Source organism: Coprococcus sp. RTP31081st1_H1_RTP31081_211007 (assembly GCF_040227275.1).
GTDB classification, from domain to species: domain Bacteria; phylum Bacillota; class Clostridia; order Lachnospirales; family Lachnospiraceae; genus Coprococcus; species Coprococcus aceti.
Map to the genome: position 1 here is coordinate 1 of NZ_JBEHVP010000009.1, position 115,343 is coordinate 115,343.

Annotated in this window: 102 protein-coding genes, 1 tRNA gene, 3 pseudogenes and 1 CRISPR repeat array (1 of these 107 running past the window's edge); of the genes and pseudogenes, 91 read left to right on the forward strand and 15 right to left on the reverse strand. The window is 43.2% G+C overall.

The features are described from left to right. Positions 1 to 136 precede the first annotated feature (136 nt). The 4 genes from ABUA31_RS12605 to ABUA31_RS12620 all read left to right on the forward strand — a co-directional run bounded on the left by ABUA31_RS12605 (position 137) and on the right by ABUA31_RS12620 (position 5,772). Positions 137 to 207: transfer RNA gene (locus ABUA31_RS12605), tRNA-Trp, on the forward strand. 301 nt (positions 208 to 508) lie between these two features. Next, a complete protein-coding gene (locus ABUA31_RS12610; RefSeq protein ID WP_349818268.1) occupies positions 509 to 1,621 on the forward strand; it encodes a metallophosphoesterase family protein in 1,113 nt (370 codons plus the stop codon). A 2-nt stretch (positions 1,622 to 1,623) separates the two neighbouring features. After that, entirely contained in the window at positions 1,624 to 3,297 is a 1,674-nt protein-coding gene (locus ABUA31_RS12615; RefSeq protein ID WP_055273560.1) for an ATP-binding protein, read from the forward strand. A 27-nt stretch (positions 3,298 to 3,324) separates the two neighbouring features. Then, the gene (locus ABUA31_RS12620; protein ID WP_055273558.1) at positions 3,325 to 5,772 is read left to right on the forward strand and encodes a hypothetical protein; all 2,448 of its coding nucleotides are present in this window, start codon (positions 3,325 to 3,327) and stop codon (positions 5,770 to 5,772) included. A 218-nt stretch (positions 5,773 to 5,990) separates the two neighbouring features. On the opposite strand, the gene ABUA31_RS12625 is transcribed toward ABUA31_RS12620, so the two are convergent. Further along, entirely contained in the window at positions 5,991 to 7,928 is a 1,938-nt protein-coding gene (locus ABUA31_RS12625; protein ID WP_055273556.1) for an ABC-F family ATP-binding cassette domain-containing protein, read from the reverse strand. Between the two features lie 238 nt (positions 7,929 to 8,166). Between ABUA31_RS12625 and ABUA31_RS12630 the strand changes: the two genes are divergently transcribed. The 12 genes and pseudogenes from ABUA31_RS12630 to ABUA31_RS12685 all read left to right on the forward strand — a co-directional run bounded on the left by ABUA31_RS12630 (position 8,167) and on the right by ABUA31_RS12685 (position 18,895). After that, positions 8,167 to 9,963: a RelA/SpoT-related domain-containing protein gene (locus tag ABUA31_RS12630; protein WP_015533093.1), complete on the forward strand. Its 1,797-nt coding sequence runs from the start codon at positions 8,167 to 8,169 to the stop codon at positions 9,961 to 9,963. 18 nt (positions 9,964 to 9,981) lie between these two features. Next, complete coding sequence (locus tag ABUA31_RS12635) at positions 9,982 to 11,031, forward strand: FAD:protein FMN transferase (protein ID WP_349818269.1); 1,050 nt, start codon at positions 9,982 to 9,984, stop codon at positions 11,029 to 11,031. 9 nt (positions 11,032 to 11,040) lie between these two features. Further along, complete coding sequence (locus ABUA31_RS12640; RefSeq protein WP_349818270.1) at positions 11,041 to 11,409, forward strand: NusG domain II-containing protein; 369 nt, start codon at positions 11,041 to 11,043, stop codon at positions 11,407 to 11,409. Then, entirely contained in the window at positions 11,399 to 11,956 is a 558-nt protein-coding gene (locus tag ABUA31_RS12645; protein ID WP_349818271.1) for a Gx transporter family protein, read from the forward strand. Before ABUA31_RS12640 ends, ABUA31_RS12645 begins: the two co-directional genes overlap by 11 nt. A gap of 219 nt (positions 11,957 to 12,175) precedes the next feature. After that, positions 12,176 to 13,501: an electron transport complex subunit RsxC gene (gene rsxC / locus ABUA31_RS12650; RefSeq protein ID WP_015533097.1), complete on the forward strand. Its 1,326-nt coding sequence runs from the start codon at positions 12,176 to 12,178 to the stop codon at positions 13,499 to 13,501. 12 nt (positions 13,502 to 13,513) lie between these two features. Beyond that, positions 13,514 to 14,446: pseudogene (locus ABUA31_RS12655) on the forward strand (RnfABCDGE type electron transport complex subunit D); the annotation flags it as partial. 87 nt (positions 14,447 to 14,533) lie between these two features. Continuing rightward, a complete protein-coding gene (locus ABUA31_RS12660) occupies positions 14,534 to 15,139 on the forward strand; it encodes an RnfABCDGE type electron transport complex subunit G (RefSeq protein WP_278319453.1) in 606 nt (201 codons plus the stop codon). After that, positions 15,139 to 15,780 (forward strand): annotated as a pseudogene (rsxE, locus tag ABUA31_RS12665) (electron transport complex subunit RsxE); the annotation flags it as partial. The gene ABUA31_RS12660 and the pseudogene rsxE, both read left to right, overlap by 1 nt. 617 nt (positions 15,781 to 16,397) lie before the next feature. Further along, positions 16,398 to 16,970 (forward strand): electron transport complex protein RnfA, encoded by a 573-nt coding sequence (locus tag ABUA31_RS12670; RefSeq protein ID WP_015533099.1) that lies wholly within the window; start codon positions 16,398 to 16,400, stop codon positions 16,968 to 16,970. Between the two features lie 13 nt (positions 16,971 to 16,983). After that, complete coding sequence (locus ABUA31_RS12675; RefSeq protein WP_015533100.1) at positions 16,984 to 17,769, forward strand: RnfABCDGE type electron transport complex subunit B; 786 nt, start codon at positions 16,984 to 16,986, stop codon at positions 17,767 to 17,769. A 41-nt stretch (positions 17,770 to 17,810) separates the two neighbouring features. Further along, the gene (gene nrdR, locus ABUA31_RS12680) at positions 17,811 to 18,278 is read left to right on the forward strand and encodes a transcriptional regulator NrdR (RefSeq protein WP_015533101.1); all 468 of its coding nucleotides are present in this window, start codon (positions 17,811 to 17,813) and stop codon (positions 18,276 to 18,278) included. Continuing rightward, positions 18,275 to 18,895: a YigZ family protein gene (locus ABUA31_RS12685; protein WP_015533102.1), complete on the forward strand. Its 621-nt coding sequence runs from the start codon at positions 18,275 to 18,277 to the stop codon at positions 18,893 to 18,895. Before nrdR ends, ABUA31_RS12685 begins: the two co-directional genes overlap by 4 nt. Here ABUA31_RS12685 and ABUA31_RS12690 read toward each other — a convergent pair. Genes ABUA31_RS12690 through ABUA31_RS12705 form a run of 4 tightly spaced genes read right to left on the reverse strand, consistent with a single transcriptional unit; the run spans position 18,846 to position 21,927 of the window. Continuing rightward, entirely contained in the window at positions 18,846 to 19,835 is a 990-nt protein-coding gene (locus ABUA31_RS12690; RefSeq protein ID WP_055144867.1) for an ABC transporter permease, read from the reverse strand. The genes ABUA31_RS12685 and ABUA31_RS12690 overlap by 50 nt on opposite strands. Before the next feature lie 18 nt (positions 19,836 to 19,853). Continuing rightward, positions 19,854 to 20,969 (reverse strand): ABC transporter permease, encoded by a 1,116-nt coding sequence (locus ABUA31_RS12695; RefSeq protein WP_349818272.1) that lies wholly within the window; start codon positions 20,967 to 20,969, stop codon positions 19,854 to 19,856. Between the two features lie 19 nt (positions 20,970 to 20,988). Further along, positions 20,989 to 21,654 (reverse strand): ATP-binding cassette domain-containing protein, encoded by a 666-nt coding sequence (locus ABUA31_RS12700; RefSeq protein WP_349818273.1) that lies wholly within the window; start codon positions 21,652 to 21,654, stop codon positions 20,989 to 20,991. Then, a complete protein-coding gene (locus ABUA31_RS12705; RefSeq protein ID WP_015533105.1) occupies positions 21,655 to 21,927 on the reverse strand; it encodes a hypothetical protein in 273 nt (90 codons plus the stop codon). 181 nt (positions 21,928 to 22,108) lie between these two features. Here ABUA31_RS12705 and ABUA31_RS12710 point away from each other — a divergent pair, with 181 nt between their 5' ends. The 3 genes from ABUA31_RS12710 to yajC all read left to right on the forward strand — a co-directional run bounded on the left by ABUA31_RS12710 (position 22,109) and on the right by yajC (position 25,593). Then, positions 22,109 to 23,755, forward strand: coding sequence for a S1C family serine protease (locus tag ABUA31_RS12710; protein WP_349818274.1), 1,647 nt, complete (start codon positions 22,109 to 22,111; stop codon positions 23,753 to 23,755). 310 nt (positions 23,756 to 24,065) lie between these two features. After that, positions 24,066 to 25,196: a tRNA guanosine(34) transglycosylase Tgt gene (gene tgt / locus ABUA31_RS12715; RefSeq protein ID WP_349818275.1), complete on the forward strand. Its 1,131-nt coding sequence runs from the start codon at positions 24,066 to 24,068 to the stop codon at positions 25,194 to 25,196. A 22-nt stretch (positions 25,197 to 25,218) separates the two neighbouring features. Then, positions 25,219 to 25,593, forward strand: a complete 375-nt coding sequence (gene yajC / locus ABUA31_RS12720) for a preprotein translocase subunit YajC (RefSeq protein WP_015533108.1) — start codon at positions 25,219 to 25,221, stop codon at positions 25,591 to 25,593. Positions 25,594 to 25,628: 35 nt separating this feature from the next. Here the strand turns inward: yajC and ABUA31_RS12725 are convergent, their stop codons facing one another. Next, positions 25,629 to 26,546 carry a PHP domain-containing protein gene (locus tag ABUA31_RS12725; RefSeq protein WP_022216212.1) on the reverse strand — a complete coding sequence of 306 codons (918 nt, stop codon included), beginning with the start codon at positions 26,544 to 26,546 and terminating at the stop codon, positions 25,629 to 25,631. A 356-nt stretch (positions 26,547 to 26,902) separates the two neighbouring features. Here ABUA31_RS12725 and ABUA31_RS12730 point away from each other — a divergent pair, with 356 nt between their 5' ends. The 14 genes from ABUA31_RS12730 (at position 26,903) to ABUA31_RS12795 (ending at position 52,536) form a co-directional block, all read left to right on the forward strand. Next, positions 26,903 to 27,604 (forward strand): iron-sulfur cluster assembly scaffold protein, encoded by a 702-nt coding sequence (locus ABUA31_RS12730; RefSeq protein WP_004853825.1) that lies wholly within the window; start codon positions 26,903 to 26,905, stop codon positions 27,602 to 27,604. A 29-nt stretch (positions 27,605 to 27,633) separates the two neighbouring features. Beyond that, positions 27,634 to 28,644 (forward strand): GGGtGRT protein, encoded by a 1,011-nt coding sequence (locus ABUA31_RS12735; protein ID WP_004853826.1) that lies wholly within the window; start codon positions 27,634 to 27,636, stop codon positions 28,642 to 28,644. 762 nt (positions 28,645 to 29,406) lie between these two features. Next, the gene (locus ABUA31_RS12740) at positions 29,407 to 29,691 is read left to right on the forward strand and encodes a hypothetical protein (RefSeq protein ID WP_118649047.1); all 285 of its coding nucleotides are present in this window, start codon (positions 29,407 to 29,409) and stop codon (positions 29,689 to 29,691) included. Between the two features lie 376 nt (positions 29,692 to 30,067). Next, positions 30,068 to 30,391 (forward strand): hypothetical protein, encoded by a 324-nt coding sequence (locus ABUA31_RS12745; RefSeq protein WP_349818276.1) that lies wholly within the window; start codon positions 30,068 to 30,070, stop codon positions 30,389 to 30,391. Positions 30,392 to 30,521: 130 nt separating this feature from the next. Next, positions 30,522 to 31,493 (forward strand): GH25 family lysozyme, encoded by a 972-nt coding sequence (locus ABUA31_RS12750; protein WP_349818277.1) that lies wholly within the window; start codon positions 30,522 to 30,524, stop codon positions 31,491 to 31,493. Between the two features lie 177 nt (positions 31,494 to 31,670). Beyond that, on the forward strand, positions 31,671 to 32,369 hold the full coding sequence (locus ABUA31_RS12755; RefSeq protein ID WP_015533113.1) for a zinc metallopeptidase: 699 nt from the start codon (positions 31,671 to 31,673) through the stop codon (positions 32,367 to 32,369). A 187-nt stretch (positions 32,370 to 32,556) separates the two neighbouring features. Beyond that, on the forward strand, positions 32,557 to 40,860 hold the full coding sequence (locus ABUA31_RS12760) for a leucine-rich repeat protein (protein WP_349818278.1): 8,304 nt from the start codon (positions 32,557 to 32,559) through the stop codon (positions 40,858 to 40,860). Positions 40,861 to 41,016: 156 nt separating this feature from the next. Then, entirely contained in the window at positions 41,017 to 43,158 is a 2,142-nt protein-coding gene (locus ABUA31_RS12765; protein ID WP_349818279.1) for an ATP-dependent helicase, read from the forward strand. Positions 43,159 to 43,586: 428 nt separating this feature from the next. Continuing rightward, positions 43,587 to 47,648, forward strand: coding sequence for a type II CRISPR RNA-guided endonuclease Cas9 (cas9, locus tag ABUA31_RS12770; RefSeq protein WP_349818280.1), 4,062 nt, complete (start codon positions 43,587 to 43,589; stop codon positions 47,646 to 47,648). 21 nt (positions 47,649 to 47,669) lie between these two features. Further along, the gene (gene cas1, locus ABUA31_RS12775) at positions 47,670 to 48,539 is read left to right on the forward strand and encodes a type II CRISPR-associated endonuclease Cas1 (protein WP_349818281.1); all 870 of its coding nucleotides are present in this window, start codon (positions 47,670 to 47,672) and stop codon (positions 48,537 to 48,539) included. Between the two features lie 11 nt (positions 48,540 to 48,550). Further along, the gene (gene cas2 / locus ABUA31_RS12780) at positions 48,551 to 48,856 is read left to right on the forward strand and encodes a CRISPR-associated endonuclease Cas2 (RefSeq protein WP_349818282.1); all 306 of its coding nucleotides are present in this window, start codon (positions 48,551 to 48,553) and stop codon (positions 48,854 to 48,856) included. Continuing rightward, a complete protein-coding gene (gene csn2 / locus ABUA31_RS12785; protein ID WP_349818283.1) occupies positions 48,853 to 49,518 on the forward strand; it encodes a type II-A CRISPR-associated protein Csn2 in 666 nt (221 codons plus the stop codon). Before cas2 ends, csn2 begins: the two co-directional genes overlap by 4 nt. Before the next feature lie 103 nt (positions 49,519 to 49,621). Continuing rightward, positions 49,622 to 51,761: direct repeats of the CRISPR family, unit length 36 nt; unit sequence GTTTGAGAGTAATGTAAATTCATAGAGGTATAAGAC. A 90-nt stretch (positions 51,762 to 51,851) separates the two neighbouring features. Next, on the forward strand, positions 51,852 to 52,163 hold the full coding sequence (locus ABUA31_RS12790) for a hypothetical protein (protein WP_349818284.1): 312 nt from the start codon (positions 51,852 to 51,854) through the stop codon (positions 52,161 to 52,163). 1 nt (position 52,164) lies between these two features. After that, positions 52,165 to 52,536, forward strand: a complete 372-nt coding sequence (locus ABUA31_RS12795; RefSeq protein ID WP_021981973.1) for a hypothetical protein — start codon at positions 52,165 to 52,167, stop codon at positions 52,534 to 52,536. 23 nt (positions 52,537 to 52,559) lie between these two features. Here the strand turns inward: ABUA31_RS12795 and ABUA31_RS12800 are convergent, their stop codons facing one another. Then, positions 52,560 to 53,738 (reverse strand): IS110 family RNA-guided transposase, encoded by a 1,179-nt coding sequence (locus ABUA31_RS12800; protein ID WP_349818285.1) that lies wholly within the window; start codon positions 53,736 to 53,738, stop codon positions 52,560 to 52,562. A gap of 871 nt (positions 53,739 to 54,609) precedes the next feature. On the opposite strand from ABUA31_RS12800, the gene ABUA31_RS12805 reads away from it, so the two are divergent. The 20 genes and pseudogenes from ABUA31_RS12805 to ABUA31_RS12900 all read left to right on the forward strand — a co-directional run bounded on the left by ABUA31_RS12805 (position 54,610) and on the right by ABUA31_RS12900 (position 72,512). Continuing rightward, a complete protein-coding gene (locus ABUA31_RS12805; protein WP_004853874.1) occupies positions 54,610 to 54,816 on the forward strand; it encodes a YdbC family protein in 207 nt (68 codons plus the stop codon). A 26-nt stretch (positions 54,817 to 54,842) separates the two neighbouring features. Next, complete coding sequence (locus ABUA31_RS12810; protein WP_118017424.1) at positions 54,843 to 55,292, forward strand: YaiI/YqxD family protein; 450 nt, start codon at positions 54,843 to 54,845, stop codon at positions 55,290 to 55,292. 66 nt (positions 55,293 to 55,358) lie between these two features. Further along, positions 55,359 to 56,552, forward strand: a complete 1,194-nt coding sequence (locus ABUA31_RS12815) for a class I SAM-dependent methyltransferase (protein ID WP_349818286.1) — start codon at positions 55,359 to 55,361, stop codon at positions 56,550 to 56,552. Between the two features lie 20 nt (positions 56,553 to 56,572). Then, entirely contained in the window at positions 56,573 to 56,983 is a 411-nt protein-coding gene (locus ABUA31_RS12820) for a peptide deformylase (protein WP_015534796.1), read from the forward strand. An 8-nt stretch (positions 56,984 to 56,991) separates the two neighbouring features. Next, positions 56,992 to 57,774, forward strand: a complete 783-nt coding sequence (locus ABUA31_RS12825) for an AlkZ-related protein (RefSeq protein WP_349818287.1) — start codon at positions 56,992 to 56,994, stop codon at positions 57,772 to 57,774. Positions 57,775 to 57,940: 166 nt separating this feature from the next. Continuing rightward, on the forward strand, positions 57,941 to 59,221 hold the full coding sequence (locus ABUA31_RS12830; RefSeq protein WP_055273524.1) for an L-aspartate oxidase: 1,281 nt from the start codon (positions 57,941 to 57,943) through the stop codon (positions 59,219 to 59,221). 2 nt (positions 59,222 to 59,223) lie between these two features. Beyond that, positions 59,224 to 60,078, forward strand: coding sequence for a carboxylating nicotinate-nucleotide diphosphorylase (gene nadC, locus ABUA31_RS12835; protein WP_055224166.1), 855 nt, complete (start codon positions 59,224 to 59,226; stop codon positions 60,076 to 60,078). 1 nt (position 60,079) lies between these two features. Beyond that, positions 60,080 to 60,604, forward strand: coding sequence for a transcription repressor NadR (locus tag ABUA31_RS12840; RefSeq protein ID WP_156327928.1), 525 nt, complete (start codon positions 60,080 to 60,082; stop codon positions 60,602 to 60,604). A 25-nt stretch (positions 60,605 to 60,629) separates the two neighbouring features. Then, on the forward strand, positions 60,630 to 61,544 hold the full coding sequence (nadA, locus tag ABUA31_RS12845) for a quinolinate synthase NadA (RefSeq protein WP_015534792.1): 915 nt from the start codon (positions 60,630 to 60,632) through the stop codon (positions 61,542 to 61,544). A 21-nt stretch (positions 61,545 to 61,565) separates the two neighbouring features. Next, positions 61,566 to 61,775 (forward strand): annotated as a pseudogene (locus tag ABUA31_RS12850) (beta-galactosidase); the annotation flags it as partial. Positions 61,776 to 61,910: 135 nt separating this feature from the next. Beyond that, the gene (locus ABUA31_RS12855; RefSeq protein ID WP_349818288.1) at positions 61,911 to 62,783 is read left to right on the forward strand and encodes an aldose 1-epimerase family protein; all 873 of its coding nucleotides are present in this window, start codon (positions 61,911 to 61,913) and stop codon (positions 62,781 to 62,783) included. Positions 62,784 to 63,017: 234 nt separating this feature from the next. Continuing rightward, positions 63,018 to 63,353 carry a PadR family transcriptional regulator gene (locus tag ABUA31_RS12860; RefSeq protein ID WP_022216808.1) on the forward strand — a complete coding sequence of 112 codons (336 nt, stop codon included), beginning with the start codon at positions 63,018 to 63,020 and terminating at the stop codon, positions 63,351 to 63,353. Further along, entirely contained in the window at positions 63,331 to 63,924 is a 594-nt protein-coding gene (locus ABUA31_RS12865) for a DUF1700 domain-containing protein (RefSeq protein ID WP_349818289.1), read from the forward strand. The genes ABUA31_RS12860 and ABUA31_RS12865 overlap by 23 nt, the downstream gene beginning before the upstream one ends. 2 nt (positions 63,925 to 63,926) lie before the next feature. Beyond that, a complete protein-coding gene (locus ABUA31_RS12870; RefSeq protein WP_349818290.1) occupies positions 63,927 to 64,871 on the forward strand; it encodes a DUF4097 family beta strand repeat-containing protein in 945 nt (314 codons plus the stop codon). 208 nt (positions 64,872 to 65,079) lie between these two features. Next, positions 65,080 to 66,261, forward strand: a complete 1,182-nt coding sequence (locus tag ABUA31_RS12875; RefSeq protein WP_349818291.1) for a PrsW family intramembrane metalloprotease — start codon at positions 65,080 to 65,082, stop codon at positions 66,259 to 66,261. Between the two features lie 30 nt (positions 66,262 to 66,291). Continuing rightward, a complete protein-coding gene (locus ABUA31_RS12880) occupies positions 66,292 to 67,581 on the forward strand; it encodes a dihydroorotase (RefSeq protein WP_117874285.1) in 1,290 nt (429 codons plus the stop codon). Positions 67,582 to 67,632: 51 nt separating this feature from the next. Next, entirely contained in the window at positions 67,633 to 67,926 is a 294-nt protein-coding gene (locus tag ABUA31_RS12885; RefSeq protein WP_015534784.1) for an acylphosphatase, read from the forward strand. A 26-nt stretch (positions 67,927 to 67,952) separates the two neighbouring features. Next, on the forward strand, positions 67,953 to 68,885 hold the full coding sequence (locus ABUA31_RS12890) for a GTP-binding protein (protein WP_349818292.1): 933 nt from the start codon (positions 67,953 to 67,955) through the stop codon (positions 68,883 to 68,885). 28 nt (positions 68,886 to 68,913) lie between these two features. Further along, positions 68,914 to 70,734, forward strand: coding sequence for a hypothetical protein (locus tag ABUA31_RS12895; protein ID WP_173794579.1), 1,821 nt, complete (start codon positions 68,914 to 68,916; stop codon positions 70,732 to 70,734). A gap of 38 nt (positions 70,735 to 70,772) precedes the next feature. Next, a complete protein-coding gene (locus tag ABUA31_RS12900) occupies positions 70,773 to 72,512 on the forward strand; it encodes a DUF4153 domain-containing protein (protein ID WP_349818293.1) in 1,740 nt (579 codons plus the stop codon). Between the two features lie 89 nt (positions 72,513 to 72,601). Here the strand turns inward: ABUA31_RS12900 and ABUA31_RS12905 are convergent, their stop codons facing one another. Next, the gene (locus ABUA31_RS12905; protein WP_055280025.1) at positions 72,602 to 73,219 is read right to left on the reverse strand and encodes a TerD family protein; all 618 of its coding nucleotides are present in this window, start codon (positions 73,217 to 73,219) and stop codon (positions 72,602 to 72,604) included. A 17-nt stretch (positions 73,220 to 73,236) separates the two neighbouring features. Then, the gene (locus ABUA31_RS12910) at positions 73,237 to 74,682 is read right to left on the reverse strand and encodes a sodium:proton antiporter (protein ID WP_055280024.1); all 1,446 of its coding nucleotides are present in this window, start codon (positions 74,680 to 74,682) and stop codon (positions 73,237 to 73,239) included. A gap of 214 nt (positions 74,683 to 74,896) precedes the next feature. Between ABUA31_RS12910 and ABUA31_RS12915 the strand changes: the two genes are divergently transcribed. Beyond that, positions 74,897 to 76,726, forward strand: coding sequence for an EAL domain-containing protein (locus ABUA31_RS12915; RefSeq protein ID WP_349818294.1), 1,830 nt, complete (start codon positions 74,897 to 74,899; stop codon positions 76,724 to 76,726). A 342-nt stretch (positions 76,727 to 77,068) separates the two neighbouring features. After that, complete coding sequence (locus ABUA31_RS12920) at positions 77,069 to 77,659, forward strand: NADH peroxidase (RefSeq protein WP_015534780.1); 591 nt, start codon at positions 77,069 to 77,071, stop codon at positions 77,657 to 77,659. Between the two features lie 127 nt (positions 77,660 to 77,786). On the opposite strand, the gene ABUA31_RS12925 is transcribed toward ABUA31_RS12920, so the two are convergent. Continuing rightward, positions 77,787 to 78,782, reverse strand: a complete 996-nt coding sequence (locus ABUA31_RS12925) for a DUF6709 family protein (RefSeq protein ID WP_022216799.1) — start codon at positions 78,780 to 78,782, stop codon at positions 77,787 to 77,789. A 161-nt stretch (positions 78,783 to 78,943) separates the two neighbouring features. Between ABUA31_RS12925 and ABUA31_RS12930 the strand changes: the two genes are divergently transcribed. The 29 genes from ABUA31_RS12930 to ABUA31_RS13070 all read left to right on the forward strand — a co-directional run bounded on the left by ABUA31_RS12930 (position 78,944) and on the right by ABUA31_RS13070 (position 100,607). Next, positions 78,944 to 79,495, forward strand: coding sequence for a VanZ family protein (locus tag ABUA31_RS12930; protein ID WP_349818295.1), 552 nt, complete (start codon positions 78,944 to 78,946; stop codon positions 79,493 to 79,495). A 100-nt stretch (positions 79,496 to 79,595) separates the two neighbouring features. Next, positions 79,596 to 80,459, forward strand: coding sequence for a chorismate mutase (locus ABUA31_RS12935; RefSeq protein WP_015534778.1), 864 nt, complete (start codon positions 79,596 to 79,598; stop codon positions 80,457 to 80,459). A gap of 30 nt (positions 80,460 to 80,489) precedes the next feature. Beyond that, the gene (gene pyrF / locus ABUA31_RS12940; RefSeq protein WP_015534777.1) at positions 80,490 to 81,416 is read left to right on the forward strand and encodes an orotidine-5'-phosphate decarboxylase; all 927 of its coding nucleotides are present in this window, start codon (positions 80,490 to 80,492) and stop codon (positions 81,414 to 81,416) included. Positions 81,417 to 81,490: 74 nt separating this feature from the next. Beyond that, complete coding sequence (locus ABUA31_RS12945) at positions 81,491 to 82,255, forward strand: dihydroorotate dehydrogenase electron transfer subunit (RefSeq protein ID WP_349818296.1); 765 nt, start codon at positions 81,491 to 81,493, stop codon at positions 82,253 to 82,255. A gap of 11 nt (positions 82,256 to 82,266) precedes the next feature. Continuing rightward, positions 82,267 to 83,169: a dihydroorotate dehydrogenase gene (locus ABUA31_RS12950; protein ID WP_172674885.1), complete on the forward strand. Its 903-nt coding sequence runs from the start codon at positions 82,267 to 82,269 to the stop codon at positions 83,167 to 83,169. Between the two features lie 43 nt (positions 83,170 to 83,212). Continuing rightward, entirely contained in the window at positions 83,213 to 86,749 is a 3,537-nt protein-coding gene (locus ABUA31_RS12955; RefSeq protein ID WP_349818297.1) for an EAL domain-containing protein, read from the forward strand. Between the two features lie 388 nt (positions 86,750 to 87,137). Next, positions 87,138 to 87,545: a TnpV protein gene (locus ABUA31_RS12960; RefSeq protein ID WP_349818298.1), complete on the forward strand. Its 408-nt coding sequence runs from the start codon at positions 87,138 to 87,140 to the stop codon at positions 87,543 to 87,545. Continuing rightward, the gene (locus tag ABUA31_RS12965) at positions 87,517 to 88,545 is read left to right on the forward strand and encodes a ParM/StbA family protein (RefSeq protein WP_015534772.1); all 1,029 of its coding nucleotides are present in this window, start codon (positions 87,517 to 87,519) and stop codon (positions 88,543 to 88,545) included. Before ABUA31_RS12960 ends, ABUA31_RS12965 begins: the two co-directional genes overlap by 29 nt. 9 nt (positions 88,546 to 88,554) lie before the next feature. Beyond that, positions 88,555 to 89,073, forward strand: a complete 519-nt coding sequence (locus ABUA31_RS12970; protein WP_015534771.1) for a hypothetical protein — start codon at positions 88,555 to 88,557, stop codon at positions 89,071 to 89,073. A 686-nt stretch (positions 89,074 to 89,759) separates the two neighbouring features. Continuing rightward, positions 89,760 to 90,152, forward strand: a complete 393-nt coding sequence (locus ABUA31_RS12975) for a plasmid mobilization protein (protein ID WP_015534770.1) — start codon at positions 89,760 to 89,762, stop codon at positions 90,150 to 90,152. Next, the gene (locus ABUA31_RS12980; protein WP_349818299.1) at positions 90,152 to 91,999 is read left to right on the forward strand and encodes a relaxase/mobilization nuclease domain-containing protein; all 1,848 of its coding nucleotides are present in this window, start codon (positions 90,152 to 90,154) and stop codon (positions 91,997 to 91,999) included. Before ABUA31_RS12975 ends, ABUA31_RS12980 begins: the two co-directional genes overlap by 1 nt. Before the next feature lie 186 nt (positions 92,000 to 92,185). Beyond that, on the forward strand, positions 92,186 to 92,857 hold the full coding sequence (locus ABUA31_RS12985; protein ID WP_055144775.1) for a hypothetical protein: 672 nt from the start codon (positions 92,186 to 92,188) through the stop codon (positions 92,855 to 92,857). Between the two features lie 8 nt (positions 92,858 to 92,865). Next, positions 92,866 to 93,219, forward strand: coding sequence for a DUF6572 domain-containing protein (locus tag ABUA31_RS12990; RefSeq protein ID WP_117874275.1), 354 nt, complete (start codon positions 92,866 to 92,868; stop codon positions 93,217 to 93,219). Positions 93,220 to 93,229: 10 nt separating this feature from the next. Further along, on the forward strand, positions 93,230 to 93,508 hold the full coding sequence (locus ABUA31_RS12995; protein WP_055144769.1) for a hypothetical protein: 279 nt from the start codon (positions 93,230 to 93,232) through the stop codon (positions 93,506 to 93,508). Positions 93,509 to 93,528: 20 nt separating this feature from the next. Continuing rightward, positions 93,529 to 94,056 carry a DUF3916 domain-containing protein gene (locus tag ABUA31_RS13000; protein WP_055144767.1) on the forward strand — a complete coding sequence of 176 codons (528 nt, stop codon included), beginning with the start codon at positions 93,529 to 93,531 and terminating at the stop codon, positions 94,054 to 94,056. A 36-nt stretch (positions 94,057 to 94,092) separates the two neighbouring features. Beyond that, entirely contained in the window at positions 94,093 to 94,425 is a 333-nt protein-coding gene (locus tag ABUA31_RS13005; RefSeq protein ID WP_238050221.1) for a hypothetical protein, read from the forward strand. Positions 94,426 to 94,433: 8 nt separating this feature from the next. Continuing rightward, entirely contained in the window at positions 94,434 to 94,880 is a 447-nt protein-coding gene (locus ABUA31_RS13010; protein WP_055144761.1) for a hypothetical protein, read from the forward strand. Continuing rightward, a complete protein-coding gene (locus tag ABUA31_RS13015) occupies positions 94,861 to 95,190 on the forward strand; it encodes a hypothetical protein (protein ID WP_238050222.1) in 330 nt (109 codons plus the stop codon). The genes ABUA31_RS13010 and ABUA31_RS13015 overlap by 20 nt, the downstream gene beginning before the upstream one ends. Before the next feature lie 51 nt (positions 95,191 to 95,241). Next, positions 95,242 to 95,520: a hypothetical protein gene (locus ABUA31_RS13020; protein ID WP_055144758.1), complete on the forward strand. Its 279-nt coding sequence runs from the start codon at positions 95,242 to 95,244 to the stop codon at positions 95,518 to 95,520. An 8-nt stretch (positions 95,521 to 95,528) separates the two neighbouring features. After that, on the forward strand, positions 95,529 to 95,777 hold the full coding sequence (locus ABUA31_RS13025) for a hypothetical protein (RefSeq protein ID WP_133300871.1): 249 nt from the start codon (positions 95,529 to 95,531) through the stop codon (positions 95,775 to 95,777). Between the two features lie 43 nt (positions 95,778 to 95,820). Next, the gene (locus tag ABUA31_RS13030; RefSeq protein WP_055144752.1) at positions 95,821 to 96,231 is read left to right on the forward strand and encodes a hypothetical protein; all 411 of its coding nucleotides are present in this window, start codon (positions 95,821 to 95,823) and stop codon (positions 96,229 to 96,231) included. 20 nt (positions 96,232 to 96,251) lie between these two features. Continuing rightward, positions 96,252 to 96,467, forward strand: coding sequence for a hypothetical protein (locus ABUA31_RS13035; protein WP_055144749.1), 216 nt, complete (start codon positions 96,252 to 96,254; stop codon positions 96,465 to 96,467). A 25-nt stretch (positions 96,468 to 96,492) separates the two neighbouring features. After that, positions 96,493 to 96,804, forward strand: coding sequence for a hypothetical protein (locus ABUA31_RS13040; protein ID WP_055144746.1), 312 nt, complete (start codon positions 96,493 to 96,495; stop codon positions 96,802 to 96,804). Between the two features lie 40 nt (positions 96,805 to 96,844). After that, the gene (locus tag ABUA31_RS13045) at positions 96,845 to 97,282 is read left to right on the forward strand and encodes a hypothetical protein (RefSeq protein ID WP_055144743.1); all 438 of its coding nucleotides are present in this window, start codon (positions 96,845 to 96,847) and stop codon (positions 97,280 to 97,282) included. 25 nt (positions 97,283 to 97,307) lie between these two features. Continuing rightward, the gene (locus ABUA31_RS13050; RefSeq protein WP_055144741.1) at positions 97,308 to 98,096 is read left to right on the forward strand and encodes a hypothetical protein; all 789 of its coding nucleotides are present in this window, start codon (positions 97,308 to 97,310) and stop codon (positions 98,094 to 98,096) included. 214 nt (positions 98,097 to 98,310) lie between these two features. Next, complete coding sequence (locus ABUA31_RS13055; protein WP_055144735.1) at positions 98,311 to 98,544, forward strand: hypothetical protein; 234 nt, start codon at positions 98,311 to 98,313, stop codon at positions 98,542 to 98,544. A 35-nt stretch (positions 98,545 to 98,579) separates the two neighbouring features. Continuing rightward, positions 98,580 to 99,299: a PoNe immunity protein domain-containing protein gene (locus ABUA31_RS13060; RefSeq protein ID WP_055144732.1), complete on the forward strand. Its 720-nt coding sequence runs from the start codon at positions 98,580 to 98,582 to the stop codon at positions 99,297 to 99,299. Between the two features lie 55 nt (positions 99,300 to 99,354). Further along, positions 99,355 to 99,723: a hypothetical protein gene (locus ABUA31_RS13065; RefSeq protein ID WP_055144730.1), complete on the forward strand. Its 369-nt coding sequence runs from the start codon at positions 99,355 to 99,357 to the stop codon at positions 99,721 to 99,723. A 29-nt stretch (positions 99,724 to 99,752) separates the two neighbouring features. Further along, positions 99,753 to 100,607, forward strand: coding sequence for a DUF2262 domain-containing protein (locus tag ABUA31_RS13070; protein WP_015534800.1), 855 nt, complete (start codon positions 99,753 to 99,755; stop codon positions 100,605 to 100,607). A 265-nt stretch (positions 100,608 to 100,872) separates the two neighbouring features. Here ABUA31_RS13070 and ABUA31_RS13075 read toward each other — a convergent pair whose 3' ends face one another. Genes ABUA31_RS13075 through ABUA31_RS13085 form a run of 3 tightly spaced genes read right to left on the reverse strand, consistent with a single transcriptional unit; the run spans position 100,873 to position 103,799 of the window. Next, on the reverse strand, positions 100,873 to 101,871 hold the full coding sequence (locus ABUA31_RS13075; protein WP_055144727.1) for a virulence RhuM family protein: 999 nt from the start codon (positions 101,869 to 101,871) through the stop codon (positions 100,873 to 100,875). Between the two features lie 13 nt (positions 101,872 to 101,884). Beyond that, a complete protein-coding gene (locus ABUA31_RS13080; RefSeq protein WP_055144724.1) occupies positions 101,885 to 102,790 on the reverse strand; it encodes a hypothetical protein in 906 nt (301 codons plus the stop codon). Positions 102,791 to 102,845: 55 nt separating this feature from the next. After that, positions 102,846 to 103,799, reverse strand: a complete 954-nt coding sequence (locus ABUA31_RS13085; RefSeq protein ID WP_117549080.1) for a hypothetical protein — start codon at positions 103,797 to 103,799, stop codon at positions 102,846 to 102,848. A 258-nt stretch (positions 103,800 to 104,057) separates the two neighbouring features. On the opposite strand from ABUA31_RS13085, the gene ABUA31_RS13090 reads away from it, so the two are divergent. The 5 genes from ABUA31_RS13090 to ABUA31_RS13110 all read left to right on the forward strand — a co-directional run bounded on the left by ABUA31_RS13090 (position 104,058) and on the right by ABUA31_RS13110 (position 109,483). Further along, entirely contained in the window at positions 104,058 to 104,237 is a 180-nt protein-coding gene (locus ABUA31_RS13090; protein ID WP_015534801.1) for a helix-turn-helix domain-containing protein, read from the forward strand. Between the two features lie 134 nt (positions 104,238 to 104,371). After that, positions 104,372 to 105,514, forward strand: coding sequence for a site-specific integrase (locus ABUA31_RS13095; protein WP_055144718.1), 1,143 nt, complete (start codon positions 104,372 to 104,374; stop codon positions 105,512 to 105,514). 90 nt (positions 105,515 to 105,604) lie between these two features. Continuing rightward, complete coding sequence (pyrE, locus tag ABUA31_RS13100) at positions 105,605 to 106,279, forward strand: orotate phosphoribosyltransferase (protein ID WP_055144715.1); 675 nt, start codon at positions 105,605 to 105,607, stop codon at positions 106,277 to 106,279. Between the two features lie 112 nt (positions 106,280 to 106,391). Next, positions 106,392 to 108,497 carry an LTA synthase family protein gene (locus tag ABUA31_RS13105; protein ID WP_349818300.1) on the forward strand — a complete coding sequence of 702 codons (2,106 nt, stop codon included), beginning with the start codon at positions 106,392 to 106,394 and terminating at the stop codon, positions 108,495 to 108,497. Positions 108,498 to 108,610: 113 nt separating this feature from the next. Then, positions 108,611 to 109,483 (forward strand): methionyl aminopeptidase, encoded by an 873-nt coding sequence (locus tag ABUA31_RS13110; protein ID WP_349818301.1) that lies wholly within the window; start codon positions 108,611 to 108,613, stop codon positions 109,481 to 109,483. Positions 109,484 to 109,605: 122 nt separating this feature from the next. Here the strand turns inward: ABUA31_RS13110 and htpG are convergent, their stop codons facing one another. Then, the gene (gene htpG, locus ABUA31_RS13115) at positions 109,606 to 111,564 is read right to left on the reverse strand and encodes a molecular chaperone HtpG (protein ID WP_349818302.1); all 1,959 of its coding nucleotides are present in this window, start codon (positions 111,562 to 111,564) and stop codon (positions 109,606 to 109,608) included. 249 nt (positions 111,565 to 111,813) lie between these two features. Then, complete coding sequence (locus ABUA31_RS13120; protein ID WP_015534806.1) at positions 111,814 to 112,311, reverse strand: DUF5721 family protein; 498 nt, start codon at positions 112,309 to 112,311, stop codon at positions 111,814 to 111,816. Positions 112,312 to 112,493: 182 nt separating this feature from the next. Between ABUA31_RS13120 and glgA the strand changes: the two genes are divergently transcribed. After that, complete coding sequence (glgA, locus tag ABUA31_RS13125) at positions 112,494 to 113,930, forward strand: glycogen synthase GlgA (RefSeq protein WP_015534807.1); 1,437 nt, start codon at positions 112,494 to 112,496, stop codon at positions 113,928 to 113,930. 94 nt (positions 113,931 to 114,024) lie between these two features. Then, a protein-coding gene (locus ABUA31_RS13130) for an Rqc2 family fibronectin-binding protein (RefSeq protein ID WP_117549458.1) crosses the window boundary here: on the forward strand, positions 114,025 to 115,343 show its 5' portion. 427 nt of this gene lie beyond the right edge of the window; the window shows 1,319 of its 1,746 coding nt (coding positions 1-1,319); the start codon lies at positions 114,025 to 114,027; its stop codon lies off the right edge, out of view.

Below are 115,343 nucleotides of genomic sequence, written 5' to 3' on the forward strand. Positions count from 1 at the left end.
CGAGGACTTATCCTTAGAGGTTTCTAAGAGATAAGCTTTAGAAGATACCTCTTTCTGTGTGAAATTCTGAAGGTACAGAATAAAACGTACCGGGAAAATTTAACGCTGCAGCAGGTGTTAAATTTTTTCTGTATATAGGGGATTGGTCAAATGGTATGATAGGAGTCTCCAAAACTTTTGGTGGGAGTTCGATTCTCTCATCCCCTGCTAGACAGGCGTCAGAAACCTTGTAAAACCAAGGCTTCTGGCGTTTTTTGTTTGTGAAAAAACAAAATCCGTAATAATTACGGAACGAAAATCAAGGAGCAATATACTTCATGTATGAACTTAAGAGACAGTTTTCTGCTATTGAATACAGAGAGAAAACACATGTGTATCAGACAGGAGGTATATGATATGATGTAGACAGGGTCCGCGGCATATGCCGTGGACTTTATTCTTTATGAGCAAATTTTTACGTAATATGTTAATATAGAAAAAGAATAGAGATGACTGAGGTTGAGAAACTATGAGAATAATACACTGTGCGGATATCCATCTTGATTCAGCCGTGAGTGCACATCTTGGAAGAGAAAGAGCCAGAGGCAGAAGAAATGAGATACTTAACACATTCAGGAAAATATTCGGGTATGCTGCAGAGAATGACGTGCAGGCGGTAATAATAGCGGGGGATCTCTTTGATTCAGAGACAGTGTCTGCCACGACGATAAATGTTGTTCTGGGGGAGATAGCGAAGTATGCTGACATAGATGTGTTCTATCTGAGGGGAAATCATGACCCGGATGAAAGCTTATTTGCTGGGCGGAGACTCCCAGAGAATCTGTATTTATTCGGAGATGAGTGGACGCAGTATCAGCTTAAGGGATCACATATAGTGATCGCGGGCGCTGTGCTGAATGACGAAAACTGCAACAGCATATATGATGAACTCGAACTGGATGAGAACGATATAAATATTGTCACACTCCACGGACAGGAGCAGGAATATGGCAGGGCTCGCAACATGAATGATGTATGCCTGAAGAAACTCAGGGGAAGAGGCATAGATTATCTGGCACTGGGACATGTGCATGGAAGAAAGCTGGAAAGTCTTGATCACAGGGGAGTCTATTGCTATCCGGGATGTCTGGAGGGCAGGGGCTTTGACGAGTGTGGTGAGCATGGATTTATGATGCTTGACGTGGATGAGAGGAAGCATATGGTTGAGACCGAATTTGTGCCATTTGCCTATAGAAGGCTGTTCGATGTGGAAGTGGACGTGACAGGGGCAGAGTCAAGCTCTGATGCGGCGGACATGATCGCAGACAGACTGTATCAGGAACTGCCGGGGACCATGGAAGATGAGTCCAGGGACATGGTGAGGGTATCCCTCACAGGCGCGGTAAATGTTGAGAGCGAGATAAACACGGATTATCTGACTAAGCAGTTTCAGGATTCGTTCTACTATATGGAGATCTTGGATCACACGGATTTTCAGGTGGATTACATGAGGTATGTGAATGATGCGTCCCTCAAGGGCGAATTCGTGAGGAAGGTCATGAGACAGGATATGAGTGAAAATGACAAGGCATATGTGATCCAGACAGGACTCAGGGCTCTTTCGGGCGAGGAGATATTTTAAGTATGAGATTGATATCTTGTTATATAGATGGATTTGGCAAATTGAATAACATGGAAGTCCAGTTCGAGGATGGGATAAATACATTTGTCCAGGATAATGGCTGGGGCAAGTCGACTCTTGCTGCTTTTATCCGGGTCATGCTGTATGGCTTCGACGGTGAGACGAAGAGAAATGACATTGAGAATGAAAGAAAAAGATATCGCCCGTGGTCGGGGGCTGCCTATGGCGGAGAACTGGTATTTGAGAGCAGGGGCAGAAACTACAGGGTTCAGAGGACATTTGGCGCGAAGAAGAGCGATGACAAATGCGTGATATACGACGAGGCGACTCATGCTGTGACAGGAATGTTCACGGATAAGCTTGGGGAGGAGCTGTTTCATGTGGATTCTGCGTCATTTGTGAGAAGTATGTACATAGGGCAGGATGACTGCCGGACCTGGGCGACGGATGGGATAAGTGCTAAGCTTGGTAATATCGCTGACAGCACGGATGATATAAGCAATTATGAGAATGCCAGACAGATACTGAAGAATGTTATAAACAGGCAGTCGCCAACCAAGCGGACGGGGGAACTGTACAGGAGAAAATATGAGCTTGATGGGATGCGTGAGCAGGTCAGGGAGCTTGATGGAATAGACAGAAGTATAAATGAGCTGAATAAAAATATCCGTGAGATAGAAATGCAGAATCAGAACCGGATGAGGCGGCAGAGACAGAAAGCCGTTGTAAAGCATGAACCGTTGAAGCCGGAATCAGCGAAGCCAGAGGCAGATAATGCAGAAAAACTAGAAAACATTGGAAGTAGCGTAAATAATAAAAAACGTGGCAGTAAATATATCATGACAGGATTTTGTGCGTTGATCGCAGCACTTTTATCTCTGGGAATGTGGAAATTTATGCTTGGAATAGAAGAACCTGACGATATGGCTATGATTATATTTGTTGTATGTGCAGGTATGTTTTGTGTACTCGGAATCTACTACATTATACGCGGGATAAATGAAAAGATTAGGCACAGGAAGAATAAGGTGGAAGAGCCGGGGGATGCCGCTGATGATACCAGATCGGACGGATCAGATGATATATATACAGCCGATGACGAATCCGATATGGATGAGGAGATGTCGGTCTATATGGCAGAAAACATGAGACTTGGCGAGTATGCCAGGGAACTGGCGGAGCTCAAGCTTCGAAGACAGGAGATAGCTGCTGTGAAGGCATCGTTGGCGGATAAGAAAAAGGCTTTGGAAGACGATCTGCACAGATACGAGCTCAACGTAAAGGCGTACGAGCTGCTGGGGGAGGCCAGGGATACATTTGCAGTGGGACATTCGGTGCCGGTCATGGAGGCATTTGACAGGTATTATGAGTGCGTTACAGGAGAGCATGCAGGAAATGTACAGGCGGCCCCGGATATGACAATCAGGTACAGAGAGCAGGGAATGTACAGGGATTCTCAGACCTTGAGCTCGGGACTGGCGGATATCCTCGGAGTGTGTGTAAGAGTTGCAATAGTGGACAGCATGTATCAGGATGAAAAGCCGATGCTCATAATGGATGATCCATTTGTCAATCTTGATGACAGAAATATGGCGGGGGCGAAGAAATTTGTGGGGAAAATATCGGAAAAATATCAGATATTGTATTTTACATGCAGCCAAAATCGTGTACTATAGATACATAATAAATACTCAGGAGGAAGTATGTTGCGAACAATAAGGAAGGGATTGTATAAGTCGAATAACGTAAGATTTCTTGCTCTGCTCATCGCTGTGGCATTTGTTCTGCTGACGGAGATGGCGTGTGTGGGGAACATGACGGCCAAAGCGGAGACTGCAGGGGATGTGGCTGCATCTGTATATGCGGATACGGAGGCTCCGGGGGTGGCGACGCCTACCAGCGTGGTGGAGAAAACAGCACTTAAGATGAACAGCAGTACATACGTGTTTACGAACTCCACCGATGGCATGTTCAGACTCAGCTTTGCGGAGGGCGAGAGTTACTTCATTGGTTCAGGTGAGGACAGTGATACACTTATCACATATGCACTGATAAGATATAACTCCAAGTTTTATCTTGTCGCAGCGGATGACAGCGATGCAAATGTGCAGTATAACGGAAGCTACACAGACACCAGCTTTGAGATGCTGAAGTCAGCGAATTATAATTCTTCAAGCAGATATGTCAACATGAGCGTTAAGAGCGGCAATACCATAGAGCTCAAAAAGTTTACATTTGCCAGGGACTATTCTGTAGCTCTGACAGGATATTACAATGGAGTGTATTATAGCGAGGGCAGTCCGGCGACAGGACTGTTCACAAGATCCGGGTACTGTGATTACTTTGTGAGTGGCAAGGCTGTTGTGGGAGATGGCTGGTACAAATATGGCAGCAGTTCACCGGCAGGGGAGCTTGTTGACGCGGATATATCCGGAAGCATGTCTGGAAATGATGTGAAGTATATCCAGCTTTTTGATGGGCATGTTGTGAGCGCTTATCACGGCAATTATTTCTACAGCTATAATGGAACAGTCAGGATCACCGTCAAGAATAAGGCGGTCATGGTAAATAATATAAAAGTCCTGTTTGACAAGAATGGAAATGCGTACAAGGGACTCAGAACAGAAAATTCCAGAGTGTACTACTACGAAGCGGGTATTCCGGTCAAGAACGTGGTGAAGCAGTTTGGAGAAGACTATTATTACTTTGGAAGTGACGGCGCTGCGGTGAGATCGACCTGGATCACATCAGGAAACTGCGTGTATTATTTTGCGGTGGACGGCAAGGCAGTAAGGCGGATGCAGTCGGGAAGACTGTACCAGTATTCGTCGGGAAAATGGACCAGTACGGCAACCGGTGTATACGAGGTAAACAGAAGATATTATTACTTTGTGAACGGTGCGAAGAGCAACGTCACGAAGTGGTATGAGATCTCAAGGGATAAGAAGTATTACATAAGAAACGGAGAGGCAACCTATTTTGTACAGGTGGACGGCATAAGATACAGATGTCAGAAGGTGGCGAGCGAGGGCGGCTGGACGGCTGCGGTGAATGCGTGGATACCTTCATTTGGACATGTTGTGCTCCACACGGACAGCACGGGAATATCTGATGCGATATATTACAGATCGACACATACTGTATCGGGATATGCAGACACGTACAGAGTATTCTCGAATAACAGATGGATAGTAAAGAAGAATTCTGTGGTGAGACTGCAGGACAACTGCAGTTACTTTGGTAAAACAGGTAAGGCTGTCAGAACAAAGGGCTGGCAGACGATTAGTGATTACAGTGCGGCTTATGTAGGCGATGAGGGAACTGTAACTGAATATGTGTATTATGACGAGAGTACAGGATATTCCGAGTACAGAAGTGGCAAGCTGCTCAACGACAAGTCTGAGGGTCTTAAGAACGCCAAGATCAACAACAAGAAGGTGTATTATTTCAGCGATGCAAATGGACGCTGCAGTAAACTCACGAAGATAGTAGTGGGTGATGTGGAGTATGAATTTGACAGTTGGGGAAGATGCTTCAAGACAGATTCGATAAGCTGGGATTTTGATGAATGGATGAAGAGGGTTGTCAATGAATATCTGGGCAAGACAGGAATCTACTGCAATGTATTTGTGGCAAATGCGCTTAGATACGCAGGCAGCAGCACTCCGGGAAGTGATATGTCAGTCAAGTACACTGACTTTGCAAATGGCGGATTCGTGATCAGTTCATCAAATATATGCTCAGACTGGGCACTCCGCAAGGTCATCGCCAAGGCGATTCTGGCGCAGAATGGAAGCTGGGGTGAGGCGACGGATTACGAGCTCACAGCGGACAGGGAGGACTTCTCATACGATGTGCTCCTGCCTGGTGATATAGTTGTCTACTATACGAATGGAGAGCCGACCCATGTCGGAATCTATTTTGGAAAGTTCTCTTCAGCGACTGCACTTAAGCAGTATCTGAGAAAGCTTGGAGTTCCGGCTTCGGCATGTGAGGCATATGTGCATGACTGGGGTTCTAACAGCGGAAATAAGCCTGAATACTGGATCATTCAGGGTGGAATGGGCAGCAGCGATCAGGTCTATATAAGCAATTCTGCATATGATCTGTCGGGACAGTATGCCATGAAGATAATTCATGTGAGACATTAGAATGTAGAGAGATTGACATAAATGTACAGGGAACTGTGCATGAGACATGTATGAACAATAGATGTACAGGAGACTGTGCATGATAACAAAGAAAACACCATATATGAATACGGTGAGTGGATACCTTATATGGATCCTCTTTGCTGTAGTCGTATATGGTGTTTTTGGTATTTGTTGATATAGTTAAGTCTGCAGGTTTGACATGAGCGATTCCGCCATCAGTCCTCCTCGGACAGTTCCTCCCATTTCGTGTAGAGCTCGTTGAGTTCTGTGTCGGCTTCGTTCCTCTGCTTTGTGAGGTCGTTCAGCAGACCGACATTTGTGGCGTTCTCAGGAAGAAGAAACTGTTCATCGATCTCTGCGATCCTGTTCTCAAGTTCCTCGATGGATGTCTCAAGCTTCTTCAGGTCATTTGCCTTCTTGCGCTGCCTTGCCGCCTCAGCTTTGCTTTCCTGCCATGAGAGCTTGGCCTGTGAGACAGCGGGAGCGGTCTGGGCCGGTGCGTCAGAGACTCCGCTTATTGGAGTGAATGGACTTACTAAATCTGTGGAATACGTTCTGTGGGTCTCGTAGTAATCGTAATTGCCTATATAGCTTGTGAGCTGTTTGTCCCTTAACTCGATGATCCTTGTGGCCGTCTGGTTGATGAAGTATCTGTCGTGGGATACATACAGGACAGTGCCGGTGTAGTTCCTTATGGCATTCTCCAGTATCTCTTTTGATGTGATATCCAGGTGGTTCGTCGGCTCATCCAGAATAAGAAAGTTGGCGGAAGAGAGCATCAGTTTGGCAAGGGACACACGTCCACGCTCGCCACCTGACAGATCCTGTATCCTCTTGAACACGTCCTCACCTGTGAAGAGGAATGCCGCAAGGACATTACGGATTCTGGTGTTGGACAGATCAGGGTAGGCGTCGCTTATCTCATCGAATATGGTGTTGGACATCGTGAGTACCTGATGTTCCTGATCGTAGTAACCGATCTTGACGCGTGATCCAAGTATGATAGCTCCGGCATCTTTGGATACAAGCCTGTTGATCATCTTCAGTATGGTTGTCTTTCCGGTTCCATTTCCACCTATCAGGGCGACGTGTTCGCCACGTTTGATATCCATATCTATTCCAGAGAACAGATTATTGTCGCCAAATGATTTGGAGAGTCCTTCAATCGTAAGAACATCCTCGCCGCTTAAGACATTTGGCTCAAGAGTGATCCTCATCTCGGATGCAACCTCGGTTGGCTTGTCGAGACGTTCTATACGTGAGAGCATCTTCTCACGGCTCTCTGCACGTTTGATGGACTTCTCACGGTTGAACTGCTTGAGCTTCGTGATGACCTCCTCCTGATGCTTGATCTCCTGTTGCTGGTTGAGATATGCCTTCATCATGTTCTCACGGATCTCTGCACGCTTTTGTGCGAAGTAGGTGTAGTTGCCATTGTATACCTGGCTGTGGCCATTGTCGAGCTCGACTATCTTGGTCACGATCTTGTCGAGGAAATAACGGTCGTGGGAGACGATGATGACGCTTCCCTGGTAGGATGACAGGAAGCCCTCAAGCCATGAGATGGATTCCATGTCCAGATGGTTTGTCGGCTCATCGAGGATGATGATATCCGGCTTCACCATGAGGAGTCTGCCGAGTGCAAGTCTTGTCCTCTGGCCACCGGACAGAGAGTCCGTGTGGCGGTCATAATCCTCCTTGGAGAAACCTAGTCCTTTGAGAACTCCATTTGCCTCGCTCTCACAGCTATAGCCGTTCTTATATTCGAATTCGTGGGTGTAGCGGTTGTAGAGCTCCAGAGATCTCTCGAGCTCCTCACCGGTCTGTTCAGCCATGGTGTGTTCCAGTTCGCGCATCCTGTCCTGAAGCTCAAGGATAGGCTTTAGTGCATCCATCATGACACCGCGGACAGTAGTGTTGTAATTGTTCTCCTGATACTGGGACAGATAGCCGATGGTTCTGTCCTTTGACACTATGACCTGACCGGAGTCAGCACTTTCCTCACCCATTATTATCTTGAGAAGAGTGGTCTTGCCGGCGCCGTTTATGCCGACTATAGCCATTTTCTCCTTTTCCTCAAGATGAAAAGAAATATTGTCCAATATAACATCTGTGCCAAATGCTTTGCAGATGTTCTGACAGTCTAAAATCATAATTTAACCTCTCATTTGTGTTCTAGCCTTTTAATTATATATACAAGCCTTTACTTTCGCAAGAAAATGGAGTGGATTTTATACTATAAGGGTGGAATTGCACTGTTTTTTATAAAATGTTCATATTATTTTAAGCAAAATACACAATTATTGTGATATACTAGATAAAGATATGCGTGGATATAGGAAAGACGCCGCAGGGCGGATTGATATATAATTACAGAAAAGGAATGATGGAATGGATTATAGCATCTATGACTATAATAGTGACGAGAAGCTTCTTCAGGAACAGGAGATAGAGGAGATCAACAATGTGAAGATGAGTCTGCTCAACACTCTTGTCACGAAGCTGAACAATGCGGGAATATATTTTAACAGTACATCGAGAATCAAGTCAGAATCGTCACTTCTGCACAAGCTGGAGACTGGTAAATACTCCATGCAGGAAGGTGGAAGAAAGATTCAGGATATCATAGGTATACGAATCAACCTGTTCTATCTGGAGGACATGGATATATGTGAGAAGATACTTGAGGAGACGTTTCTTCTGGACAATTGGTCCAAGACGAAGAATGAGGAGAACAAATTTGAGGCACAGAAATGTAACGGTGTGTTCAGGATACCGAGCAAATATCTGCGAAACATACCTGCAAGTGTGTGGAACAAGCCATTTGATCAGACATTTGAGGTACAGCTCAGGACGGTGCTCTTCGAGGGTTGGCATGAGATAGAGCATGAGATGAGATATAAGTATAAGCTGGGTTCTGATTCCAAGGAGACCGATCTGTGGACTGGACATGAGGATCTGTCCAGAGTCATGAACAGTATCATAGCCAATCTGGAGCTGTGCGACTGGTCTATCATGCAGATTTTCAATAGTATTCACGACTCACAGTACAAGGAGAAGAACTGGGAGAATGCCATAAGAAGCAAATACAGGCTCAGGATCACGCAGGATCCGCTTAAGCCTGAGCTCAGGGAATATCTGGACAACAATCCGGATATCGTGGCGCAGTTCCACACTGTGAGCAAGCGCGAACTGGTTGAGATTCTGCTCAACAAGAAGTATCACAAGGAGCTGACTCCTGACAGAGTTATTTATCTGATCAACAAGGAGATAGTCCACAACGAGTATATATCAAGGCTGCTTGACAAGGAGCAGTTCGTTCCAGCGGTAAGACCAGAGGTGAAGACTGAGATAAAGCCTATGGTTCCGAATGTTGTGTACAGCCACAGGGTAGGAATACCTGCGGCGGGTTATGACAAGGCGTGTGAGATCATATACAAATGGGTCAGAGAGCACATCAGTATGGTGTTCCCACAGATGCCCGAGGAACTCACGAGTGTGGATTATTCCACCATAGGATATAAGGTATATATAACATATGAGGCCGGTGAGTTTCATATGGATTTCCAGCACATAAGCAATTCAGAGGCTGGTGTTATATGGCATGTGACAGTGGATATGGTGAGTGCCGGGGATATATATGATGTGAATGTGGAGAACATATGTGAGACCATCAACGTCAAGGAGAGAAGATACAGCAGGCCAAAGTTCATGAAGGATATGTTCAATCAGGTTGGCTTTGTAGACGCCGGGATAGTCATGGAGGAGGGATCAAGCCCTGAGGAGATCAGCTATGACAAGCTGAATGCGATTGTTGAGAGCCCTGACAGATATATGCCGATCATAGTCATAGTGAAGCCGGATGAGATACCGGACTGGGCGATAGACTGTGATGGATATATACTCAGAACGGATATGCTGAAGAAGACCCTCAACGGTTTGTGTCATGTATATCTGTGCAGTGGAGACTGCAAGAAGCGCTACGAGGAGGAGTACGGTAAGGAATCCGTGGATGGTGGAGTTATGATGTGGGAGAAGAACAGTAACTACCCGATATTCTACTCCATGGATATCATCAACCAGAGCTTCTTCGAGGAGGTAAACCACAGCATCAATGAGAATGTGGAGTACGAGAAATCCTTCAGATATTCGCTGAGAGAACAGGTTCACGACGAATATCTGAAATAACACAGAGGTAGGCAGACCATGAAGAAATGGTACAGGATAGCAGCCGTAGTGGTTGTCATGGTGGCTGTGATTGCTATGGTCATCATATCAGGCGTGAGACGGTCAGGTGAAAGTGAATATACAAGGAACACGATCACCATGGGAACGGCTGCGTCATTTACAGTGTATGGAAGCCATGGCAGTGAGAATATAGACGGGATGCTGAAGCTCATAGACAGCCTGGACAAGGATGTGCTGTCATGGCGCTCAGCAGACTCTGAGATATACAGGGTGAACACCACATATAAGCCTGATGAGGATATCACGGTGAGCAGCGAGCTTGCGGGTGTGTTGAAGCAGACGCTTGACATATCGAGGGCTCATGACGATCTGCTGGATATCACCATACGGCCTTTGGCGGATGTGTGGGGGATAGAAGATGGCAGGACAGAGATTCCATCACAGGCGGATATAGACAGTGCACTGAGGCTGGTGGATGTGTCAAAGGTAAGTGTGGATGGCGATACGTTAAGGATATCAGAGCATGGTATGATGCTTGATCTGGGAGCAGTCGGCAAGGGATATGGCTGCGACATGGCAGCAGAGTATCTCAAGGGTACTGATGCGGCCGGTGCATGTGTGGCCCTGGGCGGAAGTATAGTTGTGTACGGAAGCAAGCCTGATGGTACAGACTGGAAGGTCGGTGTCAAGGATCCGAGAGCCGGAGCGGGAACGACCATGGGTGTCATAAGCTTTGGCGATGGGGAGACGGCATTTGTATCCACATCGGGAGATTATGAAAAGTATTTTGAGCAGGATGGCAGGAGATACCACCACATACTTGATCCCCGGACAGGATATCCGGCATGGAATGGCACTATAGCGGCCACGGTAGTGTGTGATAACGGACTGACCAGTGATGCCTTGTCCACACTGTGCATGCTGATGGATAAGGATAAGGCTATGAAGACCATTCAGGAGTATGGTGCGGAGGCCGTCATCATAGATGAGGATAAGAATGTGTATGTCAGTGAAGGCCTGAAGGACCGATTCACCATAACGGCAGAAGACTATAAATTGGCAGAGTGATGTGAAGATATGGCAGGATGGTTTAGAAAAAAAGATCTGATATTGTGTGGAGTCCTTTTAGTAGCGGGAATTATATGCTGGCTTGTCATGCGGCTTGTGCTTCCGACGGGCAATACCGCGGATGTGTATATAGATGACAAACTGGTGCAGAACATAGACATGACAGTCGACGATACCTATGAGTTCAACACGGACAGGGGAAGCAACACTGTTGTGGTTGAATCTGGGAAGATCAGTGTCGGTGATGCGGACTGCCCGGATAAGGTGTGTGTGAATATGGGCTGGAAGAGCAGGAGAGGAGAGACTATAACCTGTCTTCCGCACAAGCTTGTCATAGAGATACAAGGTGGCAGGGAAAGAGATATAGATGTGCAGTAGAGATAAAAATGATCAGAAAAGTTCAGAGACGGCGGTGGATAGAATGCATGGCTGGAGTACAAAAAGGATCACATACACAGGTATGTTCGTGGCCATAGCCATGGTATTTTCCTATCTTGAATCCATGATCCCGGTGAATATAGCTGTTCCGGGAATCAAGCTGGGACTTGCAAATATGGTCACCATAGTTGTCATGTACAGGCTGAGGATATCAGATGCGTGGATAGTGTCACTGGTGAGAGTGGTGCTGTCGTCGCTGTTGTTTGGCAATATGACGGTTATGGTATACAGCATGGCGGGAGCGGTGTTGTCACTTCTGGTCATGACGCTTTGCAGGAAAAATGATCTGTTTGGTCTCCTTGGAACGAGCATACTAGGCGGAGTGAGCCACAACGCAGGGCAAATAGCAATGGCAGCACTTCTCATGAAGAGTGGCAATATCATGTTGTATATGCCGGTGCTGTGCATATCGGGAACTATAGCCGGTGTGTGCATAGGCCTGGCGGGAACCATGCTTGTCAGAAAGCTTCCGTCCATAGAATATTAGAATGATATCCGAATGAATTTATAAATGATCACATGTAAGATACAGAAAAGACATAAGTGTCTATATCTTATATGTGATCGTTTTTTATGCGGATAAGCAGAAGAATTTCCATATTTTAAAATGATAATATATCCCCATTTAGGTTGTTTTTGAGGGCTTAAAGCGTTATTATATAGGAAGATTTTTTTAATAAAAATATATAAGGAAAAGAGGTAGAACATGGGTTTGTTAACATTTCTGGGCGGAATTCATCCATATGAAGGCAAAGAATTGTCAATGGAAAAGCCTGTCAGAGAATACCTTCCAAAAGGTGACTGCGTGTACCCGCTGAGTCAGCATATAGGGGCACCGGCCACACCTATAGTGAAGAAGGGCGACAGAGTCCTGGTTGGTCAGAAGATTGCGGAGACCAGTGGCTTCGTGTCAGCAAATATACATTCATCCATATCGGGAAAGGTCAAGGCAATCGAGCCGAGATATGTGCCTGGTGGATCAAAGGTTGAATCAATAGTTGTAGAGAATGATGGCCTGTTTGAGGAGATCGACTTTGCAGCAAATGTAAAAGATCTGTCCACTCTGTATAGAGAGGATGTGAAGGAGATCATAAAGGAGGCCGGAATAGTAGGAATGGGCGGCGCCGGTTTCCCTGCAAATGTCAAGCTGTCCCCGAAGAACGAGGATGCGATCGACTACATAATAGTAAATGGCGCAGAGTGTGAGCCATATCTTACTTCGGATTACAGAAGGATGATGGAGGAACCGGACAAGCTGATACTGGGACTTGAGATATGTATCAATCTGTTTGATCATGCAAAGGGAATCATCGCTATAGAGGATAATAAGCCTGAGGCAATAGAACTTCTCAGGGATAAGGTAAAGGACAATGACAAGATCGAAGTCCATGTGATGAAGACCAAGTACCCTCAGGGTGCCGAGCGTCAGCTCATATATGCTAACACTGGAAGATATGTCAACTCCAAGATGCTTCCAGCGGATGCTGGATGTATAGTTCACAATGTTGATACCATCGTGTCCATATATGAGGCAGTTATAGAGGGAAGACCACTCTACACAAGGATAGTCACCATAACAGGTGATGCCATAGAGAATCCATGCAATCTTATGGTAAGGATAGGAACAAACTGTCAGGAGCTTATAGAGGCTGCGGGTGGATTTAAGGATGGTGTGGTTCCTGAGAAGGTGATCTCAGGTGGTCCTATGATGGGAAAGGCACTTTTCTCATTGGATGTTCCTGCAACCAAGGGAGTGTCGGCACTGCTGTGTATGACACATGACGAGGTGGCAGACCTTGAACCGAGCAACTGTATCAGATGCGGACGCTGTGTTGATGTGTGTCCGGGACGTATTGTTCCTTCGATGCTTGCTTCACTGGCTGAGCATGGGGATACAGAGGGATTCCTTGCTCACAACGGAATGGAGTGTTGTGAGTGTGGATGCTGTTCGTATGTGTGTCCGGCGAAGAGACATCTGACACAGACCATTGCGGGAACAAGAAAATCCATCATTGCGAATAAAAAGAAGTAGGAGGTGTACACATTGGATAATACATTTAAGATTTCGTCATCTCCACATGTCAGAGATAAACGAAGTACACAGAGCATTATGCTGGATGTGATCATTGCTTTGCTTCCGGCAACCGTATTTGGAATCATCAACTTCGAGCTGAACGCTATGATACTTATACTCACATGCGTGGTCTCATGCGTGCTGTTTGAGTGGCTGTACCAGAAGATGATGAACAGAAAAGTAACCATAAGCGATCTCAGTGCAGTTGTAACAGGACTTCTTCTTGCACTGAACCTCTCACCGGATGTACCGGTGTGGATGGCGATACTCGGAAGTGCATTTGCCATTATAATAGTTAAACAGCTCTTTGGAGGACTGGGATTCAACTTCATGAATCCAGCGCTGGGCGCAAGGTGTTTCCTTCTCATATCATTTGCAGGAAGAATGACATCATTCTCGTATGATGGTGTGACAACTGCTACACCTCTTGCAGTGCTCAAGAACACAGGGGATCTGGCAAATGTCAATGTACTCAATATGTTTCTTGGAAATATACCGGGCACCATAGGTGAGACATCAGTTGTATGTTTACTTGTTGGTGCGGCTTATCTTCTGATCAGAAGAGTTATAAAGCCGGTTATTCCATTTACATATATAGGAACATTTGCGGTGCTCATTATGATATATGCGGTTGCATCGGGTAGAGGTTTTGATCTTACATTCCTCGCAGCACACCTGTGCGGTGGTGGTCTGATGCTTGGAGCATTCTTTATGGCAACTGACTATGTTACATCACCTATCACACCTGCGGGTAAGGTTGTGTTTGGTGTGATACTTGGTATACTCACATTCTGTTTCAGAATATACGGAGGATCAGCAGAGGGCGTATCATATGCGATCATATTCTCCAACCTGCTTGTGCCACTCATTGAGAGATGGACACAGCCGAAGAGCTTCGGAGAGGGCGCAGAGCTTGCAGCCCAGGGTGACACAGCCGGAACAAAGTCCAAGATGGACACAAAGTCGATTGTTATAGCAACTATAGCAATCATGATAATCACAGTCATAGCAGGATTTGCACTGGCTTATGTATATAAGATCACAAAGGATCCTATAGCAGTTACAGAGCAGAAAGCAAAGGAAGAGGCATATAAGGCGGTATTCGATGATGCGGATTCGTTTGACAGCTATGCTGACTTTGATGCCGATGCGGCTGCAAAGATCCTGTCAGATGCCGGATATAACGCAGATATAGATGAGATCGTGGAAGCAAAGGGCAGCGATGGTTCAGTACTTGGATATGTTGTGACTGTCACATCACATGAGGCGTATAGTGGAGACCTTCAGCTTGCCATGGGAGTCAGAGCGGATGGAACGACAAATGGAATTTCATTCCTGTCACTCTCAGAGACTGCAGGACTTGGTATGGAGGCTGATACAGACAGTTTCAAGTCACAGTTCGCAGGCAAGAAGGTCGACAAGTTCCAGTACACCAAGTCAGGTGCCACAGTGGACGAGGAGATAGATGCCCTGTCAGGAGCTACCATCACAACAAATGCGGTTACCAATGCGGTGAATGCGGGACTTGAGTATGTGAAGTCCATAAATGGCGGTGCTGCTGATTCATCTGCAGCGTCGAACGGAGGTGACAAGTAATGGGAAAATGTACAGAGCGTTTATATAATGGTATTGTGAAAGAGAACCCGACCTTCGTACAGATGCTTGGAATGTGTCCGACACTTGCGGTTACATCATCAGCCATCAATGGCGCAGGAATGGGACTTACGACCACATGTATCCTGGTGCTCAGCAACTTCATGATCTCAGCACTCAGAAAGGTTATACCTGATAAGGTCAGAATACCATCATTTATAGTTATCATAGCTTCGTTTGTTACTATCATACAGTTTCTGCTGCAGGCGTACCTGCCATCACTCAACAGCAGCCTTGGACTGTATATACCACTTATAGTTGTAAACTGTATCATCCTTGGTCGTGCCGAGGCATATGCTTCCAAGAACAAGGTACTTCCATCTATATTTGATGGACTTGGAATGGGCCTTGGATTTACAGTTGGCCTTACACTTATAGGAATGTTCAGAGAGCTTGTCGGAAAGGGCTGTGTATTTGGATTCCAGATACTTGGAGATGGCAACTTACTTCAGAACTCATCGGGAATTATAAAGGGTATAGGCAATGCACTCAGCCTGTACACACCTATAACAATATTCGTACTTGCACCTGGTGCATTCTTCGTGCTTGCATTCATCATAGCATTTATCAACAAGAGAAATGCAAAGAAGGCAGCCGAGGCACTGGCAAATGGAGAGGAGATCCCGGCAGCATGCAGACCGGACTCATGTGCAGGCTGTATCAATGCAGCATGTTGTGGCAAGCTGGTTTCAGAGACTCCGGCTCCTGTAAAGGCAGCAGAGGCTCCGGCGAAGCCTTCAGCGGATGCAAAACAGGTTAAGAAGCAGGAAGAGACACCTGCAGCGGCAGATAAGGATGCAGCAAAGAATACAGCGCCAGAGGCTGACAAGCCAGATGAGGCGAAGAAGGATGAGCCAAGACTCAGCCCATATGCACCGACCAGAGAGTCAGTCCTCGCCGACATAAAGCTTGTTCCGAATGCGACAGGAAAGATGCTTAAGGAGCATGCTGAGGAAGTTCAGCAGGAAAAGACGCCAGATGAGGAGCAGCAGACTGTTACAGAGACTCAGTCAGACAGTCAGGACGATCTCCAGAATGAGAAGTCAACAGAGCAGCCAGCAGCAGAACAGGAAGTAGCAGACAAAGTGGCAGCAGAGCAGCCAGAACACTCTGCAGAGAACGAGCCAGCAGATTCCGACATAAAGCTCAAGGAGACAATGGCTCATATAAAGAAGAAAAAAGGAAATGGAGGTAAGAGATAATGAATATTTTATTGTTAGCCATCGGAGCGGCACTTGTAAATAATGTTATCCTCAGCCAGTTCCTCGGACTGTGTCCTTTCCTTGGAGTGTCCAAGAGTGTCAACACAGCAACCGGAATGGGAGCAGCGGTTGTGTTCGTCATGACCATAGCTTCATTTGTCACCAGCGTTGTGTATTACGGCATACTGAGAAGATTCGGACTTGAGTACCTCAACACCATAGTGTTCATCCTTGTGATCGCAGCACTTGTACAGTTTGTTGAGATGTTCCTCAAGAAGAAGGTCAAGTCGTTGTATGAATCACTTGGAGTTTACCTTCCACTGATCACGACCAACTGTGCCGTGCTTGGTATCGCTCTCTCAAATGTACAGAGCGGTTACGGTATACTTGAGAGTACCATCAACGGATGTGGCTCTGCAGTCGGATTTACTATAGCCATAGTGATACTTGCAGGAATCAGAGAGAGACTTGAGCACAGCCCTATACCTGAGGCGTTCAAGGGAACCCCTATAGTTCTCATCACATCAGGTCTTATGGCGATCGCGTTCTTCGGTTTCTCAGGATTGATATAAGGAGGGTGCGGATATGACAGGAATATTGATAGCTGTGGCAGTCGTCGCAGGCGTAGGTATTGTGATAGGTATCCTTCTGGGTGTCGCAGGAGAGAAATTTAAGGTAGAAGTAGATGAGAAAGAAATAGCAGTAAGAGAGCTCCTTCCGGGAAATAACTGCGGTGGATGTGGTTATCCGGGATGTGACGGACTGGCAGCGGCCATCGCCAAAGGTGAGATGCCGCCATCAGCGTGTCCTGTTGGAGGCGAGGCAGTGGCAGCGAAGATCAGTGAGGTCATGGGCGTGGAAAACGCTGAAAATACAAGGTATGTGGCATTTGTCAAGTGTGCAGGAGATTGCGAGAAGGCGAAGGATGTATACGAGTATGTTGGACCAAGGGACTGTAAGCTGGCACAGAACAATCCAAACAGCGGTCCTAAGGCATGTACATATGGATGTACAGGTTATGGCTCATGTAAGGCAGTATGTGAGTTCGGGGCTATTGACATTATAGATGGAATTGCGGTAATTAATAAGGAGAAGTGTAAGGCATGCGGCAAATGTGTCACAGAGTGCCCGAGACACTTGATAGAGCTGGTTCCATATGATGCAGAGAGACTTGTCAGATGTAATTCCCATGACAAGGGTCTTCAGGTCAAGGCAGCCTGCAGCGCAGGATGTATCGGATGTACACTGTGTGCAAGGAACTGTGAGGCTGGAGCCATCACGATAGACAGAAACCTTGCTCACATAGATCCGGAGAAGTGTACAAATTGTGGTGCATGTAAGGCCAAGTGCCCAGTAAAGATAATATCGTAAGAAGGCCCCGCCGAAGGTGGGAGATATAAGGAGAAAATTATATGAGATGCCCATTTTGCTCAGCAGATGATACAAAGGTTATCGATTCCAGACCAGCGGAGGATGGAAGTGCGATCAGAAGGAGAAGACAGTGTGACGCCTGTGGTAAGAGATTTACCACATATGAGAAGGTGGAGACCATACCTCTCATAGTCATCAAGAAGGACAAGAACAGAGAGACTTATGACCGTTCCAAGATAGAGTCAGGTGTCATAAAGTCATGCCATAAGCGTCCGGTTTCAGCGGAAGCAGTCACAAAGTGCATAGATGACATAGAGAACACCATCTTCAACATGGAAGTGAGAGAGATAGAGAGCACGACCATAGGTGAGATAGTCATGGATAAGATCAAGGATCTTGATCAGGTAGCCTATGTAAGATTTGCATCAGTGTACAGAGAGTTCAAGGATGTGAATACATTTATGGATGAGCTGGGCAAGCTGCTCACCAGCAATTCGGAGAAGCGATGATAGAGACATACAACACGATATTACAGGAGGGGCAGGACGAGATAGTCGAGAAGAAATCACGATTCATCGGCTATGCAGTCCCTGTGTCCTCGGAGGAAGAGGCATATGCCTTTGTCGAGAAGATCAGGAAGCAGCACTATGATGCAAGGCACAACTGCTATGCATTTGCCATAGGCAGCGAGAATACATTGCTAAGATTCTCTGATGACGGAGAACCGCAGGGAACGGCTGGAAAACCCATCCTGGAGGTTATCACGGGAAATGCGGTGGTTAATATATGTATAGTGGTTACAAGGTATTTTGGTGGAACACTGCTCGGAACAGGTGGTCTTGTGAGAGCATACACCGAGGCAGCCAAGCTTGCATTGTCTGATGCGGGTATACATAAGATGCAGCTTATGAAGCTGGTGAAGATAACCACGAACTACAACGATTCGGGTAAGGTACAATATCTTCTCAGCAACAGTGATGCACTGATAGACAGTACGGATTACACTGCAGATGTGTGCTTCAATGTGGCGGTGCCGGCTGACAGCTATGGATGTCTGGTAAAGCAGATCACAGAGTCTACATCTGCGAGAGCATTGATAGAAGACTCAGGAGAAGAGTACAGATGATGATGAATGGCAGAGCTATAGTAAATATCTTATAGCGCCTGAATATCACTCTGAATATGAGTGCAGCAGCAAGGCTGATGACTGACACTGCGGCGATATGCAGCAGGACATTGAGACAGCCATTGGTGCCGGAATATATGATCAAGGATATAAAGCTGATAATGGCAGCGGGAATAATTCCCGCTGCTATATTTTTTACACAGAATCCGGCTTTTTTTCTGGAGGAGAGGATAGAGTAAGCCCCACAGTCCAGATCCCGGAGATAGTTCTGAAGTCCCAGGAGAGAACACACGAACAAAGTTATGTAAACCAATATTTCCACAGGAAAATTGTTTGGCGCAATATCTGTCGATGCCGTGTATTTTCCGGTGAGTCCGCTCTCGATGGTGAAAATGTCCTCATTTTCGATATATCCCTTAAATCTATCACTGATGTATTCTGACATCTGGGTCTCGTCGTATGGGACATTTGCCAGATAACGATCCTGGAGCATACATACAGACATGTCTGCCGCATATGCATACAGGAGGGCGGCATACACGGATTCTTCGGACACAGACTGGAATGAGCTTCCATCGGTTGTATACACGGTTATGTGGCGCTTCCCGTCAGAGTGGATCATTGATTCACTGAAACCATCAGGAACCATGTACGCGGAGTCGATCCTGCCGGATGCTACATCATCCTTCATGTCTTTCAGGGATTCATAGTGCCTGAAGGTAAATCCCGTGGATGTCGATGTGAGATACGACAGGAAAGCATCCGTGTGTTCGTCAGAACTTTCAATATACACGCCGGACACGATCTCGGTGCTTTGCTTTCTGGCTGGCAGAAAGCTCACAGCGATCAGCACAGCGGGGATGACCAGCAGAACGACGATCATGGCGGGACGGCACAGTATTCTCTTTATAAGTAAGTTTATCTGTCTTATATGGTTCATAGATGTATCTCCGTAAATTTATGATAAATATATGCACAGTGTCTGCACAATCTTATTGAGCAGCGATCCATGGCATATATCCTTTGCAAAGTTTGGAAGCATGGCTTCCGGTATGAATAAGCCGCTCACATAGGCCAGTATGACAGTGACTACAGTGAGAAGCAGTGTGCAGCCGTGTATCCCTGCGGGAACCAGACTTATGAGCAGCGTATATACCGCGACACATGTAGCTATGACGATTCCGAATAGTATCCCGCTCATGTGGATATTTACATGCAGTTCATCGATAAACAGTGAGGCCAGGGCGAGAGCCATGTATACAGTTATATAAAGGATATACAGCCATATGAACATGGATATGAAATTGCTGACATTGCGTCTGACTTTGCCAATTCCCTGTGACCTGAGCTTTGTTATGTAAGAGGCTGGGAGGTCGAGCAGGAATGGGAAGAAAACAACGCTGCACAGCATCATCATGAGAAGGACCGCCGCACTTATGTAGAAGTCGGTGGTATTTGCTGCTCTGGTTGCATTTATCTTGTCGACGGTGAAGTTGGCAGTCCTGTCAAGAACCTTCGTCATGAACATGGCATTTACATCGTTGCTGAGCGTGTCCTGAATATCCTCGGGAAGCTCCATGTTCCTTCCTATCTCCTGAACCGAATATATGGCCGCCTGGGATATGCCAAGCATGGAGGAGGTGGAGCGGAAGAGGTCATTCAGCACAAATGTATCGATGGACCGGTTGTCAGAATAGTATACCTCGACAGGTGTGTTCGTTCCGTCCATGATGTCGCTTATGATATTGTCAGGGACGTAGATCACAGCGAACAGGTCTCCGTCAGAGAGCCTTGAAAGGGCTGTATCCTTGTCTGAAAATTCTGTGAATACACATGATGAGTGGTAGCTGTCCATATCAGATATCGTGTTGTATGCCATCTGTGCGGTTTTTGAATCTGCACTCATCACGATTCCGATTGAAAGTGGTTCGGAGCGGTCATCAGAGTAGATGAAAGAGTTCGCGTTTAACGCAAGACACAGGAAAACCGTCATCATGACAAATGCTGCGACTACCATGTATATTCCATAATGAGCTATTCTTTTCAAATCAGTTCGTATAAGTCGGTAAAACATAAAACTCCTTTAGATAAAGCTATGATCTGATCAGATTGATGTAGGTTTCAGGTGAGGTGTATCCGGGTGAGATATTTCTGTCTATGGCCAGTTGGATGTGTCCATTTTTCAGTGTGTATATCTTGTTGCATATATCCAGCGCAGATGTCTCATGTGTGGCGATGATGACACTTCCTCCATGTGATATGTAATTCTGGAGATAGCTCAGTATCCCGTTCTTGCATAGAAGATCAAGCGAGGCCAGAGGTTCATCGAGAAGAAGCAGATCCGGGTCAGATATCATCGTGATGGCAAGGCTTAGCCTCTTCTTCATTCCACCTGAGAGCTTTGAGACACGTTTGTCCAGAAATGAATCCACACCGAGAGACTGACATATGCTCATATTGTGGGAGTTCATGACTGTTTTCCTGCTTCCGGGGTGCCACAGTCTGATGTTGTCAATGGCTGTGAGTTCCGGTATGAGTGGATTGTCCTGTGGGAGCAGAGCAGCATTTGCCTGACAGTCGAAACCGAAGCACCCTGAGTCTGGCTTTATGTTTCTGGATAGTATTCCCAGCAGGGTGGATTTACCCGATCCGTTGATTCCCAGAAGGGCGATACATTCACCTGGGGATATGGACAGTGACACATCTGTCAGAATTTTATTTTTGCCGTAGCTTTTGCTCACTGAAGAGACAGAAAACATCTAGTATTCCTCCTCTATTACCTGAAAATCAAGGTAGTCAAAATCTATATCCTCCACAAAGTTATCCGCTGTGAATCTGGTTCTGGCGTGGTGGATAAACTCATCCTTATTCTTCTTAAGCCACACCGGCTTTGCCAGGTCAAACTCGTAGCACATATCCTCAAGGGCTTTGTATACCTTGTGGGTACGCGTCATCTCGTAGTCGGATATGCATATCACGGTATCCTTCATGAGGTGGTTATCTTTTATAAGTTTTCCCCATACTCTAAACATATATTATCCTCCATAAGGGTTATTTGAGATCGTACCTGACTAGTATATAACATTTGTGCACAGAATTAAAACAATAAAGACACAAATATGACACATTTACTGCGTATAGTAACAACTGTAAGAAAGAGAAAGGTACCGATTACAGGAATTAAGATAATAAAGATGCGAAAGGATGATAGAGATGGAACAGGAAAACAAGAACCAGATGAATGGAAATAGTGGTCAGGCACCACAGCAGGATGGTCTGTATCATTACAGCTATATGAACAATAGAGGAGATTCAAGATTTGACAGACCTTCAACAAATGCTTCACAGCAGACACAGAATGTTCAGGGAACACAGTCAGCGCAGAACAATCAGACAGCCGGTGTACAAGGCTCGGCACAGAACGCTCAGACTGCCGGCGCACAGAGTTCATCGCAGAATGCTCAAACAGCCGGTACACAGAACGCTTCATATTCAGGCTTCCAGAGAAATGTAAATGGCATGGAAGCATGGTATGACAGCCAGAGAATGAATCAGGGTTATCAGAATCAGGCAGGCAATCCAATGAACAATATGGGAACGGGAAAGCCTTCAGATAACAATATGAGACAGAAGAAGGCAAAAGATAAGAAGCCAAAGAACAGGAAGAGCGGATTTGGCAAGAAGGCAGCAGGTGTGGTTGCAGCGGCTGTTGTATTCGGACTTGTGGCAGGCGTTGTATTCCAGGGGGTCAGATATGGATCGGATAAGCTTCTCGGCAAAGATTCGCAGACCACAACAGAGCAGAGTGCTGAGGGTTCAACAGAGAACAATGCACCACAGCTCAAGCAGGCATCATCAGACACGACAAGTACAGTGTACGATGTGTCAACGGTTGCCAAGAAGGTTATGCCTTCCATCGTATCGATCACAGGAACATACGTAACAACATATGATTACTGGTTCAATTCATATCAGCAGGAGTCAACAGGAGCCGGTTCAGGTATCATCATCGGCAAGGATGACCAGTACCTGTATCTTGCAACTAATTATCATGTGGTACAGAATGCTAAGTCACTGTCAGTTACATTTGTCGATGACAAGAGTGCAGATGCGGTGGTAAAGGGATACGTTGAGAACAATGATATAGCAGTTGTCACAGTTAAGCTTTCGGACATATCGGATGACACTTTGAATGAGATAAAGGAGATTCAGGTAGGTTCATCGGATGATCTTGCAGTTGGTGATCCGTGCGTGGCAATCGGAAATGCACTTGGATATGGACAGTCAGTTACAGTTGGATATATAAGCGCACTTAACAGAGAGATAAGTGCTTCAGATGAGACAGTAAAGGTACTTCAGACAGATGCAGCCATCAACCCTGGTAACAGTGGTGGTGCCCTTGTCAACATGCAGGGCGAGCTGATCGGTATCAACACAGCCAAGTATTCAGATACAAGCGTTGAGGGTATGGGCTATGCACTTCCTATATCAGATGTACAGGATATAATCAATGATCTGATAGCAGGCAAGAATGTGTCAAATGATGGAACAACATCAGGACAGGCTTACCTCGGTATATCTGCCCAGACCATCACAAGCCAGTACGCACAGCTCCTGAACATGCCTGAGGGTGTATATATCTCATCAGTTGAGCAGGGTTCAGCAGCAGAGGAGTGTGGACTCCAGTCAGGAGATATCATTTGCAGTCTTGACGGTGAGGACATAGCAGATATGGAGACATTCCATGACAAGATCGTGGCCTGCAATCCTGGCGATAAGGTAACTATCGTATACTACAGAAACAACAATGGTAACTACGAGAAGCAGACTGCTACAGCTACGCTGAAGGAGAAGCAGTGATAAGCCAGATAATTCAGTGGTGATTTAGCACGGAGCTAACAGGACTGAAAGCCTATAGATTGATATAACGGCACCTGTAAGTGAAATTACAGGTGCCGTTTTGTATGTAAGATATGTGGCTGTCAAAATTGTAATCTGCCTGCATTGTATCGGAAGTCCTCGTATTCATCCGGTATGCGGTCAAGTTCGGCGGTAAATGCCTGTGGATTGTAAATTTGCTTGCAAATATACTTTAAATGGTGCATTATTAAGAGTACGCTTAAGTATAGCGTAAGATTCGGAAAAATGAAAAAGAAAGGTTTACATAACAATGTACAAAATACTTTGTAAGGATGGAAGGGCAAAGAGAGCTGAATTTCAGACTGTTCACGGAACAGTGCAGACACCTCTGTTCATGAATGTTGGAACGGCAGCAGCCATAAAGGGAGCTGTGGCAACAACGGATCTTAAGGACATAGGATGTCAGATCGAGCTGTCAAATACATATCATCTCCATGTGAGACCTGGGGATAAGATAGTCAAGCAGATGGGCGGTTTACATAAGTTTATGTACTGGGACAGACCGATACTCACTGATTCAGGCGGATTCCAGGTATTCTCCCTGGCGGGACTCAGGAAGATCAAGGAGGAGGGAGTAACCTTCAATTCCCATGTCGATGGACGCAAGATATTCATGGGACCTGAGGAGAGCATGCAGATACAGTCGAATCTGGCATCTACAATAGCCATGGCATTTGACGAGTGTGCCCCTGCACTGGCTGACAGACAGTATGTGGAGAATTCTGTTGCGAGAACAGCCAGATGGCTTGTCAGATGTAAGAATGAGATGGAGAGACTTAACAGTCTGCCGGATACGATCAACAAGAATCAGCTATTGTTTGGAATCAATCAGGGTGCCATATACGAGGATATCAGAATAGATCACGCCAAGAGAATCAGCGAGCTTGATCTTCCGGGATATGCCATAGGAGGACTTGCAGTAGGAGAGACAGCAGAGCAGATGTACCACATACTCGATGTGACCGTTCCGTATCTGCCTGAGGACAGACCGACATACCTCATGGGTGTTGGAACCCCTGCAAATATACTTGAGGCGGTCGACAGAGGTGTTGATTTCTTCGATTGCGTATATCCATCCAGAAATGGACGACACGCCCATGTGTACACGAAGCATGGCAAGATGAATCTCAAGAATGCGAGATTTGAGACAGACGACAGACCTATAGAGGAGGGCTGCGGATGCCCTGCATGCCAGCACTACAGCAGAGCGTACATCAGACACCTGCTCAAGGCAAATGAAATGCTCGGTATGAGATTTTGCGTCTTGCATAATTTGTATTTTTATAATAATATGATGAAAGAAATCAGAGAGGCTATTGAAGAAGGAAGATATCAGTCATATAAGAAATCGATGCTTGAGAGCCTTGCTGGTGGAGAATAGTAATCAAAAAGGAGATCAGAGAATGAATTCACTTTCAACAATTTTATCATCGTCAACAGGAACACAGGCCAGTGGCGGTTCATCAGTTATGTTTATTGTTGTATATATTGCCATATTTGCTGCAATCATTTACTTCATGATGATCAGACCACAGAAGAAGCAGAAGGCCAAGACAGACCAGATGCTTTCACAGATGGAGCCTGGTGATAATATCATGACAACCAGTGGTTTCTACGGAACCATCCTTGATGTGGTTGATGATTCAACTATCATCGTAGAGTTTGGTAACAACAAGAACTGTCGTATACCGATGCACAAGAGCGCTGTTGCAGAGCTTGAGAAGCAGGGATCATCAACAGTCACAGATGATGATAAGGATAAGAAGTCAAAGATATAATAAAGGTATCATCAGAGTAAATAAAAAAGCGGTCATTATACAGTGACCGCTTTTTTTATATCCTGAAATACAGCTTCCGTGATCCGAAGGCCGCCCCTTCCGGTTCCCACGGATATGTCGGGTTTGGCTGCGCCGTGGAAGTCGGAACCTCCTGATATGAGGAGCCCGTGTTTTCTGGCGATCTCCCTAAGCCTTCCGGATTCATAGGCATTGTTGGAAGAGTGGTAGACCTCAAGCCCTGAAAGGCCATATGGCTTCAGTTCTTCAAGCATGTCCTCTATCTGTTTATATCCAAATCCGTATATGAGGGGGTGGGCGATGAAGGCAGCCTTGCCGTAGGTTCTTATGAGTCTTATGGCATCGGCGGCCGGTATGTCTGGTGTTGGAATGTAATATTTGCATTTCTTGCCCAGATACTTTTTGAACGCCTGGTTCATGTCCCTGCATACGCCTTCGGCTATGAGAATTCTGGCAAAATGAGCTCTTGTGACGACAGTATCAGGATTGCCATGCTGCAGCTTCTCCATGGTCATGTCTATTCCGTCGGCGCGGAATCTCTCACACATCTGCTCGTTTCGATCGTATCTGGCCTGTTTGATGGCGGCAAGACGGGAGATGAGCTCAGGGTTCTTGTAGTCCATATAGAAGCCCAGAATGTGGATCTCCACACCGTTGTAGATGGCTGACATCTCTATGCCGGGAACTACCTCGATATGATGGTCACTGCTGTCAGAAAAGCCAGAGCAGTTGGTGGAATCACTGTTCTGGATCGGAGGAAGAGTGCTGTTCCAGTTATCTGCATATGTGATTGCATCTGCTACGCCGTCCACTGTGTCGTGGTCGGTTATGGCGATCGCTGCAAGATTCCTGTCAATGGCAAGCTGGCACACCTCTGATGGGGTGCAGGAGCCGTCGGAAGCGGTGGTGTGAAGGTGCATATCTATAAATCTCATGTTGAAAACCTCCGTTTTTATTTTTTATATCATGTATCTGAGCAGCGCCTGAAGCGGCGCATGTCTGGGGGAAATGTGCTCTGACAGAAGTATTGTATATCAGATAAATACATATGTTCAAGTGAATATTGTTACGGTCAAATGATATAAGCGGACATATGAACCCTGACAACTGTGCCTTGTTAAAAACTTTCTCAATAAGGCGCGCTGTACTTGATAAAGTACACGCAAATGCGACAAAAATTTTCAATAAGCTATGGACTTCATAACTGTTTTGTGAGAAAATACCACTGATGGTTTGAATTAGAGAATTCGGAACCGCTTTTAAGAATTCATATTTTGAAAGGAGTTTCACAATGATTTACACTAAGGAAGTTGAAAACATGTGCCCTGTAGCAAAGGGTGCAAAGCATGAGCCAGCTCCTATCCCAGAAGAAGGAAAGTGGGTTTACTCAAAGGAAATCAAAGACATCTCTGGTTTTACACATGGTGTAGGCTGGTGTGCACCACAGCAGGGTGCCTGCAAGCTTTCACTTAACGTAAAAGAGGGTGTTATCGAGGAGGCTCTTGTCGAGACTATTGGATGTTCAGGTATGACACATTCAGCAGCTATGGCAGCTGAGATTCTTCAGGGTAAGACAATCCTTGAGGCTCTCAACACTGACCTTGTGTGCGATGCTATCAATACAGCAATGAGAGAGTTATTCCTTCAGATCGTATACGGACGTACACAGAGTGCATTCTCAGATGACGGACTTGCAGTTGGTGCCGGACTTGAGGATCTTGGAAAGGGTCTTCGTTCACAGGTTGGTACAATGTATGCAACAAAGGCTAAGGGTGTTCGTTACCTTGAGATGGCAGAGGGCTATGTAACAGGAATAGCACTTGATGCAGATGACGAAGTTATCGGATATCAGTTCGTTTCTCTTGGAAAGATGACTGACTTTATCAAGAAGGGTGATGACCCTAACACAGCTTGGGAGAAGGCTTCAGGTTCATACGGACGTGTTAAGCCAGAGCAGGGCGCTGTTAAGATCATCGATCCACGTAAAGAGTAGTCGGAAATAGAGGAAAGGAGAACGAGACAATGGCATTATTTGAATCATATGAAAGAAGAATAGACCAGATAAACGCTGTACTTAACAGCTATGGAATCAGCTCAATCGAAGAAGCTGAGAAGATCACAAAGGACGCTGGACTTGACGTTTACAATCAGGTAAAGGGTATTCAGCCAATTTGTTTTGAGAATGCTTGCTGGGCATATACAGTAGGTGCAGCAATCGCAATCAAGAAGGGATGCAGAAAGGCAGCAGACGCAGCAGCAGCTATCGGCGAGGGTCTTCAGGCATTCTGTATACCAGGTTCTGTTGCAGATCATCGTAAGGTTGGTCTTGGACATGGTAACCTTGGTAAGATGTTACTTGAGGAGGAGACAGAGTGCTTCTGTTTCTTAGCAGGTCATGAGTCATTTGCAGCAGCTGAGGGTGCTATCGGTATCGCTGAGAAGGCTAACAAGGTTCGTAAAAAACCTCTTAGAGTTATCCTTAACGGTCTTGGTAAGGATGCAGCTCAGATCATCTCAAGAATCAATGGATTTACATATGTTGAGACAAAGTATGACTACAAGAAGGCTGAGCTCAATGTAGTATACGAGAAGGCATATTCAGATGGTATTCGTGCAACAGTTAAGTGCTACGGCGCTGACGATGTTCAGGAAGGTGTTGCTATCATGCACAAGGAGAACGTTGGTGTATCTATCACAGGTAACTCAACAAACCCTACACGTTTCCAGCATCCAGTTGCAGGTACATACAAGAAGGAGTGTATCGAGCAGGGTAAGAAGTACTTCTCAGTAGCATCAGGCGGTGGTACAGGACGTACACTTCACCCAGATAACATGGCAGCAGGTCCTGCTTCATACGGTATGACAGATACTCTCGGACGTATGCACAGTGATGCACAGTTCGCTGGTTCATCATCAGTTCCTGCACACGTAGAGATGATGGGACTTATCGGAATGGGTAACAACCCTATGGTTGGTGCTACAGTTGCTGTAGCTGTTTCTGTTGAGGAAGCTGCTAACGCTGGCAAGTTCTAAATAAAAACCTAGTATTTAAACGATTTAGAGGGCTTTTAGAGAGATCTAAAGGCTCTCTATTTTTTTGATTTTTAAATTCTTTGAAGGTTGAAATCAATTTTGATGAATACAAATTTGGCATGCTTGTATATTATGATGATGACAGCCATACATATGAAATATTGCTTTGATATTCAGCATTAGTTGGAAAACGGGAGTTGCTAAGGAATTTTACAGCAACTCTTTTGTTTTATTTTGTCAAGACTTGTTTTATATTTATTCGGTATTATAATTGCCTTACATATCAAATGGAAGGGGTGATTAAAATGGATAGAACTATAGTAGTAGAATATTTTGATGGCGAGAAGAAAGTAAAAAAAGTTATAATTTTAAAATAATCTCGCGAAAAATTGCCTTATATGCGCATTTGTGAAAATCTATTGACTTATGGTTGATTTAGGGCTAAAGTGTGGCTACCAATCGGAAGAAAAAACAGTAGGAAGCAATATAGATTGACACATAAAATATTTGACAGCACATTTAAAAAGATACTTACGCACTCCAGAAAATATGGCATCGTTGAAATGCCTTATAAAAACAGATATAATGGGTAGCATAGATAAGAACATTGAACTTGGAAATATAACGCTTGAAGATGGGGCACAGCTTTATGGCAACTCGGAAAGAGGTTGAATTAATATCCCGATTTCAGAGAAAAGGCCTATATCAATGAATTCTGAGAATTATATATAAGACATTTGAAATAAACAAGGAGGGCATGAGATGGGCATTTATTTTAATCCAAGTAATGACAGTTTTACGAAGGACAAGAATAGTGAATTGTATCTTGATAAGACAGGTCTGCTTGAATATCTGAACAGAGTTATATGTACAAATGCTAATTGTATCAGTGTCAGTCATGCCAGACGATTTGGTAAGTCCCATGCGGCATTTGATCTTGCACTTCAGAATTTTATTTTTGACAAACGTCAAAAATATTGTATAATATACTTAACAAGACAGCCGAGCGATAGATACGTCCTATCCGTCCGGCAAAAACCATTTTAAGATGAAACACCTCATAGCTTAGCCGGCTGAGGTGTTTTTCTTATTTTCTATGATTCAGAATTGTCACAATAAGTATCGCAACGGTTAATATAACCATGAATTCCTCATATGTACTCATAAGGCACCACTCCCTTCCAAGACTCGAACGGATATGGTGTAACACCCCTCGGCTGCCCGGTTAAATACATTATTCTATTTTCATACAGAAGTAATTTTGATATATATACATTTTGGAGATTCCTATATAACGTAAAACACCTCGCATTAACGCGAGGTTGGATTTAAAAAGAGATTTAAGAACACAATAATATTTTATAACCACATACCACCTTCCGGAATACATTAAACTATATCATGGACAAGGAGGTGAATACGCATGGACAGATTCGCAGTATATCTTGTAGTTGTTGCGGTTCTTTGCACTTTGATATCGGTAATAACGGAATTTACGAAAGAGGTAGGAGTGCTGAAGAAGATCCCTACCTCTTTTCAGGTTCTGATCACCAGTGTCATTGTGTGTGAGGTGGGACTTTTTGTTGGACTATCATTTTATCACATAGCATTTGTGTGGTATTATCCTGTGGCTGCGTTTTTCGGGGCATTTGTCATTGCGATTTTATGTACCCGGGGATGGGACTACCTGATATCGATATTCAAGCGGTTTTACAATGGCGGAGATAAGGAAAAGTGGCATGAATAAAGGCGTCATGACAGTGGCACATGTAATACGAGACAGATAAGTATAAGTTCGGAATAATGATCCTAAGATTGTCTCCTGATTCAATGTCTGGAATATTATATACAGACAAAGAAATTCAGGAGACAATTTTATGGCTTCTAATAATGTTCCATTAAAGGGCTACATGGATGGTATAGATATATCAGCGTGGCAGGATACTATAGATATAACCAAGGTGCCTTGTGACTTTGTGATAGTGAAAGCTACGGAGGGCACGGACTACAAGAACAGGTATTTTGCAAAGCACTGTGACCAAGCGATGAAAGCGGGAAAACTCCTGGGGGCATTCCATTATGCAAATGGTGGCGATCCCCACAGTGAGGCTGAGTATTTCATAGCATACAGTAAGAAATATGTGGGCAAGGCGATACTTGTCCTTGACTGGGAGGGGCAGAATAATCCGCAGTTTGGCAGAAGTGACAGGGCATGGTGCAAAGAGTGGTGTGATCATGTGTACAGTAAGACCGGTGTTAAGCCTCTGATCTATATCCAGAAGAGCGCCATGGACAATGTGAAGGGCCTGGGATACAGGCTGTGGGTTGCACAGTATCCTGATTACGAGCGGACGGGATATCAGGAGCATCCATGGAATGAAGGTCAATACGAATGTGATATCAGACAGTACACATCCGTTGGAAGACTTCCGGGTTACGATGGCAATCTCGATCTGAATAAGTCATATATAGACAAGACGACATGGAAAAAATATGCCGCAAAAAAGACTGGTGGTTCACAGGAGAAAGATACTGGCAGTAACAGCGGAAAAAGTAATAATAAAAAGAAAAGCATAGAATTGATCGCAAAGGAAGTCATAGCCGGAAAATGGGGGAACGGCGATGACCGGAAGAGCAGACTGAAAAAGGCAGGATATGATTACAATAAGGTTCAGGCGAAGGTAAATGCAGTGGTCAAGGCTTCGCAGAAGAAATCGATAGATGTGATAGCCAGAGAGGTCATAGCCGGCGACTGGGGAAATGGCGATGACAGAAAGAACAGGCTGAAGAAGGCAGGGTATGATCATGTCAAGGTGCAGAATAAGGTAAATGAGATGTTTGGCAGATAGCTGCAGGTAAATGACATAAGAAAAATGGCAGGAGAACGAAGTATAAAATTAGTTCCGGCAAAAATGAAATTTATATGAAGTATCATCCACACCTGTTGACGAAGCGCAATATATACTATAGGATAGTGGAAAACAAAAGCCCCCGTCAGGGATACATGAAAGGAAAAGGTGATATATATGCCATATTATGGATTTTATTTTGACCCAACATATCTGTTGGTTCTCATAGGCGTGGTTCTCTGCATGATAGCGTCGGCAAGAGTCAAGACCACATACAAGAAGTATGAGAAGGTGGGATCGCGGTCAGGCTACACAGCGGACCAGGTCGCATACATGATACTCAGGAATGCGGGGATAACGGATGTGTCAATACATCACATCTCAGGAGATCTGACTGATAATTACAATCCTAAGGAGCATACGCTCAATCTGTCGGACAGCGTGTATGGTTCCAGATCCATCGCAGCGATAGGCGTGGCAGCCCATGAGTGCGGACATGCCATACAGCATGCAAATGCATATGCACCGCTCACCATCAGGTCAGCCATCATTCCAGCGGCAAATATAGGCTCAGCCATATCATGGCCGCTCATACTTATAGGACTTCTCATTCCGAGGGTTGATTACCTTATAACACTCGGAATCATACTGTTCTCACTGGTTGTTGTCCTACAGTTTGTGACACTTCCGGTGGAGTTCAATGCATCGAGAAGAGCCATGGCGATACTGGAGGGCAGCGGATATCTCTATCCGGATGAACTCAAGGGTGCAAGAAGTGTACTCACAGCGGCAGCTATGACATATGTGGCAGCCATGGTATCAGCATCACTTCAGTTGCTCAGACTTGTATTATTGTTTGGCAACAGGAGAAGATAGCGGAATTATAACAGAAAATATAAAAATGCATAAAAAAGTCTTGTGAATTTGTTGATAGTATTTGCAACTTTGCTATGGTAAAATGGTTAAAGTGGCAAAAATCTACATATTTGCAAGACTTTTTCTGTTATTGTGCACAATTATAACAGGAAAGTCTACATAACAATTAATTAAGGGAGGGTAATTGATGAGAAAGAGAAGGCTACGAGGAGTTATAACGGCCTTGTCGGTGCTTACTGCTATTGGCATGGCATCGGGAATAACGGCATTTGCGGCGGACGGAACACAGTCTGAAGCTGCGGATACGGGAAAGGGGCTGGAGTATGTATATGAGTCGTCAGGCTCTACACCATCAGGTGTCACGCTCAACGGCAATTCGGTAATCATAAAGCAGTCGCCGAATTCCACTGACAGCGAGCAGTTATTCAATATTTACAATGACAAAGACAGGGATGGAATCCTTGATGAGGGCGAGGAAGCTTTCACATTGGATGGAAGCACGGACATACAATATGGCAATATATATGGAATCTATCATGGTAAGGGCAGTTCGCCGATCTCCATAACCATAGACGGTGCTGAACTGCCTGCTGTATATGGAGCATTTGAGAGCACTGTTGAGACTCCGGAGAACATGACTGCGGTAACTATCAGTGTGAAGGGCGACGCGGCAGTTGAAAGTCTGTATGGACTTTTCAGGACATATTGTACAGGTGGCGTACTGATAGACACGGAAGAGTCCGTGACAATAAAGTCGCTCTATGGTCTAAGCTCTTCGACCATGGATGGAGACATCACGGAGAATATCAATTACAACTGTGATGGCAACACATTTGTCACACTGGCTACAGATGGATATTACACAGGAAAGGCTTATACGATAAATGGCGATGCAGTGTTCAATATGAACGGTGCCGGCATCAGTTCCGTGTATATTGTGCAGAACGGAGCTGTGCTCAGCAAGACACTGACGTCCAAGGTGACTGACTCCAAGGTAGACAATCTGTGCGGAGTTTCCCAGAGCGCAAAGGTTGATGGTGACGTGAGCCTTACATTTGACGGAATATCAGCCGTAAAGGATGGAAGCAGTGCCAGTGTATATGGTGCGTCAAGTGCGACTATCCTTGGAAATCTGGACCTTAAGCTGAAAAGCCAGTCTGGATCAGAGATGTCTGTGTATGGCACCAATAATACAAATATAAAGGGAAATGTAAATGTCAGCGTTGATGGCTCAGGAGCAAAGTTCAACACCATATATGGAATGTATGGCGGTATGATGGGCGGAAGGGCTGATATAGATATAAAGAACTGCGCTGCCGGTTACACAACATGTGGCATGAATTCGGTTTCGTTCAGTCAGACTCAGCCGGAGGAAGAAGGAACATATACGTATACTGTGAACATGGAGAATATCACTGGTGCCAGCGGCAGGGTATATGGAATTTCAAATTGTTCCGGTATCACTTCTGCCAGCGTTGTAATGAAGGCTGTGGCAACAACAGATACATTAAATGGCATGTATCTGAGCACAGGTGTAAAAGGTGATATAAAGGCAGAACTTTACAACTGTAATGCAGCCTATGTAAATGCTCTGGAGCTGTCAAATGTGACGGTAAATGGTTCTGTAGATGCCATAGTTTCGGGCTGCAGCATCACGAGATCTCTGAATGTAGAGCAGGGCGGAAGCATCAGTAAGGATCTTAACATAAGCGTCAGCAACGTTATCAGCAGTTCAGCACGGTTTGTATACGGCGGTAGCTGTCTGGGGAATATGACGGTCAATGTGGATGGCATGAATGATGAATCCATAGTAGACGAAAATGGTGATCCGCTTGTGAACTCGTATGAATACGCGGGCAGCGACATGTTTACCATGATGGGCAACTTTGCACTGGCAGGGGAACTCAAGGCGGATATAGCAAAGATACATTTTGCAAAATGTGGACTCGCCGGAGGTGATTACAGTTGCGGAAATATCGGAACAAAGGTTGACATAACGTTGTCAGACAGCAGTATAAATGGACTGGCGGGAAATAATATTTTCTATCTGGCAAATGAGAGCTATTCCGGTTCAACCGAGAATACAGTTCCTGTTGATATAAAGATCAACAACACAGATTTTACAAATGCAGACGGAATAAGCTTCCAGATGTATATAGGTAATAACAAGGATGCAAAAGTTACATTTGATGACAAGTGCAGTATGCCGGAGAAGTATTATATGGCTCCAAGCATGAATACCACCGGCTCATCTGTCATAACCTATGGACAGAATATATATTATGGCGGACAGAATCTTGTGATAGACAAGGATGTAACTGCTGACAATATTTACTTTGGTAACTTCACAGAGAACGGAAGCCAGGGCAATGCCGTGATCGTTATCAACAAGGGGGTAACGTTAACTGCAAAAGAGGGTATATATGCAGCAGGCGGTTCAAATATACTCCACAGTGGAATCCTCAAGGGAACATTTAAGGCGACTGATGGGTATCTGCCAAATATATTCTCAAAGGGGGGCGTAATAGAGGACTCGGCTGTAGGGGATGTTGCAAATGTAAATTATTCATTAGATGTTGTGTCCAACGAGAAGGCCGTAACGTACACCATGACAGGCAAGACGTCACAGTATATTGATCCTGATGGTACTTATGTCAAGGGCGGCGCAGATGTCAAGATAACACCGACAGTGAACAAGGGATATATTCTTGACAAGGTGACCTTCAGAGGTCAGAGCGACACAGCGGAAAATTCAGCGGTTGAAGCAAATGGCGTGTACACGTTCAGCATGCCGAACGAGCCTTGTACAGTGACGATCGCAACGACAGGAAAGCAGATCGTGGTATCCAAGACAACTGTTGATCCATCGGCACTGCTTGGAAAAGAATACACAGCAGCTTCACCTCTCTATGACATGGCAGATCTTGTCATATCAAACGACGCAAGAGAGGGCGAGGTTACATACGAGATCGACGAGACAAATGGTCTTCCTGAGGGACTCACATTGACCGATGGCAAGATCGTCGGAACGGCAAGAAAGCTTTATGAAGACGGAAAAAATGTCATAGTCCATGTGACAGGAAGAAACGGTTCAAAGGCACAGCTCTCATTGAACGTGATTGTCTCAAATGAGGAGAAGAAACAGGACAACCAGGATGGCCGAATCGTAGTTGATGAGGATGAGAAGACTATATGTCTCAACGGAACATCGGTGGTCATCCAGGCAAAGGACGACACAGATACAGAGATATACGTGGACGACAATCAGGATGGACAGGCAGATGGCAAGACACCTCTGTACACCGGAGATCTGTCGGAGTACACGATAACAGGTGTCGAGGACAACGCCATAAGACGAAGCATCAGGATCACCATGACGGGGGGAAATGTAAAAGCAATATACGGTGCAAAGGATTCAGAGCTTTCATATGAAGGCGGCGATGCGGTGAGTATAAATATCCGTGGTGGTAAGGCAGCAACTATGTATGTCCTGTCGAATTCAACCGTTGATGGAACCATAGCATATGAGATCGCAGAGAACACTGTAGATAAGGGCGGATTTGCAGCGGATACAACATCAAAATATACCGGTGCATTCATGAGAAACAGCAAGGATATCGTAACTATCAGAGGAACCTATGTTGTGAATAAGAAGCTCACGGCAACGGCTCTGATAATCTATGACAGTGCGGCAGTTGATGTAAATGCTCCGGTTGAGGTAACGGATTATGTGTCACTGAACGAGAGATCATCCGCAGTATTTAACGATACGCTGACCGCTGACAGGCTTGGTTATTCAAAGTATGCCAAGGCAGTTGTGAATGGAGATACGAAGCTTGCGGCTCTCAATATGACACAGTATGACACGACACTCACAATAGGCGAGGATGCGCTGTTTGATGTTGGCAAGGTCAACATGACATCAGGCTGGGCAAGAGTATATCAGAAGGGTACGTTCAAGTGTCCTTCAGACCGGTTCAGCAACAAAGGTGTGTGGGTGGCAGCAGGAAAATTTGCAGATGATATAGATGCCAGCGGCTGGACAGGAGTGTATTACAGCTATGCAGGCGGCTCAACAAACATGGACAACACATCAGCAAAATTGGCTGCACAGTCATATGTAGTTGAATATGAGAATGTCAAATATGTTGCCTGCAAACAGGCGATCACAGTTAGCTATACCGATGTGCCGGGTTACACAGCCTATGTGTCGGCAAATGGCGGCGAGCCGGTACAGGGAAGCAACGGAAGTGCAAAGGTGACAGGCCCGGATTCATCTATGTCTATTGTAGTGGATTATGTGGCAGACCAGATAGACATCAGTAAGGAATACGCAGATCCGACTCTGGCGGCGGAGACCAAGTACACAGCGGCTTCACCAGCGTACGATCTCACGATCCTCAAGGTTACAGGAGATACCACAAAGGATTATGGAACTGACATGCAGTACAGACTGAAGAGCGGTTCGACACTTCCATCAGGACTTGTGCTTGAGTCGGGTAAGATAATAGGAACAGCCAAGAATGCAGGTGAAAGCACAGTAACATTTGTCATAACAGGACGAAATGGAGCATCGGTTGATTTCCCAGTGGTATTCAAGGTACTGCCGGCAGGCACGGAGATACCTGATATCAACAAGCTTGGTGTATCTGTGAACACAGAGGATAAGACCATTGATCTCGGTGGAAATTCGGCAGTGATAATAGTTGATCCATCGGACAGCAGCAAGAGCTCAGTATATCTGGATGCTGATCACAACGGAGTGGCAGACGACAACAGACCACTCAGAATAGACGGAGAGGTTACATATGATCTGTCAGGCTACAGCATATCAGGCTATACGGACACAGCAAATAAATACACTGGTGACATATCGGTGACACTCAGAAGCGGAAATGTCGGCAATATATGTGCTGCGGGTTTAACTGACAGCAAGGCAGACCGCGTGACGATAGATGGAAATGTAACCATGACGATCATGGGCGGTTATGTGTCAGGCACTGTAGCTGCGGCAGGAAACGCTGATGTAAAGACAGTGACCTTCACGGCAGAGGACGGAAGAGCAGGAAGCGTGGTATACGGTGCGTACAATACAAATGCGGAGAAGGTAGACTTCACATTTGCAAAGTCTGCACAGATGTACACACCGGAATCAACCAAGTCTGAGAATATGTATGTCACATCGGGTGGATCAGTATCCGGTGATGTGGATATAAGAGTTGGTATAACTGATCATTACAATACATTTATATACGGTGCGGATTACATGAACAAGCGCTCCTACTTCAATGGAGTGTCGGGAACAGTCGTATCCGGAAATGTGAACTGTGTGGTTGATGGAAGATGGTGCGCTGAGAAGTGCAACAACTTTGTCCAGCAGTCAAATGTGAAGGGAGATCTGTATGCCGAGATAAAGTCAGGAGAACTCAGAAAAAATGACGTCAACAATGAGCATAGCAAGGCATTGGTATTTAACTATGGTCACAGCATTGGAAATATATACGTCAAGGCAGGAACAGAGGGCGCTGTCACAGGTGACTTTGTACTTGCGGCAGGCGGTAAGGTTGGCAAGGTAGAGTATGTAGACGAGAATGCAAAGTCCACAGCTACTGTAAAGGGCACCGCTGACAATTACCAGGTTGAGAGTCTGGGTTCACTGTATATGTCTCTCGCCGGCAAATTAACTATAGGCGGAGACTACACACTTGACAGAGAGGTGGAGGTAAAACAGCTTGAGATCCTCAAGGATTCAAAGCTGACCATCGCCGATGGCGCAGCTCTTACAAATACATCGACAGCGACAGTTACCGGTGATGTTGAGAACCTTGGCACATGGAATGTGGACGGCGCTCTGACTATGACAGGATCACTGGTCAACAGAGGTGCATGGAATCTGAAAGGAAATGTTCAGGCTTCAGCAACAGTAGATAACTACGGAGAGATCACAGCCACAAATAGTGAGAGGATCACCTTGAATACAAATGCAAAGCTCATAAACAGAGCTGATGCACAGTTTACATTTGGCAACCTCACAAACAGTGCAATGATCGTAAACTATGGTAATATGAAGCAGCTTGCATATACGTCAAGCCTTGGAAGCGGAAGCATACTTACCACAGTGATTCCGGATATGGTGTACGCACTGAAAAATTACAGCGTCATTTTCTACAAGCTTGATGTGGATTATCCTGCATATTGCTTCAAGGATGGCGATGCAAAGATAGAGAAGAGTTCATCGGCAACAAGATGTCAGAAGAAGTCAGGTGTTGACGGTGACGATGCACTCTATATACAGGGTGGCAAGTCGTTCTACATCACAATAGACGGTGAGCCGATAGATGGAATGGCGGTGGATTCAGTTGTATTTGGACCGGATGACACAGCCATGACTACAAGTAACAACCGTCTCTGGAGCGGCGTCATGACATATGAGCCGGCAACAGTTACGGTAAATATGGCAAAGCAGGAGGCCGTAAATATAACTCTCGCAAAGACGGAGGATACAGTTAAGGCGCAGGTTGCAAAGACAACCACAAAGGATGAGCCATTATATGATCTGACAGCCATAGAGATCCAGAATGATGAAGCTGTGGACAACGGATATGTGTCATACTCCCTTGCAAAGGGACAGACACTTCCGGCAGGACTTGTGATATACGATGGAAAGGTATATGGAACGCCGAAGACTGCAAGTGCTGAGGCACAGACAGTCAAGTTCACGGTGAGAGGACAGAATCAGACAGTGGCTGAGTTCACACTGATCATATCCAGCGTGGAGAAGGGAATACCTTCATTTACTGCCGGAAAGGCGGGCGACGCATATGCCGGCAAGACCCTTGCGGATGTGGAGCTTCCAACATCGGCAGCAGGAAAGTACATGTGGGCAGATGGAACACAGCAGGTAGGCAAGGCCGGAACAAGCGAGACCTACGATGCATACTTTGTTCCAGACGACACAGCAAACTATGACTGGAGCAAGATCGATGCAGCAGAGGGAACATATGAGGAACTGGAAGACGGAAGTGTGAGAATTGCAGTGAAGCTTTCAGTGTATGTGAGAAAGCAGGATCCTGTATTTACAGTTCCGGAGAATGTCACAGCTACATACGGAGACACTGTTGGCAAGATACTCCTGCCTGAGACAGCAGGTGGAATGTTCATCTGGGAGAATGCAGATGAATCTGTGGGAGAGGTTGGAACAAAGACTTTCCTTGCAACATTTGTACCTGAAGATGAGGATGTATACGAGAGAGCAGAGCATGTGGAGATAACTGTTCAGATTCTTCCTGCAAATGCAGTATTTACTCAGGCGATAGATTCACTGAGTGCTAAGGAGAATATGACTCTTGCAGACATAGAGCTTCCAGAGCGCGAGGATGGAGTATACACATGGTATACAGACAGAACGACAAAGGTTGAGGATGGCAATACATACAAGCTTTGCTTCAAGCCTGCAGATACAGTAAATTATGACTGGACATCAGTTACAGGATGGAACAGGGCTTACAATGGAGTTGTATTCAATGTAAAGATCACCATCGAGAAAGAGCCGGAGCAGCATGTACACGATTACGGCAATAAGTACAAGAGCGACAGCAGATCTCACTGGTATCAGTGCTCATGTGGAGAGAAGTCAGGCCTGGCAAATCACACATGGGACAAGGGAGCGATAACGACCAAGCCTACAGACACAGCGGCAGGTAAGAAGACATTTACCTGTACCAAGTGTGGGTACAAGCGTTATGAGTCAGTAGCTGCCTTTGGAATAGACATAGGAAATTCCAAGAACAATGTGGTCGTAAGCGGTATAGAAAAGAATGGATATACATACACAGGATCATCTATCACTGTTAAATCGCTTGCGCTGAGGAGAGGCAAAACAACACTGAAGAATGGTGTGGATTACACCGTACAGTACAAGAACAACAAGAATATCGGTACAGCGACAGTAAAGATCAATGGTAAGGGTAATTACAGAGGCTCCGTCAGCAAGACATTTGCTATCAAGGCTGGCAAGGGCAAGATATATAAAGTTGCGCAGAAGGGCGTGCCTGGCTATCTGAAATATAAGGTGACAAATGCCGCTTCAAATGGCAAGGGAACAGTGACACTTGTTGGAAGTACAAGCAAGAAGAGCGACAAGAAGTTCAAGTCACTCACGGTTGCATCCAGTGTCAAGATCGGTGGAGTGAACTTCAATGTTACGGCTGTAGGAGCGAAAGCATTTACAGGACGCAAATATCTCACCACGGTTGTGATCGGAGGAAACGTTAAGACCATAGGCGGTGCAGCATTCAGCAAGTGTGGAAAGCTTGGAAAAGTTACCATAAAGTCTACAAGGATAACGACTATCGGTAAGAATGCTTTCCAGGGTGTCAAGAGCAATGTGAAGATATATCTTCCTAAGAAGAAATATGACGCATATGCAAAGAAGCTCAAGGTGAAGGGAATGAACACTCCTAAGAAAGCGGTTTACAAAAAGTCAAAATAAATGAAATGCGTTGATGCATTGACGGGACAGTCACAGATTATGTGGCTGTCCTGTTTTTTATGTGAAGATCGTTCTGGTGTAAAACCATGAGTGTAGTGACAGGAAAGATATAATCTGCTATACTGAACATATGTTTGCAAATATATGGAGGACTGTATGGATAATTTTATAGATGAACTGAATGAACAGCAAAGGGAGGCAGTGACCACCACAGAAGGGTATGTGCGCATAATTGCGGGAGCGGGAACCGGCAAGACAAAGGCGCTCACATACAGGTATGCGTATCTGGTGGATGAGCTTGGAATATCCACATCGAATATACTGTGTGTCACATTTACAAATAAAGCGGCGAGGGAGATGAGCAAGCGTATCAGACAGATGATCGGGGACAGTGATACGGGATACATCTGCACATTTCACGGCTTCTGTGTGAAGCTTCTGAGGGAGGATATCCATGCCATCAATTATCCCCAGAACTTTGTGGTGATGGACAGCGAGGACACGGAGGAGATACTCAAAACTGTGTACGAGAATGCCCATATACAGTCGAGAACATATACATTTGACATGGCGAGGGATCACATATCGGCGATGAAGAACGAGATGCAGCACATTGCATATCTGGCGGACATAAGCAACGACAGACTGCTGGCGGATTATGAGAAGGCTTCAGACATTCCTGAAAAAGTATTTCTGGGATACCTGTACGAACAGAAGAAGGTGTATGGACTTGACTATGATGATCTCATAACCATTGCGCTCCACATCCTCAGAAACGATGCGGAGAAATGCCACAAATGGCAGGAACGCATGATGTATGTCATGGTGGACGAGTTTCAGGATGTCAGCGGTAACCAGTATGCGCTGGCGGAGATACTCAGCGGTTATCACAGGAATCTGTTCATCGTGGGCGATCCGGATCAGACCATATATACGTGGCGCGGGGCAAGGATAGAGTACATACTGGAATTCGACAAGGACCATGAGAATACACAGACCATATTCCTCGACACGAATTATCGTTCAACTCCTGACATACTGGCGGTGTCCAACTCACTGATCGAGAAGAACAGGAACAGACTGCCCCACAGGCTTGTGGCTGTGAAGCCGTCAGAGGCGCGCCCTCTGTACGTACATTCCAGGACCACCGGGGATGAAGCCCAGTGGGTGACAAACGAGATAAAAAGACTGGTTGAGGCGGGCGCAAAGTACAGTGACATAGCCGTTTTGTACAGATCACATTTCGTGTCGAGAAGCATAGAGGAAGCATTTATCAAGACAAAGATCCCGTATATCCTCTACAGCGGAACAGAGTTCTACAAACGCAAGGAGATAAAGGATGTGCTGGCATATCTCAGGATGGTGGCATACGCGGATGATCTGTCATTCCGCAGGGTGATAAATGAACCAAAGCGGAACTTTGGTAAAAAGAGAATGTCGATGCTGAAGTCGTACTGTGAGACTCACAGATGCTCACTGTACAGCGGTCTTCAGGATCTTCTGGAGGAGAAGACTGTTAAGTCGACAGGTGCTTCAGCCTTTGTCGATATCATAGAAAATTTTAGAAAGACATACAAGGAGAAAAGTCTGTCTGATCTTGTGACGGAGCTCATGGCCGCCACGGGCTACGAGGCGATGCTCAGACAGGCGGGCGAACAGGAAAGGCTGGACAACCTGGCAGAGCTGAAGCAGTCGATAGACGAATATGAGAAGACCTCCGGTGAGGAGAATTCGCTGGAGGAATATCTGCAGAGCATAGCTCTCTACACGAACAATGACAGGGAGAAGGACAAGGATTCTGTGACGATGATGACCATACACACCGCAAAGGGCCTGGAGTTCCCATATGTGTTCGTGTGCGGTGTAAATGAAGGCATATTCCCAAGCAAGCACGTGGACACTGAGGCGATGCTCGAGGAGGAACGCCGCATGGCATACGTGGCATGTACCAGAGCGGAGCGCGGTCTGTATATCAGCGATGCCGAGGGGCTGAACTACGATGATTCTTTCAGATACCCGTCCCGGTTCATCTTCAACATAGACCGGGAAGCAATCGACTACGTGAACGAGCTCCCGCAGCGCCTTGTTGACGACACCAAGAGCTACATAGCCGCAAATGAGAGCCGCTATATGCCGCTGGACACCGAGCTAAAGCCCGGAGACAGGGTGAGACACAAGGTGTTCGGCGAGGGCACTATAACCGGTATCAGGGGAGATATAGGGTGCTATGTGGTTAAGTTTGATAGGGTGGAGACGGAGAGGAACTTGAAGATTGGGGTGGGGCTGGAGCGAGTGTGATGGTATTGGATTAGACATAGAGTTGTGAAAGCCTGTATAAACAGGGTTGATGAAAGCGTGGGCCGGCAGTGGACGATGGAGGCGTCTGTTGCCGGTCTTTTGTGTATAATTTTAAGCATTTTAAATGGTGTGTAAAAAAACGAACATTAAATTATGTAAAATTACGAATAAAAAGGTGTTAAATGGTTTGAAAAACTATTCATAGAAAAACAAATGATATATAATGTATTATATGTAATATAAGGGACGTTACAATTGGAATAATGATTATTGATAATAAAATAGTAGATTAACAAAAAATCCTAAGTAAAAACTTAGGATTGATACACACACTGTGTAACCGGAAACCGGCGATTTGGTAAAAACTTTATTTGAACTCGCAATGTAAATTCATTTACACATTACATCATGAAAGGGGAATTGTCAATATGCAAACTAAGAAAGTGGATGAGTATTATGTAGGATTTGATATAGGAACAAATTCTGTAGGATATGCCGTAACAGACAAAAATTATAATCTTATAAAGCATGGTGGTGAGCCGATGTGGGGAAGTCATGTATTTGAGGCAGCATCGACTGCACAGGAACGAAGAACTTTTCGAACAGCAAGACGTCGAAACGACAGAAAAAAACAAAGAATAGCGTTGGTTTCAGAAATATTTGCGCCGGAAATAGCAAAAGTCGATCCTAGATTTTTTATCAGGCGAAGAGAAAGTGCATTGTTTAGGGATGACGTAGATATAAAGGATAGATATGTGGTATTTAATGATGATGATTTCACGGACAAGGATTATTATGATATATATCCAACAATACATCATCTTATATATGATCTTATGTCAAATAAAGAAAAACATGATATACGTCTTGTATATATGGCATGTGCATATTTAGTCGCACATAGAGGTCATTTTTTGAGTGAAGTAAGCAAAGATAATATTGAGGATGTGCTAGATTTTGATGTGGTATATTGCAACTTCCTTAATGTTATGGATAATTATGCAGAAATTCCATGGAAGTGTGATATATCAAAGTTTAAGGAGATATTGAAGAAGAAACAGACGGTTACCAACAAAGAGAGAGAGTTCCTTCAGTTACTGAATGAAGGAAAGAAGTTTAAAACTTCTGAAGAAGATGATGTGAGTAGAGAAGGGTTAGTAAAACTCCTGAGCGGTGGAACTTATGAATTGGGTAAGTTGTTTCCTAAGCTTACATTTGAAGAAAAGGTATCTGTATCGTTTAATATGGCCGAGGAAGATTTTGCTATGGTCTTGCAGCAACTTGGTGATGAGGGAGATATTATCAGCTCTCTAAGAAATGTATATGATTGGGCAATTTTGTCTGACGTTCTTAATGGGAAGAATAGTGTATCTGAAGGAAAAATAACAGTATATGAGCAGCATAAAAAGGATCTTTCTTTCCTAAAGTATTTTGTGAAAAAATACATCCCCAATAGATACTATGAGGTATTTAGAGATGGAAATATTGTTGGCAATTATGTGTCATATTCATATAATCTAAAAAATGTTCAGAATGTATCAAAGTTTAAGGGAGCAAAGAAGGATGTATTTTGTGATTACATTAAGAAAGTAGTAAAAGATATCAAAGTTGATGATGAAGACAAGGTAGAATATGAAGATATGATGTTCAGACTGGATACATATTCTTTTATTCCTAAACAAGTGGAGAATGATAACAGAGTTATTCCGTATCAATTGTATTATTACGAATTGAAAAGAATACTTGATAATGCCAGTTTCTATTTGGAGTTTCTTGATGAAAAGGATATGGATGGATATACCAGTAGGGAAAAACTCCTGTCTATTATGGAATTTCGTATTCCATACTATGTTGGACCACTGAGAACAGATAATGGACAGCATGGTTGGATGAAGAGGAAGGCTGAGGGAAGGATTTACCCATGGAATTTTGAGGATAAGGTAGATCTTGATGCCAGCGAACAGGAATTCATTAATCGTATGACTAATTCGTGTACTTATTTGCCTGGAGAAACAGTGGTTCCCAAGTATTCATTATTATATTGTAAGTTCAATGTGCTTAATGAGATAAATAATATTAAGATTAATGACTGTAGTATTCCAATTGAACATAAGCAGGGAATTTATAAACTGTTCGAGAGGTATAGGAAAGTTACCCCAAAGAAGATAAAAGATTTTCTTATATCAAATAATCTTTTACATCCAGAAGATGTTATTTCGGGTATTGATGTTACTATAAAATCTTCTTTGAAGTCATATCATGATTTTAAAAAACTACTTGAAAGTTGTGTATTAAAGGAAAATCAGGTCGAGGCAATAATTGAAAGATTAACATACAGTGAAGATAAGGGTCGAATACTTAGATGGTTACACATGGAATTCCCAGATTTGTCAGATGACGATGTTAAGTATATCTCTAAACTGAAATATAGTGATTTTGGAAGACTATCTCGTAAGTTACTAGTTGGTATAAGGGGATGTAATAAAGATACTGGTGAAGTTGACTCTATTATGGGAATGTTGTGGTCTACGAATGACAATATGATGAAATTATTGTCAAACTCATATACATTTATTGAGGAGATAGAGGCAATAAAAAATGAATACTATGTTGAGCATCCAGCAAATCTTGATAGCATGCTTGATGAAATGTATGTAAGTAATGCAGTGAGAAGACCAATACATAGAACATTGGATATATTAAGTGATATACGTAAGGTGTGTGGTAAGAATCCTTCAAAAATATTTGTTGAAATGGCTCGTGGTGGTGGAGAAAAAGGAGTGCGTACAAAATCTAGAAGAGACCAGATCAGCGAGTTATACAAGAATATGGATAAAGCGGAAGTTCGTGAGCTGTCAGAACAATTAGAAGGTAAAACAGACAATGAATTGCAGAGTGAGGTACTGTTTTTATATTTTATGCAGCTTGGAAAGTGTGCATATACCCAGAAAACAATTGATATTGATAAACTTAAGACAAACATTTATAACGTTGATCATATATACCCTCAGAGCTATGTCAAGGATGATAGTATAACCAATAAAGTCCTTGTTATTTCTGAGGAGAATGGCCAGAAAGGTGATAAATATCCGATTAGTAAAGATATAAGGGAAAAAATGCAGCCATTTTGGTATAGATTGCTGTCCAATAAACTTATATCAGAAGAGAAATATAGGAGACTTACTCGCTGTACATCATTTACAGAGGAAGAGCTTACAGGTTTTATAAACAGACAGCTGGTGGAGACTCATCAGTCTACAAAGGCAGTGACAACAGTATTTAGAACATTATTCCCAGATGTAGAGATTGTATATTCTAAGGCGGGATTGGTATCTGAATTTAGAAAAGAATTTGATATGTTGAAGACAAGAAGTGTTAATGATCTTCATCATGCTAAGGATGCATATCTTAATATCGTGGTTGGAAATGTGTATCATTGTAGATTTACAAAGAATTTTTATATAACGCAGAAATATTCACTGAAGACAAAGACTTTGTTTACGCATAGTGTCAAATTGGGAGATGATGTGATTTGGAATGGACAAGAGTCTATAGGTAATGTAAGAAAAGTGTTGGCAAAGAATAATATACATTATACTAAATACCCATTTATGAGAAAAGGAGGATTGTTCGATCAGATGCCGGTGAAAGCTGCAGCTGGATTAATTCCAAGGAAGACAGGTCTGGATACAGAAAAGTATGGAGGATATAATAAGTCTACAGCCACAGCATTTTTACTTGTTAAATACAAGGAAAATGGCAAGCAGGAAGCGATGATAATGCCTGTGGATTATATGTATTCGGAAAAGGTTTTCTCTGATAATGAATACGCATTGAAATACTCAAAGAAAAATATACAAAATATATGGGGCAAAACAGATGAACAAATTACGAATGTATCTTTCCCACTGGGACTGAGACCTATAAAAATCAATACAATGTTGTCGTTCGATGGTTTCAGAGCCTGTATTACGAGAAAAGCTAATTCAGGTCAAAAAATAGGCCTTACCTCTATGATGCCATTGGTAATTGGAAATGAGTGGGAAAATTATATAAAAAAAATTGATAATTATATAGAAAAGAAAGGTAAGAATAAAAACATTACTTTAAATGAAAAAAATGATGGTATATGTGGTGAAAAGAATGAAAAATTATATTGTATATTAACTGATAAAATTATTAATAACATATATAGTATTCCATTTAATTCTCAACAAAAAATATTAGAGAATGGATATGATAAATTTAAAAAACTTGATATTGAAAGACAGGTGTATTTCTTACAGAACCTTGTGTTAGTTCTTAAGTCCGGACGAGCAGGAAGTTGCGACATGTCTGCGATAGGTGGCAGTAAAAATGCAGCGACATTTGCATTTGGATCAAAACTCTCTCTTTGGGCAAAGAAATTTCAAAAAGTATATTTGATAGATAATTCTTCATCTGGTATATATCAGAACATGTCAGATAATTTATTGGATATTATTAAATAGTATTTTGAATAGGAGTTCAGGATGGGTTTTAGAACACTTGTGATAACAAAAAGAGCTAAGCTTAATCTGACAATGGTTTTTCTTGAAATAAGAGGAGAAGAAACATTAAAAGTTTTTCTTGATGATATAGATATACTTGTTATTGATAATCAAGCAGTTTCGATGACGGCAGCATTGGTTACAGAACTGATCAAGAAAAAAATTAAAATAATTTTTTGCGATGATAAAAGAAATCCTCAGTCGGAAATTATTCCTTATTATGGTAGTGGAGATTGCTCAAGAAAGATAAAAACACAAATTGCATGGCAAGATGATATAAAGACGAAAGTTTGGACATCTATAGTGCGGGAGAAAATTATTAAACAGTCGGATTTTTTGTTGGAACTTGAGAAAGAACGTGAGTATAAATTACTTAAGCAATACATAGATGATTTGTCATATGGGGATAAGACTAACAGAGAGGGGTTGGCTGCTAAGGTATATTTCAACGCCTTGTTTGGCATGGATTTTAATAGAAATGAGGATATTCCAAGAAATGCAGCTTTGAATTATGGATATTCGTTATTGCTTTCCATTTTCAACAAAGAAATAATTTATAATGGATATATGACACAGCTAGGGTTGTTTCATGATAATAAATTTAATCCGTTCAATTTAGCATCTGATTTGATGGAACCATATAGAATTTTGGTTGATAGAATTGTATATGGAAGTAATTGGGAGCAATTTGACGCTAATGATAAGAGAAAAATGCTTAGTTTACTGGAACAGGAGATAACAATATCAGGTAATAAGCAAGTTCTCACGAATGCTATAAGAATATATGTAAGAAGTGTTTTTGACGCCCTGTGCGACAGAAATGTAGAGGAGATATTGTATTATTCAATATGAGTTATAGGTATATGAGAATTTTAGTAATGTTTGATCTTCCGACTCTGACGTCGGAAGATCGAAGAAATTATAGAAAATTTAGGAAAGATTTATTGAAAAGTGGTTTTTATATGTTGCAGGAGTCGGTGTATTGCAGGATGGTCCTTAATCAGTCGGCAGAAAACAATGTTCGAGCCGCACTTAAAAGAATGAAACCACCTTCTGGCTCAGTTATGGTTCTATCTGTTACAGAGAAACAATTTGCAAAGATTGATTACATAACGGGAAATATTAAAACGGATGTTTTGACATCTGATGATAGGATTACAATATTATGAAGATTGCGTATAGAGAATTAAAAAATGTTATAGATGTTAATACAGAAATGATAACAGGTTTGGTAATTGAGAATCCTGAATTCATGTACAAGATGTTACAGGAATTCAGGAAAGCAACAGAAGGATTGGATAGCGATATAGTTGTGTCGGACAATGAAACCCCAATCCCTGCTCAAAAAACAATAGCATATATAACTGATTTTGTTGATTTTACACTGAATCAGAAGACCTTGATATCAAAGATTATGAGCGAGTTGGATAAAAAATCTAAAAATGAATTATATTACGAAAAATCAGAGCGGTTATTAGAAACTATTGAAATGTATATAGAAAGTATTGCAGGTGATTTGCCATGTGAGATTATTTGTGAAAAGTTAAATATGTTAGCTGTTATAAAAGCTGCAGGTATAGAAATAATTGATGATTATGATACTTTGGAAGAGAGAATACTTGCATATATGGATTTATCTAGGGAGTATGAGGGTAAGAGGCTTTTTGTGTTTGTGAATCTTAGAAGTGTGGTATCATATGCCACATTACAGCTTATGATGGCTACAGCAATAACTAGGGATTATAGAGTCTTACTTATTGACAATATGGATTATAAAAAATTATCATGTGAGAGCAGGATTATAATTGATAATGATTTATGTGTGATATGATGTTATGGTTTAGAAAGAGATGTGTTGATATTTATTGTATAAGAATGTATAACAAAGATGTGGATTTACATACCAGTTGCAAGCTGGATTTTCAAAATTTGAGGTTTGAGAGTAATGTAAATTCATAGAGGTATAAGACGAGAGTTAGAAGAAGAATATAAACAGCAGTGTTTGAGAGTAATGTAAATTCATAGAGGTATAAGACCGTTTGGCTACTTTGTACGGTCACGATATGTTTGAGAGTAATGTAAATTCATAGAGGTATAAGACAAAGAGTACATATATAAGGGTGCAACAGAGGTTTGAGAGTAATGTAAATTCATAGAGGTATAAGACCATAAAAGATATTAAGGGCGCTGACAAGACGTTTGAGAGTAATGTAAATTCATAGAGGTATAAGACATGGAGTTTGATTCAAATTCAAACAATTGGGTTTGAGAGTAATGTAAATTCATAGAGGTATAAGACCATATCGTCTTTATCTATATCATACTGACCGTTTGAGAGTAATGTAAATTCATAGAGGTATAAGACGAGCATATAAACAACGTAAGGTAGCTTGGAGTTTGAGAGTAATGTAAATTCATAGAGGTATAAGACTGATGTCATATATTGTTGCCGCAGGCGGTGTTTGAGAGTAATGTAAATTCATAGAGGTATAAGACTGTTACACAGCCACGCACGAGTGCAAGATAGTTTGAGAGTAATGTAAATTCATAGAGGTATAAGACAATCCCTAGCGAGAAAGATAGGATTTGATGGTTTGAGAGTAATGTAAATTCATAGAGGTATAAGACAAGGCATACGATGACTTACTACGGCGCTGGGTTTGAGAGTAATGTAAATTCATAGAGGTATAAGACGACGATGGGAGCAGACTACTTTCCGGGTGCGTTTGAGAGTAATGTAAATTCATAGAGGTATAAGACGGTCAAGAAGTCCGAATGGATCCAGATCGTGTTTGAGAGTAATGTAAATTCATAGAGGTATAAGACCAATATTGCCCTGTCCGTCTACATCATAGGTTTGAGAGTAATGTAAATTCATAGAGGTATAAGACGGATTCTATTGGATGTATTACAACAATAAGGTTTGAGAGTAATGTAAATTCATAGAGGTATAAGACAACAACACTACAGGCTATCAGCTACACCCTGTTTGAGAGTAATGTAAATTCATAGAGGTATAAGACCAATTCTGTGAATGAAAATGTCCTTATAGATGTTTGAGAGTAATGTAAATTCATAGAGGTATAAGACAAGACAATACCGTGTGTGACACCTATCGAGGTTTGAGAGTAATGTAAATTCATAGAGGTATAAGACCCCTTGAACCCAGCAGGAGCATGATGCCCCGTTTGAGAGTAATGTAAATTCATAGAGGTATAAGACGTGTGGAGACAGTGCAGACCGCCTACACGTTTGAGAGTAATGTAAATTCATAGAGGTATAAGACAAGGCAAGAATTGAAAAGGATGATTACATTGTTTGAGAGTAATGTAAATTCATAGAGGTATAAGACAAGAAAACAATGAGTATGAAATGAGCAGTAGTTTGAGAGTAATGTAAATTCATAGAGGTATAAGACGAGCAGCTTGAAAAGAAAGTTGATAAGCATGTTTGAGAGTAATGTAAATTCATAGAGGTATAAGACTGGAAGTTCCGGCTGATTGCTGTTGACCTCGTTTGAGAGTAATGTAAATTCATAGAGGTATAAGACGGCTATAGGCTGTGGGTGGCTCAGTACGAGGTTTGAGAGTAATGTAAATTCATAGAGGTATAAGACAGCTATATATTATTATATATACATATACAAGTTTGAGAGTAATGTAAATTCATAGAGGTATAAGACGGTGATATGATATTCACTGCTGAACAGGCGTTTGAGAGTAATGTAAATTCATAGAGGTATAAGACGCAATGATTGGCAAAGAAGACAGACGAAGCGTTTGAGAGTAATGTAAATTCATAGGGGTATAAGACTGCACCAACGGTTTTTGTTATTACTTCACCGTTTGAGAGTAATGTAAATTCATAGAGGTATAAGACACACTGTGCGGACTACATTCCACATGACCGTTTGAGAGTAATGTAAATTCATAGAGGTATAAGACTGCCACTTGACAGGCATTGACAATGACACGTTTGAGAGTAGTGTAAATTCATAGAGGTATAAGACAGATAAGGTAGTAGCCTGGAGAAAGTTGCGTTTGAGAGTAGTGTAAATTCATAGAGGTATAAGACCACTTCTTTTTTATAGATTTTTCATGTTGGTTTGAGACCAGCTATGGGAAGTCAATAGAAAATACAGAGTTTTTTAAAGAAAATGGGGGATTGGATGCTTCGGATTACATTTCAATTCATTCACGAAAACACATGTATGATCCTGATACTGTATCTACACCTAAAAAAACTCAATATGGAAAGGATGTTAATGTTGGAAAATTGTGTGAAGATACTATTATGAAGCCGGATGAAGTAATTTATAATAAAGATCAAAATGTAATGATATACAAGAAAGAGTACCCTTTTAATATTAGTACGAGTGATACACCAACTGGTACACACAGAGTGTTTATTCCATTAAATACGCAAGGTAAGAAGACCATTAGAATGAGCCAATTTCCGTTGGTTGGAGGTAATTGAAATGAAATATGCAATTGAAATAGCTCTGAATAGAATTATTCCTAAAGAAATAAAATCAATCATTGCAACCCAAAGGACACTGGATATATTAATTGATGGTGTAACGGAAAACTTTGTAGTTATTCCGATGGACGAAATGTTAGAAGTATATAAAGAACAGGAAAATTTATTTGATTATGATGTCATTCCGTTTGCTATTTTAGATGATGATTATTTATGTCTATATTATCAGAATAATGGAATTTCAATTATTTATTGGAGTTCAGAAAGAGCACTAGAATCAAAGAATATGGCAATCTTTCAATTATATTCATCTTATGAAGATTTTGTAAAAGATTGCATTACAACTAAGCCTCCCCACGGGCAGGCTTAAATCCTAGTCTCACTACCAGACATTTAACAGAACTTCTTAGGTTCATAAGGTTTACTATCCCGTAACACGGCATAAATTACGGTGGTAAGGTTTCTTGCTACAGCTCCTGTGGCAGTTAAGTGATGTTTACCTTGGTCACGTTTCTTTTTGTAATATGCATTCAACGGGCTATTGTGAAAAGAGCAGGTGGTAGCCGCAAGAAAAATGGCATGTCTTAAGTAAGGTGAACCACGTTTTGACATATGGTTATGTGTGCTGTTAAATTCACCCGACTGACGTATAGTTGGATCAATGCCAGCAAAGGCAACTAATGCAGAGGAATTTTTAAATCTGCTTATATCACCGATTTCAGCAAGAATAGTAGCAGCACCAATTATGCCTATTCCCGGGATTGTATGTAAGTAACAATCAAACTGCTCATAGTATTTCATGATTTCAATATCAAGAGCTTCAATCTGCTTATCAAGAAAATTCATTCTGTCAATGAGCTGTTTTAACTGGAAAGAGAATGTATCCTGTGCTATCTTAATACCAAAGGTATCAGCTGCAGCTTCTTTGATGGAAATGGCTTTAGCTTTGGTAAGTCGGTTGTGGCTCTTATCTTTTATGATTTCAAAGAGCTCATCTATTGGTGCATTCTCAATATTCTCAGGGGTGAGGTATTTTTCAAGAATGCCCATGGATGTGCTCAGCCAAAGAGAAGAAAACTGTTTTTCATACTCTGGGAAGATCTGCTCAATAATCGTGCTGATGCGGAGTTTTATTTCGGTTCTGGAAGAAATCACAGAATCACGGTAACGGCATAACTGCCGCATAGCAAGAATGTTTTCGTCTGCCATAGAAGTGGTGGTAAACTGACCGAATCGTATCACTTCTGCAATCAGAAAAGAATCGATGGAATCGTTTTTTGTCTGCCGGATATACATCTTTCTGAGGGAATCAGACTGGATGGGATTGATTACATAGATGGTATATCCTCTGGCTTTGAGGAATGAATAAATCGGATACCAGTAATGACCTGTGGCTTCCATGCCGAAGACACAAGGGGAATTACCAATGTTTTTGAAGATAAAGTTCATAAGAGAATCTGCCCCTTTGTGTGTAGTTGCAAAACGAAGAGAATGCCCAATTTGTTTGCCTTCAGGAGAAACAATAGAAGCTTCGTGATGATTTTTTCCAATATCAATGCCTATAATGTACATAATAAAAATCCTTTCATTCATTTAGTGTAAGTAGATAGAATCCTCACTTCAATGCGGGTTACAATCTGGTTAGATATACGAAGTACAGCACAAATGCTGTCAACATCCAGCTAATACGCAAAATCCTGCAAAGCAGAGGGAGCAGTCTCAATGAACGAAGTCACAAGTGCTTCAAGAGTGGTGACGCACACCTCTATCTATTACAGGATAATTGTGAAATAGGAATAAAAGAAAAGCAATAGATAGAAAAAGACTGCTTTGATTCCTATGTGTTTAGCATACCAGAGTAGTGTAAATTCATAGAGGTATAAGACCTCATACTCTTTGAACTTTTTCAGATATTCGTTTGAGAGTAGTGTAAATTCATAGAGGTATAAGACTGTTAAGCAAATGGTTAACGCTTTAGGTATGTTTGAGAGTAGTGTAAATTCATAGAGGTATAAGACTATCACGGCTACAAAGAGCAACATTATCATGTTTGAGAGTAGTGTAAATTCATAGAGGTATAAGACTTTGCTCCTGTAAAAAAGGTTTCATTTTCCGTTTGAGAGTAATGTAAATTCATAGAGATATAAGACTCTACTTTTTGATCCACCTACCAGTTCAGTGTTTGAGAGTAATGTAAATTCATAGAGGTATAAAACTTACATATGTCTGCATTATATGAGTGGTTGTCAAAGATGAAGTCAATGGACATGATAGATCAAGAATTGTTTTCTTCGCTCCAATAATTGTAATCCCACGTCTCTGAGGATATAGCATCATTGAAAAGCCTCATAAAAACAGATATAATGATTAACAACGGCCCATCACATCAAACAAAGAGTTGTGACGGGCTTTATCTTTAAAGGATAAAGGAGATACATAAAAAATGGCAGATTTTAAATACGAAATAGTGGAGCACATAGGAGTGATCTCGGAAAGTGCAAAGGGATGGACTAAGGAACTTAATAAGATATCGTGGAACGGTGGCACACCAAAGTATGATATCAGAGAGTGGGCACCGGAGCATGAGAAGATGGGTAAGGGTGTGACACTTACAGAAGAGGAGGCGTCTAAATTAAAGTCGTTGCTGTAGAGACAGCACGAGAAAGGACTAGGTCAATGAAGATATTTGTTGATGCTGACGCGTGTCCGGTGGTTGATATAGTTGAAGACATAGCAACAAAATATAACATCCCGGTAACGCTTCTCTGCGATACGAACCATGTCCTCACATCTGATTACAGTGAGGTTATCGTGGTTGGGGCCGGGGCGGATGCCGTGGATTACAAGCTGATAAGCATTTGTCACAGGGGCGACATAGTGGTTACGCAGGATTATGGCGTGGCGGCGATGGCGCTTGGCAAAGGTGCGTATGCAATTCATCAGTCGGGCAAATGGTATACGGATGAGAACATCGATCAGATGCTTATGGAGAGACACCTGAACAAGAAGGCGCGGAGGGCGTCAAGCCGGAATCATATCAAAGGGCCGAGGAAGAGGACAGAAGAGGATGACCAGAGATTTGCGGAGTCTTTTGAGAAGCTGCTGCGAAAGGCAAATAATCTGTAGATACATATGAAGGTGTTGAGGGATTCGAACCCTCACCACCAATGAACCGGAAGAGGTCAGATTTTAATGGATGATAAAAATACAAACAGAACAATAGAATACTACAACACACATGCTGACAGATATTCCGAGATAACCAGAAATGCAGACATGTCGGACATATACAAGCGCTTTGAGGAACATCTCAAGCCGGGCAGCAGGATTCTTGATCTTGGCTGCGGCAGTGGCCGTGACAGCAAATATTTTCTGGACAAGGGATACAAGGTTGTGTCTCTGGACGCGTCTGAGGCGATGTGCAGGAAAACTCAGGAGCTGACGGGAAAAGCGGCTGTACATATGCGCATTGAGGACATGAATTATGAGAATGAATTTGACGCTGTGTGGGCATGTGCTTCGCTGCTCCATGTTGCCAAGAGCGATATGCACAAGATCCTTGAGAAGGCTATGAAGGCGCTAAGAGTCGGCGGGGTATTGTATGCTTCGTGGAAGTACGGCAAGAGTGAACGGACGCGGGATGATGGAAGGACATTTGCCAATTATACTGAGGCCCGGGTTTGCGATATGGTGGCGTTGGTTTCAGGCGCATCGCTTGAGGATGTATGGACGAGTCAGGATGTCAGGCTTGACAGGATAGGTCAGGGACATTTGTGGGTAAATGTTCTGGTGAAGAAGACCAGAGTTGTCATAACTGAGAAGGAATTTCTGAACATTTTCTGGAAGCAATACCAGATCATTGAGAAGGATGTCAGGATCAGTTCGGAGTATGTGGACATTCACAAGAGCAACTTCCCGACATTTTCAAGCAGATACATAAATATGTTTCTGAACATCTGCAGCAATATTGATTCTCTGATTGAGATATATTGCAAGATGGTAGAGGAGGACGATTACAGGAAGAAGTACAATATACATGACAGGCTTACTCCTGTGCTTAGGAAATTCCCGGCTATCAGGCTTGACGCAGTGAGGACGATAGACACATTTGAAGATATCGAGTTGAAGCCGTTCAGCGCATTTGTGGATGGCAGGATCGCGGATTGGTGGAATGACTATAACCTGGTAAAACATGCCAGAAGCGAGAAGAATGAGAAGACAGGGAAGTACAATTTCCAGAGCGCAAATCAGAAGAATGTGCTGACTGCCCTGGCTGCGTATTTTATCGTGTGCAACCGCATATACGAGGAGATATGCGAGATCTCGGCGACGCCGAAGAAGCTGCTCAAGTCGAAATTATTCCTGTACGTGAAGAATGGTGAGTAGATAAGGAAAGGTAATAGACCATGGTAAAACAGATAGTAAGAGATCAGATGTTTCTCAGCCAGAAGTCATCTCCGATGACGACTATGGATGCGGGGATCATAGCAGATATGCAGGACACATTAGCGGCAAATCAGGCGAGGTGCGTCGGCATGGCGGGCAACATGATCGGATATAAGAAGAGGATAATCATCGTCAGTATGGGATTTGCCAATGTTGTCATGCTGAATCCGGTACTCCTGTCAAAGTCGGGGGCTTACGAGACAGAAGAGGGATGTCTGTCTCTGGACGGCACGAGAAAGGTGACAAGGTATAGAGACATAGAAGTAGAGTTTCAGGATGCATCATTTGCAAAAAAGCGTATGAAGTTCAACGGATATATAGCCCAGATAGTGCTCCATGAGATGGATCACCTTGAGGGGCGAATAATTTAGGAGAGTTTATGGAATCAAAAGACGGAACATGGATCATGTATGGAGTTTCGGAGGATGATCCGGAGTGCCTGCACACGGTGGACGAACTTATCGGATATATAGAGGAAGTGGGATTTCTTCCTCTTTTCCGCAATGAGATACCTGGATTTTCGGTGGAAGAGCGAACCACGGAGAAGTATTGGTGGAGTGAAGACCCGCAGAGGGATCCTTGGGTGTGGCGTGAGATCATAGCCAGAAGAGGCGATATCGCATACGGCAAATTTTTCCACAATAAGGCGGGATTTATCTCAAAGAAATGGTTCCCCTATTTTGCAAATTATAGAAGAGCTGGATATGATTTCGATGCCAGATGGGATGATGAGCTTGCATCATTCAGGCAGAAGAAGATCATGGATCTGTTCATGGATGACCGGATAGACGAGGAGAGCGATGCGGAATTTGCAGCAGAAAAGCTGGATAGTATGTACAATACAGAACTTTTTTCATTCGATATAAAGAAGCTTGCCGGATTTGGCAAGGGCGGAGAGAAAGGCTTTGAGGGTACGATGACACAGCTCCAGATGCAGACATACCTGTGCGCATGTGACTTCAGAAAACGGTTGAACAAGAAGGGCGCGGAATACGGATGGAATGTGGCTGTGTATTCCATGCCGGAGAAGCTGTGGGGATATGACCACGTGACGTCCGCATATGGTGAGAGCCCTGAGGAATCGTGGGAGAGGATAATGAAGCATATGGATGATATCTACCCGATTGCCACAGAGAAACAGATAAAGAAAGTCTTAAAGTAGAGACGGTGTACATGCACTTACATTAATTCAAAACTCTAATTCAAAACTTTACATCAAAACTTTACACATAACATTACATGTATCTTTACATATGTGTTTACATATGTTATGTTTATATGCAAGTCAGGTTATAAAGAATAATATGATGCTTACTTGAAGAGGAGAAATGATGAACACTGTATATGATGTTATTATTGTGGGAACTGGCGCTGCAGGTTTGTTCTGTGCGTTGAATTTTCCAGAGACAAAAAAGGTCTGTATTATCACAAAAAGGCGGGCTGATGAGTCCGACTCTTTTTTGGCCCAGGGCGGCATATGTATGCTGCGGGGTGAGGAAGATTACGAAGATTATTTTGAAGACACCATGAGAGCCGGCCATTATGAGAACAATAAAAAGACAGTCGATCTTATGATCAGATCATCGAATCTTGTTATCAGAGAATTGATAAGGCTTGGAGTCAGATTTGAGAGAGATGAGAGCGGAAAGCTTGCCTTCACCAAGGAGGGAGCTCACAGCCAGCCAAGAATATTGTTCCACGAGGACATTACCGGCAAAGAGATTACATCCACTTTGCTGGAGTGCGCAAAGGAGAAATCTAATATCGAGATATATGAGTATACGACTATGCTCGACATCATCTGCAATGACAATGCCTGTGGTGGAGTGGTTATAGCTGATGAGGCGAAGAATATAAGCATACTTAGATCCAACAACGTTGTATTGGCGTGTGGTGGAATCGGAGGCATATATAAGAACTCAACGAATTTTGCCCATATAACAGGTGATGCCATAGCAATTGCCTTAAAACATGGTGTAGAGGTAGAGAATCTGAATTATGTGCAGATCCACCCGACAACACTGTTTAGCCGGAATAAGGGAAGAAGATTTTTGATATCTGAATCTGTGAGAGGCGAAGGCGCATGGCTTCTTAACAAGGCGGGCGAAAGGTTTACAGATGAACTGCAGCCTCGTGATGTAGTCAGCCATGCAATATGGAAACAGATGGCGATAGATGGAACGGAGCATGTGTGGGAAGATCTGAGACCGCTTGGAAGAGATGTGATCCTGCAGCATTTTCCACATATATACAAGCAGTGCAAGGATGAAGGATATGATGTGCTTGTTGAACCGATACCGGTTGTGCCGGCTCAGCATTACCACATGGGCGGAGTGAAGGCAGATCTCGCCGGAAGGACTTCCATGGAAGGATTGTACGCGGTAGGAGAAGCCGGATGTAATGGAGTGCATGGCAGAAACAGACTGGCAAGCAATTCATTACTTGAGTCGCTTGTATTTGCACAGAGGGCAGCAGATGATATCATGTTCAGCAGAGAGCACAGAGGCTGTGGAGAAGACAACATAGATCTGTCTGAATATGAAGATATAGATGGTTTGTTTAGAGAATATAAGAATATAGTTTTGACAGAAACGGAAAGAAGAGGCTGAGAATGAATCAGATAACAATGAAATTGAATGCGGACAAGCTTATAATGATGGCTTTACAGGAGGATATCACAAGTGAGGATGTATCCACAAATGCGGTGATGCCAAAGGCACAGAAAGGAAAAGTAGACCTAATATGCAAGCAGGATGGAATCATTGCAGGACTTGATGTATATGCAAGAGTATTTACCCTCTTAGATGACAGCACTGAGGTTGAGTTCTTCTGCAAAGATGGCGATGAGGTGAAGGTTGGACAGCTTATGGGAATTGTGACTGGTGATATCAGGGTTCTTCTCTCTGGCGAGAGGGTTGCGCTTAATTATCTCCAGCGTATGAGTGGTATAGCTACGTATACCCATGAGGTTGCAGAACTTCTTAAAGGAAGCAAGACTACTCTGCTGGATACCAGAAAGACCACACCTAATTGCCGTATATTTGAGAAGTATGCAGTCAGAGTCGGCGGAGGCAGCAATCACAGATACAATTTGTCGGATGGAGTATTGCTTAAGGATAATCATATAGGCGCTGCGGGAAGTATAACCAATGCAGTGAGAATGGCAAAGGAGTATGCACCATTTGTCCGCAAGATAGAGGTTGAAGTTGAGACACTGGATCAGGTAAAAGAGGCTGTTGAAGCGGGAGCCGATATCATTATGCTTGACAATATGACAACGGATCAGATGAGGGCTGCGATTGATTTGATCGATGGACGTGCGGAGACAGAATGTTCAGGCAATGTTACAAAAGAGAACATAGAGAGCCTGATATCATTGGGAGTGGATTATATATCAAGCGGTGCGCTTACACACAGCTCACCTATAATGGATATATCGATGAAAAATCTTCATGCGGAGGGATAAAGTGAAGGCAAAAGAGAGAAGGGAAAGGATACTTGACATTGTGAAGAATTCAGATGTCCCTGTTCCGGCAAATAAGCTTGCGTCAGAATTTGAAGTCAGCAGACAGATAATAGTGCAGGATATTGCAGTGATCAGGGCGGCTGATGATGGCATAATTGCAACTAACAGGGGTTATATATACAAGAATGAATCAAAATGTCAGAGAGAGTTTAAAGTAAAACACGGTTATGACAGGACTGAGGAAGAACTCACGATCATAGTTGATTATGGCGGTGTTGTAAAGAATGTAAGTATAAGTCATACGGTGTACAATCGTGTTACTGCAAAGATGAATATTGCTTCCAGATACGACGTGGCAAAATTTATGAAAAAATTGGAAAACAGCCAGTCGTCCCTGCTTGGAAATGCTACGAACGGATATCATTACCATCTGATAGAGGCTCCAAGTGAAGAGATCCTGGACAACATAGAGCAGAAGCTCGATGAGACAGGCTTCCTTGTTCCGTGGCAGGAGTGGGAGAAATAATACAAAATGATTTGGAGAGAATAAAATGACGATAAAAGAGATACAGGAAGAGATAATCAGACTGAAGAAAGAGAAAGATTTCTGCATACTGGCACATGCTTATCAGGGACATGAGATTCTTGAAGTTGCAGATTATATGGGAGATTCATATGGACTTAGCGTAGAGGCGAGCAAGGATTCCCGCAAAAATATAATAATGTGTGGTGTGCGTTTTATGGCGGAGACATGTAAGATATTGTCCCCTGATAAGAATGTGTACCTGCCTAATCCTGAAGCCGGATGTCCGATGGCTGAGCAGATGAACCTTGAAACGCTGGATGAGATGAAGAAGAAGTATCCGGGATATGCGGTTGTCGCCTATATAAATACGACATCTGAATTGAAAACTGCCTGTGATGTATGTGTGACATCCTCATCAGCAGTGCAGATCTGCAGCAAGCTTGATAATGACAAGATTCTTTTTATTCCAGATCCGAATCTTGGAAACTATGTTCAAAAGCAGATGCCGGAAAAGGAATTTGCATTTTTTAACGGCGGATGTCCTAGACATCTTGCGGTTACCCTAGATGATGCTTTGAAGGCAAAAGAGTTACATCCACATGCGGAACTTCTTGTCCATCCTGAGTGCAGGCCGGATGTAGTTGCAGAGGCTGATTATGTAGGTTCAACCACAGGAATTATGGCATATGCCAGAAAGTCAGAGAAAAAAGAATTTATCATCGGTACAGAGCACAGTATTGTGGAGCATCTTCAGTATGAGTGCCCTGACAAAATGTTCTATCCAATTTCTTCAAAGCTGATGTGCCATAATATGAAACTTACTACCCTGGTTGACATATTGAATGTATTAAAGGGCACAGGTGGCGAAGAGATAGTCCTTTCTGATGAGGTGATGGAGGGAGCTTCCCGCTGCATTAACAGAATGATCGCGCTTGGATAACGATTTGCGGATTATTATCCAGAGCAGTGGGACATATCCATGATCGATGAGGATATGGACAATATCGTAGAGCTTGGATGCAATGTCATCCGTATAGCGGAGTTTGCATGGCATATCATGGAAAAAACGGAGGGGCAGTATGACTTTTCGTTCTTCGATTATGTCATCAGCAAGGCAAAGGAGAAGGGGCTTCATGTGATACTTGGAACCCCGACAGCGACTATTGCTTAATTATATAAAATACGGTTGCTTATTAGTTCATTAAGCGACCGTATTTTTTTGTACCTGTGTTATAATGTTATAAAAGTGTATAATATTATTTGCAAATTATGATCAGCCAGACTGGCTGGAGTATAGGAGGACATGATGGGTATTGTTGAATTAAAAAATGATAAGATCGCTATAAAGGTGAATACTCACGGCGCTGAGCTTGTGAGCCTGAAGAGTATCGAGACAGACAGAGAATACATGTGGTGCGGTGATGCTGAGTATTGGGGAAGAGTTTCTCCTGTGCTGTTTCCATTTGTGGGAAAGCTTGAAGGACAGCGTTACAGACATAACGGGGTGGTTTATGAGAATATACCTCAGCACGGATTTGCAAGGGACAGCGAGTTTGTAGTGGCTGGCCAGACTGGTGATACACTGCTGTTTGTGCTTGAGAAGAATGATACATGGCAGAAGAGCTATCCGTTTGATTTCAGTCTTTGTATAGGATACAGACTTGAAGGTTCATCTGTACATGTTATGTGGACCGTTGTGAATGAGGGAACTGACACGATTCATTTTTCTATCGGTGCCCATCCTGCATTTGCGTGTGAGGGAGGCATCGGCGGTTATTCTCTGGATATGCACACAGGTAGGAACGAGATTGAATGTGGTCTTTTGACAGCAAATGGAGTTCTTGGAGATAGAACAGTTACGCACAGACTGACAGATGGAGTCTTAAAGCTGCGTGATGAGATGTTTGATGAGGATGCCCTGATCATGGATGGTAAGGGTATAAATACGATTACATTAAGGAACTCATCTGATGCGCCGGTTTTGCAGTTGAGATTTGATGTGCCGCAGATAGGCATATGGTCTCCTGCAAAGAAACATGCGCCATTTGTCTGCATAGAGCCTTGGTTTGGCAGGTGTGACCGCGAGGGATATGACGGAGATCTGGCGGACCGTGAGTATTCAAACAGTCTTGAGGCTGGCCATTCGTTCAGCAAGGAGTATGTCATCGACATACTATAATGGAAAACATATCATGTGTCAGATTAAGATATAGCAGAATATAATTTGTAAGCAGGGCGGGACATCCCATTGGTGAGATGTCCCGCCCTGTTTGTTATGTTTCATATACATTAATGTAAAATCTATGTAAAAGGTGCCTGACCCCATTGTTGTTCCTTTTTGTAGAGTGCTGAAAATACTACTTGACATATGATACTATGCGACGTATAGTATACTGCGTAAGGAGGTATAGCGATGGATATACAATTGAAGAGAGGGATGCTCGACGTGTGTGTGCTTGCGGCCATCAAGGACGAGGATTCCTATGGATATCAGATCATCAAAGATATGAAGCCGTATGTGACGATATCAGAGTCCACACTCTATCCTATCCTCAGAAGACTTGAGGCGGGAGCGCTGCTCACGGTTCATTCCGTGGAGCACAACGGAAGACTCAGAAAGTATTATCATATTACGGATGCCGGAAGAGCCAGGATAGAAGAGTTCAAGGAAGAGTGGAAGGAACTGGAATCCATATACAGATTTATTGTGAAGGAGGAAGTCAGAGATGAACAAACAGGAATATCTTGAGTCGATAAGAAGCAGGATCAGTGCGATGCCGGCTGATGATGTGAACAGGTTTATGGATTACTATAGCGAGATGATAGATGACCGCGTGGAGGACGGCCTTTCCGAGGAGGAGGCTGTGGCAGATATGGGATCACCTGATGCAGCAGTGGAGCAGATACTTGAAGATATGCCGCTTACAAAGCTTGTGAAGGAGAAGATCAAGCCGAAGCACGAGCTCAAGGCATGGGAGGTTGTACTCATAGTTCTGGGCTCTCCGGTGTGGATACCGCTTCTCATGACGGCGGCGGTATTGCTGCTGACACTTTGGATAGTTGCATTTGCACTTCTCATATCATTCTATGCGGTGGTGCTCAGCTTTGTGGTGGCGGGAATCGGCGGATTGATATGTACCATACCTCTGTTCGTGGCCCACAGCCCTTACACAGCAGTTCTCATGCTCGGAGCAGCACTCATAGGAGTTGGTATAGCGATATTGTTTGTTGTATCGGTTAAGCCTGTTACGGTTGGTATATTTAAGGTCTGCAAGGCCAGTGTGAATGGAATAAAGAGAATGTTTGTAAAGGAGAAATAGTCATGAGTAGAACAAAGAAAGCTGTTATTGTTGCATCGGTCATGATCGTGGCAGGCATTATCACTGTGATCTCAGCACTTGCTGTAAATGGATTCAGATGGCCGAATGTGACAGTTAATCTGGCCCACATGACATCGGAGCCGGTGAACTACGTAAAGAAGACTGTTGATATAAAAGATAAATTCACTGCAATTGATGTAAAAAGCGCATCAGATGTGGATGTTGCCGTGAAGAAGGCGAGTGGAGATACAAGTTATGTGGAGTATTATGACAGTGAGAATCTGACGCATCATGTAGATATATCAGATGGTGTGCTCAGGATAACCGCAGACGACAGCAGGAACGCAGCATTTAACATTTCCATTGGTGTGTACTCTGGAGCATGGCCGTCCGTGACGGTGTATCTGGCTGGTACGGAGTACGATGATCTGAAGATTGTGACCAGCAGTGGTGACGTGGATATGGAATATTATCTGGCAATAGGCAATATCGATATAGAGGCCGCCAGCGGCGATGTGATCGTAAATGGTGCAAATGCAGATGCTCTGACGGTGGCGACCAGCAGTGGTGACATTAAGCTTGACAGTGTATCGTCAAAGGATACAAGAATATCAGCAAACAGTGGTGACGTCAGTCTTGGTGATGTGGTGATGGATAATATTGATCTGAAGACCTCCAGTGGCAATATCACATCTGGCAGTATAAAGGCAAAATGTATAAACGGTCGTGCGTCAAGTGGTGACGTAATGATTAGAGACTGTGATGCTTCTGAGATCAATGTCGTGACAACCAGTGGTGATGTATCGATCGGTATTGGTTCAGAAATGAAGTATGAATACAATACAAAGACATCCAGCGGTGATGTAAATGTACCGGACTCGGTTGAGGAAGCAGATGGAAAGTGCAATATCGAGACTAGTAGCGGAGATATTGATGTCACACAGTAAGTCGTAACTGAATACATTTGAAAATTGGTTCAAGGCAGGTCTTCTGAAATGGAATGACCTGCCTTGAGTTGTATTTAGGCTAAATTAAAGTTAATTAATGAAATAAAATGTCGGTAAAGGCCTCTGCTTATTGTGGATTCACGCTAAAAATGGTATCTTTAATATGTATATATATTTATACGGAAGAAAATATCAGGGAGAGTAAAGGATGAGTGCATTTGCATTGAGACTTGCAGTATTACCTTCGGTGTTACTGCTGTTATTTGTAGTCAGAAGAAATAAGAATAGCAGGGATCCAATGAGCCTGCTAGTATGGCTTGCGGTTCTGGGAGCTGTCAGCACGATACCGGCAGTAGTCGTGGAGCTGGTTGGGGGCGTATTGTTATACTATATGGGATTGGAATCCGGAACGGCGGTTTATGAGCTGGTCAACTGCTTCTTTATAGTGGCGATGATCGAGGAACTGGGCAAATTCCTTGGAATGTTAATACTTACATGGAAAAATAAGAACTTTGACCACAGCTATGACGGCGTTATATATGGCGTGTGCTCGTCGCTCGGATTTGCAACACTGGAGAATATCCTGTATGTATTCCAGGGTGGAATAGGACTCGGAATCCTGAGGGCTGTGACAGCAATCCCACTTCACTGCTCATGCGGCGTTATCATGGGATATTTCTACTCAAAGGCGAGAGAGAATGCGAACAAGGGCGAGGGTGCCGCAGGCAATATGCTGATAGCGTATTTTAGCACCATGGGAATACACGGACTGTATGATTTTGTGCTGTCGATTGATGACACCAGCGTGATCCTGTGCATACTGGTTCTGATCCTGTCTGTGGTTTTGATGTTCCTGCTCATATCCCATGCGGCAAAGAACGATCATATCATAGCGGTAAATCCTATATGGGTGAATCCGTATAACTTCAGATATATACCTATGTGTGGATATAATCAGCCAAATATGTACGGACAGAACATGCAGTACAATCAGCCAAATGTATATGGCAAGCGGCAGAACACCTTCCAGCCAAATGCATACGGCCAGACGGATCAGTACAATAATCAGCAGAGTGGCTATGGCCGGCAGCCTCGATATGGTCAGCAGAGTGGCTATGGCCAGCAGCCTCGGTATGGTCAGCAGAATGGTTACGGTCAGCGGCCGGGGCAGTACAACCAGCCGGGCAGCTATACTCAACAGCCAGGACAGTACAATCAGCCGTCAAGTGGCTATGGTCAGCCACAGCGGTACGATCAGCAGAATGGCTACAGCCAGCAGACCCAGTATGGCCGGCAGTCACAGCAGAATAATCAGTATAGCGGCTACGGTCAGCAGCCACATTACGGTCAGTCATCACAGTATGATCCGCAGAACACATACAGACAGTAATAAAATATTTATATAGAGGAGAACAGGCAAATGTTATTGATAAAGAATGGAAGAGTCATTGATCCGGTCACCCATACAGACGAGGTCATGGATGTGCTCATCGACGGCAATCATATAGTTAAGACAGGATACGATCTGGAGGCAGAGGGTGCGGAGGTCATCGATGCAGATGGACTTGTAGTTGCACCGGGACTGGTAGACACACATGTACACTTCCGTGATCCGGGATTTACGTACAAGGAAGACATCGAGACAGGTGCCGCCGCCGCTGCAAGAGGAGGCTTCACGATGGTGGTATGTATGGCGAATACAAAGCCGGCGGTGGATAACCTTGAGACTCTCAAGTATATACAGGATAAAGGTGCAAAGACCGGAATACATGTAGTTCAGACAGCCACAGTCACAAAGGGCCTTGCTGGCAAGGAACTCGTGGACATGGACAGTCTTGCGGCTGCAGGTGCAGCAGGATTTACCGATGACGGAATCCCAATCATGGATGAGAAGCTTCTTCTTGAGGCTATGGAGAAGGCAAGGGATCTTGATCTTCCGGTGAGTCTTCATGAAGAGGATCCGCTGTTCATTGTACAGCCGGGAGTGAATCAGGGAAAAGTATCAGAAAAGCTTGGATACGGCGGTGCATCCCGCACAGCGGAGGATATTATGGTTGCAAGGGACTGCGTCCTTGCACTTCACACAGGTGCATCAGTGTGCATACAGCATATAAGCTCAGGCAATTCCGTGGATATAGTGAGAACTGCAAAGAAGCTTGGAGCGGACGTACATGCGGAGGCAACTCCACATCATTTCACCCTTATAGAGGATGCTGTGCTGAAGTACGGAACCATGGCGCGTATGAATCCTCCACTCAGAACCGAGAAAGACAGAAGACAGATCATAGAGGGAATACAGGATGGCACAATAGATATGATAGTGACGGATCACGCCCCGCACAGCAGTGAGGAGAAGGCGAGACCGCTTGACAAGGCGCCAAGTGGAATAACAGGGCTTGAGACATCTCTTGCCCTTGGAATATATTCCCTTGTACAGCCTGGATATATCTCACTCATGAAGCTCATGGAACTAATGAGCAGGAATCCTGCAGAATTTTACCGCATGGAACCGGGCAAGATAGCAGAGGGAGCTCCTGCGGATATAGTCATATTTGGCGAGAATGAGCAGTGGACAGTGAACAGCTTTGCGTCAAAGGCATCCAACAGTCCATTTGCCGGATGGACTCTCCCGGGAAGGGTTCACTATACAATCTGTGGTGGAAATATCGTGTATGACGCAGAAAAGTACGATGCTGAACATGATGTGTAAGATGCGGGCAGCAGGATATAAAATGTAAGATATGAGAAGATCATAACAGAGATGGGACATATAGATATGGACAAGATAAGACGACATTATACATTCAGAGGAAGAGTGCAGGGAGTTGGCTTCAGATACAGGGCGAGCTATGCTGCATCCATGTACGGAGTCACCGGCTGGGTGTGCAACAGATATGATGATTCTGTTGAGATGGAGGCTCAGGGGCTGCCTGAGGCTATAGACAAGGTGATAGCAGTTCTCAGAAATGACAGATATATATTTATAGAGGATATGGATGTCAGGGAGATACCTCTGGAGAATGACAGCGGATTTCATGTGAGATCAAGCTGGTAACGCGCGTAGATAAGGAGAGTGGACATATGGTAAAGATAGATTTGATAACGGGCTTTCTGGGCTCAGGCAAGACGACATTTATTAAGAAGTATGTGAGCTACCTTGTTGGCAAAGGATATAATGTCGGAATCCTTGAAAATGATTATGGTGCAGTCAACGTGGACATGATGCTTCTTCAGGATGTGATTGGCGAGAACTGTCATGCTGAGATGGTGGCAGGTGGCTGCGGCGAGGACTGTCACAAGAGAAGGTTCAAGACAAAGCTCATAGCGATGGGGATGAGCGGCTATGACAGAGTCATTGTTGAACCGTCCGGAATATTTGATGTGGATGAATTCTTTGACGTCCTCCACGAGGAGCCACTTGACAGATGGTATGAGGTGGGAAGCATCATTTCCATAGTCGATGCCGGACTTGACCGGGATATGAGCAGACAGTCCAGATATGTGCTTGCGTCTGAGGTTGCGAACTGTGGAACTCTGGTGATGAGCAAGGTTCAGGATGCATCGGAGGATGAGAAGAGGAGCACAATAGAATATATCAATGAAGTGCTCACCGAATTTCAGTGTAAGCGTCAGTTCGGCGATGATGTTCTGGAGAAGAACTGGGATGATTTCACGGACGATGACTTTGAAGGTTTTATGTCAACCGGATACAAATTAAACGACTATGTAAAATTATGGTTCAAACAAAGTGATGTGTTTAACTCGGTATATATCATGAATAAGGTCATGCCTCAGGAGCGGCTTGAGACGATAGTCAGGGATATATTTGCGGATAAGGAATGCGGAGATGTCTTTAGAATCAAGGGTTTTCTCCCTGTAAATGACACCGGATGGATAGAGCTCAACGCCACGGTAAAAAAGACCGAGGTGAGACCTATAGAGAACGGGCAGGAGATCATAATTGTGATCGGTTCGAATTTGGTGGAGGACAAAATAAAACGGTACTTTGAGTAAAGAGGCTGATGGACAGGAGCGGATTTTCATGACAGACAGGGCTAAGAAATTGAACAGAGAAGAGAAGCTTCAACTTCAGGCTGAAAAGCTGAAAGAACAGGCACAGATAGATCTTGAGGGATACGTTATGTGTCGTTCTGCACTCAGGGCGACCAGAACGGATCTTCATGAGGAGTCGGAACGGTATGACAGACTTAGGGAAGAATATGAAGAGCTGAAGAACAGACGCGCACCGTACAAGGTGCTGTTCTATAAACGCAGAAGGATCAGAAAGTGTAAAAAGCACATAAAGGAGCTGGGAAGGGCAAAGAAACGTCTGCGCAAACAGATGAAAGAACACCGTGAGGGTGTCAGACGAAGAACTGTTACCAACACATTTGCATTTGTTGCAGCGCTTGCGATGTTCGCCATGATGGCGTGGAGGATATGGCAGCTCGCACAGGGTGTGTACTATATGGCATTTTACAGAAATGGTGAGGCCCTTGAGATAACGGCTGTTGCTGTGCTCAGGCAGCTCCTGCTTGTGGCGTGCATCGTATATGGCCTGGTAGTTGTATGGCAATCCCTGCAGGTGTGGGGAATGAAGCGGGAAGGCTGGAATGGTGTAATAAGAATTAAGGTGAAACAGAAGGCCTACTGGATTATGATGATAGGCGTACCACTTCAGATAGTAAGTCATGGAGATATGCTGACAAATGCCATGATGCTCATAACGATTATCAGTCAGATGGTCATGGCGGCACTTTTGTCGACAGTCCAGTCGAGAAGGATACTTGTGAAGATATTTGCATGGTGTTATGTCGGGGGAATCTGCGTGATATGGCTGTATGGCGGAGTGTACTGCAGAAACTTCGAGATATCGGGAAATGATTCCGGAACCAGCACCTATGCGGTTGACAACAAGTCGAATTTTTTGCAGATATGGGAGATGTCGACTGAACCGGAATTCTATCATATGGGTATGTATGCCCAGAACAGGGATACCGATTATGGCATGATGATCATTCCGGGACTTGCGTATGCTGATACGATAGGCAGTGAGTCGAGGAAGATAGAGAACTGCACGTCCATGACGCCACAGGGGCTGGCAGTTACGAAGGAGTATACATTTGTCAGTGCTTACTGCAAGACGAAGAAACACAAATCTGTGATATTTGTTCTTGATACACAGACCGGGCAATATATTAAAACACTGGTTCTCAAGGACACGACACATGCCGGAGGACTTGCGTATGATACGAAGAATAATGTGCTGTGGGTTTCCTCGTATATGATCGATGAGGATGAGGACAGGAGCAGGAAGGCATCCATATCATGTCTTACGCTGGACTCCATAGAGAAATACGATGTGGCTCAGGGAAAGCCGATAAAATACAGGAACACATGTAGCGTCATGTTCCCTGCAACGTCATTTATCACGATATATGACGGACATATATATGCGGGCTACTGGCGAAAGGATAAGAACAGCTACAGCATGGCAGCCAGCTACGAGATCGTAAATGGCGGCACCGCCATATCCTCGGAGGAGGACGAGGCTTTCTATATACCAGGAAGGGTGCAGGGGCTTCAGGTGTACAAAAATGAGATAATATTCTCTATATCCTATGGTATAGATGAATCCAGGATAGAGGTATACGATACAGATACAGGCAAGCTGTCCAGTGTGAATTACGGAACAGAGACACCGAGACAGGTGGTTAAGCTTCCGCAGAAGCTGGAGCAGATATATTCGTATAATGGCAAATTATACTGCCTGTTCGAGTCTGCAAGTTTTGCCTACAGGCTGACAGCACCGGTGTGTATGGACAGGATCGTGGGGCTTGATGAGATGGCACTTGTAGAGTAGCTCAAAGTGGTTCAAGGTGAAAAAATGGAGGGTTTGGGATGAACGAACAGAATATTAACAATGGAATGAATGGAGGCCCGGGGATGCCCCCGCCGCCACCGCAAGGGTATATGAACATGAATGGAGGCCCGGGGATGCCCCCGCCACCACCGCAAGGGTATATGAACATGAATGGAGGCCCGGGGATGCCCCCGCCGCCACCTCAGGGTTATATGAACATGAATGCCAGACCGCCGCAGAGGAGAAATCCTGCGGTGTCTCCGAACAGATTCAGGATGTTTGGTATTCCGGTACTGGTATATGCGATCATATGTGCGGCATGTCTGTACAGCAACTGGTCGAGTATATTGTCGGCTGTGCTTTCGATAGTATCAATAGTGTTTATCAGTACATGCATGGTACGATATGAGAAGAACATTGGTGCAGACCGTGAGGCCATGACCACTGGAGCTGCGTTGTCGAAACAGAGTATACTGATCCCATATTATATTCTTGTGTTCATGATGTCGGTTGCCCTGAGTCTCACAGACGAGGGATATATCATATTTGGATGTAATGTGGGAATAATCGTTACAGAGATGTATGCGGTTATGACATACTTCAATGACACTGAAAAGCATGGGATATTCAAGGGAATATTCTCATTTTTCGAGATGTTCTTTGGATCGATAGGGTATGTAAACATGCCATTTGCCGATAGAAAGGCGGAGCGTGAGATAACCGGCAAAAAGAGAAATTCCAAGCTGATGTACATACTTCTTGGATGTGTGATAGCACTTCCGATACTGGTGATCGTGCTCAATCTGCTGTCTTCGGCAGATCCTGTGTTTGCAAAGGTCATAAAGGACATATTTGGCAAACTGTTCTTCTCGTGGGATATAGTGAAGATAGTTCTGTTTGCCGCTGTGATATTCCTGTTTGTATATGGATTTATTGTCAAGGCGGGCCGCAGAGATCTCGGTGCAAATGCTCCGAAGGAGGGGCAGTACAATGCAGTGACAGGTATAACTATAACGATAGTGCTCACAGCGTTCTATCTGATATTTGCCGTTGTTCAGATAGTGTATCTGTTCATGAACAGCGCAGGACTTCCGGACGATATGACATACGCAGAGTATGCAAGACAGGGCTTCTTCCAGCTGCTCTTTGTAGCGGTTGTAAATGTGTGTATGGTGCTGATATTTAGTGCTATATTCAGAAAGAGTCTGGTGCTCAACGTGTCACTGCTCATGATGTGCATATGTACATATATAATGATTGCCTCATCAGCTGTGAGGCTGTCCATGTACATTGCGGAATATGATCTTACATACCTCAGAATAAATACCATATGGGCGCTGATAGTCACGTCTATAGTGATGCTCGGTGTTATCATAAGCCTGTTCTGGAGAAATATGCCGCTGTTTAGATACATATTTATGACGGTTTTGGTGATGTTCACGCTGTATGCATTTATCAGACCTGGCGCAGTGATAACGAGGTACAATATCAGTCAGGCGCACAGTGGAAAGAAGATAGATCTTGAGTATGTGATGGATATAGGTAATGACGGAGTTCCATATCTGATCGATTATTTCAGGACAAAAGACATTACGCCCGAAATGGTCATGGAGGAAGTGATGTCGAAATATAGCGAGGACACCTACTACTGGAGAGACGACACGGTGGGAGAGAGGCTTGAGAAGATGCTTGAGGAGAATGATGACAAGGGCTATATCAGAAGCTTTAACTTCTCCAGATACAGAGCTTCAAAGACTATAGAGGATTATATAAAGTAGTGTAATATAGAATTATAGATCATAATAAAGAAAGCCCCAGTCTCCGGTGCCAATAAACCGGAGACTGGGGCTTTTCGCCATGTTAAATATTAGTCGTCATCTTCAGGAACATAATGTCTTGATGTGTAATACTCAAATATATCCTCGGACTTGTCGTATGGGAGGAACTGGGATCTCTCTCTTACAACCCACTCGTCTCCGTTGTGGAGAACTTCACCGAATACATAGCAGTTGTTGTGCTTGGCATCCTCACATGCCTTGAATATTGCGTCCTCACGTACATATACCTTTTCGGTATGCTTACATTTGATCAGTGCAAATACGTTGTCCACCTCTGCCAGGCATTGCTTGTGAAGGTTGCCGTTGTAGATGTAGAGGAAGAGGATGATCCTTCCAACGTTCGCACCTCTGTCGAGGTAGATGCGCATCTCCTCGTCGATACCTTCCTTCTGTCCTGTTCTGTCATCGCCCTTCAGGACTACAGAATCGCTTCTGCTGTACTTGTGACCCCAGAATACCAGTTCGGGATCAGAGCCGTCATTGTGCTCAACGATCGCTGCAAGGTTGAGGTCATATGTGTCCTCGGATGTAGCGCTCATGATATTGTCTATGGCAATCTTAATCTTTTTCTTGAGGTCGACCTTCTTGGCATCCCAGCCAATGCCGACCGTAAGTTTATTATCACCTTTTACAACATATTCGTTCATACAAAAACCCCCTTAGATTACAAGAAGAATAATAATGTGTCTATGAAGAATGTTGGTACAAGAATAGAAACTGACCATACGAGGTAGCCTACAAATGAAGGCATCTTGATACCATTTTCTTCGGCTATTGAACGTACCATAAAGTTAGGTGCGTTTCCTATATAAGTGTTGGCTCCCATGAATACGGCACCGCAGGAGATAGCCATCAGCATGACCTGAGGAACTACACCCATAGCAGTGCTTATACCCTCTGTAAATCCACTTGAAGCAGCGGTGGTGAAGAATACAAGGTAGGTAGGTGTATTGTCAAGGAAGCTTGATAAAAGTCCTGTCGTCCAGAAGAACTGTGCCGGATGTGTAAGTCCGAGCTCAGAACCACGTGCCTTGAGGATCAGGAGTGCAGGGATCATAGTGATGAATATACCTATGAACAGTATGGCAACCTCCTGTATAGCATCCCATGTAAAGTTGTTGGCCTTACGGACTTTCTTGCTCGTTGTCTTGAATGAGAGGAAAGCCGCTGCTAGCATGATCACAATCTCGATGATAGCAGCCCATGAGAGTGTTACGCCCTCACAGAAATTGATACCCTTTGCAAATGCAGGGAACTTCATAGGAAGAACTCCGCTGAGTATAACTGCACCTACGATCATTATAAGGAATATAATGTTGTGAGCACCTTTAAGTTTGACTGGCTTTTTCGTATCTGCATCGAATACCGGCTTCTGTCTGCCGTCTGCGATATCCTTCTTGTATGCTCTTGTGTCGAGAAAGAAGAATACAGTCAGCAGGATGATGAGATTGACAACCATGACCTTTGCAAGTCTGAGACTCCAGAAGAAGTCAACACCATTCATGAATCCCATCAGAAGTGGAGGATCACCGACAGGGGTGAGACAGCCACCAATATTTGAAACGAGGAAGATGAAGAATACAATGATCTGAACCTTTCTTCGTCTCCATTTATTTGCCTTTATGATAGGTCTGATCATCAGCATACTTGCACCGGTAGTACCGATCCAGCTTGACAGCAGAGTACCTATCAGTAGAAGCAGAACATTGAGTTTCGGTGTTCCCACCAGGTCGCCTTCAAGAGATATATTGCCTGCCACACAGAACAGGGCAAAAAGCAATACAATGAAGGTGAGATAGTCACCGATCATTACCTCGAGCAATTGTTCGCCCATCGTACCAAAGCCATGGAATATGGCAAATGGAATTAAAAATAAAAGAGACCAGCCTGCAACAGCCCACTGTTTGTGTTTTTCCCACCACTCACCGGCGATAAGGGGCATAACAGCTATGCACAGAAGCATACACACAAATGGTATACACCATGTAAGTGGAAGCGTAGCACCGAGTGTTTCAGTACCGGATTCGCTGTCTGCCGCCAGGGCACTTACCTGTGACAGCCCAAGAACTGAGATGACTGTGCCGAGACCTAGAAATAACCTGTTTTTCATCGTTTTTGCCTCCTATTAATTATAATTGAAAAACCTTATCTATGCTAACAAATATATGGTAAAAATTCAACGAAAAAAATCGAAACTTAACCATTTATTTTCCAGAACAAAAAAATAATAAGTATAGCCCAAATGATGGATCTGTGATAGAATGAAAAAGGTTGAAAAATGCAATACTATGGCCTTAGGGCAGAACAGAGGTAATTGATATATTATGGAACATCAATGGTCAAAGGCATACAAACCAAAGAGAAAACTTTACGTGCTGAGGTCCAGAGAGTCAGAGGGATTTGACGATTTTTGTCAGGAGAATGGCTATGACTGGTACAAGTGCTTTAGCAACATATACAGGCCGCTGGCAAACAGGGCTTTGTTTTATATGCCCGAGAAGATGATGGACGCCGGATATTCGCGTTTGTGTGGAGGAGTGGAGATAGGATACAGTGATATGGAGGTGGTTCCTCAGAACTGTGTGAGCATCACGGTTCCGGGATTCGACGTTGTGGATATAAAGGGATTTGATATATCTCTGATAGAGGATATACCGAGACTCATGACCATGGCGTATTCATATGCCAAGTTGTATATAGAGACGGAGAAGCTGCACATTGTTTCTAACCACAAGCTTCCATATATATGTTACATGGAGAGCGCAGACAGTCTGTGCGTGGAGATTCCGGTATGGTCCAAGAAGACCAAGACGGAGGAGATGCTGACTCTTGACAATATGAGTAAGAGAGATCTCTATGAGATAGCATACAGGGAGCCTGCCACCGGACATTACAACTGGACATGGCTCAAGGAGAAGCTTGAGCAGTGTGAATATATAGGACTGGATCAGTTTATATTTGCCAGATTCGACATAAAGGGCTTCAGGCTCATCAACAACGTTATGGGCCGTGAGGTGGCGAAGGATCTGTTCAGATATATATGTGACGCTATGACCAAGCAGGACTGGATATTGTACTCTGCAAAGTGTGAGAGTGACGATTTTGCCATGATTATAAAGTATATGCCGGAGGATGAGATAATGAACCGGCTATATACATTCTTTGAGGAGATAGGACAGCTTCCGTCGAACAGGAAGTATAAGATATTCTATAGCTGTGGTATCGTATTCTATGATGAATTCGAGAAAATCAACATGTCAATGCGCATTGAGGACATGGCGCAGATGGCACACCTCCAGTGTATCAAGACCAATGTAAATGAGATAAAGATATACACATCGGAGATGAAGAAGGAATACATCATGGCACAGCAGTACAAGCTGGAGCTTCCGGATGCCATAGAGAATGAGGATCTCATGGTATATCTTCAGCCGAAGTACAATCCACAGAACGACACCCTGACCGGTGCTGAGGCTCTGATAAGATGGTTCTACAAGGGCGGAGATATTCTCTCGCCGAAGTATTTCGTGCCGCAGTTTGAGACTGACGGAACTATAGACATCATAGACAGATATGTGCTGAGACAGGTGTGCAAGAAGTTCAAGGAGTGGAAGGAGCTTGGCTACCCGCTCTACCCGATATCCTGTAACCTCTCGAGACACCAGATATCGAGACCGGATCTTATATATATACTGTGTGATATAGTCGATGAATACGGAGTGGATCACTCGCTTATAGACTTTGAGATAACTGAGAGTGCAGATTTCGCTGACGTGCAGTATCTGATAAAGGTGCTCAAGGATCTGAAGGCTGAGGGCTTCAAGATATCCATGGACGATTTTGGAACAGGATACTCCAGTATGGCACTTCTTAAGGATATGCCGCTGGATGTAATCAAGATAGACAAGAGCTTTATTGACGGAATAGCCACCGGCGAGCCGAACAACAAGGACATGCTCATGACACAGGATATCCTTACCATGTCAAGGCATCTGGGAATCAGAAGTCTTGCGGAGGGTGTTGAGACATTTGAGCAGAAGGAATACCTGAGAGAGTGGGGATGCCACTACATTCAGGGTTATTACTACAGCAAGCCTATACCTATCACGGGATATGAATATCTTCTCAAGAAGATAATGCTGGGACAGAGCTAGCCGGATAATGATGCTATATAGCGACATATAGAGAATATACAGAAGAGTATAAGAGGATTGATATATGAATGTATCGATCCTCTTTTTCTATTTATATTGGACCTTAACAGGATGTAATCTCAATAATGTAATGTATATAATTTACAAGTCTTGTATATATAATCAACAACCTACTAAAAAAATAATTAAGAATCATTCCCAATAGGGGTTGACTTTGATCAAAAAATAGGTATAATAAGACATAGTTGATAAATAAACATCAACAAAGAAGACAGAATATATTTTAACAATCAATGATGGATATTGATTAGATTATTTAAAAGAGAAAAGGAGAATTAAGTTATGGCAAAGTTTGTATGTACAGTATGCGGTTATATCTATGAGGGAGAGCAGGCACCAGCAGAGTGTCCTATCTGTCACGCAGGAGCAGATAAGTTCAAGAAGGTAGAGGGAGAGCTCACACTTGCAGCAGAGCATGAGTTTGGCGTATATGCTGAGACAGTTAAGAACAATCCAGAGATAAGCGATGAGGACAAGAAGTATATCTACGAGCAGCTCAAGGCTAACTTCGAGGGAGAGTGCTCAGAGGTTGGAATGTATCTCTGCATGGCTCGTGTAGCACATCGCGAGGGCTATCCTGAGATCGGTCTCTACTGGGAGAAGGCAGCGTACGAGGAGGCTGAGCATGCAGCTAAGTTCGCAGAGATGCTTGGATCAGACCTTGAGCAGAACATGACAGCTTCAACAGAGAAGAATCTTGCATGGAGAGTTGACTGCGAGTTCGGTGCAACAGCAGGAAAGGTAGATCTTGCAAAGTGCGCTAAGAAGAACAATCTGGATGCGATCCATGATACAGTTCATGAGATGGCAAGAGACGAGGCAAGACACGGCAAGGCTCTCAAGGGACTTCTTGACAGATACTTCGGTAAGTAAGAAGAAGGTAAAGATTATTCATAAGGATAGTCAGTCTTACACATAAATCTAAAAAAGGTATATGCGGAAAGCAGTCAGGCTGCGATCCGTATATACCTTTTTTAGATTTATGTGTGCTATTTAATTGTTACTCATCTTTCTTGAGACTGAAGGAAGAGGAAGATGTAGTTGAGCTTGTTGTTGTATAAGGATTAGATGCGTGGGCATCCTGCTCTGAAGCTGCCGGCTGCTGTGAGTAGAACGGATCACTGTAAGACGTCTGCGGTGCCTGTGTCTGTTCTGCAGTGCCGTAGCTGCCACTGTTTGTAGTGCCGTACTGCTGTGTATAGCTGCCACTGTCTGTACTGCCATACTGCTGTGTATAGTTGCCGTTATTTGGGCTGCCTGTGCTGCCCGGAGTGTACACGCCGTTGAAATCGCCTGTACCGTCATAGTAACCTGTGCCTGCTGGCTGTGCAGATGCGCTGATGGTGTTCTTGCTTCTTGTTGCCTTCAGGATCATGATCACTGCTGCCAGTAGGAATACAGCTCCGAGGACAAGCTTGAATATGTAATCTGAAGAGTCAACCATCTCTATATAGTAAGGAAAAGCTTCTGCCTTTGCGGTCGCATAGTCCTCACTTGTAGGAGTGTATCCATAATATTGTGCGTATGCGTCGACATACTTGGTGATGTAGTCGTCAAGGAAGCCCTGCACCTTGTCGCTGTTCTTGCGGATGACTCCTGTTATGTAGACTGGTTCTGCATCGTCAGCAGATGAGATCGCGTCAAATTTGGCGTCATCACTCTTGGAGATCGATATTCCGATCCACTTGGATGTGTCTCTTTTTGAGCCGTCTTCATTCTTGTCGCAGATATCAACGAGATAGTAGTATCCGTCGGTCTTGGTGACCACGTGATTGTACGTTGTAGTCTTCTCAATGTAAGCTCCGTATCCGTAGGTGAGTGTTCCCTCCACATACACTCCCGGTTTAACTTCCGATTCGTCACATGTAGTAACGTTTAGAAGCTTTCCGTGTAAACCGATAAATGTTCGTATACCCAGGAATAAAAGAACTATTCCGAATATACCGAAAACAACTGCTGATACGATGGGATTCCCCTTTTTCCTTGTTCTTGCCATAATGTTACCTCACTTTTTTTATTTGTTATGAATTATACATAACCACTTCAATACCTCACTTTTCTACAGTACAGGTAAAAAACTAATATTTCAAGTAAAAAAGGCAAAATCAAAAAAAATTAGACATTTTTTATGGTATACTCATTCATGGTGGTGATTTTATGGCAAAGAAAACAAAAAAGAATGAGAAAAAGTACATATATATAATTCCGGCAGTGCTGTGGATGATATTCATATTTTACATGTCGTCCAGAACAGGAGATGACTCGTCGGCGGTGAGCAACCCCATGACAGACTTTATAGTGGGTTTGTTCCAGAAGGTAAGAAATGATTCCGCGCCCATGGTTGACAGGATGACGGGAGTGGTGGAGATCATGGTCAGAAAGGGTGCACACATGACGGAATATGGAATCCTTCTGGCTCTGCTGGCCCTGGCGGTCAGAAAGGCCGGCGGAAGGATGACTTCGGCTGGCGTGTATATATGGTCAGTTGTGATAACATTTGTCTATGCGTGCTCCGATGAGATTCATCAGCTCTTTGTCGCTGACAGGGCAGGCAGGGGCACGGATGTGCTTATAGATATGTGCGGCGCATTGGCAGCTCTTCTTATTATATGGGGATCAAAGAGCACAAGGGGAAGGATAATAATGGGCTTTGTGATAGGGATAGTGCTGGTGGCAGCGGTTATGTTCCTTTTCCTGTGGCCTTTTTAGAGCGCATTTAGTATTGGCAGCCTTGAATTAGAGTGGGGCAGATGGTATATTAAAAAAGACTATGAGCATCACATTACCGATGCTGACTGGAGGATGCAGAATGACATTAGCAGATGTTAGAAAGAACATAGACCGGGTCGACAAGGAGATCAAGCAGCTCTTCAAGGAGAGAATGGTTCTTGCGGACAATGTTGCTCAGGTCAAGGCAGAGACCGAGGATGATATATATAAGCCAGACCGCGAGGAGGCCATCATATCCAATCTCACAGGGGATGTGGATGATAACATCAAGATGGAGTACACGGCGCTTATCAAGAGAATCATGGAGATAAGCAGAAAGTACCAGTATGGAAGGACTCTGGAGCTCAGGAACTGCCTAGATGTGGAGTATGATGTGAAGGAGCCTGACATAGATGCGGTGGCGATGATAAAGCCGGAGCTGTACATTTGTCAGGGATGCTCGAGGGACAAGGTCATTGCGGTGGACTCATACGATGAGGTGTATGAGCTCATAAAGACTGGCAAGGTAGACGCCGGAATGGGAATACTTGAGGACATAAGCTACGGAGTTTCGGATGCGCTTCACGAGGTGCTCACCAACAACAAGCTGTATATATACAGATGTAACATTGTAAATGAGAATGGACACAACAAGAAGGTTGTCACATTTGCAGACCACCTCATAGTGGAGGAGAACCACAACAGGCTGAAGGTGATGTTCGTATGTAAGAATAAGAGCGGAAGTCTCAGCAGCATACTGTCCATGATCTCTGATTACGGGGTGAACCTCACAGAGATACACTCGGCGCCAAACAGGCAGGAGCATTGGAATTACAGATTCTATGTGGAGCTGTCTGCCAATTTACTGAAGAAGGATATACAGGCTTTAGTGTTCCAGCTCATGAACGAGACGGAGGAGTTTACGATCCTCGGAAGCTATGCCTGTGACGAGGAACAGTTTTAGAGAAAAAATAATTTTTAAGGAGAAAATATCATGATAGACAAGTTAGTAAAGAATATCCAGAAGACAAATGCACCTATAGTAGTTGGACTTGATCCAATGCTCAACTATGTACCGGAGCATATCCAGAAAGCTGCATTTGCAGAGTATGGCGAGACACTTGAGGGCGCTGGTGAGGCTATATGGCAGTTCAACAAGGGAATAGTTGACGCTACATATGATCTTATACCTGCAGTTAAGCCACAGATAGCCATGTATGAGCAGTTCGGAATCGAGGGACTCAAGGCATTCAAGAAGACAGTTGACTATTGCAAGGAGAAGGGACTTGTCGTTATCGGAGATATAAAAAGAGGCGATATAGGTTCAACATCAACAGCATATGCGGTTGGTCATATCGGAAAGGTACAGGTGGGAAGCAAGACATATGCTGGATTTGATGAGGATTTCATCACAGTAAACCCGTATCTTGGAACAGACGGAATCAAGCCATTTGTGGATGTGTGCAAGGAGGAGAACAAGGGTATATTCGTTCTTGTCAAGACATCCAATCCATCATCAGGTGAGTTCCAGGACAGACTTGTGGATGGACGTCCACTCTATGAGATAGTCGGAGATATGGTTGACAAATGGGGCAGCGATGTTGTAGGTGAATCAGGATATTCAGCGGTTGGAGCTGTTGTCGGTGCCACATACCCTGAGATGGGCAAGGTGCTGAGAAAGGTTATGCCAAAGTCATTTATCCTTGTTCCGGGTTACGGAGCACAGGGGGGTAAGGCTGCAGACCTTGTACACTACTTCAATGAGGACAGACTCGGTGCGATCGTCAACTCATCAAGAGGAATCATAGCTGCTTACAAGCAGGACAAGTATGCACAGTTTGGTGCTGAGAACTATGCAGATGCCTCAAGACAGGCAGTAGTTGACATGATCGAGGATATCAACGGCGCACTTGATGCGTAATTAAGCCGGAATGTGTGCGGCGAGCCGGGCTTGTCCGCCGTACACTGATAATAGAATGATGATGGAGGAAGACTATGGGCAAACTTAAGATGACAGCAAAGGTGGTCAGCCAGGAGACTCTTGCCACTGATGTATACAGTCTGGTGCTTGAAGCTCCAGAGATAGCTTCACAGGCTATAGCAGGACAGTTCGTGTCTGTATATACTCACGATGGCAGCAAGATGCTCCCGAGACCTATCAGCCTCTGCGGAATAGACAGGGAGGCGGGAACACTCCGCCTTGTATACAGAGTGGTTGGATTTGGAACAAAGGAATTTTCACAGCTTGCGGCTGGAGATACGGTCGATATATTGGGGCCTCTCGGCAACGGCTTCATGAAGTCCGACAAGAAGGCGATCCTGATAGGCGGAGGTATAGGAATCCCACCTATGTTACAGCTTGCAAAAGAGCTTGACTGTGAGAAGTCAGTCGTGCTCGGCTACAGGGATGAGATATTCCTGAACGAGGAATTTGAGCCATACGCACAGGTGTATATGTCATCTGAGGATGGACAGCACGGTGTGAAGGGCAACGTAATAGATGCCATAAAGGAATACGGCGTGGACGGTGCTGTCATATATGCATGTGGCCCTACTCCTATGCTTCGGGGAATCAAGGCATACGCCATGGAGAATGGCATCGAGTGCCAGATATCCATGGAGGAGAAGATGGCGTGCGGCGTGGGCGCATGTCTTGCCTGCGTATGCAAGACAAAGGATATAGATGAGCACTCACAGGTGCACAACAGAAGGATCTGTAAGGATGGACCTGTATTCTACGCTGAGGAGGTGGAGCTGTAATGTCAGATAAGATCAATATGTCAGTGGATATAGCGGGTGTGACTCTCAAGAATCCAATAACAGTAGCTTCAGGAACATTTGGCTCAGGCATGGAGTACAGCGAGTTCGTGGATCTTTCACAGCTCGGTGCAGTAACCACCAAGGGCGTGGCAAATGTGCCATGGCCGGGCAATCCGACACCACGTATAGCTGAGACTTATGGCGGCATGATGAATGCCATAGGACTTCAGAATCCTGGAATCGATGTGTTCAAGAAGAGAGATATACCATTCCTCAGGGATTATGATACAAAGATCATCGTAAACGTGTGTGGAAAGTCCAAGGAGGACTATGTTGACTGCGTTGAGAAGCTTGGCGATTGTGATGTGGATCTGCTTGAGATCAACGTGTCATGTCCGAATGTAAAAGAGGGTGGGATAGCATTTGGCCAGCAGCCGGATGCGCTCTACGATATAACAAAGGCAGTCAAGGCAGCGGCAAAGCAGCCTATCATCATGAAGCTGAGTCCGAATGTCACAGACATAACAGAGATGGCCAGAGCTGCAGAGGCTGGTGGTGCTGATGCGGTATCACTCATCAATACACTGACAGGTATGAAGATAGATGTGAACAGAAGAACATTTGCAGTGGCAAATAAGACTGCAGGTGTGTCAGGCCCTGCGATCCATCCGATAGCAGTCAGAATGGTATACCAGGTGGCAAATGCGATAAAGCTTCCTATCATCGGAATGGGCGGTGTGGCTACCACGGAGGATGCCCTTGAGATGATCATGGTCGGTGCAAGTGCGGTGGCAGTTGGAACGGCGAACTTCCACAATCCTTATGCGACAGTGGAGATCATAAAGGGTATTGAGGAGTATATGAAGAAGAATTCCATCAGCGATATCCATGAGCTGATAGGCTGTGTAAAATAGAACGATATAAGTCTTCTGTAAGAGTTTTAAGGGGTGTTGGGTTATGGAAGATAACATAGATATTGAAAAATATGCACAAAAACTCCGCATGGAACTGGATGAGGCACTTGGCAGAAATGAGGAGCTCAGCGAGGAGATATCTGACCATGCAAGGATGCTGGAGAAGGCTCTCGACAATCTGGCAGGCGGCGTGGGTATATTTGAGCTTCACGGGAATAAGCCGGCTGTCAAGTACATGAGCAAAAGCTTTTACAAGCTGTTCAATGTGACCGAGGATCAGATGAGCGGATATGCCAGTGACTACGTGACGCTGGCCATTCCAGAGGATCGGTCTGTGCTTAAGAAGCAGATCCTGGAGACCATAACGAGTAACAAGACCACGGTGCGTGACATCCGCTTTACGGACGTTAATACCGGTGGATATTTCTGGATACAGGTCTGTCTTTCTGTCATGTCCATAAAAAAGGGTATCATCGCACTGTGTGCGGTGTTTATCGATGTGACAAGCAAGATGGAGGTGGAGCTGGAGAACAAGGCGCAGTCTGAGATGCTCAGGCTGATACTTCAGGGAAGCGGAGAATCCATAATCGTGTACGATGTCCCGACGGATACTCTGATAAATGAGAAGGTCGTGGATGGTGAGATGGTCACCACCATGAAATATGAGAATTTCTATAAGGGTATCGACACTAACAGAATAGTCTACGCTGACGACAGAGACGCCGTGACCGGCATGTTCAGAAAGATCCTTGATGCGGATGCGGATAGCTGTGACAGGCTGATGGGTGATCTGCGCCTTGATCTGGATGGCGGAGGCAAATGTGAGTGGTACAGAGTGCTCTTTGTTCCTCTCAGGGACTCCAAGAAAAAGGTTCGCAAGATATTCGGCAAATATTACTCCATAAACGATGAGAAGATAAGAAGTCAGGAGCTTCAGCTCAGGGCGGAGAGGGATTCTCTGACGGGACTTTACAATCATGTCACATTTCAGCACAAGATTACGGATATGCTAGAGTCTTTCCCGGGTGAACTGTGCGCTTTTTATATCATGGATATAGATGACTTTAAGCATATAAATGACGCATTTGGACATTATGCGGGAGATGATCTTCTGTGTGATGTTGCAGTGACGCTGGAGGAGGTTGCGTCGGCAGCCGGAGGATTCTCAGGACGACTGGGCGGCGATGAATTTGCACTGTTTATCCCGATAGTCGACAGAAGAGAGGACGTGTATAAGCTGGCTGAGAATATACAGACCAGACTCACCACGATCAATTGCAGTCTGCCGCATACTATGTCGATGGGAATAAGTATCCACAGGATAGAGGGTGGTATAGATTTTGACCTTCTATACAGTGAGTCGGATCAGGCGTTGTACGCAGCAAAGAGGGGCGGCAAGAACCGTTACTGTGACTATGCCGACTCAGCGGATATGCATTCATGTGATTCGCATCACAGCGGATATACATACAATGATGACGAAGGTCTTATGCTGGATGAGATATCTGATATAGCATATGTTGCTGACATGAAGACCCACGAGATGTATTTCCTCAACAAGGCGGCGAAGAGAAGTCTTGGAATTGCGGAGAACGACGATTCTTACAAGGGTAAAAAGTGCTTTGAGATAACCCAGGGCGGTGATGACCAGTGCCCATTTTGTTCTAATGAGATACTGGTTCCCGGACAGAGTTATGTATGGAATCACTACAACAGCAAGGCAAAGGGACTGTATGTGGTGAAGGATAAGATAGTTGACTGGCACGGAAGAAAGAGCCGGCTTGAGATTGCAGTTGACGTGTCTGACATAGATAAGACAACACAGGTTCTGGCGGACAGCTATGACATAGAGGATGCCCTTGTCAATTTCATGGCGAATATAACTTCAAAGCAGAGCAGTGAGGAGAAATATACCAGTCTGCTCGAGGTGATGGGAACTTTCTACAATTCCAAGAACGCCTGCCTTGTGGAGTATGGACAGGATGGCACAGGGGAGCTTTATTACTGGAAATCATCAGATGAGGAGTCGATAGAGGATGGTCTGAAGGCTCTTGTCACACAGAAAATGAGGGATGAACTGGAGAAGGAAGTCCTCAGGGACGAGGTTCTCATAGTGGACCGTTCCCATCCATTAAGGAATCCTGAAACAGAATTTGCACGGATGCTGAGTGACAGCAGGATATGGTCACTGTATGCGGTCCCGATCATAGTGGACGATGAACTGCTCGGCAGGGTATTTGTGTTCAATCCGGAGAAGCACAATGGAAACATAAGACTCATGAAGAACTTCGCTGCTTTTATCGGAAGTGAGATATATCAGAGACATCTGAAGGAGGACCAGCAGTTTGAGTTCACCCACGATAAGCAGACAAAATGCTTTAACAGGAACAGTTACATAGACTATATAAGAGGCAGAAAGAATCTGAGCAGTATTGGACTTGTGGCTGTGGATATCAATGAGATAAGGGGCATCGCGGAGATGTTCGGTCCGGATTATGCGGACGATGTGATCCTGCAGCTTGTCGGCAGGATAAGGAAGACGTTTCCGGACGAAAGGGTGTTCCGCATGGGTTATGACAGCTTTATCATCATATGCGAGAACATTGAGCAGTTGAAGTTTAACGTATATGCATCAAGACTGCGGGAAAACCTGCTCTACGGTGAGTTCACGGCATGTTGCGGGTATGTCTGGACAGATTATAACATTGACGTCCGCAGGATGGAGGATCATGCGGCAAATCTCCTGTATTCTGAGAAACAGCGTTGGTATGAACAGCAGGACTGTCATTCGGTGAAGTGGAATACGCTGAAAAAGGATATGGTGAAGAAGGAACTTGAGGAAGGACTGTTCTATGTCCTTTATCAGCCGAAGATGCTGTATCCGTCAGGAAAGATATGTGGGGCAGAGGCCCTTGTAAGATATTCCGGAAATGATGACTTAGCGGATGTTATCGACAGGCTTGAGAAGAGCAGGACTGTAAAATATGTGGATTTTTACGTGCTTGAGAATGTGTGCAGAGATCTGGCAAAATGGCATGAAGAGGGAATGCCATACATCCCGGTATCCTGTAACTTTTCCAGAATGTCGCTTATAGAGAGCAATGTGGCCAAGCAGATAGCAGCAGTGGTTGACAGGTACGGAATACCGCATGATGTGGTCGAGATAGAGATAACCGAATCGGTCAGCGAGCAGGAGCATGATACACTGGTGAACATATCAAACAATATACATGAGCTTGGATTCCGCATAGCGATGGACGATTTTGGAACAAAATACTCAAATGTCGCCATGCTTGCCCATATGGGATTTGACATTATCAAGTTCGACAAGAGCATGATAAATGACGTAACTGTCAATCCGGTGGATCGCACGGTTATGTGTCATCTCATAAACATGTGCAATGAACTGGGAATGTTCTGTATAGCTGAGGGTGTGGAGACCGAGGATCAGGCGGATGCGCTCAGCAGCATGGGACTGGCTTGTATACAGGGGTATCTGTGCAGCAGGCCGCTGGAGAAAGAAAAGTATGTGGAGATGTGCAGGGAAAGAGGCATATCACAGCCGTACACCAATAAATAATTGAATCTTTATATGGATTATGGTAGTATGTGTAGGAAAAAGGGCAAAAAAGCCTGAAAACAGGAGGATTCGCAGAGACATGGAACAGTACAAGAAGGAATTTATCGAATTCTTGGCTGTCCTGTTTTGAAGACTCTCCCAAACCTCGAAAAACGCCGTATTTACAAGGCTTACAGCACTTTTACAGAAATCGCAAAAGTATCGTAACTTATCGTAAAAGTGTGTAGTTTATCATAAAAAGTGTGTAGTAAAGTGTGTAGTACAAACGAATAGGAATCATTAGATGAGGATGATAAAAGTATAAGTCCATGTACTTGTAGAAATGCAGGTATGTGGGCTTTTTTTATTATCAAAAATTCAAATGGATTATGGAAGGAGAGTTAAGATTATGAGTAATGAAATTTCATTGTTTGAGAAGCTGGGAGGTACTTATACAGAGGTGGATGGTATTTTGTATCCGAATATCGATATGGATGATACTGATACGAAATCCGATACGGCTTCGGTTGTAGCAGCCGCCGATATCGGAAAATACGGTCATCTGTGGATTTGTTATATGAAGGAAAACCACCCTGACAGGTATCGTCATCATATTAGGCTGGGTCAGCTTCTGATTAGGGCAAAGGAAGTAAATGAGGAGGCTTATGAGATGTTAGATAGGATTGTAGAGAAGTATCTGGTGAAGCATAAGCCAAAGGATGCACATTCCACTATGGAAATGTGGAAAATAAGAGAGCAGGCAAAACAGCTTGCGGAGGAGGTTATTTATGGAGAGATTGTTTACAAGTATCACTAATGCAGGAGCGACTGCAACACAAAACAAAAATATTATGCAGACCGGTTATTATGCCGGAGAAAGAGAGGATTTTATGAGAGAAAATTTATTTATGACTGAAACAACTATGGCACCTGTTAAAATTGCACTGGATCATGGCTGGAGTTCCATTAAGGGCGAGCATACTTTTATGGAGACTTCTATAGTTCCGGTGGATTATGAGCCTCTTACCAAGAACGGACTTTTGGAGTATAAAGGGAAAAAGTATATCGTAGGACAGGGCAGACTTGGAAAGCAGGCAACCAAGACAGAGAATGAGAACTATTTTCTGCTGACCCTTGCAGGGATTGCCAAGGAATTGCAGTATCAGGGTAAGACAGCGGCTTCTCATGTGGAATTATATGCAGGTGTGCCTCTGACCTTGTTTGGTGCGGAGCGTAAGGAGTTTCGTGATTATCTGTGGCATAAGGAGCGTATTTCTTTTACCTTTGAGGGAGTGCATTATTCTTTCTTCATGGATAAGGTAAAGATTTATGCCCAGTGTTATGCAGCTATTGCGAACCGTATGGGAGATATGGACAGACTCAGATGTGTGGACTTGGGCTCCTGGACCTTGGATATATTAAGCGTCCGTGACAGAATCCCTATGGATAAGGATGCCTGTACTTATGAGCTTGGACTGATTACCACCATTGAGCGTATCAAAAAGGAAGCCCTTCCCAAGTTAAAGTGTGAAATGCCGGAGGATGACATTGTTGATGTTATCCGTGGAAAGCAGTCCAATGTAAATGCTGACTTTATCCCTTTTATTGAGAAGGGCTTACAGCAGTATGCAGACGAGGTGGAAGCGAAGCTTCGGGAGATTAAGGTGGATTTAATGCATGAGAATATTGTGTATGTGGGCGGTGGCGCCTGTGTGATGAAGCGTTTTGGCAGAGCGCAGGGCAGAAACATCCAGTATGTAACGGATGTGAAAGCCAATGCCATCGGCTACCGTTATCTTGCAGAAAATCTGGGATAGGAGGCTTTTATGGGAAATGCAATATCTTTTCGGTTGAATCCGAAATGTGAAAGTGACAGAAAAATCCTTGCGTGGCTGGAGGCAAAATCCAGCCAGCCGGGATATCTGAATCAGACAGAGCTTATCAAGCAGGCATTGTTTTCTGCTATGGAAAGTGAGCAAAGGGGCATTCGGGAAAAGGAAACCACAGAATGGATGGAGCAGGCAATCAAAAGCATGGCAGAGGAATTTACCAAGGTGGTGCAGGAGTCCTCACAGAATATGGCTAACAATATGTTTGCCGGAGTTCTGGGAGCAATGGCTCAGCAGATGAATATGGGAGTTGTTCCTATGGCTACGTTGCCGATGTCTGGTGCAGTTCCTAATGGTATGACAGTTGCTGTACCGAATGTAATGCCTTCTGCTGTAGCAGCTAATGTGCCGGAGCCAACGGTTCCCGATAATGAACTTGCCGCAGATACTTCCAATGCTATGGATAGTGCCACAAAAGATATGCTTGGAAGTCTGTTTGATATGGATGATGAGTAAGAAAATGAAAAATCACAGTATGACGGACTGTCTTACAAAAAGGTGCCTTGTATGAGGAAATGACCTTATCTGTAAGACAGTTCTTTTTCTATGGGAAAAGCTGTGATACGAAATTCTTACGAAGCCAGCCAAGCCTTTGGCAAAAAATAAAGTCTGCTTGCAGGCTTTATTTTTATGTCCATAAGGCGAAAAAGCTAGGGCTTGGGGATGTCAAATCCCCAACAAGTTCCTGCCCGTGTATATACAGGGCGGAACTTGCTCTACCTTATGCGACGTATCCGGAGCCCATGCCGACTTAGGTCGGCACGCATCAGCGAAAGAAGGATTTCTTAAGGAAAATGATGCGGAGGCTATAGCAGGATTTCTTATGAGAAATGTGATTAGCAGATTTCTGTAAGACAGGTGTATGACACATTTCCATATATTCGGCGAGCGAATTATAACGAGCCGCAACAGACTGCTAAAGGAAATATCCGTGAGTGCAACGAGCGCATTGGTGAGCGACCTTAGGGGAGCGAGGCTATGCACGGGAGGGGAGATGCAGAATCTGCATCGGGGAAAATCTTCTGACGTATCCGGCAGTTTAATTATTCTATTGGAGTAGCAATTAAAAATTTATATTTTGTAGGTACGAGGGAGCAGGTATTTATTTACCTGCTTTTTTGTGTATCGGAATGGAGGAATTTATGAGAAATACAGATAAAAAGAAAGAGAATATGGTTCTGATGTCCATGCGTATTTCGGCAGAGGATAAGGAAGAGATTGAAGCGAAGGCAAGAAAGACCGGGCTTAGCACCTCGGAATATATCAGACGGTGTGCATTAGGAAGAAAGCTTCCTTGTTATGGTGATACCAGTCTGCTGAAGGAGTATTCCATGCAGCTGGGCAAGATTGGTTCCAACCTGAACCAGATAGCAAAGCACTTAAATGGTGGCGGAGATTTTTACAGCATTTATTATGAACTGAAGGAAGCCATAAGGGAGCTGTTGGATTTGAAATTTAAAATACTTCCTGCATTGGAGGATGTTGCCTGTGGAAAGAAGCGTAGGCGCAAAAGTGGAGAGGATGGTGAAGGTTAATGGCGATTTTGAAGCATATCTCAGTAAAGAACCGATTTTATTCTTCGGCGGTGGAGTATCTTACCTGCCAGTTTGATGAATATACCAACAAGCCTGTGTTGGATGAAAAAGGCAGAATACAAGAGCGTGAGAATTATCTGATTGTAGGTGTGAACTGTGATGTGGACAGCTTTGGTGCAGAATGTATCGAGGTCAATCGTCTGTATGGCAAGAATAATTCCGTAAAGGATGTAAAGGCGCATCACTATATCATCAGCTTTGAGCCAAATGATCCCATTACCATAGAGCAGGCGTTGGAATTTGGCAAGCAATGGCTTTCGGTATTCGCACCGGGGCATCAGGCAGTGGTGGCAGTTCATCCGGATGGTCACAATGGCAGTCAGAATATGCACGTTCACATGGTTATCAATTCTGTCAGAAAGTATGCCGGAAAGCAGAGCAGGTGGCATGAGAAACCCTGTGAATGGAAGCTGGGCTGTAAGCACAAAAGCACCGGGAAGATGATGTTCCATGCAAAAAAGTGGGTAATGGAGAAGTGTATCCGACTGGGTTTAGGACAGGTAGATTTGCTTGCTAAGAAGCACACGGACAACTACTGGGTGGAAAAGAATCTGATGAATCAGAATGCCAAGGACGGTGTTGGTGTCACTTCTAACAGAGAATTGATTCGGGATACCATAGACAAGCTGTTGCCTTTCGTGGATTCCTTTGAGCAAATGGTTGAATGTCTGCAATTTATGTATAACTGGAAGATTCGTGTTACGAATAAAACAGTGACATTTTCCACGTCGGGTATGAAGCAGGGTATTCGAGGAAATAAGCTGGGAGAAGGTTATGGCAAAGCTGACCTTGTAGAAAGAATTGCAAAGGTTGTGGCAGAGCGTAATGCGGAAAAAGAAGCCCGTCGCATTGCTGAGGAAGTAGTAAGGGTAAAAGCAGAGGCACTTGCCAGAGAAGAGGCTGCAAGGAAGGAGAAACAGCTACAGGAGGAGCAGAAGCAGAGAGAGCTTCTTGCGCGGAAAAGAAAACTGGCATTTGACAGAAATCGTATTTGTCAGGATTATTGTAGTGAAGAGCTTGCAAGAGAGGACTGGAATAAAGACTATGTGGATTATCTGCAATCACAGTTTATAAATGTAAATGATGCAGCCGGATTCATGGAAGGGGAGCTTACAGCACCGGTTATGACCAAAGATGAGTTTGAGCGACAGCAGGCAGTAGAACTGTATCATGAAAAAGCTGCCAGAGCAGTAGAACTTTGGGATATGGTGTTAAGCCAGCTTTCCAGTTCTACCCATAAGTGGAAGTGGGAGTATATGGATTATTTGGAAGATATCAAATACCAAGATACAGCAGATGTGACTTTGGAGATGGCAAAGGAAGATATTATGTCTTATGAGGAATTTGCGGAAGTGAAGGACGCAGAGAAAGCAATACAAGAGCAGATTTCTGAGACTGTAGAGGATTCTAAGATCGCAGCTATTCAGACTGCTTCAATAGACGAGCTACTGGCTATTGTAGTATCAGAGGAAGCAGATGTTGAAATTCCTGAGACAGAAGAAAAAGTATCAGAAGATACAGAGGTTTTTCCGGAAACGATTGATTATACTAAGCTGTCTATGGAAGAACGTGCTTCGCTTCTACCTGTGCCTACAGATGATTATACAGCAGAATATAATGCTTACTGTCAGCGTATGGGATATACGAGAGAGAAGATGAATAGTATCCGTTATAAGATGACTGTGTATGATGAATTTATGGCTGAATATCAGTATCGTAAGAAATACTATGGTGTAAGAGATGATTCGAGAAGTATCAGCGTACAGAAGAGTAGAGAAACAAGGTAGTAATTATTAAAACGTAATATTTGCTATATTGTTATGTTGTGGGCGAATTGTTGTAATTTACAGTTCGCCCTTTAATAAAAAATATAGAAAATATAAGTGGAATGAACCTCCTGAACATGGTAAAGTGTAGGTTGTACAAGTAGCGTAGTTGTATGTGTTATAAAGCTATTGATTGGTAGGTAAGATATGTTTGATAATTATGAAAGAAAATTGCATAAGTGTATTGCCAAATTTATAAAAAGAGCGAATAAAGACTATCCGGATTGGAGCGAAAGTCGCGACAATGGGGAATGGGAGATTGACTTAAATGAATTTGACGATATGTGTGATGTTATATTTGATATAATTAAGACCACGTCCTGTGATGAAGCTTCGAAGCAGATGCTTGATGATATTTTATTTGGGATTGCAAGGGATAACGAATGTAGCCGTATTGTAGCAATGTTATTAGATTATCCTGAGTGGTACGAATTATTATGCAAGAAAGTGTTGTCTACTGATTACATAAATGCAAAGTGGCAATTCGCAGAGAGTCTGAAGGATTGTAATGGTAAGGATGAAATAAGGGAGCTGATATTCGATTTTTTGCAGGTTGATAATGAGTATACACAGCGTCTTGCTTTGCAATCCTTAGCTTATATTTACCCGGACAAAGCCGAGGAGTATGCAATAGATTTTTGGTGGAGAGATAAATATAAGGATGATGCTTATGCATCAGAGTACCAAAAGATTGTGGTACTTCATGTGTTGCATATTATTCATTCGGCTGAACTTGAAAAATATTTGGATTTGGCGGATAAAAGTGAATATCGCTATTTGAAAGAAAATGCAGAGGAAATACGGAAAATAATGGAATAGGTGATGATATGGAGTTAGAGAATAACAATAATAAGCTGAACGTTGAAAATACAGATACCATAGATGGCTTGGCGTATGAACAGGAAACTTCAAGTTTGATACTTCTTCTTGCAGATGGAATGGACTGGTCAGATATGAATCGACATTTATTGTTGTTGCAGGAGAAACTCAATAATTATATTTGGTACATAGATTCCAAACAATATGAAGAAAAATATCCTGATGTAAAAAGAATAGAGTTGCGTGTAAGCTTTTTGTTTCAGGAACCGGAGGTATGTCATAAGCTTTTGGAAAGAGCAAAGCAGGTGTTTGTGGATGTGTTTGAAAATGTAGAGATGATTGTGGAGCAGGGACGGCCTTAGGGGGATTGATATGGGAAATTATATTAAGTTACAGCTGGAAAATATACTTACAGAAGGTCAAACCATTGCACCGGAGTATTGCGATAAGAAATATGTCATCTATTATAATCCCAAGGAAACCAGGCAGAAAGTACGCATAAATACAGATTATTATCAAAATGATAATGTAATGATGCTGTGTAAATCTTACGACAGGGGATTGTGTGATGCCATAGAGGAATATGAAAAGCTGAATTTAAAATACATTGAAAGTCAGGCATATGGTTCGTGGATGGATGGCGCCAGATAAGATACAGAAGGGAAAGCAAAATGTCAATATATATGATTCGAAGCAAATCCAGAGGACATCAGAGAAAATTTAAAAGACTGTTAAGATGGATGGATAAAATAGATCCATTTAAAAATGCAAATGATTTGCCCTTCAAAGATACAGAGGATTCATACGAGCATTTTCACGTACCATGCGGACCATGGCTTTCGAAACCTAAAACCTCTGGTAAGATTAAGACTGCATTTTGTAAGAAATGGCTTGAAAAGACCGAGGAAATTATCGGTAACAAGCCGAAGGATTTACCATTTTGTAAGGTAGTAGCAGCTATAACCTATCCGGATGTACGGGAATCCCAGATTATTATTTTCTATGATGAGGAGTATTATAATTCCTTTTGGGACAGGAAAGGACCTTATCAGATATGGACGAGAGTGGATGATAAGCGTTCCTTTGCGAAAGAAAGAGGAATCATGACAAAGTTGCCTGAGATTGGATATATAGAAGAACTCAATGATGAAGACTATTATACGAAATCGAATATATGGTTTTATGGAGAGTGGATATAATATGCAGATTTCAAAAACTGTTGTGAGGTGTGACAGATGAAGGACAATGAATGTAGAATCATTAAAATCGATAAGGATGCATTATATGAATTTATATATGAAAATTTTATAGCAAATCATGAAGAACTGATGGATATGGATGCTGTTGGAAATATGAACACATTTGCTATCAATTGGGAGACTGGAGAATTTATCTTCTGTGCACATAAGGACGAAAATGAACACGGGGATATTGTTCCGTTTCCGAAAGATATTGATGTGAATGAATTGCTAAAGGTGATTCCGGCAACGACAAATTCTATTCTGGAGCCGGGTGAAAATTATAGGGATTATTCCTTTGATGAGTTAAGGGAATTGCAGAAAAAGTAGGTGATTATTTGAGTATTGAAGATTTCAAATATTATTGGAGATTTAGCGATGAAAAATATGCAGTGTTATCTAAACAGGAACTATCTACAATAAGTGTTATATCCAAGGATGAAGTAGAGAAGGAATGGATTCGGATTTGTGAAAAGGAAATATTTCAAGAGAGTGCATACATAAACGATATAGTTCATCATAGCGCTCCAGTATTAATTAAAGATTGCCAGTGGGGAGAGAATGAAGATAAAACCAGAGAAGCTTTTGAAACATTTTTTAGTGAATTAAATGTGGACAAGATATTGATATATTATGACTGTGAAAATGGTTTACAATTGCCAATTAATCTTTTTTGTACAAAGTGGTCGGATTTTTGTTATCCATCTGATTTGGTTTTGATTTTGTTGCCGTCGGTGATGATTGTTTATTATGAGGATATAGTATATGGACCATACAGAATATAATTTGAATACTGTAGATTTTAACTATTTCTTGGCAGAATTGAGAAAAGGCAAAATTATGAATGAAACATCCTTCTATTTTGTTGATGAAATAAGTGAACCAGAACACTATATAGGTTGCCTTCCACAGTACGATAAACCCTACTGGGCTGGATTGTGTGATATTCCTAATGGAACGGAATTTTTAACAGCAGATGAATTAGTGAATGCAACAATTTATAGAGGAAAATCATTAAAAGAAAGATGGGATGATGTACGAATCATCTGCATGGGTGGAATTCCAGTAGATGATTACATGAAGTTGAGTGATTAATGATAGAAGCTTTAAAAGTGCTATAAATAGCCTAAAACGGAGGTAAATACAATGAAGGATACAGCGCCTACAATAGAGGAAATGAGAGAGGTTATACATACATTTGAAATGTTATCATTTAAAGAATTACAGGCACAGGGTATATTTGATGACAAAAGAAAAATGATAATTACAAAGCCTATGACCTATATCCTTATGTCTCATACAGACGACACCAATAAGGAAAAGATCTGGAAGTATTGTAAGAAGATAGCTTCTTTTAGTCATGCACCAATTAAATTAAAGGACTACCAGAGAATGTTACCTTTTTCAGAGGATGTGGAATCGTAGATGTGATTATGAAAGCATTGGAAGAAAATAGGTATCCGTTCTCTGATGGGAAGAATAAAGTGGAGCCGGTGGAAGGATATTATTACGCCATAGCGACTATATCACAATCCACATACCGAAGAGAGGAAATTCTTTCACTACTTCAAGTTATTACGGATTATTTTAAGAGTAATCAGCCGGATAAACTATCGCTGCTAAAAAGGAATATGGATGTGCTTAAGAAGGGCTATCCGGACCTTGGAGAGATTGTGTTTTAAAATTTGAACTGGAGAAAATACGTGGATAAAGGAGAAAATTGTGATGAAAGGTTTTGAAGACGCGTTTACTGATTTACAGGCGGAGTTTGTATCTCTATGTATGGAGTATACAAACGGAAATGTTGATAAAATATATATCTACATTTACCAAGATACATCACAGAAAATGTTTAATGCCATTTTCGTGAAAGGAAACGATGTTATACCCGCGGGGAATTTTGCTGATGATGAAGCTTCTGACGAGTTTTTATCAATTGGAACAAAAGATATTAATAAGCTGGTTGAATTGTGTGATAGTTATCAACAAAAATGTCCCAATGAATATAAGCTGGAATTTGATGTTGCTACGCATAAATTCGATGCATCCTATCGTTATGACAACTATACCAAGAGTGGAATATCACCTGTGTCAGAGCTGATGAGCTGGTATGGAGAAATTAAAAAAATGGTTTAATAGGATTGGTGGTTTTGAGTATGGTTGCAAAGAAAGGGAAAAGAAAAATAGAATATGAAGGAAATATATTCTATTGGTTTGTGCGTGCTGATGATAATGGAAGATTAAGAATTCACATTTTGTCAGAAGATAAGAAGATAAATCTGGAATATCCACCGTTTGATTCGGAAGTACCTGTGACACCATCCTATATTAGAAGGCTATTGGATAATTATTTCATGAAAAGTATAAGGTGAGACTCATATACGAAGGGAGAATCTTATGAATTACAATATTATTTTTCCTACAGCGTTTGACAGTATCAATCCTGATAATGATAATATGGATGTGCTTGTTCAAACTGAGAATGGGAAGCAATATACATTTGTTGTTGCTACTCCGGATAATGTGGCGTATCTTATGAAAAAAGATAATGTGCCATTCCTTAAACCCGGATCGCCGTTTATTTTTGTTGAAAAACTTACAGAGGCTAATGTCCGCATGCTGGTGGAGGCATTAATGGAGGAAGATGCACAACTTATCCGTATGTATGGAGAGGATGTTTACTTGACGGATACAGAGAGAATGTTTTAATTCTATGTTTATAACATAGATGATAGTGGGTGGACTTAACATGGCGATATGGCAGTTTCAATGCAATATTATACCGGCAAGATTAAATTTTGATAGATTAAGTCATGATGAAATGATTTCGTGGAAAGGGATACCTCAACCACCGCATAATCTTAAGTTTCTTGAACAGGAGGATAGTTGGTCAAAAGACATTATCCAGTATGGAAAATCGGATGAAACGTGTATAGAGTTCATATACATTGATAACATATTAGATGAAATAAGCTGTCGATTGGATTTGCGAAGTCTTACGAAAACCAACTTAATTTCAGTGATTGAATATGTACAAGAAATCGGTGCAATGTTTCTTGTGGGAGATAAGATTTACTCACCACGAATGGAAGAGATAATTGGGGTTATGAAAAAATCAAGAGCAAATCGGTTTTGCAAAAATCCAGTGGAGTACATTTTATCTCAAAATGAAAAATTAGAAATTTAGCAACACAATGCCGGGAGGGATCGATATGTATTTGAAACTGAATAATTATGAATATAAAATCACTGCTGCTAATGTAGGTTTTGAGATGTCAGAAGATAACAAATCATTAATCATGTTTCTGGATATAGACGGAAGCTATGAGGGTGAAGATTTGGATTATGAGCTTAGAACCATTAGATTGTATCATAATAATGGTTTTCATATCGGAGTAAAAGAACCAAATAAATTAATAGGAAAAAGCTTTGAATGGAATGAGGCTTATAATAACAAGGGCGAAGAGGCAGGAACTTTGTATGTGCTAGAGCACGAGGATGTCACATCAGGAAAAATTGATATTTTAGATGTTACGCAGGATTTGATTAAGGTAAAATGGTCCGGTCAGGCGAATGTGTTTTGGAATGAGGAATGTGGAGAAAACGTTTCTTTTGAAGCAGAAGTAGAAGCAAAAGTGCCATCTGTTCCAAAGGTAAAGGTGATAAATGGCTTTAAGAAGACAAAATTAAAAATAGATAAAAATACAGAAATCGAGCTGTTGAATTTTTCGGATATGGTAATGGAAGCAGAAAGGTGCAAGGAGTCATATCTGAAAAATGATTCGAATGCATGGTCTACTTTTGATAAAGCATTAAAGCTGAAGCTTACATATATGAAAAAGGAATATTACGGAGAGGCTGTATATCAGGGCTCGGGAACGAAATGTTATACGGTATTTGATGACCAGTGCCCTTTAAATGTGCAAATTACAAAGACTTCCATGTGGATTGAGAACGAGGAATATAAGTTTTATATTTTGGTAGAGGCTAAAATTGAGTAATATGGTTGAACAAAAAATAGTAAGGATGTAAAAAAATGATTGTAGAATTTCATGGCATGAAGTGTCGCTGCAGCACATACCGAACAAATGGAGAAGATAAGAATATTTTAACGCTTTTGAATGCAAAGGATTGGGAGAAATCATTGCAATATGATTTTACGGAGCCGCAATACGGTTTGTGGTGTCATTTCTTGACGGAAGAGGAAATGATGCTGTGAAAAACAGTTCTGTCAGACCGACTTTTGAGTATAATGGACAGTATTATAGAGTGGATGAAGTTTGTTTTTCGGATAAACCATTTATTGTGATAGAGTATGGAACATATGATGAACTTATGAATAATGCTATGGAGGATGCAGAGCCTTTTCCGTATAACTTAACTGAGGAAGAGCTATTGAATGAGGTAAAATATTCGTTGGGAATAGAAGTATGTCCGGGAGAGTATTAAGAAAAATTTATTAGTCGGAATGAAGGGATAAAATTATGAATAGAATAAAAGATGATTTTAAGTCAAAGGAATACTATCAGAAAGAATTAGAAAATCTTGAAAAAAGAATTAATCGATATAAAGATAATCTTAACCAAGAGAATGCCTCAAGACTTCATATTGCAATAGGCTTAAAGCTATTATCTGTTATTTTGATTAAATATCAATTGGGGTATGAAATTGATGAGATAAAGCATGATGTTTTGGAATATATAGAAAATGATAAACAGAAGGTTCTGTACTGTGAAGGGAACCTAACATATGACGATGTGGCTAATTTACTCTCATTAGCATATTTGTTTGATGTTGATTCTGAGCAAGTGGATTTTATTAAAACAAAAATGGTTGAAGAAAAATACATAGATATTCGTCTGGATATTATCCGTAATTTATATTTTGAAGGAAAGTGTTATTCTTCCAAAGGTTTTTATTATAGGGATAAGGGGTATTTCGGAGATTTTAGTAAAGAAAATGGAGGGATTGTAGATGTTTACAATGCTCCTGATGCAGAAAGAACTGACTTGTTTTTAAGACATTTGAACACTGTAAAGGACAAGCATCACAGAAAGCTTGTAAAGTATTATGAGTCATTAGCGGAAGACAGATATACATATACCGGTGCTACTGATATTGTGCTGACAGCAGTTGCAAAAGCGCTAGCGCTTGATATGTCTGCACTATGCGATTCGAAATATATCGCCTCCGATTTATTGTAAGGAACTACAGGTTGGGTATGTTGCAGTGTTGTGATTTATGGATTGGAGTGATTAAATGTTCGGAATAGAATTTGGTAATCTTGCCTTTAATTGCGAGGTTTCAGAACAGACTTTATGTATAGTAGTTGCAGGAAAAAATGAAACATCAAGCATTGATGAATTTATTCAAAAAGCTTTGGACTATCAGATAAAGAATGATTTTTCTTGTGATGCTGAAGAATATAAAAACTGTGTTTTTGTAGATGCTACAGACGATGTTGTAAAATGGCTACATGAAATTATTGAGGGAATGAATCGAAAAGTATCCTTTGAAATAGGAGAACCCATAAAAACCTTAACAGGTACTATAACAGATTTTGACAATGCTTGGGTTATAGAAACAAAGGAAATGTTTTATTATATATTTTGGTGTACAACGGCATAAATAGATTTGATTATTGTGGAGGAGCGACTATGGATATACATGAAATCTATCAGGAAGATAATAAATTTGAGGGTGAGGAGAGCATATATTACGTTCTTGTTGGAAAAGGTGACTCGTCCAGATGGGACAAGAGTCACAAGTATTATATTATTACACGTTCTGCTGTTGCAATCTATGATATAAACGCTGCCAGTATGGTGAAGAAGATAAAGGTTATGACATGGCCTATACCTAACGAGGAACATGATGCACAGGAGAAAAACAGCGGATATTTTAACAGATTTAAAGAGGGTGTCATTTATAAGGTGGCAGGAAGATTACAGTATAGTTACTTCGGAGAACTTGCATTTCTGTACATCAGAGAGGTTTTGGAAGAAAATGCATCCGGAACAAAGCTTGATAAAAATCAGGAAAAGTATCTGGCACCAATTGTCTTAGAGGATGAGGTGCTGGGGAAATTAGTGTTAGAAAAATCGGAAGGTCTGTTTGAAGGTAAGTATGATTTTGCAGGTAATGACATCACAATTTATATTGAGGTAGAGTGGGACAGTAAGGCAACTTGGAAAAAGCCTTTGACTGTTGCCAGAGATTTTGCAGAGCATATTGCTTCAAAGGATGAGGTGTTTAGATCGTATATTGCATCTGATGAGGATCTGTATGATGCTGCATTGGAGTGCGTGGAAGAATATGAAGATGAATGCGAAATTCATTTTTCTACACCGGAAGAATTTGCAGACGCATTAAAGGGTCGAATGAAATATATATTTGTGAATCAGAATGGCTCTTATACTGTAGGATACGATGATGGTTATGTATTTGGTGGACATGAGATAGATGTGGATGTAAATTCTAAGGGTGAAATGGTGTGTGCCGAGATGAGATAAAACATAGGAGCATGAGAAATAAGATGAGTGAAAAATCTGTTTTTATAAACCATTGGTTATATTCAAAGCCTAATCCGGAACCAAATAAAGCTGGAAATGTTGTTAGACGTGATTAATTCCGAGATTCAGAAATTTAATGAATGCGGATTGGCTGAATGGAGCGGAATCTTGGATGAAGCGATTGCTAAATTTGATTTAGGAAATCCAAGAAGTTGATTTTGTTGCAAGCGGGCTGTTTAGGCCCGCCTGAAGTATTTTTGGGTATTTATTTCTTGTCGGAATCTGCAATCTCTTCCAATGTACCAATGCTTTTGATAAAGTCCTGTTCAACTGGGGAAATGGTGTTTTCCAAGCGGTTCTTGTACTTGGTGTATTCGGCATGAGCCTTATCAAGTGCCTGCTTGTGGCTGATGTGACCGCTACTGGTAAGAATATCACGGCGGGTCATTTTCAGGTAATCGTCAATGGTTTCCAGCCAGTCCTTCATATACATTGGTTCCTGATTGAGAGCGTGTACCTCGGCGATATCGAGATAGGCTGTAACTATCTTGTTTAAAGCATCCAATTCCTGCTGGGTAAGATAGTTTTTTGCAATTTCTACATCGGGGCGACGGATGGTGTCACTAGCCCATGAGGTAAGTCCCATATTATCTTTTTCAGCATCGGCACGCTGGTAAATAACTTCTGCAGCTGTGTGCTTGTGTGCTGCCCAGTGCATCTTATTCTGCACCTGCTTAAAGAATAGGATGGAGCTTTCTGCACTAGGATCGTAATCGATGCTGGTAGCATAGATTTCCAGAACTTTTCTCCAAAATACCTTTTCAGAGGAGCGGATGTCTCTGATACGGGCAAGCAATTCGTCAAAGTAATTGCCGCCGCCAAGTCTTTTTAAGCGGTCATCATCTAATGCAAATCCTTTTTTCATGTATTCTTTTAATATTCTCATAGCCCAGATACGGAACTGTGTACCACGGTGGGATTTTACACGATAGCCTACGGAGATGATTACATCGAGATTGTAGTAATCGACATTGTAGGTTTTTCCGTCGGCGGCAGTTGTTGCAAAATTTGCAACAACTGAAATGCGCTGTAATTCTCCCTCTTCAAAAATATTTTTGATGTGACGTGATATCGTTGATTTGTCACGCTGAAACAGCTCTGCCATTTGGTCAATGGAAAGCCACACAGTATCATCCTCAAAGGTAGTTTCTATTTTCGTCAAACCGTCTTCGGTTGTGTACATAATAATATTGGAATGATTCATATACGCAGTCCTCCTATGTTGGTGTATCGTTCTTTTTGGCTCTGCTTTTATACACATTGTATTGGTTTTTACACTGTGGTGAGCAGAATTCCATATTCGGTCTGGTGGCAACAAATGCTTTGCCGCAGTGCTTACATACCTTCATGGTGGAGTTTTCATCCGTCAGCATAAAGGAAAACATCATCTGTACACATAACAATAAGGAATTGAAGTCCCAGACAATGGTAGGGCGTTCCCGCAATTCTATGCGGTAGGTAGGTGCCACACCGCCGAAAGCAGCCATTCCCTGACGGTATAGGTTACGTTCATTCTTATCCAGTCTGTCGTAGTCCAGATAATAAAGAAAGCTGGAGAAGAAGGTAAATGCCCAGTCACGGAATACTTCCACAAGCCATTCATAGGGCTCGGCATATTCATTCTGAAAACTCATCATAACAGCCTGCGGCTTATTCTTCATGGTCATAATTAAAGCAATCATCTCTACGCAGTCAGTACTCCAACTTGATTCCACACTTTTCTTGCGAAAATCAATCTTGTCAAAAGGGAAAAAGTAGGACAGATACTTCTCTGTAGAGATGCTTCCTTCCTTGATAAAATGATTCTTTGGCAGATAGACTGCCTCATATGTAATAAAATCCGGTGTGGTAGGCAGGGCAGTCATTAGTCCCAGCATACCGTATTCGGATACAAAGCTCATAATGGCTTCTTTTAATTCAACTTCACTTGCCTTGTTCATGGCAGTAGTACCGATGTTAATTGCGGTCAGCACCAGCTTCTCATAATCCTTGATAGGATTGTAGATGGATGGCTTGGCATCCGCAGAAGGTGTAATATAACACTTTCCGTTTGCGGCTGTTCGCCATTCGTATTTATCATATTTCACCCAGTTGGAACTGGATTTCTGAAAGATATTCTTCATAGTAATTCCTTTCTGTGCAAAAACTATTACTATCATAGCACGTCTGTATGCATATTTAAACTTTTTTTTTACGATCCGATCGATTATTTTTCTTGCGTTTCTTGGTTTCTTCCTTTGCCTGGTTTTCCTGTTCTCTGGCAATTCTTCTTACCACTACACCGATTTCCTTTAGTAGAGCCAGCTTTTCTTTATCCAGTTTTTCCATAGTAGCCGGGATCTCTTCTTCATGTCTTAATAGGAAGTCCAGTTCTTCCATGGTAAGATTACCATTGGTAGAAGGAAAATCCTCTCCCTGCCTGTCCACCAGTATCATAAGAACCTTTTTCTCAATCTGACCAAGAATAGTAGAGCGGACACCACGGATATTTCTGTCGCTCTGATTACGTAAAGCAGCAAGCTGACTGGTAGTGAAATCTCTAAGATATAGGAAGTATATCAACTCCTTATGGTCGTCCTTTAAGTCATAAATAATCTTGGAATAGTCCTCATCGGAAAGGGAGTTGTGCATCTCAAAAGGACAGTTAGAGATAATGTCTATATAGTCCCCTTTCATAAGCTGTCGCCAGTAAGCATGATTGATGGGAGCCGGGATAACAATGGCAAGTGGTGCCACATCCTTCTTGCTGTCTAGGTTTTCTCTGCCGATTTCGTGATATCGCTCCTTGCGTTCTCTGTTGGAATCTAATAGGTCCCATTCCCTTATCACTTCCTCAAAATCCGAAACAGTGCGGGCACCGTCCTCCAGTCGCTTTAAAGCAATGGCACGAAGCTCCTTTTTTAACATGGTCTTATTGGGGTGCTCATCCTTCGGCTGGAAATTATCATCTTTTATGGGATGTAATTCCTGTTCCAAATCCATTTCATTAAAATGCTCTAATTCAATTTGTAATTCCTGCTGGGATGCCTCAAAGGTAATATCCTCATCTATGGAAAAGGCTCCGTCTTCGCTGTCGAAGTTATGAGAATATTCCCAGAAGTCCATCAATTCCTGATGTTTTCTAATGTTCATTTATCCGTAAAACCTGCCTTGTATATACATATTTAAAATTTTTTGCAACTTTTTTTAAAAACACTTCCGCAAAACCCCTTCTAAATCTCCTATAAGTGAGAGAGTAATAGTTTTTGATAAGAAACGATTACTTTTGAAAAGAAATGGTATGCGCATAACCATTATAATATGACACAAACAAATGTTCTATATTTTTGGAGAAAAAACAGAAATTTATTTGTGTTTGGCTTAGAAATAGGATTTTGAGGAGGTAGAAGAATGAAGGATAAGGCTTTATTGACTGTAAAAGAGTTTTGCTCTTATTTGGGGATTGGTCAGACAAAGGCACGTGAGTTGTTGGCTGAAAATGCTGATGTATTCGCGGTTCGCATCGGAAACAGACTGTATGCTCACAAGGGCAAGCTGGATGAATGGCTTTTGAATCAGATTGGATGCTAGGAAATTTGATTCATAAAAAGACAATGAATTTATTAAATAACCATGAAACTAATTGAAAATTAAGTGTGTATATGCTACAATTGGATGGACTGATGGTTCCTTTCAACGTATATACACGCTGGAAGGAGGCAGATATGGGTAAATCCATAAAAGGTAAAGAACTTGGTAAAGGCATTACACAGAGAAAGAGTGATGGACTTTATCAGGGACGATTTGTGAATCGTTTCGGCAAGACGCAGACCATATACGCAAGCAATCTGAATGAACTTCGTAAAAGGATGCGTGAGGAACAGTATGAGGATGAGAAGGCACTGAATGTTGTCACCAAGGATGTAACCCTTGATGAGTGGTATGAGATTTGGATGAATACCTGTAAGAAGAATTGCAGGAATTCCACTAGGGAATCCTATGCCACACATTATAAGCGGATACAGAAGGAGCTTGGGTGGCGTAAGCTGACATCATTGAACCTGATTATCATGCAGAATGCACTCAATGAGCTTGTTTCTGATAATGCCAGAAAGAACACGAAAAAGATTCCGGTGGATATGCTGGAAAAAGCAATCGACTCTGATTTACTTACAAAAAATGTTGCAAAGCAATTAAACACGGTGATTTCCAAGGAAGATAAGAAGGAAAGACGTGTACTGACAGTAAGTGAAGCAGAGTTGTTTTTAGGTGAGGCACAGAGTAGTTTCTACTATAATCTGTTTGTGCTTGCCATAGAAACCGGAATGCGTATTGGAGAGCTTTGTGGTGTTCAGTGGAAGGACATTGATTTTGACAAGAAGGTACTGTATGTGCGTCACACATTGTGCTATTTTCAAAAAGATGGTAAGTACATTTTTGAGATGCATGATGCAAAGACCAAGAATGGAAGACGAACGATTCCATTAACCACGAGGGCGTTGGAGGCATTGAAACGACAGCGCATTCAAAAACAGAAGATTCTCTTTAAGGGAATCGAAACAGAGGAACAGTACAGGGACTTGGTGTTTGTTACGAAAAACAACAGACCTACACAACAGTTCATAGTGCAGGAGGCAATCGGTGCCATTGTAAACCGGATTCGAAAAGAGCATCCTGACTATGAGATGTTTTCACCACATTGCTTAAGACATACTTTTGCAACCAGAGCAATTGAGAACGGAATGCAGCCAAAGACATTACAGAAGATTCTCGGACATGGCTCCTTGCAGATGACAATGGATTTGTATTGTCATGTGACAGAGGATACACTGTTTACAGAGATGATGAAGATGGAAAAGGCTGTGTAAGCTCAAAAGTGTGTAGTAAGTGTGTAGTAAGGCTATTTTGAGAATAAGGGGTTCCCCGGAACCCCTGTAAATACAGGAGGTTTTATTAAAATGGAAGCATATAAGCAGGAATTTATCGAATTTATGATTGACTGTAACGTACTCAAGTTTGGAGATTTCGTTACAAAGAGTGGAAGAAAGACACCATTTTTTGTCAATACAGGCTTTTACAGAACAGGTGCCCAGCTCAAGAGACTTGGCGAGTATTATGCTGAGGCTATAAATGCAGAGTTCGGTCTGGACTTTGATGTGTTATTTGGCCCTGCATACAAGGGAATACCTCTCACAGTTGCGACAACTATGTCCATAGCAGAGATGTACGATGAGGACATCAAGTATTGCTCAAACAGAAAAGAGGTAAAGGATCACGGCGACAAGGGAATACTCCTTGGAAGTCCTATAGAGGATGGCGATAAGGTTGTCATCATCGAGGATGTCACAACAGCCGGAACATCTATTCAGGAGACACTTCCTATCATCAAGGCACAGGGCGACGTGGATGTCATGGGTCTTGTGGTTTCAGTAGACAGAATGGAGAGAGGCCAGGGCGAGAAGAGTGCGCTGACAGAGATCGAGGAGAACTACGGAATCAAGACAACAGCTATCGTAACAATGGCAGAGGTAGTGGAGCATCTTTACAACAGAGAGTATAAGGGAAGAGTTATCATAGATGACACCCTTAAGGCCGCTATCGACGCTTACTACGATCAGTACGGTGTAAAGTAGATATAATATATCTTAAAATATTGTAAAAAGTCTTAAAATATTATATAAAATAAAGATATGGAGTTAAGGGCCATATCTTTATTTTTTTTGTTTATATGGGAGATTTCAACGTATGATAAAGTTTTTTAAGGCGATGTTTGGGGATGTAAGGGAATATTTCAGAGAATGGTCGGGGTGGATACTGTTCACTGTGTTGATCCTGTATTATGAATTGCTGTTTCACGGCATGAATTTCAGCCTGGATGATGGAAACATAGCCGCTATAATAGCATTTGCGGTGGTGGCTGGAGGCGTGTTCGGCGTGCTGACAGGATTTTTTCCGCCGGTCATCAATAAGATACTTGCAACGCTGTTCACGTTGTTTACGGGTGTGATCTTCATCGCCCAGTACGTATATCATTCGGTCTTCAACAACTATCTGTCTGTTATTGGAACCATAAAATTCGGCAATCAGGCTGTGGACAATGCGGACACGGTCATATCCAATATAAAGGCACAGATAGTGGACGTTATTCTTCTGGCTGTCCCGGTGCTCATAATGATCGTGTGCATATGGACATTTATGGCATTTGACAGGAGAAGGTGGTGGGTGAACCTCATAGGTGCCGCCGGAACAGCTCTAGTGTATGCCACAACACTGTTTGTGATGTGGGCTGTGGACTCGGATGTGTACAGTCCGTACAATTTATACAAGGAATATACATCGGTTGATCTCTCTGTTGAAAAGCTCGGCGTCATGGAGAGTTTTGTGGTGGATGTCAGAGAGGGTATCGCAGGCAAGAGCTCAGCACAGAGCAGGATAAATTTTGCCTCGGGTGGTGAGGTCGATATCGACTCACTTGCCTCCACAGAGAGCACAACGATGCAGGAGATTACCACCGAGACGGTGGATGTCGCGGAAGCGACCACAGAGGAGGTTGTGATCGACACATCCCCGAATGTCCTGGATCTGGATTTTGATGCCATAAATGACCTTGCGGGAAATGATGCGGTTTCATCGCTCAGCGAATATTTTGCAAATATACCCCCGACAAATAAGAATGAATATACAGGTATGTTCGAGGGCTATAATGTCATATGGATAACTGCGGAGGGGTTCTCAGGCTATGCGCTTGATTCCGGTCTGTTCCCTACACTGTCAAAACTTGCGGACGAGGGCTTTGTCTTTGAAAATTACTATCAGCCGCTATGGTACGGTTCAACATTAGGCGGAGAGTATGCAAACCTGATGGGAAGCCCGACTAAGAACGGTTCATACCTCAGTATGTGCAGGGCTGCCGACAATGAGAATGGCATGCTGTTTTCCATGGCGAATACGCTCAAGAGACTCGGCTATAGCTGTTACGGATTCCATGACAACGACTATACATATTATGACAGGAATATCACCCATCCGGCGCTGGGATACGAGTGGATAGCCAGCGGTAATGGGCTTGAGTACCAGACTGACGAGAACGGGCAGGACATGTGGCCTCAGTCGGATCTTGTCATGATGGAGGAGACATTTGACAAGTATACAGAGACGCAGCCGTTCCACCTGTACTACCTGACGGTCAGCGGTCATGTGCCATATGGATACGGTGCGGCAAATGCCATGGCGGAGAAGAACAAGGCTGTGGTCAGTGACCTTAACTATGTCCTGGATACGACAAAGGCATATCTGGCATCCCAGTACGAAATGGAAAAGATGCTTGAATATATGATGAAGAGACTTGAGAAGAAGGGGCTGCTGGACAATACTGTTATCGTCCTGGCGGGGGATCATGTACCGTATGACAATATGGACGTTGTGGATGAACTGGCAGGGGAGAACTTTGAAAACAGTCTTGAGGCGTACAGGAGCAGACTTGTCATATGGTCGGCGTCGATGGAGAAGCCGGTGAGAGTTGACAAGGTGTGCAGCAGTATAGATATCCTGCCGACCATGCTCAATCTCATGGGAGTGGATTATGATTCGAGGCTCATCATAGGAAGGGATATCCTGTCAGATAGTACAGGACTGGTGCTGTTCCCGGACAGAAGCTTTATAACGGATGCATTTGAATATAACGCAGTCACGGACACGCTGACATCCCACACGGGTGCGGAGGTATCGGATGACAGCTTCATTGCGATGCAGCTATATGTCGCGGATAAATTTACAGCAGCTGACAACATAACAGAGTCGGGGTATTATACATATGTTGCCAGGTATCTGGGGATAGACGAGGATAATTGACAATATTTATCATATTAAAATGTGGAATTATTCTCAAAAACGTATTATAGTATTTGTGGCTAATACCATAGGTATGTAATGAAAATATTATGCAATAAAGAAAGAGGTTAATTATGAAACTTGGTAGAAATGATATGTGCTGGTGCGGAAGTGGTAAGAAATACAAGGCCTGTCACCTGGCTCTTGACGATAAGCTTGAGGATATGAAGAACAGAGGATTCAAGATCCCTACACATGCGATGATCAAGAACGCAGAGCAGATCGAGGGAATCAGGGAGGCTTCAAAGGTCAACACATCTGTGCTCGACTACATAACTCCATTTGTCAAGATAGGAGTGTCTACCAGAGAGCTGGATGACCTTATCTATAACTATACAAAGTCCATAGACGCTATTCCTGCATGTCTTGGATATGAGGGATATCCTAAGAGTGTGTGTATATCGGTAAATGATGTGGTATGCCACGGCATTCCAAGTGATGACATTATTCTCCAGGATGGAGATATAGTTAATATCGACTGTACAACAGAGTACAAGGGATATTTCGGAGACTCATCAAGAATGTTCATGCTGGGAAATGTTGATCCCGCATGGAAGAAGCTTGTAGAGGATACAAAGAAGGCTCTTGATATAGGTGTTGAGGTGTGCAGCAAGCCATATGTGACCATAGGAGATATAGGATATGCCATCAACAAATTTGCACAGGAGCAGGGCTATTCGGTTGTCCGTGAGATAGGCGGCCATGGAGTAGGTCTTGCAATTCATGAGGAGCCTTATGTAAGTCATATAGGACAGCCTGGCAAGGATTATGTGCTTGCTCCGGGAATGGTGTTTACCATTGAGCCTATGATCAACATGGGCGGCCCTGATGTATATCAGGATGCAGATGACTGCTGGACTATCTACACGGAGGATGGCTCACCATCGGCACAGTGGGAGTACACACTGGTTATGACAGAACATGGAGTGGAGATACTTGCCCACTAGGGAGTGGAATAGAATAAAAGAGCAGCAGCCTGATATGCTATCAAAGACATATCGGGCTGCTGCTTTTTGTTGTGTTAGTTATCCATTAAGATCTGCTGCCGTAAACCGGCAGACAGATTATATTACTTTGTAAGTATTCCAAGGATCTCGTTGCTTCTTGCGATGAACTTGGTCATTGCCTCTGCTGACAGTGGACGGTTGGCAAGTACGGCCAGATCATATAACTGGCAGCAGATCGTAGCTGTGTTGTCGCTGTCAGGGTTGTCCAGAACGTATTTAACAAGCTTGTTGTTGCTGTTCAGGATGAGTGTCTCTCCCTCGCCTTGACCGAACATTGATGGATCCATACCGGCCATGCCGTACATCTTCATCATTTCCTGCATACGTCTTGTCTCCTCAGGCTGGGTGAGGATAGAAGATGTATTCTCATCCTTCAGGGATTCAACCTTTACATTCAGGTTCTTCATGTCGAGAGCCTTCTCAAATGTAGCTGTGAGCTTATCCTTGTATTCCTTTGCAGTCTCCTCGGAGAGCTCCTCGCCGACAAAGTTGTCAGAGAGCTCAGCGTCTATTCTGTAGAAGTGAACATTCTCATTCTTCTGCTCAAGCAGTGTGATGAATGGGCTGTCGATGGTCTGTGTCATGATCAGCGCGTCCATGCCCTCAGCCTTGAACATATTGATGTACTGTGACTGAGCCTGCTCATCGGTTACATAGAATACCTTGTTCTCATACTTTTCCTTTCCTGCCTCAAGATACTCAGGGAGAGTTATATATTTGCCCTCGAGATTCTTGTATATACAGAAGTCCTTCATCTTGTCGAGAAACTTGAGATCCTTCAGACAACCAAACTTGATAAATGGGTTGATGTCATCCCAGTACTTCTCGTAGTCCTCTCTGTGTGTCTTGTACATGCCGGACAGCTTGTCTGCAACCTTCTTGGTGATGTAGTCTGAGATCTTCTTGACAAATCCGTCATTCTGAAGCGCACTACGTGATACGTTCAGTGGAAGATCAGGACAGTCGATACATCCCTTTAAGAGCATGAGAAACTCAGGAATTACTTCCTTGATATTGTCGGCGACGAATACCTGGTTGTTGTACAGCTTGATCGTTCCCTCAAGGTTGTCATACTGTGTATTGATCTTAGGGAAGTACAGGATACCTTTCAGGTTGAATGGGTAGTCCATGTTCAGGTGTATCCAGAACAGAGGCTCCTTGTAGTCGTGGAATACCTTTCTGTAGAACTCCTTGTATTCCTCGTCGGTGCAGTCGTTTGGATGCTTTGCCCACAGTGGGGTAGTGGTGTTGAGTGGCTTAGGAGCTTCAGGCTTCTTCTCCTCGGCCTTTGTATCGTCTGCGTCTGGGCCCTTGCTGTCCTCAGCATTATCTGCTGTGTCGCTGACTTCCTTTGCATCCACGTCTACAGTAGCATCCTTAGGATCTTCCTGTGGCTCGTCTGCGTTGGTGTAGTAGATCTCAACAGGCATGAACGAACAATACTTGTCGATGACCTCCTTGATCCTGTATTCATTTGCAAATTCATAGCTGTCCTCGTTCAGATAAAGGGTGATGGTAGTACCTCGGTCAGCCTTAATGCACTTCTTCATGGAGTATTCAAGGCCGTCCTCGCACTCCCAGTATACAGCGTCCTCGCCGTCCTTGTATGACTTTGTCTCGATGGTGACCTTGTCGGCAACCATGAATGCGGAGTAGAAGCCCAGTCCGAAGTGGCCGATGATCTGTTCCTCTGTTGCCTTGTCCTTGTACTGCTCAAGGAATGCCTCGGCTCCTGAGAAAGCAATCTGGTTGATATATTTCTCAACCTCCGCCTCAGTCATACCGATACCGTTATCGGTAAATGTGATGGTCTTGTCGTTGGCACTTGTGGTCACATCTATACGATATGGCTCATCCGGCTCGTCAAATTCGCCCATGAGAGACAGCTTCTTAAGCTTTGTCACGGCATCACAGCCGTTTGATATAAGCTCCCTGACAAATATATCGTGGTCTGAATACAGCCACTTCTTGATGACAGGGAAAATGTTTTCACTGTTGATCGATAAATTTCCGTTCTTCATAATTGTATACATCTCCTTAAAATATAATGGTTTTCAATGAAAGATGTGTCATCCCCGATCTGTGTTCAATCTTAATAGAAATGTACACTGACACATCAGGCTAAAAGGTATGATAAATCAGCTGGGAACTAAAGTCAAGAAAAAATTAGCACTCAGACAAAATGAGTGCTAACAGGGGCGGCGCGTAAAAAATCCGGCATCAGATGAGGTGCCGGATCTTCAAAAATCATATTAAATTTCTTCAAAAAATCAGCTTTCGGTGAAATATATTCCGGCAGTCTTCAGGAAATCCTTGATCTCCGCATCCCACACATGCTCAAGGGTCTTATCCATGGTGAATATGTTCTGGGTCGCCATGGATGTGAGTTGTATGCTCATGCCGTCATAGTAGACGTTCAAGGTGAGATTTGCCACATCAGATACAGGTATGGTGAGATGGTTCTTCTCAAGCATATCCATGATGTCCGGCTGGGAGAGCACGAGCACTATCTTGAAGCTCAGTGGCAGCTTCTTTCCTCTTATAACATTATATACATGTGGTTTTATGGACTCCCATGAGGCGTAGGATGTGGAAGCCATGAGCTCCAGCTCCTCCTTGTCATAGAAATCCTTGTTTACCCTTCCGTCAAAGCTGTATGTTATCCCGCTTTTTACAAATGCCTCCATGGCGAGAAAACGGTCAAATGTATTGTCCATCAGAAGCTTCTTCACGAAGTCCCTGGTCTCGGTGATGGTGATGTCTAACATTGAAAATCTCCTGTTTTCTGGATTGTGATCCAGCCGTATCTGCGTGCGGCTGCATGCTAAAAGTATATCAGCGGAATGTGGCAAATGCAACAATATAGATACACTGATTTATTGAATTATGGATACCCGTGTGATATAATGTACAAGGATTTAATGTCTAAATGTTATGGAGGGTTTATTTGATGAAGAAGGTTGCATATATAGCATCAGAGTGTGTGCCATTTATAAAGACGGGTGGTCTTGCGGATGTAGTTGGAACACTGCCAAAGATATTTGATAAGAACGAGTATGATGTGAGAGTCATCATGCCGAATTATCTCTGTATTCCGAACAAGTACAGGGAGAAGATGCAGTATATAACGCATTTTTATATGGACATCGGTTACAAGAATGATTATGTTGGCGTTATGTATCTGGAGTATGAGGGTGTCAAGGTATATTTCATAGATAACGAGTATTACTTTAACGGATTTACACCTTATGGTGATGTAAAGTGGGATATCGAGAAGTTCTGTTATTTCTCAAAGGCAGCGCTTTCGATCCTTCCATCGATCGGTTTCCAGCCGGATATACTTCACTGTCATGACTGGCAGGCAGGACTTGTGCCTGTATATCTCAAGACTCTGTTTGCAGGAGATATGTTCTATACAAGCATGAAGTCTGTTATGACTATTCATAATCTCCAGTTCCAGGGCAAGTGGGATATAAAGACCATTCAGGAGTATTCAGGACTCCCTGATTATGTATTTACACCGGACAAGCTGGAGATCCAGAAGGATGCTTCCATGCTTAAGGGCGGACTTGTATATGCAGATAAGATAACAACGGTAAGTAACACATATGCCAAGGAGATACAGACTCCATATTATGGAGAGGGACTTGACGGGCTCTTAAGTGCCAGATGGCAGTCACTCTGGGGCATTGTCAACGGTATAGATTACGAGGTATGGAATCCTGCAACAGATCCACAGGTATATAAGAACTACAGCGTGGATAACTTCAGACAGCTCAAGAAGATCAACAAGATCGAACTGCAGAAGGAATGTGGACTTCCTCAGGATGAGAATCAGTTTGTAATAGGAATCATATCCAGACTCACAGACCAGAAGGGTCTTGATCTGGTTGACAGGATCATGAACGATATATGCTGTGACGGAGTACAGTTCATCGTCCTCGGAACCGGTGACGGCAAGTACGAGAACATGTTCAAGTATTATCAGGGAATACATCCTGCAAAGGTATCAGCGAACATCTATTATTCAGATGAGAGATCTCATAAGATGTATGCAGGCTGCGATGTGATGCTCGTGCCTTCAAGATTTGAGCCATGTGGACTCACACAGCTCATGGCACTCAGATATGGCACAGTTCCAGTAGTAAGAGAGACAGGTGGTCTTGCAGATACTGTTGAGGCTTATAATCAGTTCGAGGGTACAGGAACAGGATTCTCATTTGCTAATTATGATGCATATGAGCTCCTCAATGCCATAAACTATGCAAAGGAAGTGTACTATAACAACAAAGAGGCATGGTATGGAATCCAGGAGCGTGGCATGAGACAGGATTACTCATGGTATAACTCGGCGAATATATATAAGGATCTCTACAATTCACTGTAGGATCAGGATAGCAGTAATGTGGTAGTAGATATGGAAGAGGCAGAGAATGAATTTGCATTTTCTGCCTTTTTTCAGGGATATAGGAGAGACAGATATGGCGTTTGACGGAATAGTGATATCCAATGTGGTAAGAGACATGAAGGAGAAACTCATCGACGGAAGGATATATAAGATATATCAGCCGGAGAAGGACGAGCTCAACATAGTAATAAAGAATAACAGGGAGAATTACAGGTTGCTCATGTCTGCGGATGCAAGCCTCCCGCTTATATACTTTCAGCAGTCCGCCAAGGAGAATCCTATGACAGCGCCGAATTTCTGTATGCTCCTCAGGAAGCATATCAACAACGGAAGGATAGTTGATGTGTATCAGCCGGGCTTTGAGAGAATAGTTGTCATGGTCATCGAGCATCTGGACGAGCTTGGAGATCTAAAGAGAAAGAAACTCATCATAGAGATCATGGGTAAGCACAGCAATATCATATTTGCCACGGATGAGAATGTCATCATCGACAGCATAAAGCATATATCCCATATGGTGAGCTCAGTGAGGGAGGTTCTTCCGGGCAGGACTTATGAGTATCCTCCGGCGGGAGGAAAGGTATCCCCGCTTGAGATAGAGCGCGGGGACTTCATAGAGCGTGTGAGCTCGAGCCCTACGAATATCATAAAGGCGATATACCAGAACATAACCGGATTTTCACCGGTTGTGGCGAGTGAGATAACCTACAGGGCAGGACTTGACGGCAACATGCCTGTGGACAGCATGAGCGAGGCGGATGTCGCAAGGCTTTATGATGAATTTGCCGGGATAGTATCTGATATAAGGAACGGGAACTATACTCCTGAGATCATACTGGACGGTTACACTCCAGTGGAGTTCTCGTCGGTGCATCTGTCGATGTACAGCGACAAGACCATAGAATCAAGGGATGACATTTCAAAGGTGCTTGATGAGTATTTCTACAGAAAGAGTGCGGTCACAAGGATAAGACAGAAGTCATCGGATCTCAGAAAGATCGTCTCGAATGCCATTGAGAGAACGAGCAAGAAGTACGACCTGCAGCTCGCTCAGTTAAAGGACACTGAATCCAGGGAAAAGTACCGTGTGTACGGAGAACTGATCAACACATATGGTTACAATATAGAACAGGGAGCGGACAGTTTTGAGGCTCTCAACTACTATACTAACGAGATGATAAAGATCCCGCTTGACAAGACCATATCTGTTATGGACAACTCCAAGAGATATTTTGCGAGATACAACAAGCTCAAGAGGACTTATGAGGCACTTACACAGCTCACTGTCGAGACGAAGAGTGAGCTGGAGCATCTTCAGTCGGTGCAGACGTTCCTTGATATGGCGATAGATGAGAATTCACTGGCACAGGTCAAGGAGGAGCTCGTAGCCTG

Coding starts and splice junctions, on each gene's coding strand:
- ABUA31_RS13120 (WP_015534806.1), bottom strand. CDS start 112,311: ATGTTAGACATCACCATCACCGAGACCAGGGACTTCGTGAAGAAGCTT.
- ABUA31_RS12810 (WP_118017424.1), top strand. CDS start 54,843: ATGAAGATATTTGTTGATGCTGACGCGTGTCCGGTGGTTGATATAGTT.
- ABUA31_RS12660 (WP_278319453.1), top strand. CDS start 14,534: ATGATAATCACAGTCATAGCAGGATTTGCACTGGCTTATGTATATAAG.
- yajC (WP_015533108.1), top strand. CDS start 25,219: ATGAATTCACTTTCAACAATTTTATCATCGTCAACAGGAACACAGGCC.
- ABUA31_RS12815 (WP_349818286.1), top strand. CDS start 55,359: ATGGATGATAAAAATACAAACAGAACAATAGAATACTACAACACACAT.
- cas2 (WP_349818282.1), top strand. CDS start 48,551: ATGAGAATTTTAGTAATGTTTGATCTTCCGACTCTGACGTCGGAAGAT.
- ABUA31_RS12915 (WP_349818294.1), top strand. CDS start 74,897: ATGGAACATCAATGGTCAAAGGCATACAAACCAAAGAGAAAACTTTAC.
- ABUA31_RS12615 (WP_055273560.1), top strand. CDS start 1,624: ATGAGATTGATATCTTGTTATATAGATGGATTTGGCAAATTGAATAAC.
- ABUA31_RS12865 (WP_349818289.1), top strand. CDS start 63,331: ATGAACAAACAGGAATATCTTGAGTCGATAAGAAGCAGGATCAGTGCG.
- ABUA31_RS12960 (WP_349818298.1), top strand. CDS start 87,138: ATGAGTAATGAAATTTCATTGTTTGAGAAGCTGGGAGGTACTTATACA.
- ABUA31_RS13095 (WP_055144718.1), top strand. CDS start 104,372: ATGGGTAAATCCATAAAAGGTAAAGAACTTGGTAAAGGCATTACACAG.
- ABUA31_RS12935 (WP_015534778.1), top strand. CDS start 79,596: ATGACATTAGCAGATGTTAGAAAGAACATAGACCGGGTCGACAAGGAG.
- ABUA31_RS12645 (WP_349818271.1), top strand. CDS start 11,399: ATGTGCAGTAGAGATAAAAATGATCAGAAAAGTTCAGAGACGGCGGTG.
- ABUA31_RS13030 (WP_055144752.1), top strand. CDS start 95,821: ATGAAAGGTTTTGAAGACGCGTTTACTGATTTACAGGCGGAGTTTGTA.
- ABUA31_RS12980 (WP_349818299.1), top strand. CDS start 90,152: ATGGCGATTTTGAAGCATATCTCAGTAAAGAACCGATTTTATTCTTCG.
- ABUA31_RS13040 (WP_055144746.1), top strand. CDS start 96,493: ATGAATTACAATATTATTTTTCCTACAGCGTTTGACAGTATCAATCCT.
- ABUA31_RS13090 (WP_015534801.1), top strand. CDS start 104,058: ATGAAGGATAAGGCTTTATTGACTGTAAAAGAGTTTTGCTCTTATTTG.
- ABUA31_RS12855 (WP_349818288.1), top strand. CDS start 61,911: ATGGGTATTGTTGAATTAAAAAATGATAAGATCGCTATAAAGGTGAAT.
- htpG (WP_349818302.1), bottom strand. CDS start 111,564: ATGAAGAACGGAAATTTATCGATCAACAGTGAAAACATTTTCCCTGTC.
- ABUA31_RS12910 (WP_055280024.1), bottom strand. CDS start 74,682: ATGAAAAACAGGTTATTTCTAGGTCTCGGCACAGTCATCTCAGTTCTT.
- ABUA31_RS12710 (WP_349818274.1), top strand. CDS start 22,109: ATGGAACAGGAAAACAAGAACCAGATGAATGGAAATAGTGGTCAGGCA.
- pyrE (WP_055144715.1), top strand. CDS start 105,605: ATGGAAGCATATAAGCAGGAATTTATCGAATTTATGATTGACTGTAAC.
- ABUA31_RS12765 (WP_349818279.1), top strand. CDS start 41,017: ATGGATAATTTTATAGATGAACTGAATGAACAGCAAAGGGAGGCAGTG.
- ABUA31_RS13080 (WP_055144724.1), bottom strand. CDS start 102,790: ATGAAGAATATCTTTCAGAAATCCAGTTCCAACTGGGTGAAATATGAT.
- ABUA31_RS12725 (WP_022216212.1), bottom strand. CDS start 26,546: ATGAGATTTATAGATATGCACCTTCACACCACCGCTTCCGACGGCTCC.
- ABUA31_RS12920 (WP_015534780.1), top strand. CDS start 77,069: ATGGCAAAGTTTGTATGTACAGTATGCGGTTATATCTATGAGGGAGAG.
- ABUA31_RS12930 (WP_349818295.1), top strand. CDS start 78,944: ATGGCAAAGAAAACAAAAAAGAATGAGAAAAAGTACATATATATAATT.
- ABUA31_RS12700 (WP_349818273.1), bottom strand. CDS start 21,654: ATGTTTTCTGTCTCTTCAGTGAGCAAAAGCTACGGCAAAAATAAAATT.
- ABUA31_RS12830 (WP_055273524.1), top strand. CDS start 57,941: ATGATGAACACTGTATATGATGTTATTATTGTGGGAACTGGCGCTGCA.
- ABUA31_RS12795 (WP_021981973.1), top strand. CDS start 52,165: ATGAAATATGCAATTGAAATAGCTCTGAATAGAATTATTCCTAAAGAA.
- ABUA31_RS12985 (WP_055144775.1), top strand. CDS start 92,186: ATGTTTGATAATTATGAAAGAAAATTGCATAAGTGTATTGCCAAATTT.
- ABUA31_RS13110 (WP_349818301.1), top strand. CDS start 108,611: ATGAAACTTGGTAGAAATGATATGTGCTGGTGCGGAAGTGGTAAGAAA.
- ABUA31_RS12885 (WP_015534784.1), top strand. CDS start 67,633: ATGGGACATATAGATATGGACAAGATAAGACGACATTATACATTCAGA.
- ABUA31_RS12705 (WP_015533105.1), bottom strand. CDS start 21,927: ATGTTTAGAGTATGGGGAAAACTTATAAAAGATAACCACCTCATGAAG.
- ABUA31_RS12735 (WP_004853826.1), top strand. CDS start 27,634: ATGGCATTATTTGAATCATATGAAAGAAGAATAGACCAGATAAACGCT.
- ABUA31_RS12690 (WP_055144867.1), bottom strand. CDS start 19,835: ATGAACCATATAAGACAGATAAACTTACTTATAAAGAGAATACTGTGC.
- ABUA31_RS12640 (WP_349818270.1), top strand. CDS start 11,041: ATGGCAGGATGGTTTAGAAAAAAAGATCTGATATTGTGTGGAGTCCTT.
- ABUA31_RS12610 (WP_349818268.1), top strand. CDS start 509: ATGAGAATAATACACTGTGCGGATATCCATCTTGATTCAGCCGTGAGT.
- ABUA31_RS12755 (WP_015533113.1), top strand. CDS start 31,671: ATGCCATATTATGGATTTTATTTTGACCCAACATATCTGTTGGTTCTC.
- ABUA31_RS13060 (WP_055144732.1), top strand. CDS start 98,580: ATGAATAGAATAAAAGATGATTTTAAGTCAAAGGAATACTATCAGAAA.
- tgt (WP_349818275.1), top strand. CDS start 24,066: ATGTACAAAATACTTTGTAAGGATGGAAGGGCAAAGAGAGCTGAATTT.
- ABUA31_RS12685 (WP_015533102.1), top strand. CDS start 18,275: ATGATAGAGACATACAACACGATATTACAGGAGGGGCAGGACGAGATA.
- ABUA31_RS12760 (WP_349818278.1), top strand. CDS start 32,557: ATGAGAAAGAGAAGGCTACGAGGAGTTATAACGGCCTTGTCGGTGCTT.
- ABUA31_RS12945 (WP_349818296.1), top strand. CDS start 81,491: ATGGGCAAACTTAAGATGACAGCAAAGGTGGTCAGCCAGGAGACTCTT.
- ABUA31_RS12625 (WP_055273556.1), bottom strand. CDS start 7,928: ATGATTTTAGACTGTCAGAACATCTGCAAAGCATTTGGCACAGATGTT.
- ABUA31_RS13075 (WP_055144727.1), bottom strand. CDS start 101,871: ATGAATCATTCCAATATTATTATGTACACAACCGAAGACGGTTTGACG.
- cas1 (WP_349818281.1), top strand. CDS start 47,670: ATGGGTTTTAGAACACTTGTGATAACAAAAAGAGCTAAGCTTAATCTG.
- ABUA31_RS13035 (WP_055144749.1), top strand. CDS start 96,252: ATGGTTGCAAAGAAAGGGAAAAGAAAAATAGAATATGAAGGAAATATA.
- ABUA31_RS12620 (WP_055273558.1), top strand. CDS start 3,325: ATGTTGCGAACAATAAGGAAGGGATTGTATAAGTCGAATAACGTAAGA.
- ABUA31_RS12730 (WP_004853825.1), top strand. CDS start 26,903: ATGATTTACACTAAGGAAGTTGAAAACATGTGCCCTGTAGCAAAGGGT.
- ABUA31_RS12860 (WP_022216808.1), top strand. CDS start 63,018: ATGGATATACAATTGAAGAGAGGGATGCTCGACGTGTGTGTGCTTGCG.
- ABUA31_RS12925 (WP_022216799.1), bottom strand. CDS start 78,782: ATGGCAAGAACAAGGAAAAAGGGGAATCCCATCGTATCAGCAGTTGTT.
- ABUA31_RS12955 (WP_349818297.1), top strand. CDS start 83,213: ATGGAAGATAACATAGATATTGAAAAATATGCACAAAAACTCCGCATG.
- ABUA31_RS12740 (WP_118649047.1), top strand. CDS start 29,407: ATGGGCATTTATTTTAATCCAAGTAATGACAGTTTTACGAAGGACAAG.
- csn2 (WP_349818283.1), top strand. CDS start 48,853: ATGAAGATTGCGTATAGAGAATTAAAAAATGTTATAGATGTTAATACA.
- rsxC (WP_015533097.1), top strand. CDS start 12,176: ATGGGTTTGTTAACATTTCTGGGCGGAATTCATCCATATGAAGGCAAA.
- glgA (WP_015534807.1), top strand. CDS start 112,494: ATGAAGAAGGTTGCATATATAGCATCAGAGTGTGTGCCATTTATAAAG.
- ABUA31_RS12635 (WP_349818269.1), top strand. CDS start 9,982: ATGAAGAAATGGTACAGGATAGCAGCCGTAGTGGTTGTCATGGTGGCT.
- ABUA31_RS12675 (WP_015533100.1), top strand. CDS start 16,984: ATGACAGGAATATTGATAGCTGTGGCAGTCGTCGCAGGCGTAGGTATT.
- ABUA31_RS12995 (WP_055144769.1), top strand. CDS start 93,230: ATGGGAAATTATATTAAGTTACAGCTGGAAAATATACTTACAGAAGGT.
- ABUA31_RS12870 (WP_349818290.1), top strand. CDS start 63,927: ATGAGTAGAACAAAGAAAGCTGTTATTGTTGCATCGGTCATGATCGTG.
- ABUA31_RS12895 (WP_173794579.1), top strand. CDS start 68,914: ATGACAGACAGGGCTAAGAAATTGAACAGAGAAGAGAAGCTTCAACTT.
- nadC (WP_055224166.1), top strand. CDS start 59,224: ATGAATCAGATAACAATGAAATTGAATGCGGACAAGCTTATAATGATG.
- ABUA31_RS12975 (WP_015534770.1), top strand. CDS start 89,760: ATGAGAAATACAGATAAAAAGAAAGAGAATATGGTTCTGATGTCCATG.
- ABUA31_RS13000 (WP_055144767.1), top strand. CDS start 93,529: ATGTCAATATATATGATTCGAAGCAAATCCAGAGGACATCAGAGAAAA.
- ABUA31_RS13105 (WP_349818300.1), top strand. CDS start 106,392: ATGATAAAGTTTTTTAAGGCGATGTTTGGGGATGTAAGGGAATATTTC.
- ABUA31_RS12900 (WP_349818293.1), top strand. CDS start 70,773: ATGAACGAACAGAATATTAACAATGGAATGAATGGAGGCCCGGGGATG.
- cas9 (WP_349818280.1), top strand. CDS start 43,587: ATGCAAACTAAGAAAGTGGATGAGTATTATGTAGGATTTGATATAGGA.
- ABUA31_RS12905 (WP_055280025.1), bottom strand. CDS start 73,219: ATGAACGAATATGTTGTAAAAGGTGATAATAAACTTACGGTCGGCATT.
- ABUA31_RS12970 (WP_015534771.1), top strand. CDS start 88,555: ATGGGAAATGCAATATCTTTTCGGTTGAATCCGAAATGTGAAAGTGAC.
- ABUA31_RS13085 (WP_117549080.1), bottom strand. CDS start 103,799: ATGAACATTAGAAAACATCAGGAATTGATGGACTTCTGGGAATATTCT.
- ABUA31_RS13070 (WP_015534800.1), top strand. CDS start 99,753: ATGGATATACATGAAATCTATCAGGAAGATAATAAATTTGAGGGTGAG.
- ABUA31_RS12695 (WP_349818272.1), bottom strand. CDS start 20,969: ATGTTTTACCGACTTATACGAACTGATTTGAAAAGAATAGCTCATTAT.
- ABUA31_RS12805 (WP_004853874.1), top strand. CDS start 54,610: ATGGCAGATTTTAAATACGAAATAGTGGAGCACATAGGAGTGATCTCG.
- ABUA31_RS13005 (WP_238050221.1), top strand. CDS start 94,093: ATGAAGGACAATGAATGTAGAATCATTAAAATCGATAAGGATGCATTA.
- ABUA31_RS12670 (WP_015533099.1), top strand. CDS start 16,398: ATGAATATTTTATTGTTAGCCATCGGAGCGGCACTTGTAAATAATGTT.
- ABUA31_RS13025 (WP_133300871.1), top strand. CDS start 95,529: ATGAAAGCATTGGAAGAAAATAGGTATCCGTTCTCTGATGGGAAGAAT.
- ABUA31_RS13065 (WP_055144730.1), top strand. CDS start 99,355: ATGTTCGGAATAGAATTTGGTAATCTTGCCTTTAATTGCGAGGTTTCA.
- ABUA31_RS12890 (WP_349818292.1), top strand. CDS start 67,953: ATGGTAAAGATAGATTTGATAACGGGCTTTCTGGGCTCAGGCAAGACG.
- ABUA31_RS12965 (WP_015534772.1), top strand. CDS start 87,517: ATGGAGAGATTGTTTACAAGTATCACTAATGCAGGAGCGACTGCAACA.
- ABUA31_RS13015 (WP_238050222.1), top strand. CDS start 94,861: ATGGACCATACAGAATATAATTTGAATACTGTAGATTTTAACTATTTC.
- ABUA31_RS12630 (WP_015533093.1), top strand. CDS start 8,167: ATGGATTATAGCATCTATGACTATAATAGTGACGAGAAGCTTCTTCAG.
- ABUA31_RS13020 (WP_055144758.1), top strand. CDS start 95,242: ATGAAGGATACAGCGCCTACAATAGAGGAAATGAGAGAGGTTATACAT.
- ABUA31_RS12875 (WP_349818291.1), top strand. CDS start 65,080: ATGAGTGCATTTGCATTGAGACTTGCAGTATTACCTTCGGTGTTACTG.
- ABUA31_RS12880 (WP_117874285.1), top strand. CDS start 66,292: ATGTTATTGATAAAGAATGGAAGAGTCATTGATCCGGTCACCCATACA.
- nrdR (WP_015533101.1), top strand. CDS start 17,811: ATGAGATGCCCATTTTGCTCAGCAGATGATACAAAGGTTATCGATTCC.
- ABUA31_RS12745 (WP_349818276.1), top strand. CDS start 30,068: ATGGACAGATTCGCAGTATATCTTGTAGTTGTTGCGGTTCTTTGCACT.
- nadA (WP_015534792.1), top strand. CDS start 60,630: ATGACGATAAAAGAGATACAGGAAGAGATAATCAGACTGAAGAAAGAG.
- ABUA31_RS12800 (WP_349818285.1), bottom strand. CDS start 53,738: ATGTACATTATAGGCATTGATATTGGAAAAAATCATCACGAAGCTTCT.
- ABUA31_RS13045 (WP_055144743.1), top strand. CDS start 96,845: ATGGCGATATGGCAGTTTCAATGCAATATTATACCGGCAAGATTAAAT.
- ABUA31_RS12820 (WP_015534796.1), top strand. CDS start 56,573: ATGGTAAAACAGATAGTAAGAGATCAGATGTTTCTCAGCCAGAAGTCA.
- pyrF (WP_015534777.1), top strand. CDS start 80,490: ATGATAGACAAGTTAGTAAAGAATATCCAGAAGACAAATGCACCTATA.
- ABUA31_RS12750 (WP_349818277.1), top strand. CDS start 30,522: ATGGCTTCTAATAATGTTCCATTAAAGGGCTACATGGATGGTATAGAT.
- ABUA31_RS12990 (WP_117874275.1), top strand. CDS start 92,866: ATGGAGTTAGAGAATAACAATAATAAGCTGAACGTTGAAAATACAGAT.
- ABUA31_RS13050 (WP_055144741.1), top strand. CDS start 97,308: ATGTATTTGAAACTGAATAATTATGAATATAAAATCACTGCTGCTAAT.
- ABUA31_RS12825 (WP_349818287.1), top strand. CDS start 56,992: ATGGAATCAAAAGACGGAACATGGATCATGTATGGAGTTTCGGAGGAT.